122 protein-coding genes, 1 tRNA gene and 1 other RNA gene (2 of these 124 only partly in view) are annotated in these 111,564 nt (G+C 42.3%); 74 read left to right on the top strand and 50 right to left on the bottom strand.

All coding sequences use genetic code 11. From position 1 onward, the window contains the following. Nucleotides 1-225, bottom strand: the 5' end (the start) of a protein-coding gene (locus tag ICV01_RS08765) for a nitronate monooxygenase family protein (RefSeq protein ID WP_215289197.1). The gene continues 750 nt to the left of window position 1, outside the view; the window shows 225 of its 975 coding nt (coding positions 1-225); its start codon is at nt 223-225; its stop codon lies off the left edge, out of view. Between the two features lie 138 nt (nt 226-363). Between ICV01_RS08765 and ICV01_RS08760 the strand changes: the two genes are divergently transcribed. Continuing rightward, nucleotides 364-1,347 carry a tripartite tricarboxylate transporter substrate-binding protein gene (locus ICV01_RS08760; protein ID WP_215287544.1) on the top strand — a complete coding sequence of 328 codons (984 nt, stop codon included), beginning with the start codon at nt 364-366 and terminating at the stop codon, nt 1,345-1,347. A 124-nt stretch (nt 1,348-1,471) separates the two neighbouring features. Here ICV01_RS08760 and ICV01_RS08755 read toward each other — a convergent pair whose 3' ends face one another. Together ICV01_RS08755 and can are read right to left on the bottom strand one after the other, a co-directional pair. Continuing rightward, nucleotides 1,472-1,660: a DUF1289 domain-containing protein gene (locus tag ICV01_RS08755; protein WP_215287542.1), complete on the bottom strand. Its 189-nt coding sequence runs from the start codon at nt 1,658-1,660 to the stop codon at nt 1,472-1,474. After that, nucleotides 1,653-2,330, bottom strand: a complete 678-nt coding sequence (gene can, locus ICV01_RS08750; RefSeq protein ID WP_215287540.1) for a carbonate dehydratase — start codon at nt 2,328-2,330, stop codon at nt 1,653-1,655. The genes ICV01_RS08755 and can overlap by 8 nt, the downstream gene beginning before the upstream one ends. Before the next feature lie 152 nt (nt 2,331-2,482). Between can and ICV01_RS08745 the strand changes: the two genes are divergently transcribed. Next, nucleotides 2,483-3,538 (top strand): MBL fold metallo-hydrolase, encoded by a 1,056-nt coding sequence (locus ICV01_RS08745; protein WP_215287538.1) that lies wholly within the window; start codon nt 2,483-2,485, stop codon nt 3,536-3,538. On the opposite strand, the gene ICV01_RS08740 is transcribed toward ICV01_RS08745, so the two are convergent. Beyond that, on the bottom strand, nt 3,465-3,905 hold the full coding sequence (locus tag ICV01_RS08740) for a PhaM family polyhydroxyalkanoate granule multifunctional regulatory protein (protein ID WP_215287536.1): 441 nt from the start codon (nt 3,903-3,905) through the stop codon (nt 3,465-3,467). The genes ICV01_RS08745 and ICV01_RS08740 overlap by 74 nt on opposite strands. A 116-nt stretch (nt 3,906-4,021) precedes the next feature. Here ICV01_RS08740 and ICV01_RS08735 point away from each other — a divergent pair, with 116 nt between their 5' ends. Further along, entirely contained in the window at nt 4,022-5,059 is a 1,038-nt protein-coding gene (locus tag ICV01_RS08735; protein WP_215287534.1) for a homocysteine S-methyltransferase family protein, read from the top strand. Beyond that, nucleotides 5,059-7,755, top strand: coding sequence for a methionine synthase (metH, locus tag ICV01_RS08730; RefSeq protein WP_215289196.1), 2,697 nt, complete (start codon nt 5,059-5,061; stop codon nt 7,753-7,755). Before ICV01_RS08735 ends, metH begins: the two co-directional genes overlap by 1 nt. Here metH and ICV01_RS08725 read toward each other — a convergent pair. Further along, the gene (locus ICV01_RS08725) at nt 7,739-8,017 is read right to left on the bottom strand and encodes a DUF1840 family protein (RefSeq protein WP_251369348.1); all 279 of its coding nucleotides are present in this window, start codon (nt 8,015-8,017) and stop codon (nt 7,739-7,741) included. The two genes, metH and ICV01_RS08725, sit on opposite strands and share 17 nt — an antisense overlap. An 86-nt stretch (nt 8,018-8,103) precedes the next feature. Between ICV01_RS08725 and argS the strand changes: the two genes are divergently transcribed. From argS to ICV01_RS08710, 3 genes are read left to right on the top strand one after another with little or no spacing between them, the layout of a single operon-like run. Continuing rightward, nucleotides 8,104-9,867 (top strand): arginine--tRNA ligase, encoded by a 1,764-nt coding sequence (gene argS / locus ICV01_RS08720; protein ID WP_215287529.1) that lies wholly within the window; start codon nt 8,104-8,106, stop codon nt 9,865-9,867. 17 nt (nt 9,868-9,884) lie between these two features. Next, entirely contained in the window at nt 9,885-10,448 is a 564-nt protein-coding gene (locus ICV01_RS08715; RefSeq protein ID WP_215287527.1) for an SPOR domain-containing protein, read from the top strand. Nucleotides 10,449-10,468: 20 nt separating this feature from the next. Then, complete coding sequence (locus ICV01_RS08710) at nt 10,469-11,116, top strand: thiol:disulfide interchange protein DsbA/DsbL (RefSeq protein WP_215287525.1); 648 nt, start codon at nt 10,469-10,471, stop codon at nt 11,114-11,116. A 41-nt stretch (nt 11,117-11,157) separates the two neighbouring features. Here ICV01_RS08710 and ICV01_RS08705 read toward each other — a convergent pair whose 3' ends face one another. Beyond that, nucleotides 11,158-11,760, bottom strand: a complete 603-nt coding sequence (locus ICV01_RS08705; RefSeq protein WP_251369347.1) for a glutathione peroxidase — start codon at nt 11,758-11,760, stop codon at nt 11,158-11,160. Nucleotides 11,761-11,855: 95 nt separating this feature from the next. On the opposite strand from ICV01_RS08705, the gene rfaE2 reads away from it, so the two are divergent. Then, on the top strand, nt 11,856-12,359 hold the full coding sequence (rfaE2, locus tag ICV01_RS08700) for a D-glycero-beta-D-manno-heptose 1-phosphate adenylyltransferase (protein WP_215287523.1): 504 nt from the start codon (nt 11,856-11,858) through the stop codon (nt 12,357-12,359). 189 nt (nt 12,360-12,548) lie between these two features. Here rfaE2 and ICV01_RS08695 read toward each other — a convergent pair whose 3' ends face one another. Together ICV01_RS08695 and ICV01_RS08690 are read right to left on the bottom strand one after the other, a co-directional pair. Beyond that, the gene (locus ICV01_RS08695) at nt 12,549-13,337 is read right to left on the bottom strand and encodes a type III pantothenate kinase (protein ID WP_215287522.1); all 789 of its coding nucleotides are present in this window, start codon (nt 13,335-13,337) and stop codon (nt 12,549-12,551) included. Continuing rightward, nucleotides 13,334-14,116: a biotin--[acetyl-CoA-carboxylase] ligase gene (locus ICV01_RS08690; RefSeq protein WP_215287520.1), complete on the bottom strand. Its 783-nt coding sequence runs from the start codon at nt 14,114-14,116 to the stop codon at nt 13,334-13,336. Before ICV01_RS08690 ends, ICV01_RS08695 begins: the two co-directional genes overlap by 4 nt. Before the next feature lie 26 nt (nt 14,117-14,142). Between ICV01_RS08690 and ICV01_RS08685 the strand changes: the two genes are divergently transcribed. The 6 genes from ICV01_RS08685 to lipA are packed head-to-tail and all read left to right on the top strand — an operon-like array spanning nt 14,143 to nt 18,144. Further along, complete coding sequence (locus ICV01_RS08685) at nt 14,143-15,231, top strand: VanZ family protein (protein ID WP_215287517.1); 1,089 nt, start codon at nt 14,143-14,145, stop codon at nt 15,229-15,231. Between the two features lie 9 nt (nt 15,232-15,240). Continuing rightward, a complete protein-coding gene (locus tag ICV01_RS08680) occupies nt 15,241-15,552 on the top strand; it encodes a ferredoxin (RefSeq protein ID WP_215287510.1) in 312 nt (103 codons plus the stop codon). Then, nucleotides 15,553-16,281 (top strand): alpha/beta hydrolase, encoded by a 729-nt coding sequence (locus ICV01_RS08675; RefSeq protein WP_215287508.1) that lies wholly within the window; start codon nt 15,553-15,555, stop codon nt 16,279-16,281. After that, the gene (locus ICV01_RS08670) at nt 16,274-16,543 is read left to right on the top strand and encodes a DUF493 family protein (protein WP_215287506.1); all 270 of its coding nucleotides are present in this window, start codon (nt 16,274-16,276) and stop codon (nt 16,541-16,543) included. The genes ICV01_RS08675 and ICV01_RS08670 overlap by 8 nt, the downstream gene beginning before the upstream one ends. Nucleotides 16,544-16,546: 3 nt before the next feature. Continuing rightward, the gene (gene lipB / locus ICV01_RS08665; protein WP_215287505.1) at nt 16,547-17,194 is read left to right on the top strand and encodes a lipoyl(octanoyl) transferase LipB; all 648 of its coding nucleotides are present in this window, start codon (nt 16,547-16,549) and stop codon (nt 17,192-17,194) included. Continuing rightward, nucleotides 17,191-18,144, top strand: coding sequence for a lipoyl synthase (lipA, locus tag ICV01_RS08660; protein WP_215287502.1), 954 nt, complete (start codon nt 17,191-17,193; stop codon nt 18,142-18,144). The genes lipB and lipA overlap by 4 nt, the downstream gene beginning before the upstream one ends. Nucleotides 18,145-18,158: 14 nt before the next feature. On the opposite strand, the gene ICV01_RS08655 is transcribed toward lipA, so the two are convergent. Continuing rightward, nucleotides 18,159-18,683, bottom strand: coding sequence for a TlpA disulfide reductase family protein (locus ICV01_RS08655; RefSeq protein WP_215287500.1), 525 nt, complete (start codon nt 18,681-18,683; stop codon nt 18,159-18,161). A gap of 11 nt (nt 18,684-18,694) precedes the next feature. Here ICV01_RS08655 and ICV01_RS08650 point away from each other — a divergent pair, with 11 nt between their 5' ends. Together ICV01_RS08650 and ICV01_RS08645 are read left to right on the top strand one after the other, a co-directional pair. Next, entirely contained in the window at nt 18,695-19,294 is a 600-nt protein-coding gene (locus ICV01_RS08650; RefSeq protein WP_215287499.1) for a hypothetical protein, read from the top strand. Nucleotides 19,295-19,302: 8 nt separating this feature from the next. Then, nucleotides 19,303-20,574: a nitrate/nitrite transporter gene (locus ICV01_RS08645; protein WP_215287497.1), complete on the top strand. Its 1,272-nt coding sequence runs from the start codon at nt 19,303-19,305 to the stop codon at nt 20,572-20,574. Nucleotides 20,575-20,646: 72 nt separating this feature from the next. On the opposite strand, the gene ICV01_RS08640 is transcribed toward ICV01_RS08645, so the two are convergent. Continuing rightward, on the bottom strand, nt 20,647-20,883 hold the full coding sequence (locus ICV01_RS08640; RefSeq protein WP_371817480.1) for an accessory factor UbiK family protein: 237 nt from the start codon (nt 20,881-20,883) through the stop codon (nt 20,647-20,649). Nucleotides 20,884-21,146: 263 nt separating this feature from the next. Here ICV01_RS08640 and ICV01_RS08635 point away from each other — a divergent pair, with 263 nt between their 5' ends. The 8 genes from ICV01_RS08635 (at nt 21,147) to ptsP (ending at nt 28,677) form a co-directional block, all read left to right on the top strand. Next, on the top strand, nt 21,147-21,974 hold the full coding sequence (locus ICV01_RS08635; RefSeq protein WP_215287495.1) for a TorF family putative porin: 828 nt from the start codon (nt 21,147-21,149) through the stop codon (nt 21,972-21,974). Between the two features lie 24 nt (nt 21,975-21,998). Further along, nucleotides 21,999-22,337, top strand: a complete 339-nt coding sequence (locus ICV01_RS08630; RefSeq protein WP_215287493.1) for a P-II family nitrogen regulator — start codon at nt 21,999-22,001, stop codon at nt 22,335-22,337. A gap of 14 nt (nt 22,338-22,351) precedes the next feature. Then, nucleotides 22,352-23,836 (top strand): ammonium transporter, encoded by a 1,485-nt coding sequence (locus tag ICV01_RS08625; RefSeq protein WP_215287491.1) that lies wholly within the window; start codon nt 22,352-22,354, stop codon nt 23,834-23,836. Between the two features lie 117 nt (nt 23,837-23,953). Then, the gene (gene gshA / locus ICV01_RS08620; RefSeq protein ID WP_215287489.1) at nt 23,954-25,246 is read left to right on the top strand and encodes a glutamate--cysteine ligase; all 1,293 of its coding nucleotides are present in this window, start codon (nt 23,954-23,956) and stop codon (nt 25,244-25,246) included. Nucleotides 25,247-25,251: 5 nt separating this feature from the next. Further along, nucleotides 25,252-26,193 (top strand): glutathione synthase, encoded by a 942-nt coding sequence (gene gshB, locus ICV01_RS08615; RefSeq protein ID WP_215287487.1) that lies wholly within the window; start codon nt 25,252-25,254, stop codon nt 26,191-26,193. Further along, nucleotides 26,190-26,642 carry a PTS sugar transporter subunit IIA gene (locus ICV01_RS08610; protein WP_215287485.1) on the top strand — a complete coding sequence of 151 codons (453 nt, stop codon included), beginning with the start codon at nt 26,190-26,192 and terminating at the stop codon, nt 26,640-26,642. The genes gshB and ICV01_RS08610 overlap by 4 nt, the downstream gene beginning before the upstream one ends. Nucleotides 26,643-26,644: 2 nt before the next feature. After that, nucleotides 26,645-26,914 (top strand): HPr family phosphocarrier protein, encoded by a 270-nt coding sequence (locus ICV01_RS08605; RefSeq protein ID WP_215287483.1) that lies wholly within the window; start codon nt 26,645-26,647, stop codon nt 26,912-26,914. Between the two features lie 2 nt (nt 26,915-26,916). Continuing rightward, nucleotides 26,917-28,677, top strand: coding sequence for a phosphoenolpyruvate--protein phosphotransferase (ptsP, locus tag ICV01_RS08600; RefSeq protein ID WP_215287481.1), 1,761 nt, complete (start codon nt 26,917-26,919; stop codon nt 28,675-28,677). Here the strand turns inward: ptsP and ICV01_RS08595 are convergent. From ICV01_RS08595 to gpmA, 3 genes are read right to left on the bottom strand one after another with little or no spacing between them, the layout of a single operon-like run. Continuing rightward, nucleotides 28,664-29,416 (bottom strand): HesA/MoeB/ThiF family protein, encoded by a 753-nt coding sequence (locus ICV01_RS08595; protein ID WP_215287479.1) that lies wholly within the window; start codon nt 29,414-29,416, stop codon nt 28,664-28,666. The two genes, ptsP and ICV01_RS08595, sit on opposite strands and share 14 nt — an antisense overlap. A gap of 9 nt (nt 29,417-29,425) precedes the next feature. Further along, nucleotides 29,426-30,862 (bottom strand): S41 family peptidase, encoded by a 1,437-nt coding sequence (locus ICV01_RS08590; protein ID WP_215287477.1) that lies wholly within the window; start codon nt 30,860-30,862, stop codon nt 29,426-29,428. A gap of 3 nt (nt 30,863-30,865) precedes the next feature. Next, nucleotides 30,866-31,558, bottom strand: coding sequence for a 2,3-diphosphoglycerate-dependent phosphoglycerate mutase (gene gpmA / locus ICV01_RS08585; RefSeq protein ID WP_215287475.1), 693 nt, complete (start codon nt 31,556-31,558; stop codon nt 30,866-30,868). A gap of 22 nt (nt 31,559-31,580) precedes the next feature. Between gpmA and ICV01_RS08580 the strand changes: the two genes are divergently transcribed. Genes ICV01_RS08580 through ICV01_RS08565 form a run of 4 tightly spaced genes read left to right on the top strand, consistent with a single transcriptional unit; the run spans nt 31,581 to nt 33,814 of the window. Next, a complete protein-coding gene (locus ICV01_RS08580) occupies nt 31,581-31,991 on the top strand; it encodes a rhodanese-like domain-containing protein (protein ID WP_215287473.1) in 411 nt (136 codons plus the stop codon). A 19-nt stretch (nt 31,992-32,010) separates the two neighbouring features. Continuing rightward, entirely contained in the window at nt 32,011-32,268 is a 258-nt protein-coding gene (gene grxC / locus ICV01_RS08575; protein WP_215287470.1) for a glutaredoxin 3, read from the top strand. A 14-nt stretch (nt 32,269-32,282) separates the two neighbouring features. Further along, the gene (gene secB / locus ICV01_RS08570; protein WP_215287469.1) at nt 32,283-32,777 is read left to right on the top strand and encodes a protein-export chaperone SecB; all 495 of its coding nucleotides are present in this window, start codon (nt 32,283-32,285) and stop codon (nt 32,775-32,777) included. A 5-nt stretch (nt 32,778-32,782) separates the two neighbouring features. Further along, entirely contained in the window at nt 32,783-33,814 is a 1,032-nt protein-coding gene (locus tag ICV01_RS08565; RefSeq protein ID WP_215287467.1) for an NAD(P)H-dependent glycerol-3-phosphate dehydrogenase, read from the top strand. On the opposite strand, the gene trmL is transcribed toward ICV01_RS08565, so the two are convergent. Beyond that, nucleotides 33,815-34,285 carry a tRNA (uridine(34)/cytosine(34)/5-carboxymethylaminomethyluridine(34)-2'-O)-methyltransferase TrmL gene (gene trmL / locus ICV01_RS08560; protein WP_215287465.1) on the bottom strand — a complete coding sequence of 157 codons (471 nt, stop codon included), beginning with the start codon at nt 34,283-34,285 and terminating at the stop codon, nt 33,815-33,817. Between the two features lie 2 nt (nt 34,286-34,287). Then, on the bottom strand, nt 34,288-34,986 hold the full coding sequence (locus tag ICV01_RS08555; RefSeq protein WP_215287463.1) for a ComF family protein: 699 nt from the start codon (nt 34,984-34,986) through the stop codon (nt 34,288-34,290). Nucleotides 34,987-35,011: 25 nt separating this feature from the next. Between ICV01_RS08555 and ICV01_RS08550 the strand changes: the two genes are divergently transcribed. The 7 genes from ICV01_RS08550 to ICV01_RS08520 all read left to right on the top strand — a co-directional run bounded on the left by ICV01_RS08550 (nt 35,012) and on the right by ICV01_RS08520 (nt 40,547). Beyond that, nucleotides 35,012-35,785, top strand: coding sequence for a hypothetical protein (locus ICV01_RS08550; RefSeq protein ID WP_215287462.1), 774 nt, complete (start codon nt 35,012-35,014; stop codon nt 35,783-35,785). 196 nt (nt 35,786-35,981) lie between these two features. Next, nucleotides 35,982-37,106: a cytochrome c oxidase subunit II gene (gene coxB, locus ICV01_RS08545; RefSeq protein WP_251369429.1), complete on the top strand. Its 1,125-nt coding sequence runs from the start codon at nt 35,982-35,984 to the stop codon at nt 37,104-37,106. Nucleotides 37,107-37,135: 29 nt separating this feature from the next. After that, the gene (gene ctaD / locus ICV01_RS08540; protein ID WP_215287460.1) at nt 37,136-38,725 is read left to right on the top strand and encodes a cytochrome c oxidase subunit I; all 1,590 of its coding nucleotides are present in this window, start codon (nt 37,136-37,138) and stop codon (nt 38,723-38,725) included. Between the two features lie 10 nt (nt 38,726-38,735). Next, a complete protein-coding gene (locus tag ICV01_RS08535; protein ID WP_215287458.1) occupies nt 38,736-38,861 on the top strand; it encodes a cytochrome oxidase small assembly protein in 126 nt (41 codons plus the stop codon). A 2-nt stretch (nt 38,862-38,863) separates the two neighbouring features. Beyond that, nucleotides 38,864-39,457 (top strand): cytochrome c oxidase assembly protein, encoded by a 594-nt coding sequence (locus ICV01_RS08530; RefSeq protein ID WP_215287456.1) that lies wholly within the window; start codon nt 38,864-38,866, stop codon nt 39,455-39,457. Nucleotide 39,458: 1 nt separating this feature from the next. Beyond that, the gene (locus ICV01_RS08525; protein ID WP_215287454.1) at nt 39,459-39,668 is read left to right on the top strand and encodes a DUF2970 domain-containing protein; all 210 of its coding nucleotides are present in this window, start codon (nt 39,459-39,461) and stop codon (nt 39,666-39,668) included. 18 nt (nt 39,669-39,686) lie between these two features. After that, nucleotides 39,687-40,547, top strand: a complete 861-nt coding sequence (locus tag ICV01_RS08520; protein ID WP_215287452.1) for a cytochrome c oxidase subunit 3 — start codon at nt 39,687-39,689, stop codon at nt 40,545-40,547. A 69-nt stretch (nt 40,548-40,616) separates the two neighbouring features. Here the strand turns inward: ICV01_RS08520 and ICV01_RS08515 are convergent, their stop codons facing one another. Continuing rightward, the gene (locus ICV01_RS08515; protein ID WP_215287450.1) at nt 40,617-40,829 is read right to left on the bottom strand and encodes a twin transmembrane helix small protein; all 213 of its coding nucleotides are present in this window, start codon (nt 40,827-40,829) and stop codon (nt 40,617-40,619) included. Nucleotides 40,830-40,904: 75 nt separating this feature from the next. On the opposite strand from ICV01_RS08515, the gene ICV01_RS08510 reads away from it, so the two are divergent. Genes ICV01_RS08510 through ICV01_RS08490 form a run of 5 tightly spaced genes read left to right on the top strand, consistent with a single transcriptional unit; the run spans nt 40,905 to nt 44,850 of the window. Next, nucleotides 40,905-41,606, top strand: coding sequence for an SURF1 family protein (locus ICV01_RS08510; RefSeq protein ID WP_215287448.1), 702 nt, complete (start codon nt 40,905-40,907; stop codon nt 41,604-41,606). After that, a complete protein-coding gene (locus ICV01_RS08505) occupies nt 41,596-42,258 on the top strand; it encodes a hypothetical protein (protein WP_251369345.1) in 663 nt (220 codons plus the stop codon). Before ICV01_RS08510 ends, ICV01_RS08505 begins: the two co-directional genes overlap by 11 nt. Next, nucleotides 42,258-43,364, top strand: a complete 1,107-nt coding sequence (locus ICV01_RS08500) for a heme A synthase (protein WP_215287446.1) — start codon at nt 42,258-42,260, stop codon at nt 43,362-43,364. Before ICV01_RS08505 ends, ICV01_RS08500 begins: the two co-directional genes overlap by 1 nt. 23 nt (nt 43,365-43,387) lie before the next feature. Next, on the top strand, nt 43,388-44,245 hold the full coding sequence (gene cyoE / locus ICV01_RS08495) for a heme o synthase (protein WP_215289191.1): 858 nt from the start codon (nt 43,388-43,390) through the stop codon (nt 44,243-44,245). Nucleotides 44,246-44,247: 2 nt separating this feature from the next. After that, a complete protein-coding gene (locus ICV01_RS08490; RefSeq protein WP_215287444.1) occupies nt 44,248-44,850 on the top strand; it encodes an SCO family protein in 603 nt (200 codons plus the stop codon). A gap of 23 nt (nt 44,851-44,873) precedes the next feature. On the opposite strand, the gene rpoH is transcribed toward ICV01_RS08490, so the two are convergent. Both rpoH and ftsY read right to left on the bottom strand, forming a co-directional pair. Then, the gene (rpoH, locus tag ICV01_RS08485) at nt 44,874-45,740 is read right to left on the bottom strand and encodes an RNA polymerase sigma factor RpoH (protein WP_215287442.1); all 867 of its coding nucleotides are present in this window, start codon (nt 45,738-45,740) and stop codon (nt 44,874-44,876) included. Nucleotides 45,741-45,815: 75 nt separating this feature from the next. Further along, nucleotides 45,816-46,706, bottom strand: coding sequence for a signal recognition particle-docking protein FtsY (gene ftsY, locus ICV01_RS08480; protein WP_215287440.1), 891 nt, complete (start codon nt 46,704-46,706; stop codon nt 45,816-45,818). A 21-nt stretch (nt 46,707-46,727) separates the two neighbouring features. Between ftsY and ICV01_RS08475 the strand changes: the two genes are divergently transcribed. The 5 genes from ICV01_RS08475 to ICV01_RS08455 are packed head-to-tail and all read left to right on the top strand — an operon-like array spanning nt 46,728 to nt 50,834. Beyond that, complete coding sequence (locus ICV01_RS08475) at nt 46,728-48,128, top strand: pitrilysin family protein (protein ID WP_215287438.1); 1,401 nt, start codon at nt 46,728-46,730, stop codon at nt 48,126-48,128. Nucleotide 48,129: 1 nt separating this feature from the next. Beyond that, the gene (locus ICV01_RS08470) at nt 48,130-49,461 is read left to right on the top strand and encodes a pitrilysin family protein (RefSeq protein ID WP_215287436.1); all 1,332 of its coding nucleotides are present in this window, start codon (nt 48,130-48,132) and stop codon (nt 49,459-49,461) included. Further along, nucleotides 49,458-50,057, top strand: coding sequence for a 16S rRNA (guanine(966)-N(2))-methyltransferase RsmD (gene rsmD / locus ICV01_RS08465; protein WP_215287435.1), 600 nt, complete (start codon nt 49,458-49,460; stop codon nt 50,055-50,057). The genes ICV01_RS08470 and rsmD overlap by 4 nt, the downstream gene beginning before the upstream one ends. A 26-nt stretch (nt 50,058-50,083) precedes the next feature. After that, complete coding sequence (gene coaD / locus ICV01_RS08460; RefSeq protein WP_215287434.1) at nt 50,084-50,557, top strand: pantetheine-phosphate adenylyltransferase; 474 nt, start codon at nt 50,084-50,086, stop codon at nt 50,555-50,557. Between the two features lie 13 nt (nt 50,558-50,570). Continuing rightward, nucleotides 50,571-50,834, top strand: a complete 264-nt coding sequence (locus tag ICV01_RS08455) for a YfhL family 4Fe-4S dicluster ferredoxin (RefSeq protein ID WP_215287433.1) — start codon at nt 50,571-50,573, stop codon at nt 50,832-50,834. Here the strand turns inward: ICV01_RS08455 and pth are convergent. From pth to ICV01_RS08425, 6 genes are all read right to left on the bottom strand, one after another. After that, nucleotides 50,831-51,421, bottom strand: a complete 591-nt coding sequence (pth, locus tag ICV01_RS08450) for an aminoacyl-tRNA hydrolase (RefSeq protein ID WP_215287432.1) — start codon at nt 51,419-51,421, stop codon at nt 50,831-50,833. The two genes, ICV01_RS08455 and pth, sit on opposite strands and share 4 nt — an antisense overlap. A gap of 77 nt (nt 51,422-51,498) precedes the next feature. Then, the gene (locus ICV01_RS08445) at nt 51,499-52,125 is read right to left on the bottom strand and encodes a 50S ribosomal protein L25/general stress protein Ctc (RefSeq protein ID WP_215287431.1); all 627 of its coding nucleotides are present in this window, start codon (nt 52,123-52,125) and stop codon (nt 51,499-51,501) included. 99 nt (nt 52,126-52,224) lie between these two features. Then, nucleotides 52,225-53,181: a ribose-phosphate pyrophosphokinase gene (locus ICV01_RS08440; protein WP_215289190.1), complete on the bottom strand. Its 957-nt coding sequence runs from the start codon at nt 53,179-53,181 to the stop codon at nt 52,225-52,227. Between the two features lie 59 nt (nt 53,182-53,240). Next, nucleotides 53,241-53,317 (bottom strand) — tRNA-Gln (locus ICV01_RS08435). A 13-nt stretch (nt 53,318-53,330) separates the two neighbouring features. After that, nucleotides 53,331-54,191, bottom strand: a complete 861-nt coding sequence (ispE, locus tag ICV01_RS08430; protein ID WP_215287429.1) for a 4-(cytidine 5'-diphospho)-2-C-methyl-D-erythritol kinase — start codon at nt 54,189-54,191, stop codon at nt 53,331-53,333. Next, complete coding sequence (locus ICV01_RS08425) at nt 54,184-55,641, bottom strand: lipoprotein insertase outer membrane protein LolB (protein ID WP_215287427.1); 1,458 nt, start codon at nt 55,639-55,641, stop codon at nt 54,184-54,186. The genes ispE and ICV01_RS08425 overlap by 8 nt, the downstream gene beginning before the upstream one ends. A gap of 35 nt (nt 55,642-55,676) precedes the next feature. On the opposite strand from ICV01_RS08425, the gene mutM reads away from it, so the two are divergent. Together mutM and mutY are read left to right on the top strand one after the other, a co-directional pair. Next, nucleotides 55,677-56,513, top strand: coding sequence for a bifunctional DNA-formamidopyrimidine glycosylase/DNA-(apurinic or apyrimidinic site) lyase (gene mutM / locus ICV01_RS08420; protein WP_215287426.1), 837 nt, complete (start codon nt 55,677-55,679; stop codon nt 56,511-56,513). Beyond that, on the top strand, nt 56,498-57,562 hold the full coding sequence (gene mutY, locus ICV01_RS08415; RefSeq protein WP_215287424.1) for an A/G-specific adenine glycosylase: 1,065 nt from the start codon (nt 56,498-56,500) through the stop codon (nt 57,560-57,562). Before mutM ends, mutY begins: the two co-directional genes overlap by 16 nt. Here mutY and rapZ read toward each other — a convergent pair. The 11 genes from rapZ to uvrA form a co-directional block, all read right to left on the bottom strand. Next, complete coding sequence (gene rapZ / locus ICV01_RS08410; protein WP_215287423.1) at nt 57,522-58,412, bottom strand: RNase adapter RapZ; 891 nt, start codon at nt 58,410-58,412, stop codon at nt 57,522-57,524. The genes mutY and rapZ overlap by 41 nt on opposite strands. Before the next feature lie 2 nt (nt 58,413-58,414). Further along, on the bottom strand, nt 58,415-59,398 hold the full coding sequence (gene hprK, locus ICV01_RS08405; protein WP_215287421.1) for an HPr(Ser) kinase/phosphatase: 984 nt from the start codon (nt 59,396-59,398) through the stop codon (nt 58,415-58,417). A gap of 1 nt (nt 59,399) precedes the next feature. Continuing rightward, nucleotides 59,400-59,855, bottom strand: a complete 456-nt coding sequence (locus ICV01_RS08400) for a PTS sugar transporter subunit IIA (protein WP_215287420.1) — start codon at nt 59,853-59,855, stop codon at nt 59,400-59,402. A gap of 38 nt (nt 59,856-59,893) precedes the next feature. Then, nucleotides 59,894-60,220, bottom strand: coding sequence for a ribosome hibernation-promoting factor, HPF/YfiA family (gene hpf / locus ICV01_RS08395; protein WP_215287419.1), 327 nt, complete (start codon nt 60,218-60,220; stop codon nt 59,894-59,896). A gap of 14 nt (nt 60,221-60,234) precedes the next feature. Beyond that, entirely contained in the window at nt 60,235-61,608 is a 1,374-nt protein-coding gene (gene rpoN / locus ICV01_RS08390; protein WP_215287418.1) for an RNA polymerase factor sigma-54, read from the bottom strand. Nucleotides 61,609-61,673: 65 nt separating this feature from the next. Further along, complete coding sequence (gene lptB / locus ICV01_RS08385; protein WP_215287417.1) at nt 61,674-62,414, bottom strand: LPS export ABC transporter ATP-binding protein; 741 nt, start codon at nt 62,412-62,414, stop codon at nt 61,674-61,676. Further along, complete coding sequence (gene lptA, locus ICV01_RS08380; protein ID WP_215287416.1) at nt 62,411-62,950, bottom strand: lipopolysaccharide transport periplasmic protein LptA; 540 nt, start codon at nt 62,948-62,950, stop codon at nt 62,411-62,413. The genes lptB and lptA overlap by 4 nt, the downstream gene beginning before the upstream one ends. Beyond that, the gene (gene lptC / locus ICV01_RS08375) at nt 62,951-63,529 is read right to left on the bottom strand and encodes an LPS export ABC transporter periplasmic protein LptC (RefSeq protein ID WP_215287415.1); all 579 of its coding nucleotides are present in this window, start codon (nt 63,527-63,529) and stop codon (nt 62,951-62,953) included. 33 nt (nt 63,530-63,562) lie between these two features. Beyond that, nucleotides 63,563-64,132 carry an HAD family hydrolase gene (locus ICV01_RS08370; protein WP_215287413.1) on the bottom strand — a complete coding sequence of 190 codons (570 nt, stop codon included), beginning with the start codon at nt 64,130-64,132 and terminating at the stop codon, nt 63,563-63,565. Next, on the bottom strand, nt 64,132-65,133 hold the full coding sequence (locus tag ICV01_RS08365; RefSeq protein WP_215287411.1) for an SIS domain-containing protein: 1,002 nt from the start codon (nt 65,131-65,133) through the stop codon (nt 64,132-64,134). The genes ICV01_RS08370 and ICV01_RS08365 overlap by 1 nt, the downstream gene beginning before the upstream one ends. Nucleotides 65,134-65,157: 24 nt before the next feature. Further along, nucleotides 65,158-68,013, bottom strand: a complete 2,856-nt coding sequence (gene uvrA, locus ICV01_RS08360; protein ID WP_215287409.1) for an excinuclease ABC subunit UvrA — start codon at nt 68,011-68,013, stop codon at nt 65,158-65,160. A gap of 39 nt (nt 68,014-68,052) precedes the next feature. Between uvrA and ICV01_RS08355 the strand changes: the two genes are divergently transcribed. Both ICV01_RS08355 and ssb read left to right on the top strand, forming a co-directional pair. Then, the gene (locus ICV01_RS08355; protein ID WP_215287407.1) at nt 68,053-69,216 is read left to right on the top strand and encodes an MFS transporter; all 1,164 of its coding nucleotides are present in this window, start codon (nt 68,053-68,055) and stop codon (nt 69,214-69,216) included. A 60-nt stretch (nt 69,217-69,276) separates the two neighbouring features. Next, nucleotides 69,277-69,726 carry a single-stranded DNA-binding protein gene (gene ssb, locus ICV01_RS08350; RefSeq protein ID WP_215287405.1) on the top strand — a complete coding sequence of 150 codons (450 nt, stop codon included), beginning with the start codon at nt 69,277-69,279 and terminating at the stop codon, nt 69,724-69,726. 14 nt (nt 69,727-69,740) lie between these two features. Here the strand turns inward: ssb and queF are convergent, their stop codons facing one another. From queF to ilvA, 3 genes are read right to left on the bottom strand one after another with little or no spacing between them, the layout of a single operon-like run. Further along, on the bottom strand, nt 69,741-70,574 hold the full coding sequence (queF, locus tag ICV01_RS08345; protein ID WP_215287402.1) for an NADPH-dependent 7-cyano-7-deazaguanine reductase QueF: 834 nt from the start codon (nt 70,572-70,574) through the stop codon (nt 69,741-69,743). Nucleotide 70,575: 1 nt separating this feature from the next. Continuing rightward, nucleotides 70,576-71,481, bottom strand: coding sequence for a 5'-nucleotidase (locus tag ICV01_RS08340; RefSeq protein WP_215287401.1), 906 nt, complete (start codon nt 71,479-71,481; stop codon nt 70,576-70,578). 2 nt (nt 71,482-71,483) lie between these two features. Then, on the bottom strand, nt 71,484-73,004 hold the full coding sequence (gene ilvA / locus ICV01_RS08335) for a threonine ammonia-lyase, biosynthetic (RefSeq protein ID WP_215287400.1): 1,521 nt from the start codon (nt 73,002-73,004) through the stop codon (nt 71,484-71,486). Nucleotides 73,005-73,044: 40 nt separating this feature from the next. Here ilvA and ICV01_RS08330 point away from each other — a divergent pair, with 40 nt between their 5' ends. From ICV01_RS08330 to rnpB, 19 genes are all read left to right on the top strand, one after another. After that, nucleotides 73,045-73,575 carry a YqaA family protein gene (locus ICV01_RS08330; protein ID WP_215287399.1) on the top strand — a complete coding sequence of 177 codons (531 nt, stop codon included), beginning with the start codon at nt 73,045-73,047 and terminating at the stop codon, nt 73,573-73,575. 58 nt (nt 73,576-73,633) lie between these two features. Further along, entirely contained in the window at nt 73,634-77,470 is a 3,837-nt protein-coding gene (locus tag ICV01_RS08325; RefSeq protein WP_215287398.1) for an FAD/FMN-binding oxidoreductase, read from the top strand. Between the two features lie 2 nt (nt 77,471-77,472). Then, a complete protein-coding gene (locus tag ICV01_RS08320; protein WP_215287397.1) occupies nt 77,473-77,880 on the top strand; it encodes a gamma-butyrobetaine hydroxylase-like domain-containing protein in 408 nt (135 codons plus the stop codon). Between the two features lie 3 nt (nt 77,881-77,883). Beyond that, nucleotides 77,884-78,627, top strand: coding sequence for a bifunctional demethylmenaquinone methyltransferase/2-methoxy-6-polyprenyl-1,4-benzoquinol methylase UbiE (gene ubiE, locus ICV01_RS08315; RefSeq protein ID WP_215287396.1), 744 nt, complete (start codon nt 77,884-77,886; stop codon nt 78,625-78,627). A 34-nt stretch (nt 78,628-78,661) separates the two neighbouring features. After that, nucleotides 78,662-79,555: a Tim44 domain-containing protein gene (locus ICV01_RS08310; RefSeq protein WP_251369344.1), complete on the top strand. Its 894-nt coding sequence runs from the start codon at nt 78,662-78,664 to the stop codon at nt 79,553-79,555. Next, the gene (locus ICV01_RS08305) at nt 79,518-80,138 is read left to right on the top strand and encodes an SCP2 domain-containing protein (RefSeq protein WP_215287393.1); all 621 of its coding nucleotides are present in this window, start codon (nt 79,518-79,520) and stop codon (nt 80,136-80,138) included. Before ICV01_RS08310 ends, ICV01_RS08305 begins: the two co-directional genes overlap by 38 nt. After that, nucleotides 80,135-81,712, top strand: coding sequence for a ubiquinone biosynthesis regulatory protein kinase UbiB (ubiB, locus tag ICV01_RS08300; protein WP_215287391.1), 1,578 nt, complete (start codon nt 80,135-80,137; stop codon nt 81,710-81,712). Before ICV01_RS08305 ends, ubiB begins: the two co-directional genes overlap by 4 nt. A gap of 20 nt (nt 81,713-81,732) precedes the next feature. Then, nucleotides 81,733-82,368, top strand: a complete 636-nt coding sequence (locus ICV01_RS08295; protein ID WP_215287389.1) for a DUF502 domain-containing protein — start codon at nt 81,733-81,735, stop codon at nt 82,366-82,368. A gap of 8 nt (nt 82,369-82,376) precedes the next feature. After that, nucleotides 82,377-84,176, top strand: coding sequence for an aspartate--tRNA ligase (aspS, locus tag ICV01_RS08290; protein WP_215287387.1), 1,800 nt, complete (start codon nt 82,377-82,379; stop codon nt 84,174-84,176). After that, complete coding sequence (gene nudB, locus ICV01_RS08285) at nt 84,173-84,613, top strand: dihydroneopterin triphosphate diphosphatase (protein ID WP_215287385.1); 441 nt, start codon at nt 84,173-84,175, stop codon at nt 84,611-84,613. Before aspS ends, nudB begins: the two co-directional genes overlap by 4 nt. A 9-nt stretch (nt 84,614-84,622) precedes the next feature. Continuing rightward, nucleotides 84,623-85,840, top strand: coding sequence for a phosphatidylserine/phosphatidylglycerophosphate/cardiolipin synthase family protein (locus ICV01_RS08280; RefSeq protein ID WP_215287383.1), 1,218 nt, complete (start codon nt 84,623-84,625; stop codon nt 85,838-85,840). A gap of 84 nt (nt 85,841-85,924) precedes the next feature. Next, nucleotides 85,925-86,575, top strand: coding sequence for a TetR/AcrR family transcriptional regulator (locus tag ICV01_RS08275; RefSeq protein WP_215287381.1), 651 nt, complete (start codon nt 85,925-85,927; stop codon nt 86,573-86,575). Between the two features lie 45 nt (nt 86,576-86,620). After that, nucleotides 86,621-88,408, top strand: a complete 1,788-nt coding sequence (locus ICV01_RS08270; protein WP_215287379.1) for an acyl-CoA dehydrogenase C-terminal domain-containing protein — start codon at nt 86,621-86,623, stop codon at nt 88,406-88,408. A gap of 9 nt (nt 88,409-88,417) precedes the next feature. Beyond that, nucleotides 88,418-90,856 carry a 3-hydroxyacyl-CoA dehydrogenase/enoyl-CoA hydratase family protein gene (locus ICV01_RS08265; protein WP_215287377.1) on the top strand — a complete coding sequence of 813 codons (2,439 nt, stop codon included), beginning with the start codon at nt 88,418-88,420 and terminating at the stop codon, nt 90,854-90,856. A gap of 22 nt (nt 90,857-90,878) precedes the next feature. Continuing rightward, a complete protein-coding gene (locus tag ICV01_RS08260) occupies nt 90,879-92,075 on the top strand; it encodes an acetyl-CoA C-acyltransferase (protein ID WP_215287375.1) in 1,197 nt (398 codons plus the stop codon). A 2-nt stretch (nt 92,076-92,077) separates the two neighbouring features. After that, nucleotides 92,078-93,910 carry an ABC transporter ATP-binding protein/permease gene (locus ICV01_RS08255; protein ID WP_215287373.1) on the top strand — a complete coding sequence of 611 codons (1,833 nt, stop codon included), beginning with the start codon at nt 92,078-92,080 and terminating at the stop codon, nt 93,908-93,910. Beyond that, nucleotides 93,900-95,234 carry a glycerate kinase gene (locus ICV01_RS08250; RefSeq protein WP_215287371.1) on the top strand — a complete coding sequence of 445 codons (1,335 nt, stop codon included), beginning with the start codon at nt 93,900-93,902 and terminating at the stop codon, nt 95,232-95,234. Before ICV01_RS08255 ends, ICV01_RS08250 begins: the two co-directional genes overlap by 11 nt. Before the next feature lie 3 nt (nt 95,235-95,237). Further along, nucleotides 95,238-96,290 carry a dihydroorotase gene (gene pyrC / locus ICV01_RS08245; protein ID WP_215287369.1) on the top strand — a complete coding sequence of 351 codons (1,053 nt, stop codon included), beginning with the start codon at nt 95,238-95,240 and terminating at the stop codon, nt 96,288-96,290. 11 nt (nt 96,291-96,301) lie between these two features. Further along, an RNA gene (gene rnpB / locus ICV01_RS08240) (RNase P RNA component class A) lies at nt 96,302-96,608 on the top strand. 3 nt (nt 96,609-96,611) lie between these two features. Here rnpB and ICV01_RS08235 read toward each other — a convergent pair. Continuing rightward, entirely contained in the window at nt 96,612-97,034 is a 423-nt protein-coding gene (locus ICV01_RS08235; RefSeq protein WP_215287367.1) for an OsmC family protein, read from the bottom strand. A 361-nt stretch (nt 97,035-97,395) separates the two neighbouring features. On the opposite strand from ICV01_RS08235, the gene rplM reads away from it, so the two are divergent. The 4 genes from rplM (at nt 97,396) to erpA (ending at nt 99,802) form a co-directional block, all read left to right on the top strand. After that, a complete protein-coding gene (rplM, locus tag ICV01_RS08230; protein ID WP_215287366.1) occupies nt 97,396-97,824 on the top strand; it encodes a 50S ribosomal protein L13 in 429 nt (142 codons plus the stop codon). 9 nt (nt 97,825-97,833) lie between these two features. After that, complete coding sequence (gene rpsI, locus ICV01_RS08225; RefSeq protein WP_215287364.1) at nt 97,834-98,226, top strand: 30S ribosomal protein S9; 393 nt, start codon at nt 97,834-97,836, stop codon at nt 98,224-98,226. A gap of 78 nt (nt 98,227-98,304) precedes the next feature. Next, on the top strand, nt 98,305-99,363 hold the full coding sequence (gene argC / locus ICV01_RS08220) for an N-acetyl-gamma-glutamyl-phosphate reductase (protein WP_215287362.1): 1,059 nt from the start codon (nt 98,305-98,307) through the stop codon (nt 99,361-99,363). 64 nt (nt 99,364-99,427) lie between these two features. Beyond that, on the top strand, nt 99,428-99,802 hold the full coding sequence (gene erpA, locus ICV01_RS08215; protein WP_215287360.1) for an iron-sulfur cluster insertion protein ErpA: 375 nt from the start codon (nt 99,428-99,430) through the stop codon (nt 99,800-99,802). Here erpA and ICV01_RS08210 read toward each other — a convergent pair whose 3' ends face one another. Continuing rightward, nucleotides 99,803-100,933 (bottom strand): anhydro-N-acetylmuramic acid kinase, encoded by a 1,131-nt coding sequence (locus ICV01_RS08210; protein WP_215287358.1) that lies wholly within the window; start codon nt 100,931-100,933, stop codon nt 99,803-99,805. A gap of 62 nt (nt 100,934-100,995) precedes the next feature. Here ICV01_RS08210 and tyrS point away from each other — a divergent pair, with 62 nt between their 5' ends. Next, on the top strand, nt 100,996-102,243 hold the full coding sequence (gene tyrS / locus ICV01_RS08205) for a tyrosine--tRNA ligase (RefSeq protein ID WP_215287356.1): 1,248 nt from the start codon (nt 100,996-100,998) through the stop codon (nt 102,241-102,243). Nucleotides 102,244-102,262: 19 nt separating this feature from the next. Then, nucleotides 102,263-102,922 (top strand): histidine phosphatase family protein, encoded by a 660-nt coding sequence (locus ICV01_RS08200; protein WP_215287354.1) that lies wholly within the window; start codon nt 102,263-102,265, stop codon nt 102,920-102,922. Here the strand turns inward: ICV01_RS08200 and ruvB are convergent. The 10 genes from ruvB to ICV01_RS08150 form a co-directional block, all read right to left on the bottom strand. Continuing rightward, a complete protein-coding gene (gene ruvB, locus ICV01_RS08195) occupies nt 102,880-103,938 on the bottom strand; it encodes a Holliday junction branch migration DNA helicase RuvB (protein WP_215287352.1) in 1,059 nt (352 codons plus the stop codon). The genes ICV01_RS08200 and ruvB overlap by 43 nt on opposite strands. Nucleotides 103,939-103,977: 39 nt before the next feature. Beyond that, on the bottom strand, nt 103,978-104,556 hold the full coding sequence (gene ruvA, locus ICV01_RS08190; protein ID WP_215287350.1) for a Holliday junction branch migration protein RuvA: 579 nt from the start codon (nt 104,554-104,556) through the stop codon (nt 103,978-103,980). A gap of 18 nt (nt 104,557-104,574) precedes the next feature. Next, nucleotides 104,575-105,072, bottom strand: a complete 498-nt coding sequence (gene ruvC, locus ICV01_RS08185; protein WP_215287348.1) for a crossover junction endodeoxyribonuclease RuvC — start codon at nt 105,070-105,072, stop codon at nt 104,575-104,577. Between the two features lies 1 nt (nt 105,073). Then, nucleotides 105,074-106,657 (bottom strand): bifunctional phosphoribosylaminoimidazolecarboxamide formyltransferase/IMP cyclohydrolase, encoded by a 1,584-nt coding sequence (gene purH, locus ICV01_RS08180; protein WP_215287346.1) that lies wholly within the window; start codon nt 106,655-106,657, stop codon nt 105,074-105,076. 52 nt (nt 106,658-106,709) lie between these two features. Next, a complete protein-coding gene (locus ICV01_RS08175; RefSeq protein ID WP_215287344.1) occupies nt 106,710-106,952 on the bottom strand; it encodes a helix-turn-helix domain-containing protein in 243 nt (80 codons plus the stop codon). A 6-nt stretch (nt 106,953-106,958) separates the two neighbouring features. Next, on the bottom strand, nt 106,959-107,975 hold the full coding sequence (gene dusB, locus ICV01_RS08170) for a tRNA dihydrouridine synthase DusB (RefSeq protein ID WP_371817463.1): 1,017 nt from the start codon (nt 107,973-107,975) through the stop codon (nt 106,959-106,961). A 62-nt stretch (nt 107,976-108,037) separates the two neighbouring features. Beyond that, on the bottom strand, nt 108,038-109,156 hold the full coding sequence (locus ICV01_RS08165; RefSeq protein WP_215287342.1) for an FAD-dependent monooxygenase: 1,119 nt from the start codon (nt 109,154-109,156) through the stop codon (nt 108,038-108,040). After that, nucleotides 109,153-110,517 (bottom strand): aminopeptidase P N-terminal domain-containing protein, encoded by a 1,365-nt coding sequence (locus ICV01_RS08160; RefSeq protein WP_371817462.1) that lies wholly within the window; start codon nt 110,515-110,517, stop codon nt 109,153-109,155. Before ICV01_RS08160 ends, ICV01_RS08165 begins: the two co-directional genes overlap by 4 nt. Then, the gene (murU, locus tag ICV01_RS08155) at nt 110,514-111,224 is read right to left on the bottom strand and encodes an N-acetylmuramate alpha-1-phosphate uridylyltransferase MurU (protein WP_215287340.1); all 711 of its coding nucleotides are present in this window, start codon (nt 111,222-111,224) and stop codon (nt 110,514-110,516) included. Before murU ends, ICV01_RS08160 begins: the two co-directional genes overlap by 4 nt. Continuing rightward, on the bottom strand, nt 111,224-111,564 hold the end of the coding sequence (locus ICV01_RS08150) for an aminoglycoside phosphotransferase family protein (protein WP_215287338.1). 676 nt of this gene lie beyond the right edge of the window; only the last 341 of its 1,017 coding nucleotides appear in the window; its start codon lies off the right edge, out of view — the gene reads right to left on this strand; its stop codon occupies nt 111,224-111,226. The genes murU and ICV01_RS08150 overlap by 1 nt, the downstream gene beginning before the upstream one ends.

Below are 111,564 nucleotides of genomic sequence, written 5' to 3'. Positions count from 1 at the left end.
AGTGGCTGGATTATCTTTTTGAAAAACTGCCAAATTTTCATTGATATCTGCAAGCCATGTATCTAGTAATTCTGGAGGGCGGGCATTTAACGCTGGGAAAGATCCAACAATCCCTGATTTACATTGTGCGGTGACTAACTCCGGATAGCTAACTGTAAACATTGGAGCAGATATAACTGGGATGCGTAATCCTTGCAAAATTTTGGGGATGTATTGGTTGGGCATATTGTTAATGGCTGATGGTTTATTAGGGTAAGTGCTAAGAGTATTCAATTCGGAGAAGCTTTTATTTCCTTAATAATTACTTACAATATAACTGTTGATTTGCTTATTTTCTATGGCGACGACTTTGAGGAGAAATATATGAATAAAAATATTCGTCACATGATGTTGGCAGTGAGTGTTTTAACTGGGTTTGCAGCTCTTCCAACTCAAGCGGCTTTTCCTGATGATAAGCCTGTTACATTAGTTGTTCCATTTGCGGCTGGCGGCCCTACAGATAAAGTGGCTCGAGAATTGGCTCTTTCTATGGGTAAGACATTAAAGCAACAAGTGATTGTTGATAACTCACCTGGTGCTGGTGGAACAATTGCCGCTAAAAAAGTTTTAAATGCCCCTAAAGATGGTTATACGATTTTGATTCACCATATTGGGATGTCTACAGCCCCAGCTTTGTATAAGAATCTTGGTTTTGATCCAAATACCGATTATGAGCATTTGGGCCAAGTAGCTGATGTACCTATGATCATGGTGGGTAATAAAGATTTGCCCGCCAAGAACTTAACTGAGTTATTGGCTTATATCAAAGCAAATGGCAATAAGATTGCTTATGCTAATGCGGGAGTTGGTTCTGCTAGCCACTTATGTGGTTTGTTGTTTATGAGCACTATTCAGCAAGATATGACGACGGTGCCATATAAAGGAACCGCTCCGGCATTGACGGATTTAATGGGTGGTCAAGTGCAACTCATGTGCGACCAAACAACTAATTTATCTGGTCAGTTAAAGGCCAAGTCAGTAAAAGCGTATGGTGCAACAACTTTGCAGCGTATTCCGGCATTTAAAGATATCCCAACATTACATGAGCAAGGTTTGAAAAACTTCCAAGTTAATGTATGGCATGGGGTATATGCGCCTAAAGGTACACCTAAAGCTGCGACGGATAAATTATCTGCGGCAATTAAAGCGGGTATTGCTGATGCAGGTTATAAAGCAAAAATGACAGAGTTGGGCGCTAATGTGCCTAGCGAAAAAAATGCAAGTCCGGAAGGTCATAAAGCACATTTGAAAGCCCAGATTGATTTATGGACTCCAATCATTAAAAAGGCTGGTATTTACGCTGATTAATCTAAATTAATTAGTAATCGATCGATAAGCTTTGCACCACCTGCTTTGCATAAAGCAGGTGGTGGTCAAAGAGCTACTCATCAAGAGTTGAATACTTCAATACTGTTGCATGAAAGTTGAGCGTTTATGCGCGCTTGGCGCGACGCTCGTCTAGAGCTTGCCAGACCAATTCTTTTTCTTCAATGTCTAAATCTGACCAAGTAGCAATTTCATCTAATGTTCTAAAACAACCTAGACAGTAGCGATCATCGTCATCCATGCGGCACAAATTAATGCATGGGGATAATGGCCTTTCTTGACTAGATTTACCCATTTTTTTGAGGGTAGTTTTTTTCTAGAACAGCCTGGTAACGATTGTTTAATTCGGCAGCACTTTTCACGCTAATACCTAAGTCTCTAGCTAAGCCATCTTTTAGGCCATACACCCATCCATGTACGGTAACTTCTTGACCTCTTGCCCAAGCATCTTGAACGCTGCTGGTATGGCAAACATTCATGACTTGTTCAATGACATTTAACTCACATAGTCTATCAAATTGTTCATCTTGTTTTAGGATGTCACCCAAGTATTTGCCGTGCTTATCCTGTACATCTTGCACGTGTCTAATCCAGTTATCAGCTATGCCAATACGAGCTTTAATTTGAGCAGCTCGAACGCCTGAGCAACCGTAGTGACCAACCACAATGATATGTTTTACCTTGATTTGGTCAACCGCAAATTGAATAACGGATAAAGCATTTAAGTCGGTATGAACAACAACGTTTGCAATATTTCTATGAACAAATACTTCACCTGGTGCTAAGCCTGTAATTTGGTTTGCAGGTACTCTAGAGTCAGAGCAACCAATCCAAAGATATTCAGGTGCTTGTTGATGTGCCAAGCGGCTAAAGTACTCAGGATCCGTTTTTGTCACGGAGTCGACCCAGTCTTTATTGTTTTCAAGAAGCTTAGATAGTAGGTATGGGTTATTTGATTCTTGCATAGTTATTTATTTGAAATTTTTACAGTGATTTTGAGCAATGTTTCAAAATTGCTCTATCTATATTTGTAAAAGATACCATGTTATGAAATCTTGTCTGAATAAAACAATTGATATGAGGTATCGTATCTCAAGTTTCATTATTTTGTGTCGACATGCAAACAATTGATTATCCCTTCTTGGACGAGTTACCCGGATCAGGTGCGACAAAAGAATTAGCTCCTGGTATTAAGTGGGTACGTATGCCACTTCCTTTCGCCTTAGATCACATTAATTTGTGGTTAATAAGAGATTGTTTTGAGGGCAGAGAGGGTTGGACTTTGGTGGATTGTGGGGTGGCAAACACTGCCACAAAAGACCTTTGGGAAATCATTTTTAAAAACGAGCTGGATGGTCTACCGATTGTTCGTGTGATTGTGACGCATATGCATCCCGATCATTTAGGTTTGGCTTCATGGTTATGCCATCGTTGGCAGGCGCCTTTATGGATGACTATGACCGATTATGTTTTGGCGAAATGGTTAATCAGTCCCGCGGGCTCGAGTCAAGGATCTATGGCTGGAGGTGGAGGCGCTGCGGATCATTTCTTAAAGCACGGCTTGAGTGACCCAAGCGACATAGAGAAAATTCGCGCCAGAGCCGATTATTACAGCCGGATGGTGCCGGATGTTCCCATGGATTTCCGAAGAATTATGGATGGAGATCAGTTCATGATTGGCGGGAAAACTTGGGAAGTTTTTGCCGGTTATGGTCATGCTCCTGAACATGCCTGTCTATGGTCAGAAGCCCAGCAGGTATTTATTTCAGGTGACATGGTTTTACCTAGAATTTCTACTAATGTCAGTGTGTTCGCTACCGAGCCAGATGCAGATCCTTTGGGTTTGTATTTAAGCTCATTAGAAAGTTATAGGTGCCTACCTCATGATGCATTGGTATTGCCGTCCCATGGTAAGCCTTTTAAAGGTCTGCATTACCGCATTGGGCAACTAAAAGAGCATCATCAGGAGCGTTTGGCGGAAACGAAGTTGGCTTGCCAAAAAGAGCCAATAACAGCAAGGGATCTAATTCCCATCTTGTTTAAGCGGGAACTAGATTTACATCAATTAACTTTTGCGATGGGCGAAGCCATTGCGCACCTTAACCACCTGTGGCGCGAGGGGATTTTGAGGCGCGAGGTTTCTTCGGACGGGGTGACGCGGTTTTTTTGCTAGCAAAGCTAGTTGAGGTCATCTCTTTAGCCATATCCGCCGCAGCTTTTTGAGCTGCTTTACCTGCTTCAGCCATTGCCTCTGGGGTCATGGCCGCACTAAAGCTCTGTAGGGCCGCTAGAGTGGCTCGTTGAACCTCTAGGCCTTGAATAGTGCTTCTAAGCACGCTCATATTGAGGTTTAGCCAATTTTCTACGCTTTTTAAGTCTTGGATTCGCTTGTCTAATTCATCAATATCAAGGGTTGGTAAGGCAGCTCCTCCACCTAATCCAGCACCAAAACCGGTCATATCGCCTGGTGTAGGAGAGTTGCCCCACATTGTTTTGAACATTTCTAAGCTTTGATTGAAATCAGGCATTGCACCAAACATGAGAACTCCCTACACAAAAAAGGTTAATGGAATCAGATAAATATGCTTAATACCGATAAAATATAGGTTTAATTCATTTCTCGCAATCTTTTGCGGATAAACCAAGAGTTTCTACTATGTTTTACACCCGAGGCGCAGTTTTGCCCCAGTTATTAAAAAGCCGAATTTTGGTTTTGGATGGTGCTATGGGCACCATGATTCAGCAGCGAAAGTTAACTGAACAAGATTACCGTGGGTTACCAACAAATAAGCGTTTTGAAAATTATCCTGTCGATTTAAAGGGTAATAACGAACTCTTGAACTTAACGCACCCAGAAATTATTTTGGATATCCATAGACAGTATTTAGCCGCTGGGGCAGATTTAATCGAGACTAATACTTTTGGCGCTACTAGCGTTGCTCAGGATGATTACAGAATGCCTGAGCTTGCAAGAGAAATGAATATTGCTGCAGCCAAGTTAGCCAAGCAAGCTTGTGAAGAATTCTCTACGCCTGATAAGCCGCGTTTTGTCGCTGGCGCAGTTGGCCCAACACCTAAGACCGCCAGCATTTCGCCGGACGTGAATGATCCTGGCGCAAGAAATGTAACGTTTGACCAATTGCGCACGAGTTATCGTGAGCAAGTCGAAGGCTTATATGAAGGTGGCGCAGACGTTTTTCTAGTAGAAACAATTTTTGACACATTAAATGCAAAAGCAGCTTTATTTGCCATTGATGAATTTTTTGATGAAACCGGTGTTCGTTTGCCCATCATGATTTCTGGTACGGTCACGGATGCTTCTGGTCGGATACTTTCGGGGCAAACAGTTGAGGCTTTTTGGAATAGCTTGAGGCATGCTAAGCCTTTAACGTTTGGTTTGAATTGCGCTTTGGGCGCAACCTTAATGAGACCTTATATTGCTGAGCTAGCTAAGGTTTGTGATGTTGCCGTGTCCTGTTACCCTAATGCGGGTTTACCTAATCCAATGAGTGATACGGGCTTTGATGAAACTCCGGAAGTAACAGCTAGATTGCTAGATGAGTTTTCTAAGGATGGTTTAGTTAATTTGGTGGGTGGTTGTTGTGGCACAACACCAGCACACATCAAAGCCATAGCTGATGCTGTGGCGAAAAGATCGGCGCGTTCTTGGGATGCATACAAGGAGGTGGCATGATGAGTAACGTGAAATTGCCGCCAATGCGTTTATCTGGTTTGGAGCCATGCAACATTAGTCCGCATGTTGGTTTTGTAAACGTTGGAGAGCGAACAAATGTAACAGGCTCGAAAGCCTTTGCTCGAATGATTTTGAATGGCCAATACGATGAGGCATTGTCAGTGGCTCGCCAACAGGTTGAAAATGGCGCGCAGGTCATCGATATCAATATGGATGAGGCCATGTTGGATTCCAAAGCCGCCATGGTGCGCTTTTTAAATTTGATTGCTTCAGAGCCTGATATTTCGCGAGTGCCTGTGATGATTGACTCATCTAAATGGTCGGTTATCGAGGCTGGATTGCAATGCGTTCAAGGTAAAGCAATTGTTAACTCGATTTCAATGAAAGAGGGTGAAGATTCTTTTAGACATCAAGCCAAGTTAATTAAGCGTTATGGTGCAGCAGCTGTAGTTATGGCTTTTGATGAAAAAGGTCAAGCTGATACCTATGATCGAAAAATAGAAATTTGTCAGCGCAGTTACAACATTTTGGTTAATGAAATTGACTTCCCACCGGAAGACATTATTTTTGACCCGAATATTTTTGCGATCGCAACTGGTATTGAGGATCACGATAATTACGCTAATGATTTTATTGCTGCGACTGCATGGATTAAGAAGAATTTACCTGGCGCAAAAGTAAGTGGCGGCGTTTCTAACGTCAGCTTCTCTTTTAGAGGCAATGATGTTGTTCGCGAAGCCATTCATACGGTTTTCTTGTATCACGCGATACGAGCCGGTTTGGATATGGGTATTGTTAATGCCGGCCAGCTTGGTGTATATGAAAACCTAGACGCTAATTTGCGTGAAAAAGTCGAAGATGTTGTGCTTAATCGTTTTAAAGAAAAAGATGGCAAAACACCTACGGAACGACTTTTAGATATCGCTGATGATTACAAGGGTGGTGGTGTTAAAGCTGAGGAAACTTTAGCTTGGCGAGAAGAGCCGGTGCGTGCAAGATTGACGCATGCTTTAGTGCACGGTATTACGACTCATATCGTTGAAGATACCGAAGAAATGCGTCAAGAAATCTCTTCGGCTGGTGGTCGACCTATTGAGGTGATTGAGGGCCCCTTGATGGATGGCATGAATGTGGTCGGCGATTTATTTGGTGCCGGCAAAATGTTCTTACCTCAGGTGGTTAAAAGTGCTCGAGTGATGAAGCAGGCGGTTGCGCACCTAATACCTTATATCGAAGAAGAAAAAAGACAAATTTTGGCGCGTGGCGGAGATGTTAAGTCGCGTGGAAAAATTATTATGGCCACTGTAAAAGGCGATGTTCACGATATTGGGAAAAATATCGTAACCGTTGTCTTGCAATGTAACAATTTTGATGTGGTTAATATGGGCGTAATGGTCCCATGTAATGAAATTCTGAAGAAGGCCAAAGAAGAAGGGGCGGATATGATTGGGTTGTCCGGCCTCATCACGCCTTCACTAGAAGAGATGGCTTATGTTGCGGAAGAGATGCAGCGAGATCCTTATTTCCGTGACAAGAAAATGCCTCTGATGATTGGTGGTGCGACAACGTCTCGAGTTCATACGGCCGTGAAGATTGCGCCTCACTATGAGGGGCCTGTGGTTTATGTTCCAGATGCATCAAGAGCTGTATCTGTTGCGTCTAATTTGCTGTCAGATGAGCAGTCTGAAAAATTTATCAGCGATTTAAGTTCTGAATATGAACGCATTCGCGAGCAGCATGCTAATAAGAAGCAGACGCCATTAATTACGCTTGAGGAAGCAAGAGCAAATGCTCAAAAAATTGATTGGGCAAATGCGTCAATTGTTAAACCTAAATTCATTGGGCGCCGTGTTTTCAAAAACTACGATTTAGCTGAATTGGCGGATTACATTGATTGGACGCCATTTTTTCAAACCTGGGATTTGGCGGGCAAGTTTCCTCAAATACTTGATGATGCAGTGGTGGGGGATTCTGCCCGTAAGGTTTATCACGATGCCCAAGAGATGTTGAAGAAAGCTATTCAGGGTAGATGGCTGACTGCTCATGCTGTTGTTGGTATTTATCCAAGTAATAGCGTGGGAGATGATATTGAGCTTTACGCGGATGAATCTCGCCAAACGCCTATATTAGTCTGGAAAAACTACAGACAACAGTCTGATCGTCCTGTTGTTGATGGTGTTAAGAGACCTAATCGTTGCTTGGCAGATTTTGTGGCGCCTAAGAGTAGTGGTATTAGTGACTATGTTGGTATGTTTGCCGTTACGGCGGGCCATAGTATTGATAAAAAACTCAGAGAGTTTGAAGATAAACATGATGACTACAGCTCTATCATGCTCAAGGCTTTAGCGGATCGATTGGCTGAAGCTTTTGCGGAAAGGATGCATCAGCGTGTAAGAACTGAGTTGTGGGGCTATGCCCCTAATGAGGCATTAACTAATGAGGAGTTGGTTGGTGAGTCTTATGTGGGTATTCGTCCAGCGCCAGGCTATCCGGCATGCCCAGATCATCTTGTTAAGAGAGAGATGTTTAGTTGCTTAAAGGCAGATGAGATCGACATGACCTTGACTGAGTCGATGGCTATGATGCCTGCGTCAAGCGTGAGTGGTTTTTATATCGCTAATGAGCATGCGCAATATTTCGATGTTGGACGTATTGGCGACGATCAGAAAGATGATTTTGCTAAACGCCCCAAATAATCATTTCTTGATGAGCGAGAGCGTCTTTGAGTAATTGCATAAAAGGAAAAACTCTTTGTCCCAAGCGGTATGTTGGGGGTTTTTCTTCGTGGACATTTTTATTTTCAGATGCTTGTGCGGCTGCGCGAACTTTTTCATCCAAGGTAATAGCTTCTTCCAGTTTTTTGATGGCATCTTCCAGTTGCTCGACTAAAAAGACTCCCTTGGCTTCGAGCGGTCTGTCAATGATGTCAAAAATTTTTTGGGTTAAATCACCAAGCATCAAAACATCAGCCGATTTTTTACATTGAAATTTATAAAGCATTACTAAAGAGTAACACCAAAACCTAACTGATAAACTTATTTTCTATGCTTCCAGTCATTAAAAAACAAATTACACAGCTTATGCAGGATGCCTTAAAGGTGGTCGCGGCTACTCATGGCATTTCTTCTGATGATTTGCCGGTGCCTCATTTGGAGCGCCCGAAGGTTGCTGAACATGGCGATCTTGCAACTAATATTGCGATGCAGTTAGCTAAGGGCTGGAAAATGAATCCGCGCGAGTTGGCTCAAGAATTTTCTGCTGCTCTTCAACAGCAAGCAAGCTATGCGACGTTACTTTCAGCTGTTGAGATTGCTGGCCCTGGATTTATTAATGTACGTTTGACCCAAGTAGCAAAACTAGAAGTTCTAAAAGCTATTTTTGAACAGCAAGCAACATTTGGCATGCAACCTTCTAATGGCCAAAAAGTTTTGATTGAGTTCGTGTCTGCTAATCCAACTGGACCTTTGCATGTTGGGCATGGTCGTCAAGCTGCTTTAGGGGATGCCTTGTCTCATTTGATGGCTACTCAAGGATGGTCTGTGCATCGTGAGTTCTATTACAACGACGCTGGCGTGCAAATACAAAACTTGGCTATTTCTGTGCAGGCTAGAGCTAAAGGATTCAAGCCTGGTGATGCGAGCTGGCCAGAGTCTGCTTATAACGGTGAATACATTGCGGATATCGCGCGTGATTATTTAGCAAAGTCAACGGTAGCTGCTGCTGATGGGCAGCCTGTTTTGGCTGCTGGTGATGTTGAGAATATTGAATCAATTAGAAAATTTTCAGTTGCTTATTTGCGTAGAGAACAAGATATTGATTTGCAAGCTTTTGGCGTTAAGTTCGATTGTTACTATTTAGAATCATCTCTTTATACCGATGGTAGTGTTGAGGCTGTAGTTGCTGACTTGAAAAAAATTGGTAAGAGTTATGAGCTAGATGGTGCTTTATGGCTTAGAACCACTGAGGATGGCGATGATAAAGATCGCGTCATGCGAAAGTCTGACGGTAATTACACTTATTTTGTGCCTGATGTTGCCTACCATGCGAGCAAGTGGTCGCGCGGATTTACTCATGTCATTAATATTCAAGGTAGTGATCACCACGGCACCATTGCACGCGTAAGGTCAGGTATTCAAGGTGTGGCGGCGCAGCGCTCTTGGAGTATTCCAAAAGATTATCCGAGTTATGTTTTGCATAAGATGGTAACTGTTATGCGTGGCGGTGAGGAAGTTAAGATCTCTAAGCGCGCAGGCTCTTATGTAACGGTTAGAGATTTGATTGAGTGGTCCGGCGGCGTTACTCCGGACATGACCGGTGAAGATAAGGATATCGCTATTCGAAGAGGTCGAGATGCAGTTCGCTTTTTCTTGATTTCTCGTAAAGCTGATACAGAGTTTGTTTTTGATGTCGATCTTGCTTTGAAGCAAAACGATGAAAACCCTGTTTTCTATGTGCAATATGCGCACGCTCGTATTTGTTCAATTTTGCGCCAGTGGGCTGGTGACGAAGCTTCATTGAAAAATGTTTCTTTTGCCAGTTTGACCAGTAAAGCTTCGGATACTTTGTTAAGAAGATTAGCTGAGTATGGCGATGTATTAACAGATGCGGCAAAAGATATGGCACCTCATGCAATCGCTTTCTATTTAAGAGATTTAGCTGGTGACTTCCATACTTTTTATAACGCTGATCGAGTCTTAGTTGATGATGAGCCATTAAAGTTGGCTAGATTGGCCTTGTTATCGGCTACCAAGCAAGTGATTGCTAATGGTTTAGATGTTTTAGGGGTTTCTGCACCAGAGAAAATGTAAGGGTAATATAGCTAACTATGAGACAAATAACAGATAAAAATAACCTAAGCCACCCTTCTTCTGGTGGAACTTTGATGGGTTTTGTTTTGGGGCTTTTGTTAGGTATTGCCATTGCTGTTGGTGTGGCCTACAAGTTAACAAAAGGTGCGCCTGAGCCAAAATTAAATCTACGAGCACCGGATGCTACTTCTAAGTCGGCGCCGGCCGAGGCTGTTGATGAAGGTGAGGTTCAAGTAGAAGATCGTCCAAACCTCAATAAGCCATTACAAAGCAAGGTTCCTCTACCAAGTGAATCTGCTAAAAAAGATCCTATTGGTTCTATAGCAAGCGCCTCACAAGGACCTGAATATTGGTTGCAAACAGGGGCCTTTAGAAATCAAGATGAAGCTCAAAGACAAAAAGCAACTTTAGCGATGCAAGGTCTTGAGGCGCTTGTCTCAGAGCGGGAAGTCGATGGTGGTGTCATGTGGCGCGTCCGCGTAGGACCATTTAAGGCTCAAGATGAAGTGACTCAAACTAGAGGACGCTTGCAGTCAGCAGGCATTACCTCAACCGTTATTCGGATTAATAAAACAAATTAATTGTTAGAAAGAATATAAAAATGACAATTTTTACTAAATTTTTAAAAGTAGTTTTTGGTGTCACCTTCTTGTTATTCGCAACATTTTCGATTGCTCAAAATAGACCGATTGAAGATGGGTTTGATTTCAGAACATTGCCAGTTGCTCAACCAATTGAAGCAAAAGGCAAGATAGAGGTTATTGAGTTCTTTTGGTACGGTTGCCCACATTGCCATGACTTTGAACCAGAGTTCAGTGCTTGGGTTAAGCGCCAAGGAGCAGATGTTGTTGTGCGTAAGATTCCAGTTGCATTTAGAGATGATTTGTTGCCGCATAGCCAACTTTTTTATGCCTTAGAAGCGTTAGGGCGTTCAGATTTGCATCCAAAAGTGATGGATGCCATTCATGTTGGAAAAAAGAAAATGTTGTCTGACGTTGAAATAGCTGATTGGCTTGCTACTCAGGGGGTCGATCGCCAGAAATTCTTATCAGCATTTAAATCATTTACTGTTATTTCTAAAGCAAGAGGCACTAGTCAAATTGCTCAAAATTACAGAATAGATGGCGTGCCAACTGTGGCTATTCAAGGTAAATATATAACATCCCCTTCTATTGCTGGCGGTTCAAAAACTAGAGCGATTGATGTTATGGATTACTTAGTTAATAAGGCCAGAAAAGAAAAACGTTAATAAAAGAAGAGATATCTAAAAATAGCCACAATTAATTGTGGCTATTTTTTTATTAAGGCCTCAATTTTTGAAGTTACTTTTTTGCTGGTTGGTGACGTGATGCTGCTAAATGAGTCAACAACATTACCTTCACGATCGATTAAATATTTATAAAAATTCCAGCGCGGCTTAGTGCCTGATTTTTCTATTAATAATTTAAATAAAGGGTTGGCGTCTTTTCCACTGACCGAGCTTTTTGCAAACATAGGAAATTTAACGCCATAAGTGTTGTAGCAAAAATCAGCAATTTCTTTATTAGATCCCGGTTCTTGCTTTCCAAAGTCGTTAGATGGAAAGCCTAAGACAACAAATCCTTGATCTTTATATTGAGCATAAATTTTTTCTAAACCTTCATATTGACTGGTGAAGCCGCAATAACTGGCTGTATTAACAACAAGAATAACCTTTCCTTTGTATTGGCAAAGATCTTGAGGGGTTTCATCTTGAAGCCGTAAAAATTGAAATGACAAGGATTCTGGACAATTCATGGCTTGCGCCTCTTTAGGGTTAGATAGCAAGCTAGCAATAGCTAAAGTTAGAAAAATAGATTTATAAAAAATATTTCTGAGCTCAGCTTGCGAGTTTGAAAAAGAAAATGAAAGCATGCTTAATGTTAGGTAATAAGCGCCATAAATGCAAATTCTTGATGCGACCAGATATTAATTGAGCCAACTTTCCAACCCGCGGTAATATCTAGGGTATGACATCTCCTAACATCAATCATTTACCTGCCCCAAGCTTTGAGAAAAAGATTTGTTCTGCTGCCGATTTAGAGGCCAAGTTAAATCAATTACCAAAGCCGATTGTATTTACTAATGGGGTCTTTGATATCCTCCATAGAGGGCATGTGAGCTATTTAGACCAAGCAAAAAGCTTTGGCGCAAGCCTTGTGGTGGGAGTTAATTCAGATACTTCTGTGCGTATGTTGGGTAAAGGTGATGATCGCCCATTAAATCGAGAGGACGACAGAATGGCTTTATTGGCGTCTTTAGCTTGTGTTGATTTGGCCGTTATGTTTTCTGAGAAGACCCCGGTTCAGCTCATTGAGAAAATAAAGCCTGATATTTATATCAAAGGCGGTGATTATGAGATTGATACGCTAGCTGAAACTGCATTAGTTAAAAGCTGGGGTGGGAAGGCCTATGCCATCCCGTTTATTCATGATCGTTCAACGACGGCGCTCTTGACCAAGATTAGATCCTGAGGTTGCTGGGTCTAAAATTTTGATTTCCTGCAATGTGTTAGTTGGCGTGGATGAATTTATTTCTCCGCTATTTTCAAACCAGGTATTAATCATTCGTTGGGTTGCTTTGGGTGCCAACAAAATAACAAAGCTTAATACCGTGCTTAATAAAATAAGTATCGCGAGAAAAATCTTTAGTTTTTTATTCATTTAAATATAGTCTTGGTGATGCCAAGCAAGTAATCCTTTTAAAACTAAATTAGAACTGAACAAAATCTGTTCAGTTCCTTGGTAAGCATTGATAAGTAGCTCAGCATTGCCGCCATCCACTAAAACCATATCTAAAGGAAGGTTTTGTTGGTGGGCCATTAATTTACCTATTTCAATAGCACCTAGTTGGCTAGCCAAAATCCCGTTATAGATAGCGCTTTGTGTATCGCACCCTAGGCTTAGTGGGTGAAGTGGTGTTTGATCAGAAAACACATGGGGTAATTTAGCTGTGCCAGTATGTAATGACTGACTCATGAGTGTGATGCCAGGAAGAATTAATCCGCCTAGATGTTCTTTATTAGATGATAGTAAATCAATGGTTGTTGCGGTCCCTGCACAAACAACCAAGATGTTCCTGTGAGGGAAAAGGTTTGCTGCACCAATGAGCATTGCTCTGCGATCTGAGCCTAATTTTTCTGGAGTTATATATTTTGTTTTGAGCCAAGAGAGTGCGCTGCCACCTTGTAACTCGTGCCAACTTGCGGACGGGAAAGTTGCTTTTGATAGAAATTTTAAATGTTCTATTTTTTCTTTGCTAACGACACTGGAGTAAATAATTTTTTTGATAGAACTAAGATCTTTAGTAATGTGGCTTAATGCAGACTCATTTAGATCAGCGTAATTGATATGGCCGGACTTCACCCACTTGTCATTCAGGTTAAAAGAATCCGCTTGAGCTATAGCCCATTTAATCCGTGTATTACCAGCGTCAATTAATAAGAGACTCATGAAGTGCTCCGTAATGAAACATCCCCGCTAATAATTTTCTTTATACCGGTAGATGTTTTTAGTATCAAGCAACCTTCATTATCAACCCCTTGATTGATCCCTTCATATTGAAGATTGCCATTTTGATGAATTTGGCAAGTTTCATTTTTATAAGCATCCCATTGATTCCACTCATCATGAAAATCAGCAAAAGAGCCAGTTTCAAATTTCTCAATAATGGCGCCCAATTCTTTAATTAAGCTTAACCAAAGTAAGTCAGCATCTAACTGATCTTTGGAAAAAATATCTGTTAGCGCTCCAATTGGTCGACCAATTTGATGGTCAATGTGTTGGCTATTGGCAAGGTTAATGCCGATACCAATGATGAGCCAAGTTGGATCCTCTGGTCTTAGTTGCCCGCCTTCAATCAACATGCCGGCTAACTTTTTCTTTTTGAGGAGAATATCGTTCGGCCATTTAAGGGCTAGCTGATGATTTTGGAGTTCAGAGAGGCTTAAATTGGTGGCTTGGCTAATGCCGCGAATAATAGCTAACCCACAAGCTAGACTTAGCCCTGAGAGTGCACTGATGGGCTTTTTAAAAGGGTAGGCAACTGAAAATGTCAGGGTTTCGTTAGGTGTACTGATCCATTGACGGCCCATTCTGCCTTTGCCGGAAGTTTGCTTTAAAGCAAGTCTAGCAACGGGTTCCCATAGCAAGCCCTGCCGCCACCGCGCCATTAAATCTTCATTGGTGGATGGGCTTTCTTCTACTCTTTCAAGGATCCAATTAATAGCCATTTCCATATTGTAGGTACTATGTGAATATGTCTCACAATTTTCAACGCCCCCAACGACTAAATTGGCCTGATTTACCTATGCCTACCGCTCGGGTAGCTTGCCTAGGCTATATCTTATTAATTGCCTATGCCAGCACATTTCCATTTAATTTCAACATAGGGGTTGGAGCAGATGCTCTAGATTGGATTTCTGCCCCCATCCCAAGATACATCACATCTTTTGATGTTTTTACTAATATTTTGGGTTATTTGCCATTTGGATTTTTAGTGGTTTTTGCTGTTTACCCAAAGTTAAAGTCTTATCGAGCAGTTTTATTTGCCGTGCTTTTAGGTGGGTTGTTATCTGGTCTGATGGAGTCATTACAAACTTGGCTGAATACGAGAGTTCCTAGCAATGTTGATTGGTGGACAAATATTGGTGGTACCACTTTGGGGGCATTGTTGGCTGTGCCTATGGATCCTAAATGGTTATCTGGTAGTGCATTCCATCATCGCCGGATTCAATGGTTTGGACCTCGCTCGAGTGGGATATTGTTAGCCCTTTCTTTTCCTTTGGCCCAAATCTATCCTCAGCCTGCATGGCTAGCCATGGGAGATTGGGCCGATGTTTGGCAGACAGTTACTTTATGGAAAGAAACTTTTAACTTTGCGACGATAGAAATAGCAACAACAACGGTTGCCTGGTTTGCTTCTGCCATATGTATTGCGTTAGCCATGAGAGATAGGGCCCCCAAGACTATTATTCTATTCACGATTCTTTTGGTAACCGTGTTTCTGAAAGCATTATTCACGGGTATGCAATTTGGTATTGATAAGAGCTTTATTTGGTTAACTCCATCCGCTTTTTGGGGCATGGTTAGTTCTAGTATTTTGTTGGTTGGCGCGCTAAAGTTAAGTCGCCGTTGGCTTTATTTACTTGCTTTGCTATCTTTAGCAACAATGATTTTCTTGGTAAATTTTTTGCCGCAAAGCCCTTATTACACAGTTAGTATTCAAGAGTGGCGCCATGGACGTTTGATTCATTTCAATCATCTCATCTCATGGTTAGCCTGGTTGTGGCCAGTGGGCGCTGGGTTGTCATTGTTAAAAGGCTTAAAGCCATCATCCTCTATATAATTTTCATTTATGACTTACTTTAAATACCATTTGTTTTTTTGTTTAAATCAACGTGAGAACGGTGATGATTGTTGTGCGCAACATAATGCGCAAGGCCTATTTGAACATGCCAAAATTCGCTGCAAAGAAATGGGCTTGTCTGGCGCCGGCAAGGTGAGGGTAAATAAGGCGGGGTGTTTAGATCGCTGTGCTCATGGCCCTGTGATGGTGGTTTATCCAGAGGGTGTTTGGTATACCGCTGTTGATAAATCAGATATAGATGAAATCATTGACCAACATTTTGTTCAGGGGCAAGTGGTTGAGAGATTGAGGATTGAATAAGTGAGTCGAACAGTTAAATTACATTTGCCCGGTTTGGTGGGTTTAATTGAAGGCGCGTTGGATTTGCCGGATGGCGTTCGAGATGCTCCTGGTAGTTATCGTCCAAGAGGCATTGCTTTAGTGGCGCACCCTCACCCATTGTTGGGCGGCACCATGGATAACAAAGTAGCGCAAACCTTGGCCAGAACTTTTGCTCAGTTAGGGTATGTCACTTTAAGAACCAACTTTAGAGGTGTTGGTACAACCGAGGGCACTCATGATGATGGTAAGGGTGAGGCTGATGATTTAGTGGCCGTTGTTAAATGGATGAAAGATTCATTTAATTGGCAAGGGATCCCAGAATTAGAGGGCCATGCTTGGCCGTTGTTGGTTGGTGATTTACCGCTTGCTATGGCAGGATTTTCTTTCGGTAGTTATGTTAGTAGCTATGTTGCTGAAAAATTGCAAGAATTAGGGATGGCGCCAGAACGATTGATTATGGTTGGGTCAGCCACTTCTAAGTGGGAAGTGGCTCCTGTGCCTAAAGATACGATTGTGATTCATGGCGAAGTAGATGATGTTATTCCTTTGAGTAGCGTTTTGGATTGGGCTAGACCCCAAGAGCTTGTTGTTCAGGTGATTCCCGGCGCAGACCATTTCTTTCATCGCAAATTACATTGCATCAGAGATTTGATTTTGCGTGCGTGGCATGGGCAAGTGGATCCAACATCTGGGAATGTTCATGGCTGATCAAGAAGAGTCATTAATTAAATATCCTTGTGATTTTCCAATTAAAGTAATGGGAAAATCGGTCGATGGGTATGAGTCTGCGATTGCTAATATTGTTTTGCAGTTTGACCCAGGATTTAATGTAGGCACTATCGAACGTAGGCCGTCTAAGAATGGCAACTACTTGGGGTTAACGGTAACTGTGCGTGTGCATAGCCGTGAACAATTGGATGAGTTGTATCGCACTTTATCAACGCATCCTATGGTGAGTGTTGTTTTATAAATGATGGATGTGCAAGTTCGCCATTTAGGTTTGCAAGACTATTTGCCTACTTATGAGGCAATGAAAAAATTCACCGCTGAGCGGGATGCAACAACACCGGATGAAATATGGGTTTTAGAGCACCCTCCGGTTTATACCTTGGGTCAAGCGGGTGATCTTGGCCATTTATTGATTAAAGACTCAGATATTCCATTGGTGCCCATTGATAGAGGCGGACAGATTACCTATCATGGCCCTGGACAAATTGTGGTGTATTTATTGTTGGACCTAAGGCGCAGAAAGTTATTTGTGCGAGATTTGGTTAACAGAATTGAGCAGGCCATCATCGACACATTGGCTGACTTTAAAGTTTTGGGTGAGAGACATGCTGGTGCGCCAGGTATTTATTTGAGTCAAGCTAATCATGTTGCGTCTAACTTAGTAGGTGCCAAGATCGCTGCGTTAGGACTGAAGGTGACCAAACAATGTTGTTATCATGGGTTAGCGCTGAACGTTCATATGGATTTAAGTCCGTTTGAAGCAATCAACCCTTGTGGCTATCCGGGTTTAAAGACAATTGACCTCTCAGCACTTGGTGTGAGCGACAATATGGGTATTGTGGCTGAAAGCTTATTGAGCCATTTATCGAAACAATTAGAGGTGCGGCCATGACTAAAGCCTACGATCCGAATCAGAAACAAAAATCAGCTGATAAGACGGCTAGAATTCCTATCAAAATTGTTCCTATAGAACAAGTACTTAAGAAGCCTGACTGGATTCGAGTAAAGGCTGCATCCGGTAATTCCAGGTTTCATGAAATCAAAAAGATTTTGCGTGAGAACCAGTTAGTGACTGTTTGTGAGGAAGCTAGTTGCCCAAATATTGGTGAGTGTTTCGGTAAGGGAACCGCCACTTTCATGATCATGGGTGATAAATGCACCAGACGTTGCCCATTCTGTGATGTGGGGCATGGTCGTCCTGATCCGCTAGACCTTGAAGAGCCACTTAATTTGGCAAAAACTATTGCGGCTCTTAAATTGTCTTATGTGGTGATTACTAGCGTTGACCGCGATGACTTGCGTGATGGTGGCGCACAACACTTTGTGGAGTGTATTACTAAGACAAGAGATTTATCACCGAGTACAAGTATTGAAGTATTGGTGCCAGACTTTAGAGGCCGTTTAGAGAAGGCGCTCGATATTTTTGCAACAGGCCTTCCCGACATCATGAACCATAATTTAGAAACAGTACCTCGCTTATATAAAGAAGCTAGACCTGGTTCGGATTACATGCATTCATTAAAGCTGTTGAAAGACTTTAAAGCTCTATATCCAAAAGTTTCTACCAAGAGTGGCTTGATGGTTGGGTTGGGCGAGACCGATGAAGAAATTCTTGAGGTTATGAAAGATATGCGCGCTCATAACATTGATATGTTGACGATTGGTCAATATTTAGCACCGTCAGGACATCATTTGCCTGTTAGACGTTATGTGCATCCGGATACATTTGCGATGTTTGAGAAAGAGGCTTACGCCATGGGGTTTACTCATGCAGCAGTGGGCGCCATGGTTCGTTCAAGTTATCACGCTGACGAGCAGGCTCATAAAGCCGGTGTTGTGTAATAAGGCGGAGGAGGTTACACCTTCTCCGCTAATGATTTTTCTAATAGCTGATGGAATTCATTCCAATCAGGTTCCCCGACATAGCGTTTAATAATCTTGCCACTTTTATTGATGACTAAGGTGGTGGGTGTTAATTGTATTTTCCCAAAAGCCTTTGCAACGCTACCATCAGAATCCATGGCCACATGGAACGGAAGCTCTCTTGTTTTGGCGTAATTAACAACATACATTGGTGGGTCATATGACATCGCAACCGCGATAAATTCAAGTTGATCGGTTTTATATTTTTTATATGTTTCGATCATTGTGGGCATTTCTTTGACGCAAGTGACACAACTGGTTGCCCAAAAATTAATGATGCTGACCTTACCTTTTAAATCGTCTTGGCTTAATACTTTTCCTGAAATTTCCGAAACTTTAAATGAGGGCACCATTTGTTGTGTATCGGATTGGCAGCCCAACAATAGTGTGCAAACAGCCAAGCCAAGTGAAATGCGCTTGAATTGGCGAAAAAAGTTAGATATTGTTTCAGTCGGCATAATCCTATTTTATGCAAATAACAAAAATTATGTTGATTCGACCTATATTTAAAGCGCTTATTTTTGTCACAACTTTAGCGATCATGGCTTGTACGCCTAAATTCGACTGGCGAACCGTCAGGGCTGACGATTTAATGTACGAGGCTTTATATCCAGGTAAACCTAGTCGTGCTGAGAAGAGCATTCAATTTGAGGGTGAGCGCCTATCCATGACTATGGAGGCGGCCAAAGCCGGTAATGCTTTATATGCCATTGGCAGTATTCACATAACAACTAATCAAAAGGTGGATGTTGGGAATTTGCTTCAATATTTGCAGCATGGCATGTTGGCAAACCTAAAAGCGGATGTTGAGGCTAAATCAGAGGCTGTAACGGTTAAGACAGCTGGTCAGCCTAGTTATGAATTACCCGCTCAAAGTTGGAGTGTGGTCGGAATTGCTCCAGATGGCCAAAGAAGATTATTAAAGGTTTGGTTGGTGCAAAGAAAATTTCCAGATGGCCAGACTTGGGTATATCAACTTAGTGTGTTGCAGCAGTTATTAGATTCAGACAGCCAAGCAGTGAATGTTGAAGAGCAAGCAATGTTCTTTAGCGGATTTAAACCTTATTAAAAGTGATTATGAAATCAAATATTACTCAATCTGATCTACCTTTAAAGGGTTTTTGGGCTTTCCGCGTATTTGCCTGTTTTGCGTTTGCCTATTTCTTATCCTATGCATTTCGATCTGTTAATGCGGTTATTGCACCTGAGTTGATGGCTGACTTAAAGATCACAAATGCTCAGTTGGGGCTTTTATCTGCAGCCTATTTTGTGGGGTTTTCTACGATGCAAATCCCCTTGGGTTTTGCTATGGATAAATTTGGGACGCGAAGAGTAGAAAGCATTTTGTTATTGGTGGCTTTAATAGGCTCTGCCATATTCGCTTATGCAGATAATCTTTGGGGGATTACGCTTGGCCGTTTTCTAATAGGAATTGGTGTTTCAGCTTGTTTGATGGCGGCGTTTACAGCGTATCGCCGATGGTTTGCTATTGAGCAGCAAGGGCAATTAGCTTCTGGTATGTTGGTGTTTGGGACTATTGGAGCGCTGATTACAACCATACCTGTTCAATTAGCGTTGCCGTTTATGGGCTGGCGCGGCGTGTTTTGGGTAATGGCGGGATTGGTTGCGATTGGATTTTTAGGTATTCGTTTTGGTTTGCCAAATTTTGATGATCACCCAAAGAAAAATAATGCAGCATCCACCAGCCAAGAAAAATCTTTCGGTATTAGAGACATTATTGGTCACCCATTCTTCCTAAGAATGCTCCCATTGGGAATTGTTAATCATGGTGGATTCTTGGCATTACAAACTTTATGGATTGGCCCATGGATGACTCAAGTGTTGGGGTTCACATCGACGGTTAATGCGGAAATATTATTTATATTTAATGCGGCTTTGTTGCTGGGGTACGCATTTAATGCCTGGTTTATGCCAAAAGCTAATGCCAAAGGATTTAAAACACTGAATTACGTAAAGTGGATGTTGGCTCTTGGTTTGGTAGCGCAGTTTTTCGCAATAACTAGCAACACAAGTTATAGCTGGATGTTGTGGATTATTTTTGCTATTTCTGCAACGGGACATATTTTGGGGCAAAGTACAGTTATTACGGTGTTCCCCTCACGTAATGCTGGTATTGCAAGTACTAGCTATAACTTGTTAATTTTTGTGGGAGCATTTATTTTCCAATGGGGCATTGGTTGGGGTATCGATCTTTCTATAGCAATGGGCATAGAAAAAGTGGATGCTTTTAAGCAGGTATTTTTTATATTTTTTGTTTTACAGATATGTTCATACTTGTGGTTTTTGTTTTACCCTAAACCTTTAAAGCATCATTTGGCAGGTGTTTAATTGCACAAGAGGTAAGTAATAGAAAATAAAAAAGCAGAGTTGAACTCTGCTTTTTTATTGGAAAAGAACTAATTATTTTCTATTTTCTAGTGCGGTAATTTTTGCTTCAAGTTCTTCAAGCTTGGCGCGTGTGCGTGCCAAAACTTGAGTTTGTAAATCAAACTCTTCGCGAGTGACAAGATCTAATTTCTGAAATCCTTGAGTCATTAAGCCGCGAACATTTTTTTCTAAGTCTTTGGCTGGAGATTGGCGAATAGCATCCCCAACTTTATTTTGCATATCGTTAGCAATGGTTTGCATTTTTTGCATGATGTCTTGAGGGTTCATGGCTGCTCCAATAGAGGGATTTTTATCTTTTTACCAAAATTATAAAAAATTCATGCACCAAAAAGACGCTCAATAATGGTGCATAGTTGCTTGTCAAAAATAGTGCATTGCTTAATAACGGTGTTTAATTTTACAGAGTTTTATTTTAATTTATTGATTAATATAGATATTTTATATCTGGCACACCTTTTGCATATATGACATACAAGGAATTTCCCTTGGATTGTTTATTAGGAGTGCACTACATGAAAACTTATTTAACTCTTTCTGCGATCGCCTTAGCTGCAGCAGCTTCATTATCTTCAGGTGTTGCTTCTGCTGCTGATGCCGCACCAACAGAGGTGCCTGCAATCACAGTTACTCCAAACATTGGTGTTGTAAGTGATTACCTTTTCCGTGGTATTTCTCAAAATAACAAACAAGCTGCTATTCAAGGTGGCATCGATGTTGCATTTAAAGAGGGCTATTACTTGGGCACATGGGCTTCTAAAGTGTCTGATTGGACCTCTGGTCCTAAAGGCGACAATGCTGAGGTTGATTTATATGGCGGCTACAAAACTGAGGTTGCCAGTATTGGTGTAGATGTTGGAGTTATTACATATAACTACCCAGGATCATCAAGCGGTAGTTTGGATAAATCTAACTACCATGCAAATACACAGGAAGCATATCTAGGTCTTTCATATGGACCTGCAACCTTTAAAACATCTTATGTATTAGGAAAAAATTATTTTGCATCAACTGGTGGTAAAGATGCTTCTGGTACTTTGTACTATGACCTTACTTTGTCGCAGGAAGTTGCTCCAAAGTTGACTGCAGCAATTCACGCTGGCTATACAGACTATAGATTGGATTATCAATCAAATGTTGATGGAAAGAAATTTTCATATGCTGATTACAACGTAGGGCTTACATATGACTATGAAGGTTTTTTACTAGGAGCGAAATATTATTTCAATGATGTAAGTGCTGGCACTAAATATTATGCAAATGCTGCCGCTGCAGATTATGGAAATGGCAAATCTAACCTTTACAAAAATACATTTGTAATTTCAGTTCTTAAATCATTCTAATTTAGCGATTTCACGGAGAAACGTATGAAATTAATTACAGCAATTATCAAGCCCTTCAAGCTTGACGAGGTACGTGAGGCGCTATCGGAAGTGGGCGTGTCAGGTATTACCGTTACTGAAGTTAAAGGCTTTGGTCGACAAAAGGGGCACACAGAGTTGTACCGTGGTGCTGAGTATGTGGTGGATTTTTTGCCTAAGGTAAAGATCGAGGCTGCTGTTGATGACAGCATTGTTGATCGTGCTATTGAAGCAATTGAGAAATCTGCCAAGACTGGCAAGATTGGTGACGGAAAGATTTTTGTGTCATCTATTGAACAAGTAATTCGCATTCGTACCGGTGAGACCGGTCAGTCTGCCCTTTAAAGCGAGGTAACAAAATGACTTCTTGGATTAAACGTCTACTCGCAGTTGGTGCAGCGGTTCTTGCGCTAGGTTCAGTAACTATGGCTGTTTCATCATCTGCTTATGCTGATGATGCAAAACCAGCAGTTACCGCTCCTGCAGTTACTGCTGCTTCCGCTGCTCCTGCAGCACCAGCTGTCCCAGCTCCTGTTCCAAATAAGGGAGATACAGCATGGTTGTTGATTTCAACAGCGCTAGTGATCTTGATGACTTTGCCTGGTTTAGGTTTGTTCTACGGCGGTTTGGTGCGTAGCAAAAACATGTTGTCGGTGTTGATGCAATGTATGGTGATTTTCTCTCTGGTTGCGATTTTGTGGGCGGTGTATGGCTACAGTATTGCATTTACAGAGGGTGGGGCATTCTTTGGTGGATTTGATCGCCTATTCTTGTCTGGCATTACGGTTGACTCAGTCGCTGCAACTTTTAGTAAAGGTGTCGTGATTCCTGAGTTTGGCTATTTTGCTTTCCAAGGCGCTTTTGCAACCATCACTTGCTGTCTAATTATTGGTGCATTTGCTGAGCGTGTGAAGTTTTCTGCAGTATTGTTATTTACTGTTTTATGGTTCACATTTAGCTATTTGCCAGTAGCTCATATGGTTTGGTTTTGGCCTGGTCCTGATGCCTTTACAGATGCTGCGGCAGCTGAAAAAGCAACAGCTATTTCAGGTTGGTTATTCCAAATGGGTGCTTTAGATTTTGCTGGTGGCACAGTGGTTCACATCAATGCTGCTGTTGCTGGTTTGGTTGGTGCCTTTGTGGTGGGTAAGCGGATTGGCTTTGGTAAAGAAGCAATGAAGCCTCATAGCTTAACGCTCACAATGGTTGGCGCTTCATTGTTGTGGTTTGGCTGGTTTGGTTTTAATGCTGGTTCAGCATTAGAGGCAAACGGTGGCGCGGCATTGGCATTCGTTAATACTTTCTTGGCGACTGCAGCAGCTCTCTTGTCATGGACATTTGCTGAATGGATTAGCAAAGGCAAACCATCTATGTTGGGTGGCGCATCTGGTGCTGTAGCAGGTTTAGTTGCAATCACCCCAGCCGCTGGCTTTGTGGGCCCAATGGGTGCAATCGCTATCGGTCTTTTAGGTGGTGTATGTTGCTTGTGGGGTGTAACAGGCCTTAAGAAAATCTTAGGTGCAGATGACAGCTTGGATGTATTTGGCGTTCACGGTGTTGGCGGCATCTTGGGAGCTTTATTGACAGGCGTTTTTGCTGCTCCATCTTTAGGCGGTACTGGTATCTACGATTATGTGGCAAATGCAGTGTCAGCCGACTACTCAATTGTTGGCCAAGTGTGGATTCAGGCAAAAGCGGTATTAACAACGATTGTTTGGTCAGGCGTGGTTTCTTTCGTATCTTTCAAACTGGTGGATCTCGTGGTTGGTATGCGTGTTCCTGAAGATGAAGAACGCGAAGGTTTGGATATTACGTCTCACGGTGAAACTGCTTATGAGTCCTAATTAGTGAATTTTTGTAAATATCTGTGAATGTAGTGTGAAATAGCCTCTTGTATTGAGGGGTCAAAGGGTGGATTCTAAAAGAACCCACCCTTTTTTTATCCGTCTTACAATAAGGCTATGGTCCCACATCTTATTACCGCCCTAAATGGTCCTTTGCTTGAATTGGAAAGCAAAGTTTTAGAAGCTACCCCTGCTATTGAAAGATGGTTCAGGATGGAGTGGCAAGAGCACACGCCACCTTTCTATTGTTCAGTAGATCTTCGTAATTCAGGATTTAAGCTAGCACCAGTCGACACCAATTTATTTCCAGGAGGATTTAATAATTTATCTCCTGAAATGTTGCCGCTTGCTGTTCAAGCTGCGATGGCTTCAATTGAAAAAATTTGCCCTGATGCAAAAAATTTATTATTAATTCCTGAGCGCCATACGCGCAATATGTTTTATTTGCAAAACGTTGCAAGATTAGCTTCTGTTTTAAGGCAGACTGGATTAAATGTGCGCTTAGGTTCTTTATCCGATGAGATTAAGAAACCAACACCGATTGATTTGCCAGATGGACAGCGTTTGATTTTGGAGCCTTTGGCTAGGATTGGTATGAAGGGGCGCCGTTTAGGATTAAAAGATTTTGACCCTTGCACAATTCTGTTGAATAACGATTTATCTAGTGGCATTCCATCCATTTTAGAAAACATACATGAGCAATATTTACTTCCGCCATTGCATGCTGGTTGGGCAGTTAGACGTAAGTCCAATCACTTTGCTGCTTATGATGATGTAGCAAAAAAATTCGCCAAAGTCATAGATATTGATCCTTGGATGATTAATCCATACTTCTCTAAATGTTCTGGCATTAATTTTCATGAGCGCATTGGGGAAGAGGCTCTAGAAGAGAGTGTTGACGCTATTTTGAAAAAAGTTGCGCGTAAATATCGTGAATACGGTATTAAAGAAAAGCCATACGCCATTGTTAAGGCTGATGCAGGCACCTACGGTATGGGCATTATGACGGTTAAAGATGCCAGTGAAGTAAAAGGTTTGAACCGTAAAGAACGCAACAAGATGAGCGTCATTAAAGAAGGCGTGGAAGTTAGTGATGTATTGATCCAAGAAGGTGTTTATACATTCGAGAAGATTAATGAGGCCGTAGCTGAACCGGTGGTTTATATGATGGATCGTTATGTGGTCGGTGGTTTTTATCGCGTACATACTGATCGTGGCATTGATGAAAATCTAAATGCCCCTGGCGCGCACTTTGTGCCATTAGCATTTGCACATAATGCGATTCCAGACGTGGCGGCTAAGCCAGGCGTCGCAGTTCCTAATCGTTTTTATTTGTATGGCGTGGTGGCTAGACTTGCTTTGTTGGCGGCATCTTTAGAGCTTGAGCGCACAGATCCTGACGCTGAATAAATAATATGAATCTATTATTTGTTGCCGATCCTTTATCGAGTTTTTCTGTAAAGAAGGATAGTACTTTGGCCATGATGCTTGAAGCGCAGGCTAAGGGGTATGCGATTTGGCATTGTCATATCGAAGATATTAAGAGTGTTGCTGGTGCTATTTATGCCAAGTCTCAAAAAATAAAAATAGATATGGCCGGGTCGCCTTGGTATGTATCTACACAGACTAAGGAAATGAAAGTGGCTGCATTTGATGCGGTCATTATGAGAAAAGACCCGCCTTTTGATATGAGTTATGTGACAGCCACGTGGTTTTTATCTCAAGCCAAATTAGAAGGGGCAAAAATATTTAATGACCCGGTGGCTTTAAGAAATCATTCGGAGAAATTATCTTTGTTGGAGTTTTTGCAGTATGCGCCACCAACATTGATTAGTTATGACTTAAAAGATATTCAAGATTTTCACCGTGAACATCAAGACATCATCATTAAGCCGTTAGACGGTATGGGTGGGATGGGAATATTCCGAGTTAAATCGGATGCCCTAAATTTGGCTAGTATTGTTGAAACTTTAGGTGACTCTGGTAAGCGGGCATTAATGGCGCAAAAATTTTTACCAGAAATTTCTGAAGGTGATAAACGTGTGTTGGTGATTGGCGGGAAAGCTGTGCCACATGGATTAGCTAGAATTCCTCAAGGTGGTGAAGTTAGGGGTAATTTGGCTGCCGGGGGTAAGGGGGTTGCTTGTCCAATTTCCGAAAAAGAAGCTAAGGTCGCAGAGCATATTGGGCCACTGTTAGCATCTAGAGGCTTGCATTTAATTGGATTAGATTTCATTGGTGGTTATTTAACTGAGATTAATGTGACTAGCCCAACTTGTTTTGTAGAGATTACGCAGCAAACTGGCTACGATGTCGCTAAACAATGGTTAACTAGCCTGGAGCAATATTTAAAATGATTGGCATACTTATCATCGCCCATGCCCCCTTGGCTACAGCATTAAAAGAATTTGCTGCCCATGTATATGGAGAAGTACCTGAGGGGATTTCGGCATTAGATGTGATGGCTCATGAAGACACAAAGTTGACCTTGGAAAAGGCAACGATAACGGCTCATCAATTAAATTCTGAAAATGGGATTTTGGTTTTAACGGACATCATGGGTGCAACTCCTGCTAATGTGGCCAGTCGCTTGGCTCATCAGCCAGAATTTACTGGTCAAGTGCGTGTTATTGCCGGAGTTAATCTTCCAATGCTGATGAGGGCAATTGCTTATAGATCGGAAGATTTGGATTCTGTTACAAATAAAGCGATGCATGGTGGCCAGCAAGGGATTATTCCAATTGGCCACTTAGGTGTTCAGGTGGAAAATATAAGTTCAGTTGAAAAAGTAGTGAGTAAGGAATAAATATGCCAAGCGCAGAAATAACCATTATTAATAAACTTGGCCTTCATGCTCGTGCATCTGCTAAGTTGACCCAGCTTGCTGGTCAATTCCCCTGTGAAGTTTTTCTATCCAAGAATGGCCGAAAAGTTAATGCCAAAAGTATTATGGGGGTCATGATGTTGGCCGCTGGTGTGGGTAGTGTTGTGACACTTGAAACCGAGGGTGAAAAAGCACAAGAAGCTTTTGATGCATTAGAGACTTTAATTAACGATCGTTTTGGTGAAGGCGAGTAATCTTGGCATTTACGCTTCACGGCATACCAGTTACCAATGGCATAGCCATTGGTAAAGCTTTGCGTATCGCTCCATCTGCGATGGATGTGGTGCACTATCTGGTGGATGCAGGTAAAGAAGCGTCCGAAGAAAAGAGATTATTAGATGCTTTTAAGACCGTACGCCAAGAATTAAAGACATTAAGGAATGGATTGCCAGAAGCTGCGCCAGAAGAAATGGCTGCCTTCTTGGATGTTCATGCCATGATTTTGGCGGATCCCACTTTAACTGAGAAGCCTCTCGAGTTAATCAAATCAAAAAGGTACAACGCTGAATGGGCTTTAGCCACCCAGCTTGAGTTTTTGCTTAATCAGTTTGCTGAAATTGAAGATGAGTATTTGCGCGAACGTGCGACAGATATTAGGCAAGTCGTTGAGCGTGTTATGAAGGTTCTCCATCATGGAGAAGATCATCAAACCATTTCTTCTTTCTATAAAAGCGTAGGAGAGACACGTGAGTTGGGTGAGCTAATCGTGGTGGCGCATGATATAGCGCCGCCAGACATGATGCTTTTTAAAGATATGGCTTTTGGAGGCTTTGTTACAGATCTTGGCGGTCGAACATCTCATACGGCTATTGTTGCAAGAAGTTTGGATATTCCTGCTGCCGTGGGTGTTCGCCAAGCAAGCGATTTAATTAGGCAAGATGACTGGCTCATTATTGATGGGGATCGCGGTATTGTTATCGTGGACCCAAGCCCCCTCGTTCTAGAAGAGTATCGACATTTACAAACTCAAAGAAAGCTTGAGAAGAAAAAGCTTCAACGCTTAAAGTACACGCCAACATTTACATTGGATGGTGTGGCAATTGATTTAATGGCTAACGTTGAGATGCCAGAAGATGCTGTTTCAGCTCTTGACTCTGGTGCTGTTGGTATTGGACTGTTCCGTTCTGAGTTTTTATTCATGAACCGAAAAGGTGAAATGCCGGATGAGGAAGAGCAATATTTAGCCTATCGACGAACTGCTGAAGCGATGAAGGGCTTGCCTGTCACCATCAGAACTATCGACATTGGGGCTGATAAGCCTTTAGATGCCCAAGATGATGGCAGCGTGCATGTCATGTCTCCGTTAGGGTTGAGGGCTATTCGTTGGTCGTTATCAGAGCCTGATATGTTTTTGATTCAGTTGCGTGCCATCTTACGAGCATCTGCCTTTGGTCAAATGAAGATTTTGATTCCAATGTTGGCGCATGTTCAAGAAATTAATCAAACGCTTGATTTAATAGAGTTGGCAAAAAAACAGTTGGAAGAGCGTTGCGTGGCTTTTGATCCTAATATCAAGATTGGCGCAATGATTGAAATTCCGGCCGCTGCATTGGTATTACCTTTATTTATACGTCGATTAGATTTTTTATCTATCGGTACTAATGACTTAATTCAATATACCCTAGCCATTGATAGAGCAGACAATGCTGTTGCACATTTGTATGATCCATTGCATCCTGCGGTTCTTCGATTAATTGCAGGTGTAATTCGGGAAGCTAATGCCGCAAATATGCCTGTTTCAGTTTGTGGTGAGATGGCAGGCGAGCCATCCATGACAAGAGTACTTCTTGGTATGGGCTTGAGAGATTTTTCTTTGCACTTTAATCAACTGCTATCGGTCAAAAAAGAAATTTTGAGGGCGCATTCAGAAAATCTTGTGCCGGCTGTTGATGTGTTACTAGCCGCTATTGAGCCAGAGGAAATTGCCGCTGCTATTGAGAAAATTAATTCTTTGTAGAGCAGCTCTTACAAGCGGGTTGCTTGTCTAATCGAATAATATTCATTTGGCTAGTTCGCGCATCCCATAGCAATAATTTCCCAATTAATGGTTCGCCGATTTGTCCAATTACCTGTAATGCTTGTGCAGCTTGAATGCTGCCAATGATTCCTACGAGAGGGGAAAAAACTCCCATCGTTGAACATTTAACTTCATCAAATATTTGGTCTTCCGGGAAAATACACGCGTAGCAAGGTGCGTTAGCCACTCTTGGGTCGATAACTGTTACTTGCCCATCAAACCCAATGGCCGCTCCGCTAATTAAAGGCACTTGATGTTTAACGCAAGCAGTATTGATGAGATGTCTCGCCTTAAAGTTGTCTGTGCAATCAAGAACAATTGATGCGGTCGGTAATATCCCCTCGAGCAATTCAGCGCTTGCTTTTTGTGGAATATCAAAGATTTGAGTATGAGGATTTAATTGGGATAGCGTTTTCTTTCCAGAGACCACCTTCGGAAGTCCAATAGCGTCATTGGTATGCATAATTTGACGTTGGAGATTGGTTAGCTCTACCGTGTCATGGTCAATGAGGGTGATTTTCCCAATGCCCGCAGCTGCCAAATAAGGAGCCGCAGCAGAGCCAAGCCCGCCAGCACCCACAATCACAGCATGAGCGGATAAAAACTTTTCTTGACCTTCAATGCCAATATCATCAAGAAGGATATGGCGTGAATATCTAAGAAGGTCGTTATCGTTCATGCCACTGTTTTACTCTAAGCGAGACTTGGAGCGTTTAACCGTTTGGCCTTTTAGATACGCTGAAGCTTGTTGTAGCATGAAGTCTTCTGCAGTACCAAATTCAGCTGGACGTTTTTTGCGATCCTTTTCTTTTTCTTCAGGTGTTTTTTTCGCGTTTAAATCTTCAATACGTTGCAACTCTTCAATGCGTCTCTTTTCACGATCATTGATAAGTTTTTCTTCAGATGATTGTTTGTTGCGTAGATGTTTTTCACTATCGATTTCGCGAGTAATTAAAACATCATCAGGGTCACCATCAGGATTTTGATCTACAGGGATATCTGGCTTAATACCAAAGGCTTGGATCGATTTTCCGGTAGGTGTGTAGTAGTAGGCGGTTGTTAGTTTCAATGCTGAGTCTGGGCTTAAAGGTCTAACAGTTTGCACAGAGCCTTTACCAAAAGTTGTTTTTCCGATAATGGTGGCGCGTTTGTGATCCTGTAGTGCGCCAGCAACGATTTCAGAGGCTGAGGCGGAGAACGCATTAACTAATACAACCATGGGCACTTTTTTAAGTGAGTTTGGTAGTTGAGCTAGCGGATCATTGGGTTCGCCTAATTTGTAATTGGCCGGAGTAGCTTTAAATACCTGTTTCGCGTCTTCAGATTGGCCCTTTGTGGAAACCACTAAAGTGTCGTTAGCTAAAAAAGCCGCCGATACACCAACGGCACCCTGAAGGAGGCCGCCGCCATTGTTTCTAAGATCTAAAACAAGCCCTTTAATTTGCGGTTCTTTTTCAAATAGCTCGGTTAATTTTTTACCAAGGTCAGGTACGGTTCTTTCTTGGAAGCTTGTGATGCGAACATAAGCAATACCTGGTTCAATAATTTTTGCTTTAACTGATTGAACTTTAATTTCAGCTCGTGTGATGGTTACAGGAAAAGTTCTTTCTTCACTTTTTCTGAAGATGGTTAATGTAATTTTTGTACCTGGTTCACCGCGCATGCGACGCACGGATTGATCTAATGTCATGCCACGTACTGGTTTGTCGTCAAGACGCGTGATTAAGTCGCCTGGTTGAAGTCCCGCTCTTGCTGCTGGAGTATCTTCAATAGGGTTCATAATTTTTACGACACCGTCCTCAGAGGTAATCTCAATGCCCAAGCCAGCAAATTTCCCCTGGGTATGTTCTTGCATTTCCGCAAAATCTTTTTTATCTAAATAAGAAGAGTGAGGGTCTAAGCCGCTGACCATTCCCTTAATAGCATCAGTTAAAAGGCGTTTGTCCTCAACAGATTCCACATAATCTCTTTTGATTTGGCCAAATACGTTTGATAACGTTCTTAGCTCTTCTAAAGGAAGGTTAGATCCGCCTTGTTGCGCAGTTGCTGATAATTGAAGCGTTAAAGCAACGCCAGCAATTAAGCCAGTGCAAATGAGTGCGATGTTCTTGATTGAACGATACATGGTTTATTTATCTAAATAGAAATGCTTGATGGGTTTGAGGTTGTCGTCTAGTTCATACACAAGAGGCGTGCCATTAGGAATGTTGATTTCCATGATGTCAGTATCCGACACTTGATCAAGATATTTAACTAATGAACGGATGCTGTTGCCATGCGCCGCAATTAAAACTCGCTTGCCAGACTTTAGGGCTGGTGCAATAGATTCTTCCCAAAGCGGCAAAACTCTAGCTACGTTATCTTTTAAGCATTCACCAAGAGGGATTTCTTCGCGCTTCAACTTGGCATAGCGTGGGTCGCTAAAAGACGCTCTAGGATCGTTTTCATCAAGTAGCGGTGGGCGCACATCGTAAGACCGTCTCCAAATATGTACTTGTTCATCCCCGTACTTCGCAGCTGTTTCTGCTTTATTTAGGCCTGCTAGAGCGCCATAGTGGCGTTCATTTAAGCGCCAGCTATGAACCACAGGTATCCAAAGTCTATCCATGGCCTCTTGAGCATGCCATAGGGTTCTGATAGCCCTTTTCAGCACAGAAGTGTAAGCAATGTCAAAATCATAGCCTGCAGCCTTTAATTTCTCGCCAGCTTGAGTTGCTTGCTGGATACCGGTTGGGGTGAGGTCTACATCAACCCAGCCAGTAAAACGATTTTCAAGGTTCCATTGGGATTCGCCGTGGCGGATAAGTACAAGTTGTTTCATATTCACATTCTATAATTTACTAATGGACTTTTTAACAAATACAAATAATTTACTGCTAATAGCTACTCTAGTGACATCTGGCCTAGCTTTAGCGCTTCCTCAACTATTGGGCCGTTTGAACAAACAACTGCTTAATGTACATACGGCAATTCAATGGGTAAACCAGCGACAAGCTCAAATACTAGATGTCCGAACGGCTGATGAGTATCAGTCAGGGCATATTGCAAATTCAAAAAATTTGCCATTGGCCGATTTTGACAATATTCAAAAGCTTCAGTTAGACACTAATAATCCTGTTATTTTAGTTTGTTTAAGCGGTTCTAGAGCAAATACGGCTGTGGGAAAGCTTAAAAAAATGGGCTTTTTGGAGGTGGCATGCATGGAGGGTGGGATTTCTTCATGGAATCAAGCTAGCTTGCCATTGGTTAAATAAAGGTCTAAAAAGGTTCCAAATGCCAAAAATTACTATGTATAGCACCCAAGTTTGCCCATATTGCAATATGGCGGAGCGTTTACTGTTATCTAAAGGCGCAGTAATTACTGAAAAAATTCTAATCGATAAAGATCCTTCTAAAAAAGAGGAAATGATGACTAGAACGGGGCGCCGCACTGTTCCACAAATTTACATTGATGACACCCATGTAGGTGGTTTTGATGATCTTTCTGCGCTTGATCGCGCGGGTAAACTAGACCCTCTATTGGGCAAATAATTAAAGGATAGTAAATGACAGCAGCTCAGGCAAATGGCGCAGCAGATAATGCGCCAAGCTTCCAGATTCAACGTGTTTATCTAAAAGATTTATCTTTGGAGCAACCGAACGCACCACAAATTCTTTTAGAACAAGGTGAGCCAAAATTAGAAGTGCAAGTGGATATTCAGGCTAATCAATTAGATGCGAATAACTTCCATGTTACTTTGGTTGGCACTGTAACAACACGCATAGAAGACAAAGTTTTATTTTTAGTTGAAGCGCAGCAGTCAGGTATTTTTGAAATGCAAAATATGCCTGCAGAACAAATGGACCCAATGCTAGGTATTGCCTGCCCAACTATTTTGTTCCCTTATTTGCGATCAAATATTGCTGATGTTATTAGTCGCGCGGGTTTCCAGCCAGTGCATTTGGCTGAGATTAATTTCCACGCGCTTTACGAGCAACGTTTGCAGCAAGCGGCTGCACCGCAAGCATCTAGCGATAGCGGCATTGTGTTGCCAAACTAATTCATATGAAAGTTATTTTTCTTGGCGCAGGAGCATGGGGTACCGCAATGGCGATGCATGCAGCCAAGAATCCGCTGTGTTCAGAAGTAACTCTTTGGAGTCGCTCCCCTGAGCTTGCGGAGCAACTTCAAATATCAAGATCGAATGAGCGTTATTTAAAAGGTATTAAGTTACCTGACTCGTTAAAGGTGACGGCGAGTTGGAGCGATGCTTTTCAAGGTGCTCAGCAAGATACTTTGGTTGTTCTTGCAACCCCTGTGGCTGGGTTGAAAGAGATGGTTTCCAACCTTCTTCAAACAAATGACGTGCCACGTAATTGGGTCTGGTTATGTAAAGGCCTTGAGCCAGACACGGCTGCGATGCCTCATCAGGTTATTGAGCGTGAACTATCAAAAGGCCAGCAGGCTATTGCTAAGAGTGTGCGGTTAGGTGTTTTATCGGGGCCGAGTTTTGCTATGGAAGTAGCAAAAGAGATGCCTTGTGCATTAACGGTTGCTAGTGAAGCTGAAGAACTAGTTTTGTTAACTCAAAAAGTTTTTCATTTTGGGCGCATGCGCATTTACGGTAGTGATGATGTTATCGGTGTTGAACTTGGCGGGGCTATTAAAAACGTTTTAGCGATTGCAACCGGAATTGGTGATGGCTTGGGTCTTGGTTTGAATGCGCGTGCAGCCTTGTTAACTCGAGGTCTCGCAGAAATGATGCGCCTTATTATTGCTATGGGCGGCAAACCTGAAACCGCTATGGGTTTAACAGGTGTGGGTGATTTAATTTTGACTGCGACAGGTGATTTATCTCGCAATCGGCAAGTTGGGATGCAGTTAGCAAGTGGTAAAAGTTTGACGGAAGTATTGGCTAATCTTGGACACGTTGCTGAAGGTGTGAGATGTGCTCAAGCAGTTAGCGATTTGGCTAATAATAAAAAAATTGATATGCCTATTTGCCAGATGGTGTCAGAGGTTTTATTTAAGGGTGTTAATCCTGTTGATGCAGTGAAACTGTTGATGGGACGTGATCCCAAACTAGAAACGCACTAATCATTCGCCACCTATAAATCCTAGTTGCCTCCAGGCTTCATAAACCATGATGGCTGCTGCATTTGATAAATTTAAGCTGCGATTGTTGGGCCGCATAGGCAAACGCAATGCGCGTGTAGGTAAAAAATAATCGCGAACGTGTTGTGGCAACCCTTTTGTCTCGGAGCCAAATACAAGATAGTCATTGAGCTGAAAAACACATTCAGCAAGTTTTGCTTGCCCCTTGGTTGTGATTGCAAACATTCTATCTTGTGAAGGTTTTTCCGATGCTAAGAAAGCATCCCAGCTTTTGTGAACTTTCATTTCCGCATACTCGTGGTAATCCAACCCAGCTCGTTTTAATTTAGTGTCTTCTAGCGGGAAGCCAAGAGGTTCAATGAGATGTAGTTGCGCACCTGTATTGGCGCACAAGCGAATAATATTGCCTGTGTTAGGTGGAATATCAGGATGGACCAGTACGACATTAATCATAATTATTTCAGTGGTGTTCTTAGGATGACCCAGTTAATGATTTCTTTTGCGCCATGTTTCTTTAGAAGTTTACTCATGCTATTAAGTGTTGAGCCAGTTGTCATGACATCATCAACGATAACGATACATTTATTTTTTACGTAGACTTGATTTTCAGGGGCAATTGAAAAAATATTCTCTAATCGGCTTAATCGTTCTGCTTTACCTAGTTTTGCTTGATTTGTGTCTAGATGCCTTCTTGTTAGTATGTGCGCATTCACCATGGCGCCTGTTTTTTGCCCAAAGATTTTGGCTAATTCCCATGATTGGTTAAAACCTCGTTCGTGAAGTTTGATGGTGCTAAGTGGCACGGCAGACAATATAACCTCTTCTTTTTTACGGTGTTTAAAGAGGCCGTTGTCAAAAATCTTGAACCAGGTTTCAATGAGCCCATGTGCTATAGCTACTTCACCGCTATATTTGTACTGACGTACTGCGCCAGTCAATAAACCTTCATAACTATCTAGACAAACTGTCTCATCAAAATAGGGGCGCTCGTATTGGCATTGAACACAGTAAATGGCATTTAGGTGAGTGGGAAGTGCGCATTGGAAGCAGCGGTGTATTTGTGAGCGTATTAGTCGATTAAGACATTTATCGCAAATTCTAGATGGTTGATAACTCTTACATCCAATACACGCAGTTGGTAAGAGAAATTTCATCTTTAGTCTGAGTATACTGAGGGCTATGACCATGCTCAGCTCAGTGTTTATGCGCATTCCAGATTGGCTTTTCGATGAAATCTCCCTTCGGATGGATGAGAAGTTATCAATTATTAAAGTGACTCCTGAAAAAATTTGGCAACGTGGTTCAGATGCGGGTGTTTTATCTAAGCGTTATGCCAAGGCCAATATCTTTGTTTCTGAGAAGAAAGATCTTTATCCGCTTTTAAAGAAATACATGAATCGATTGTTGGGTCAATCTGTACCTTATTTTTTTGATGGAGTGACGGGGTCCCTTGATCACAGCAGTCTTAAATTTGATTTCATTTGGTCTAACTTGGAGCTTTCAAAAACATCTCCTGATGTGCTCATTCCGGAGTGGCGGAAGTATTTAAGGCAAAACGCTTTATTGATGTTCAGTTATTTGGGGCCGGATACTGGTAAAAATTTAAATCGTTTATTGGGGATTGAAAAAGTCACTAACTATCCATCATGGGATATGCATGATGTGGGTGATGCTTTGTTGCGAGAAGGTTTTGCTGAGCCAGTGATGGATATGGAGTACATCACCTTGGACTATGAAAACCTTGATTTATTACTTAAAGACGCTCTTTTGTTGGGTTTGATTAGCCAAGATGATTTCAATTCTGTGGGAAATCAAATTATTAACGAGCCATTGCAGATAACTTTGGAATTGGTTTATGGGCACGCTTGGACGCCAGAGCTAAATTTGTCAAAAACAAAAGATGGTTTAGCAATGATCAGTCCAGATCAGATTGTTAGGTCAAACAATAAGTAAGCAAGCGCTCACATCTTTCTTTAGTTAGTTTTATAGGTGGAAACCTTTAGAAAGCTGAGTAATTTATTGCTTTAGATCAATTTCACCAAATATAATTGATGTATATCAAATGCATAGCGCTTTCATGCGCTGCAACAGATTAAGAATTTATTAAATGGGAATAAAGATGAAACAACGCACAACATTAGCTGGTTTGATGCTGGGTTTAGCTGGCTTGTTCCAAAGCGGCTTAGCTTTGGCTATTAATGACATGCCTGGCGGTCCTGCACGCTTCCAAATGAATTTGCAACCAGCTGCCACAAAAATTGCTGAAGAGGTAGCAACTTTGCATTGGATGATGTTGATCATCTGTACTGTTATTTTCATTGCTGTATTTGGCGTGATGTTTTACTCAATTTATAAGCACCGTAAATCATTGGGTCATCAAGCGGCTAGCTTTCATGAAAGCACAACCGTTGAAATTATTTGGACTGTTGTTCCCTTATTGATCGTGATTGGTATGGCATTGCCTGCAACAAAAACTGTTGTGGCGATGAAAGATACAACTAACTCTGATATCACCATCAAGGTAACTGGTTATCAGTGGAAGTGGGGATACGACTACATCAAAGGTGAAGGTGAAGGCATTTCTTTCATGCAGACGTTGACTACACCGCGTGAGCAAATTAATAACCAAGCGGCTAAGGGCGACACATACTTGATGGAAGTCGACAATGAAGTGGTTGTTCCAGTCGGTAAAAAGATTCGCTTAGTAACAACTGCTAATGACGTGATTCACTCTTGGACAATCCCAGCGTTTGGTTTAAAGCAGGACGCAATTCCTGGTTTTGTTCGTGACACATGGTTCCGCGCTGAAAAGATTGGTACATATCGTGGCCAATGTTCAGAGTTGTGCGGTAAAGAGCACGCTTTTATGCCGATTGTTGTGAAAGTTGTATCTGATGCAGATTACTCAGCTTGGGTTGAGACAACTAAAAAGACATTAGCCGCAGCTGCTGATGATCCAACAAAGACTTATACGATGGATGAGCTAAAGCAACGTGGTGAGAAAGTTTATGCTGCAAACTGCGCAGCATGCCACCAGCCAAATGGTAAAGGCGCTGGCGCGTTTCCAGCTCTAGATGGTTCAAAAATTGTTAATGGTCCCAAAGAGGGTCAACAAAAAATTCTTCTTAACGGTAAAAACGCAATGCCTAAATGGGCTCAGTTGAATGACGTTGAGTTGGCTTCTGTAATGACGTTTACGCGTAATTCATGGGGCAATAAGACTGGCGAAGTAATTCAGCCAAAAGACTTCACAACTGCACGCGCAGCTAAGTAATCAAATATATATAGGTAATTGGAGCCAAGATGAGCACAGCAAACCACGCACACGATCACCACGATGATCATGCACACGATCATCCACACGGCTGGCGCCGTTGGTTGTACGCGACGAACCATAAAGATATTGGTACGCTTTATTTAATTTTTGCTTTTGTTAGTTTGATGGCCGGTGGTGTAATGGCCTTGTTAATCCGCTTGGAATTGTTCCAGCCTGGTTTGCAATATATCCGCCCAGAGTTATTTAATCAGTTAACAACATTGCATGGTTTGGTGATGGTGTTCGGCGCCATCATGCCGGCCTTCGTTGGATTTGCTAACTACATGATCCCGTTACAAGTAGGTGCCTCAGATATGGCATTTGCGCGTATGAATAACTTTAGTTTCTGGATCATGCCTGTGGCTGCAACATTATTGTTGTCATCCTTCTTTGTGCCAGGTGGAGCAACTGCCGCTGGTTGGACACTATATGCGCCATTATCTGTGCAGATGGGTCCTGGTATGGATATGGCGATTTTCGCAGTTCACTTGATGGGTGCGTCTTCCATCATGGGCTCAATTAACATCATTGTGACGATTCTTAATATGCGTGCCCCAGGCATGACATTGATGAAGATGCCCATGTTCTGCTGGACTTGGTTGATCACCGCTTATTTGTTGATTGCTGTTATGCCAGTTTTAGCTGGTGTTATCACAATGGTTCTTACCGATCGTCATTTTGGTACTAGCTTCTTCTCAGCAGCCGGTGGTGGTGACCCTGTGATGTATCAACATATTTTCTGGTTCTTCGGACACCCAGAGGTATACATCATGATTTTGCCGGCCTTCGGCATTATTAGTGAAGTTATCCCAACATTCTCACGCAAGACATTGTTTGGTTACAGCTCAATGGTTTATGCGACAGCATCTATTGCAATCTTGTCATTCATTGTTTGGGCTCACCATATGTTTGCTACAGGTATGCCTGTAACTGGTCAGTTGTTCTTCATGTATGCAACGATGTTGATTGCTGTTCCAACAGGCGTGAAGATTTTTAACTGGGTGGCGACTATGTGGAAGGGTTCAATGACATTTGAAACCCCTATGTTATGGTCAATCGGTTTTATCTTCGTGTTCACAATGGGTGGTTTTACTGGCCTTATGTGCGCGATGGCTCCTATTGATATCATGATTCAAGATACTTATTACGTAGTTGCTCACTTCCACTATGTTCTAGTGGCTGGTTCATTATTTGCATTGTTCGCAGGCTTCTACTATTGGGCACCAAAATGGACAGGTTTCATGGTGAATGAGTTCCGTGGAAAAGTGCATTTCTGGGCATCTATGATTTTCTTTAACGTGACATTCTTCCCAATGCACTTCTTGGGCTTGGCTGGTATGCCACGTCGTTACGCTGACTATCCAGTTCAATTTGCTGACTTTAATGCAGTGGCATCTATCGGTGCTCTTGGTTTTGGTTTGTCACAAGTGTATTTCTTGTTATTCGTGGTGCTACCAACTTATCGCGGCGGTCAAAAAGCTGCAGATAAGCCATGGGATGGCGCAAAAGGTTTGGAGTGGACAGTTCCATCGCCTGCACCTTTCCATACATTTGAGACTCCACCTAAAGTAGATTGATTCATTATTTATGACACAGTCTACGGGTAATAAAAATAATCCAAGCGCGAGCAATCGCCGCTTGGGTTTTATTTTGTTAACAGTTGTTGTGATATTTTTTGTTGGGATTTACGCCAAAAAAGTACTACTTGGATAAGCATGGCTTTTAATCTCACAAAATATAACCGTTCTATGTTGCAAAAGCTTATTGTCATAAGCTTGGCTATGTTTGGTTTTGGTTATGCCTTGGTTCCTATGTACAAGGTTTTATGTGAGGTGACTGGCATTAATGTGGTTACCAGCAAAAATGATTACGGAACAAGAGCTGTTAATGCAGTTAGTAAAAATACGCAGGTTGATGAGAGTCGGTCTGTGACGGTTGAGTTTGATTCGAATACGCGAGGACCATTTCGTTTTCGTTCTGTGAAAAATTCGATGCAAGTTCATCCGGGTGAAGTGGTTCAGGTTGTGTACGAGGTTGTAAATACGCAGGGTCGCGCTGTATCAGCCCAAGCGATTCCTAGTTATGCACCTAAACAAGCAACCCAACACTTTACTAAATTAGAGTGTTTTTGTTTTGAGCAACAAACGTTAAAACCGAATGAGGCTCGTGAAATGCCAGTGGTTTTTGTGATTGATCCTGCTTTACCTAAGGACGTTAAGACAATTACTTTGTCTTATACATTCTTTGAAGTGGGTGGGGCTCAAAAAGTAATTACTGGTGAACATAACAGTAAGCCGTCAAAGATTTGATATGGAAAAGAAGCAACATAATTCGATTGTGACCTTTTTTATTTCCATGAGAGCAGTTCTTTGGGGGTTTTTGGGTGTTCGAAAAAGATCTGGTCAAGATGCAGACATGGCATCTTTGAGTTTTGTGCATATTGTGCTTGCGGGTGTATTAGGCACAGTGATTTTTATGACAATATTGTTGTTGATTGTTAAAGCAGTCCTCAAGAGTTGATTTTTTAGGAGAGAGAGAATGTCTTCCAATGCTTCAAAAGCGCCTTACTATTACGTACCAGCGCCAACACGCCATCCAATCGTTACCAGTATTGGTTTAGCTGGTTTCGGCTTTGGTATTTCGCAATGGGTTAACGGCAGCACTGCCGGTATGATTCTTTGCTTAGCCGGTATTGTTTGGACGCTAGTTTCTTTGTACTCATGGTTTGGTGATGCCATTAGCGAGTCAGAGTCTGGCATGAATAGTGTGAACGTAGACGTTTCATATCGTTGGTCTATGGCATGGTTTATCTTCTCTGAAATCATGTTCTTTGGCGCGTTCTTCTCGGCCTTGTTCTACGCTCGCAGTATTGCTATGCCTTGGTTGGGTGATATTGACAATAAATTGTTGTGGCCTGATTTTGCTGCTACTTGGCCAAATGGTGGTCCAGGCGGTTTAGTTGAGGGCTTTAAAACAATGGGTCCATGGCCTATCCCAACACTGAACACTATATTGCTTTTAACTTCTGGGTTAACTTGTACTTGGGCTCATCATGCGATGCGTGAAGGTCACCGCAAGCAAGTAATCCAAGGTTTAACCGCAACAGTTCTTTTGGGCGCATTATTTATGTGCTTCCAGGTTTATGAATACATTCATGCTTATAGCGAGTTGAACTTAAAGTTAAGCTCAGGCATTTATGGTTCAACATTCTTTATGTTGACTGGTTTCCATGGCTTCCACGTCACAATGGGTGCGATTATGTTGGCGGTTGTTTTGTTTAGAACAATTAAAGGCCATTTCACGCCTGAGAATCATTTTGCGTTTGAAGGTGCAGCTTGGTACTGGCATTTTGTTGACGTAGTTTGGTTGGGTCTTTACGTGGTTGTTTACTGGATGTAATTCTCTTAGTAATACCCGCAGTAATAAAAACGCCGCTAATGCGGCGTTTTTATTTAGATTATTTATTGCTTATTGGGACATGACCTGTATCCCGGTACTTTGGATGTAGCCTAGCGTATGAGCAACCCAAATCCCGATAAATAAGGCAATAGATAGCCCGATGCGAAGCATTAAAGAGTAGACAGTATTGGAGCTTCTACCCTTGTCACGCATCATAAAAAATAGGGCTGAGCCAAGGCTCGCAAAAATAAATAAAAAAGCTATTGAGATAATCCATTTCATAGGTATGCATCGTATCATTGCTTTATGTTTAGAAGACTTGTTTTATCTCGCCCTATAGCAACTTTGGCAGCTTTTATGGTTTTTGGAATAGGTTGTCTTTTGGGTAATTGGCAGATTAATCGCATGCAAGAGAAAATAATGGCGGCGAATGATTTGATGGCTAAAGAGATGGCCAGCCCGATTACTATTAATCGACAGTCGTTAACGCTTAATCAGGTGCTACATCGCTCAGTTGTTGCCAGAGGAACTTATTTAGTTAATAAAACAATTTGGCTTGAAAATAGACCCCATCCACAAGGGCAGGATCCTAAAACAGGGATTGCTGCAGGTTTTTATGTTTTAACTCCCATGTTGTTGGAGGGGTCGGATGGTATTGTTTGGGTTAATAGGGGTTGGGCCCCTAGAAATATGCTGGATCGAACTAAGTTGCCTGAGATTCTTACTCCAACAGGGGTAATTGAAGTGCAGGGTATTGCTTTTGAAGGTGCTGCCAGAGTAATGAATATCGGAGGAGCTTATTCAGAGTCTGCTGCATCTAATATTTTGCAAAATTTCGATTTAAATAAAGAGGCACAGCAATTTGGGGGCAAGCAATTGCCATTTGTGATTAGGCAGAGCCCTAATCATAATTTAGATGGGCTGAGTCGTGATTGGACGGCTCCAACATCTGGTGCCGAAAAGCACCAAGGCTACGCCTTCCAATGGTTTGCATTAGCTGCCGTTGCTATATTGTTTTGGTTAATTACTGGTTTGAAGAGGAAAGATCTTGAGCGATAAAGAAATAGTAGAGCCGTTGATTCCTGCATCGGGGAGTCAAAAGATAGACTCTGCAACTAAAAGAGGTCGGATACAAATGATCTTGTTGTTACTGGTTTGCGCTGCGCCAGTGATAGCATCGTATTTCACTTTTTATGTGATTAAACCTGCTGGTGGTAAAGCTAACATCGGTGAATTAGTTAGCCCAGTACAACCATTTCCATCAAATGTTATTGAAGAAAACTTGGTGGGTAAGTGGACCTTGTTGGTTGCAAGGCCAGCTAGTGAATGTAAAGTTGGTGATGATGCTTGCGTTACATTGTTGCATGTTATGAGGCAGCTTCGTACAGCCATGGGTAAAGAGAGAACTCGTGTGCAGTTGGTTTGGTTGGTGACTGATGATTCTGTGATTGATCCAGAAATTGCAAAATCATATGACAAAGAGTTAGCAGGCTTTACGTTTATTCGTATGCCTCGTGATTTGGCAAAAAAACAACGGTTAATGACATGGCTTAATGCTGATAACGAGCAGAGCGCTATTCATTTATTGGATCCAAGGGGCGACAGAATGATGCGTTTTAAAACAGGCGAGGGACACTTAGATTTTAAGAAGATGGTTAAAGATTTAGAGAAGTTATTAAAGTGGAATCCAACTGGGAAAGTTGGCGACTAATGTCTTTAGTTATGTGGATTCAGTTAGCATTAATTGGCGCATCGGTTGCTGCCTTATTAGTGCTTTTCACCTGGTGGAGAAGGAAAAGTTTTACTTTTCATCGCTTGGTGTTGTTAACTATTTTTTTTACATTTGATTTAATTTTATTCGGCGCTTTTACAAGACTAACTGACTCTGGGTTGGGGTGCCCGGATTGGCCGGGATGCTATGGGGTTTCAAATCCTATCATGGCTATTGGACATATTTCAGCAGCCGAGGCTGCAATGCCTACAGGCCCTGTAACTCTCAGTAAAGCTTGGATAGAAATGCTGCATCGTTACTTTGCTATGGCCGTAGGTTTTCTTTGTATCACGATTGTTTTTTGGGCGTGGATAAAAAGAAATCAAATTAATTTAAAAATTAGAATTTGCGCCGCTTTTATTTTAGGATTAATTTGTTTGCAAGGAGCATTTGGCGCTTGGACTGTTACTTTAAAACTTCAGCCCATCATTGTGACTACGCATCTCATGCTGGGAATTGCTTTTTTAGCAAGCTTAACTTATTTGTCAGGCCTAACAGCTTGGCAAAGTAATAGTTTCCTTAAAGAACAAAGATCTGTGGTTCAAGGTCATGGCGCTTTAGTTTGGTTTGGGTTGGTGGCCTTATGCATACAAATATTTTTAGGCGCTTGGGTTAGCACTAATTATGCTGTTTTGGCTTGTGATGATTTTCCTTTGTGCCATGGTGAGTTAATTCCTTCAATGGATTTTCAATCTGGATTTACGTTATGGCGAGAATTGGGGAAAACTGCTGATGGCCAATTCTTGGCTATTGAAGCCCTTAGAGCTATTCATTGGGTGCATAGGCTTGGTGCTCTAGTTGTTTTAAGTATCTTATTTTTTGTTAGTTATAAAACCTTAAAAAATGCAATGACAATTGGTCATCCTAAATTAAGACATTGGGCATTTGCTTTGTTTGGTTTATGTTTGATGCAACTACTAACTGGTATGAGTAATATTATTTTGGATTGGCCAATTGTGGCAGCTCTTTTACATACAGGAGGTGCCGCTGCCATGGTAATTGTTTTAGTTAAATTGTTAATGCTGCATCGTGAGGAGTTTGCGTGAATTTAAAAGGCAACATTAATTCCATGCCGACGTGGCGAAAGTATTGGGCTTTAACTAAGCCCAGAGTCACGCAATTAGCTGTTTTTTGCGCCATCATTGGCATGTTCTTGGCTACCCCAGGTATGGTGCCCTGGCCGATTTTAATTGGCGGTTCACTTGGTATATGGTTGCTTGCCGGAGCAGCCTTCGCTGTTAATTGTTTGGTTGAGCAAAAAGTGGATGCCAAGATGCGAAGAACTGCTTGGCGACCATCCGCTACTGGTGAGTTAGGACCATTTCATATCATTATTTTTGCACTATTGATTGGTGCTATTGGCATGGCATTGTTATGGCATTTTGCAAACCCATTAACTATGTGGGCAACTTTAGCCACATTTGTTGGTTATGCCATCATTTACACATTACTTTTAAAGCCTGCCACCCCGCAAAATATTGTGATTGGTGGTTTATCTGGAGCTATGCCGCCAGCTTTGGGGTGGGCCGCAGTTTCAAATAGTTTTCCGGCAGAGGCTTGGCTTTTGGTTTTAATTATTTTTACTTGGACCCCCCCTCATTTTTGGGCGCTGGCACTTTATAGAAGAGAGGATTACAAGCAATCGGGCTTACCTATGTTGCCGGTAACTCACGGTGAAAAATTTACCTTGTTGCATATTCTGCTGTATACCTTGATCTTGATTGCCGCCACCATTCTGCCGTTTGTTTACCAAATGAGCGGTTATTTTTATTTGCTTAGCGCTTTATTGTTAGGGGCCGCATTTTTAGGATACGCCATTGCACTTTATCGCTCATATAGCGATGAGCTTGCAAAGAAAACATTTAGATTCTCCATCATCTACTTGTCACTTCTATTTGCTGCATTGTTAATCGATCACTACATCTAAATATGAACATCAATAAACTGCAATTCTTAAAAGCATTTTTGATTGGCTTGGTATCAGTTTTATTATTGGCTTGCTCTCAAGAGGCTCTTAAATTTAACAATGTCGACATTACTGGTAGTAAGTCATTTGGCAAAGATTTTTCTTTGATCGATCATCATGGAAAACAACGACAACTTGCGGATTTCAAAGGAAAGTTAGTGGTCATGTTTTTTGGGTATACCCAGTGCCCAGATGTTTGTCCTACAACTATGAATGAAATGCAGGGTGTCATGGAGTTAATGGGTAAAGATGCTGATCGAGTTCAGGTTATTTTTGTAACGGTTGATCCAGAGCGCGATACTTTAGATTTGCTAGCCCAATATGTACCAGCTTTTGATAAAAGATTTTTAGGTATGAGGCCGGATTCAGTTGAGTCTTTGCAAAAAGTAACAAAAGACTTTAAGGTCTTCTATAGCAAGGTTCCGGGTAAATCTGCAGGCAGCTACACGATTGACCATACAGCAGGAAGTTATGTTTTTGATACGAATGGCCAATTAAGATTGTTTTTAAGACACCAACAAGGGCCGCAATTGATTGCTGAAGATTTAAAGCAACTATTGAGATAACCGCCTAGTTATCTCAATAGAGTTTAAGAGTTACTTAGCGCTAGCTTCATCTTTTTTAGAGCAGCTGTTTCAATCTGACGAACTCTCTCAGCAGAGATATTAAATTCAGCGGCTAAGTCATGGAGCGTGCTTGCGCCAGTCCCATCATCAGAAACATCAAGCCAACGAGCTGTAACAATTTTCCTGCTTCTTTCATCTAACGTGGCAAGTGCTCTTTCAATGCCAGGGCCTTGCAGTTGGCGATGTTCTTCTTCCGCAATAACATGTGATGGCTCATATCGATTATCTGTTAGCCAGTTAATCGGCGCATAAGCCTCATCGTCAGAGGTGTCGTGAGCTTCAATCGCGATGTCTCCACCAGAAAGACGCTGCTCCATTTCTTTGACATCTTCGTTGCGTACATCAAGCGCTTTAGCTAGATGTTCAATTTCAGTTGGGGATAGTGCGTTTAAGCTAGGCTTATTACTGCGCAAATTAAAAAACAATTTTCTATGCGCTTTGGTTGTGGCAATCTTCACCATTCTCCAGTTGCGCAGAATGTATTCATGGATTTCAGCTTTAATCCAGTGAATAGAATAAGTAACTAGGCGAGCACCTTGGTTGGGATCGTAGCGCTTAACAGCCTTCATAAGACCAATATTGCCTTCTTGAATCAGGTCAGCATGTGGTAGGCCATAGCCAAGGTATTGGCGCGCAATCGAAACAACTAGTCTTAGGTGTGACATAACAAGCGTACGGGCAGCATCCAGGTTTTCTTGCTCCCTGAACTCTTTCGCAAGGCGAAGCTCTTCCGCTGCGCTAAGCATAGGCAGTCTATTGACGCTAGAAATGTAGGCATCCAAGCTGCCTACATTTAAGTTTGTCGGAATAAGAGCATTCATTTGTGTCATATATGGTTATATTAGCACTCTATTAAATAGAGTGCTAATTATACTGTAACCCTATGATTTAAATGGTTTTAAATATTATGGAACTAGGGATTTAGCGAATTCTGAGGCCGAAAATGGCTTAAGGTCATCAATCCCTTCCCCAAGGCCTAGTGCAATCACGCTAGGTGTGTTTTCTGGGAGCTCTTCAGCGATTGCGCAAAGAATCCCCCCTTTAGCCGTTCCATCGAGTTTTGTAACGATAATTGCAGTTAAGCCAAGAGCCTCGTGGAACGCCTTGACTTGCGATAAGCCGTTTTGACCAGTATTGCCATCAATTACTAAAATTGTCTCGTTAGGAGCATCGTCTTGGGCTTTAGCAGTGACGCGTTTCACTTTCTTGAGTTCATCCATTAGGTTGGCTTGCGTGCTTAGCCGGCCTGCTGTATCAATGACAACTAAATCCATATTTCTAGATTGACCTGCCTTGACTGAGTCATGCGCAACGGCTGCGGCATCGCCTCCTTGTTGAGTGATAACCGCAACTTGGTTACGTTCACCCCACGTCATTAATTGTTCTCTTGCAGCGGCTCTAAAAGTATCTCCAGCTCCTAACAAAACTTTATGACCGGAAGCCTGAAAGTAGTGACAAAGCTTACCGATACTGGTGGTTTTCCCCGCCCCATTAACACCCACTACTATCCAAACTTGTGGGTTTAACGAAGATTTTTGAAAACTGAGTAATGGGTTAAGAGGTCTTTCTAGGCGTTTTAGTAAGTTTTCAATGAGTTGCGCCAGCAGTTCTTTGAGTTCCTCAACAGTTTCAGCCTTTTGTTTTTTGGCTTCAGCTCTGAGAGAGGCGATGAGAGATTGGGTGGCTTTCATGCCAACATCACCTAAAAGAAGCGCTTCTTCTAGAGAGTCATACCATTCTTCATCAATTTTTTGCCTGCTAAATAGGCTAGATAGGGTTTTACGTAATCCGAACATGACCGATACAATTCATTAACTATGAGCATATTAACAACCCTAGCCAAAAATACCCCAATTTTTTTATGGGGCGTCTTATTTTCATTCATCGCGAATGCTGAAACATTAAAACCTTTAACGCATGAGTTTCAATTATCAAATGGCATGAAGGTGGTTGTTAGAGAAGATCATCGTGCGCCAACGGTTGCTCATATGGTTTGGTATCGGGCGGGCTCAGTCGATGAGGTGAGTGGTAAGACAGGCGTCGCTCATGTTTTAGAGCATATGATGTTTAAAGGAACGAAAAATCTTGCCCCTGGAGAATTTTCAAAAAAAGTTGCCGAGGTGGGTGGAAGAGATAATGCATTCACGAGCAAAGATTACACAGCTTATTTTCAGCAGATAGAAAAATCTCATTTAGAAAAAATGATGGCTTTAGAAGCAGATCGAATGGCGAATCTGCAAATAACTGAAGAAGAATTTCTAAAAGAACTCCAAGTGGTGATGGAGGAGCGCAGATTGAGGACTGATGACCAACCTCAGGCAATTGTTAATGAACGTTTATATGCGGCAGCTTTTGAAAATACGCCTTACAGAAATCCAATCATTGGTTGGATGACTGATTTAGAAAGTATGACTTATTTGGACGCAAAAGAATGGTACGAGAATTGGTATGCGCCTAATAATGCGGTACTTGTTGTTGCTGGAGATGTTAGCCCTGAAGATGTATTAAGGTTGGCAAAGAAATACTACGAACCTTTGCGAGCTAAGAATTTGCCTATCAGAAAACCGCAGATAGAAGTTAATGCGTTAGGTATAAAGAGAATAGAGGTGAAGGTGCCTGCTGAGAACCCTGATTTAACAATGGCTTGGCAGGTGCCTAAATTAAACCCTAATAAGTTAGATGTTGCTGAGCCATATGCTTTGCAAGTGTTGGCTGCCATATTAGATGGACATGCTAATTCACGCATGAATAGAATTTTAGTAAGAGATAAAAGAATAGCTGATTCCGTGGATGCATCTTATGGAGCGTTAGGTAGAGGCCCTCAGTTATTTACCTTAGGAGCTAGCATATCCAAAAAATCATCACCTTCCATGGTTGAGTCTGAAATTAGAAATATTCTTAAAGATATTGCAGTTAATGGCGTTACTGATGTGGAATTGAATCGTGTTAAGACCCAATTGATGGCTGCTCAAGTTTATAAAAAAGATTCAGTATTTGGCCAGGCTATGGAGATTGGTGTTTTTGAAATGAATCAGATTTCATGGAAATATGCTGATGATTATGTGGCGGCAATTGGAAAAGTTAACTCTAGTCAAATAAAAGAAGTAATTAATAAATACTTGAGAGATGACAATTTGACGATTGCTTTCCTTAACCCACAAGCAATGGATCTTAAAAAAACAACTAATCAATCTGCTCCATTGAGATTGAGGCATTGATATGAGCTTTAGAAATATGAAATACCTACTGTTTTTATGCGCTACTTTCATGAGCGTTCAGGTTTTTGCTGAAATAACCATAAAAAATTGGACGCATTCAAGTGGGGCCAAAGTTTTTCTTGTTGAGACAGCATCAATCCCTATGGTTGATTTACAAATTGATTGGGGCGCTGGTGCTGTAGATGTACCGGTAGATAAAACTGGATTAGCATCATTGACTGCTGCCATGTTGGATAAGGGCGCCATGGTTCATGGAAAAGTTTTGAGCGAGGCTGAAATATCAGATAGATTGGCGGATCAGGGTGCTGTTGTATCTGTTATGGCTGGCGCTGATAGAACAAGTTTTAAATTGCGGTCTTTAAGCGATCGAAAATATTTGTCGCCAGTAATTGATTTAGCTGCTTCAGTTTTAAGTGCACCTGTTTTTGATGCAAAAATCTTAAATCGAGAAAAAGATTTGATGATTAGTTCAATTAAGGAAGCCAACTTAAAACCAGAGGTTGTTTTGGGGAAAGAATTCGATCGTCAGCTTTACGGCTCTCACCCATTATCAAGATCTGCAACTGTTCAAACGGTTGAAAAAATAAATATTTCAGATGTCCGTGATTTTTATAAGAAGAGATTTTTTGCGGCCAATTCAAAGATTACTATTGTTGGAAATTTAAACCATGTTGATGCAGATGCCATTATCGATAAATTAATGAAAGGTTTGCCGGTTTCCTCCTCTCAGTTAAAGGTAGTTGAACCCGTTAAGCTTTTATCCGCAAAACCATTAGCGGACAGAGTTATTAAGATTAATCATCCTTCACAACAGGCCCACATCTCAATGGGGTTGCCGATGATTGCTAGAAAAGATCCAGATTATTTCCCGTTGTTATTAGGTAATTACATCTTAGGTGGCGGAGGGTTTGTTTCTAGGCTAATGAAAGAGGTTAGAGAAAAAAGAGGGCTAGCTTATAGCGTCTATAGCTATGTGGCCCCTGGAAAAGATATTGGGCCATTTGTGGCGGGGATGCAGACAAAAAAGGAGCAGTCAGATCTTGCGGTCAAAGTAATGACGGAGACCATTACTAATTTTGTTACTAATGGCCCTACTGATGAAGAGATTAAATCTGCAAAAGAAAATCTGACTAATGGTTTTCCATTAAGAATTGATAGCAACAAAAAAATATTAGATAACGTTGCTAGTATTGCTTGGAATGAGTTGCCGCTTGATACTTTGAATACTTGGACCATGCAATTGAATGCGGTTACTAAAGACCAAGTGATTGCTGCTTATAAAAAGCATCTTGATATGAATAAGATAGTAACGGTTGTTGTGGGTGGTCAATGAGCGCGGGCAAGGTAAGAATTATTGGCGGGCATTGGCGGGGGCGTTTAGTTAAGGTCACCGATTTGCAAGGACTTAGACCAACCTCTGATCGTGTTAGAGAAACTCTTTTTAATTGGTTGGGACAACGATTAGATGGTTTAATTTGTTTAGATATGTTTTCTGGAACAGGGGCTCTTGGCTTTGAGGCTCTTTCTAGAGGCGCTAAACAAGTAACGATGGTCGAATTAAATAAGATAGCCTTTAGTGAATTAAAAAATAATTTCACGCAATTTAAAGATGCTTCAGAGTTGGGGTGCGTGGAAATGATTCAAGCAGATGCCATTACTTATGGTGAAAAATTACCAACTGATAGCGTCGACATTACATTTATTGATCCGCCTTTTTCAAATGAGTCTCTTTTTTTGAGCGCTCTGACACAGGCTGTAAGGTTTACAAGGAAAGAGATTCAGTCAGCTATTTATGTAGAGCATCCTAAGACTGTGTTTCCGGAAAATTTATTAGCGGAAATACCTAAATATGGTGATTTGTGGATGGTTGGGCGTACTATACGTGCCGGAGTGGCAAATGGCACACTATTAGTGCCTAAGAAGATATAAACTGAGCGCAAGTTTTAGGAGGTTTTATGGCAATTGCAGTATATCCAGGAACATTTGATCCATTTACACGTGGCCATGAAGATTTGGTTCGTAGAGCATCCTCTATTTTTGATGAGGTGGTTGTGGGTATTGCTGATAGTAAAAATAAAAAACCAATCTTTAATTTAGAAGAGCGCTTAGAGATTGCTAAAGAAGTTTTGGGGCATTATCCAAATGTTCGTGTTGAAGGATTTAGCGGTTTATTGAAAGATTTCGTTCGAAAAAATAATGCGAGAGTCATCGTGCGTGGTTTGCGCGCAGTTTCCGATTTCGAGTATGAGTTTCAAATGGCTGGTATGAACCGTTATCTTTTACCGGATGTTGAAACTTTATTTTTAACCCCATCTGATCAATACCAATTTATTTCTGGCACATTTGTGCGTGAGATTGCATTATTGGGCGGGGATGTTAGCAAGTTTGTTTTCCCATCTGTGGAAAAGTGGTTGGCAAAAAAGATCTGAGTTGAGAAGATAAATGGCATTAATGATTACCGATGAATGCATCAATTGTGATGTGTGCGAGCCAGAGTGCCCTAATGACGCCATTTCAATGGGACTGGCAATTTATGAGATAGATGCTCATAAATGCACGGAGTGTGTTGGTCACTATGATGTGCCTCAGTGCAGAGAAGTTTGTCCGGTTGACTGTATCCCGCTTAATCCTGAGTATGTGGAAAGCCAAGATCAGCTAATGGCTAAGTACCATCAGCTAACTAATAAAAAAATAAAAATTTCTTAAGTGTTGCTGTGTAGGGCCATCGTTGCGCCGGGCATATCACCAGCAATAATTTTTGGCATATTGCTTAAGAAGCAAGAAATCGCGCGATCAATATCAATTTGTTCTTCTAGGCGCGGTTTTTTTAATACATAGTCCGCCACATCTAGATTCTTTTTTTCGCTTTCAGCATCACGTGGGTGGCCAATGCCAAGTCGAAGGCGCCAATAATCATTCGTACTCAAATGTGCGCTGATATCTTTCAAGCCATTGTGGCCACCTAGACCACCAGCCCATTTCAACCTTGCCACGCCAGGTTTTAAATCAAGCTCATCATGAACGACGAGCATTTCTTTAGCGGTAATCTTATGAAACCTACAAACAGCAGCAACGGCTTGTCCACTTCTATTCATAAAGGTATTAGGTTTGACTAACCAGGCGTCTATTCCGCCAAGTTTGATTTTGGCGACTTGAGCAAAGAATTTAGGTTCTTCTTGCCACTGACCGCCATATAGTCGAGCAAGCTCATCCACTAGCCAAAATCCCGCGTTGTGGCGATCCTTTTCATGTTTGGTGCCTGGGTTACCTAGGCCAACAATTAACTTAAACATACCGATACTTTAGACTAAGTTTGGGTTCGAAAAAAAACCCGCTAGAAAGCGGGTTTTTCATAAGCATTAAAAAAGACTTATTTCTTTTCTTCTTTAGGAGCTTCGGCCGCTGGTGCTGCTTCTGCAGTAGGTTCAGCTTTAACAGCTGGAACACGTGCATTAGCAACCACTGGGTTTTCATGTTCAAGATGCGGTACCAAAGAAAGACCTTTTGGTAATGAGATATCTTTAACGTGAACAGAGTGACCCACTTCAATCTTGCTCAAGTCAACTTGAATGAACTCTGGCAAGTCTGAAGGTAAGCAGCTCACTTCGATTTCTGTAGCAATGTGGCTAACAATCGCGCCACCTAATTTAACTGCAGGCGCTATTTCAGCATTTACAAAGTGCAAAGGCACTTTTACGTGAATCTTTTGGTTAGCGTCAACGCGTTGGAAGTCGATGTGCAATACCAACGGTTTAAAAGGGTGCATTTGATAGTCACGTAGCAAAGCTTTTTGGCTTTTACCAGCAACTTCAATATCTAGAATAGATGAGTGGAATGCCTCTTTGCGTAAAGCATGGAAAAGGGCATTGTGATCTAATTCAATAGCTTGAGGGGTTTCATTTCCACCATAGATAATGCCAGGCGTTTTACCGGCATTGCGCAGGCGGCGGCTCGCACCCGTTCCCTGTACGCTACGTTCGTAAGCGACAACTTTCATGTGAACTCCAAATAGTTAAATAAACAAAGGCTTTTCCACTCGCGACCAAGCGGAAAAGCCCTCTATTCTAGCTTAAAAAAGCGATTCTTTAGGATTTTCTTAAGAATCGGCAAATAGTGACATCACTGAGTCACCGGTACTGATTCGAGAAAGGGTCTCGGCAAGCAATGGAGCAGTTGATAACACTCTGATTTTATTAAGTTTTTTTGCTTCATCGTTTAATGGAATGGTGTCAGTAACCACCACTTCATCAAGTGCTGATTCAGCAATACGACCAACGGCACCACCTGATAGCACAGGGTGGGTACAGTAAGCTACAACGCTTTTTGCGCCCCTCTCTTTGAGTACTTGAGCTGCTTTACAGAGCGTGCCGCCCGTATCAATCATGTCGTCCATGATCACGCAGTGGCGACCATCAACCTCACCAATGACATGCATGACTTCTGATACGTTAGCTTTTGGTCTGCGTTTATCAATAATGGCCAAGTCACAGCCTAATTGCTTAGCTAGGGCTCGTGCGCGAACTACGCCACCAACGTCTGGGGATACTACCAAAAGGTCAGGACCTTTTTTAGACTGGAGATCGCTTAAAAGAATAGGGGACGCGTAAATGTTATCTACAGGGATATCAAAGAATCCTTGAATTTGATCCGCATGGAGATCCATGGTTAGCACGCGATCAACACCGGCTACTTGTTGGAGCATGTTTGCAACCAATCTAGCGGAGATCGCCACACGGGCAGATCTTGGTCTGCGGTCTTGTCTTGCGTAACCAAAGTAAGGGATCACTGCCGTGATTCGTCCTGCAGATGCTCGCTTTAGGGCATCTACCATGATCATAAGTTCCATGAGGTTGTCATTGGCAGGTGCACAGGTTGATTGAAGCACAACAACATGCTTACCCCTAACGTTTTCCTGAATTTCAACCTGAATTTCTCCGTCGGAGAATCGACCTACTTCTGCTTTACCAAGTGGCAGTTTGAGATGATCCGCCACCGCTTTTGCTAAAGCTGGGTTAGCGTTGCCAGTAAAAACCATCATGGTTTCATGTTGCATGGGGCCTCGTGTCATGTTGTGTATTTGATGAGTAGTTGGATTATGCGACATCTGAGTGTTGGCAGGGGAAGAAGGATTCGAACCTTCGCATGCCGGAATCAAAATCCGGTGCCTTAACCAGCTTGGCGACTCCCCTCTCGCATCTACTCCTATGAAATTGGATTGTAAGACGGATGGCTATTAAGCCCCCGAACAACAAAACCTTTCCATCTTTGAGGTAGTTGATTTAGTAATTCCTTAGCTAAATTAGCCTCTACTGTAGCAAATACGCTACTGCCAGAGCCTGACATGCGCGGATTCGATTGAGGAACCCGCTGTTTTAGCCAAGTAATTGCTTCCGCAACTTCCTGATATTTCTGAGTAACCACACTTTCACAATCGTTGGAACCGAATTGATCGATGTGTGCTGACCCAATGAAGTCTGACATTGTAACGGCTGGGTGGTTTCTAGTCAAATTAGGTGATTTAAAGACATCAATGGTTGGGATATTTACCCCAGGATAAATAAGGAGGAGCTGTGTTTGGGGCAAGTTAACGGGGTGGAGTATTTCTCCAATACCCTCGGCGAATGCACTTTGACCAAATAGGAAGAATGGGACGTCTGCACCCAACTCAAGTCCTAATGTCATTAAATCAGCTCGCGTTAGTTGGGTATCCCAAAGTTCATTAAGCCCCCATAAAACACTAGCCGCATCTGAGGAGCCTCCCCCTAAACCAGCGCCCATAGGAATATTTTTTTGTAATTTAATAGTGCAGCCTAGGTTTGTTTTTGTTGTTTTTTGAAGTAGGCGAGCTGCTTTTACGACTAAATCTTCCTCAGGGGGAATATTGGCGGGGCCATCAATTCGGTTAATTTCAGGGCTTGGGGAGCTTGTGAGCGTAATTTCATCAGTCAAGCTAATTAACTGAAAAACAGTTTGAAGCAAATGATAGCCATCATTCCTTTGGCCAACAATATGGAGGAATCGGTTAATTTTTGCTGGGGCAGAAACTGTAATTTTTTTAGTCATCGATAGTTTCAAAAATTAAACGTATTTCAATCGCACCCATGCTTGAGTCGCGTTTTAATTCCATTTTTTTCAATTGATTTTTATCGCTCCATCCAAATGTCATAACCCAACTGTCTTGGATCATTTTTTTTGTGCGATTTAATTCATCGCGCTCTATGCTCGCAGGTGCGCCTACTCTAGCCTCCCCGTTTAGCCATTTGGATAGACCACGCGCCGGTAATGGCAGGCCTAGATAATTTTGTAATAATGAATCTGCATCGACTGATTCAAAAACTTTATCACCAGATTCTAGTTTTGCATTAGATGCACTAATGGTTATTTTTGCCAAGGCGCCGCCTAGTGGATTTCTGATGTCGAGAATATCGATTTGGTTTTCATGGGTTAGCGTAAAGGCGCCGCTGCCCCCTTTTGAATCATTTGAGTTGCCAATCTTGATGGCAAATCGACCGTCCCATAATTGTGGGGCTTTAGTTGTACTAATTGCAGGAACCCTATCTGGCCATAGGCGCTTTAAAGTTTCTTTTAGGGTTTTATTGTTGGCATCAATTAATTCAGATTGACGCCATATGTTTTCAGCCTCAGTTTTTTTGTTAGAAGCCCATAATACTTCCCCTAGATGCGCCCCGATTTCAGCTTCGGGTTTACCTTGAAATGCTCGTTGTAATTGCTCGCTTGCTTGTTGTTTGTTACCTAATTTGTAGTTGGCCCAAGCTAAGCTATCAAGAATGTAGGCATCTTCAGGGTCAATTTTGTGGGCCTTATCTAGTAAAGCGATGGCTTCTTTAAGATGAATACCCCTATCCGCAAAGGAATAACCTAAGGCATTCAAAGCATTTTTATCATTAGGTTTTTTGATCAGTATTTTTCGCAGTGTTTTTTCCATATCTTCAAATTGGCCACCTTTTTCTGCTGCCAATGAAAATGTGTAGAGTAATTCCGCATCGCTAATTTGTGCGATGGAAGGTTTAAGAATCTGGAAAAAAGCTTTTAGGGCTGCATCTTCATCTAATGCTTTAGCTAGTAGAGGGCGCCATAAGTTAATTTGTTTTTCTTTTTTCGCCGGAGATATTTTTTGAAGTATCTCTGTTGCCGGTTTGACTGTTTCGGTCCAACGTTGATTAATCATCAGCAAAGTCACTAAAACTTCTTTTGCTTCTCCTTTTTGACTAAGCTCATCCCATAGTTTTGCCGCATCTAATGCTAGTTCTGGGGCATTACCTGCAATAGCAATTTCCATGGCTCTTTGCGCTAACTGAGGATCTTGCGAGTTTCTTGCTAAGCTAAAGTAGGTTTGATAAGCCAAGGCTGCTTCACCTCTTTGGAGGCCGATCTCTGAAGCTAGTATCTGGAACATTTGTTCGGCAGATAAGTCATTGCGAGTGTTGGCCCAGCCATTTACGCTAATTAGAAGCAATAGACCGCTTATCAAAACATTAATTTTTTTCTTCATGAGCACATTCTAATCTCACAGCCTACAATCTAGGTATGCCAGAATTGCCAGAAGTTGAAGTTACCAAGCAAGGTATCGAACCCCATATTCAGGGTAAAAAAGTGACCGCCGTACGAATTTATGATGGACGGTTACGTTGGCCTGTCCCCAAGAATTTAGAAAAAGTTCTATTAGGTCAAAAATTACATCAAATAAAGAGACGCGGAAAATATTTACTTTTAAGATTTGATGAGGGGCATCTGATTATTCACTTAGGTATGACGGGTGTTTTGAGAATCATGTCCGCTTCTGATGAATTGAAAAAACACGATAGAGTGGAAATTCAGTTTGGCAAAAAGTTTTTAAGATTGCATGACCCTAGGAAATTTGGAGCGGTTTTGTGGTCAAGTGATGAGGATGGTGAAATTGATCATCATCCTTTGTTGCTTAAATTAGGCGTTGAGCCATTTTCGGATGACTTTAATGAGTTGAATGCCGGAAAACATTTATATGACCATTCTCGTAAGCGATCTGTATCTATTAAGCAATGGCTTTTATCTGGCCAAGCGGTAGTTGGTGTGGGCAACATCTACTGTTCAGAAAGTCTTTTTGATTCAGGTATTCATCCAGAGATGGCAGCAGGCCGGTTGTCATCGTCACGCGCTGAAATGTTAGCTGCTTCTGTTCGGAAAATATTAAATAAAGCGATTAAGGCAGGCGGTAGCAGTTTGAAAGATTTTGTTAATAGCGATGGTGAGCCAGGCCACTTTATGTTGCAAACAAAAGTTTATGGTCGAGCTGGTTTGCCTTGCGTTGTTTGTAAAGCGCCGATTAAGCAAATTGTTCAAGGACAGAGATCTACTTATTTCTGCTCAATATGCCAAAAGAAATAAAAAAAAATGCATTGGATAAAAATTTTGCCAAATACTTAATTGCTTGGCAGAAGAAAGATGGACGGCATCATTTGCCTTGGCAAATCAATCGAACTGCTTATCGTGTTTGGTTGTCTGAGATTATGTTGCAGCAAACTCAAGTTAGTACAGTCCTCATTAGATACCAGGAATTTTTGAAACGCTTTCCTGATTTGCGCTCATTAGCTATGGCTACAGTTGATGATGTTCTCTCGGAGTGGAGTGGCATGGGTTACTACACGAGAGCTAGAAATCTTCATAAGTGCGCGAGAGTTGTCATGAGTGAGCATGATGGTATTTTTCCAAGTGATCCAGTGGCTTTGGAAAAGTTACCAGGAATTGGTCGATCTACAGCTGCTGCAATTGCTGTTTTTTCTTATGGGCAACGTGCTGCAATTCTTGATGGAAATGTTAAAAGAGTTTTGGCGAGAGTTTGGGGTATTGAGGCAGATTTAAGTAAGTCGGCAGAAACAAAAAAATTATGGACGCACGCTGAAACTTTATTACCTAAAAAGCCGGATGATTTAGTTGCTTATACGCAAGGCCTTATGGATTTTGGGGCGACATTTTGTACGCAGTATGGGCCTCTTTGTTTAAGTGAGAAAAGTCCAAAATGTCCTTTTAATAAAGACTGTGTAGCTAAGGCACTTGGCAAGATTGAGCAAATTCCATTAAAGGTAAAAAAAGTTAAGGTCATTCGTCTTGATATGAACTGGTGGATTGCCATTCAGAAAAATAAAGTTTTGCTAGAGAAGAGGCCGAATCAAGGAATTTGGGCAGGGATGTGGTCTTTCCCTGAAAAATTTAATGATGTCTTGACTAAGAAGGGCCAGCCGATGCAGAAGGTTAGCCATGTTCTAACGCATAGACGCTTAACCATTCAGCCCATGATGCTCGATTTAAATAAGCAGAAGGTTGTTATAGAACCTAATCAACAATGGTTTGTTTTTGAAGATGCTCTAGCTTTAGGTGTGCCTAAGCCAGTTAGAACTATTTTGTTGAATTTGATTCAAGTTCGCGATGGCGTTTAAGTAGATGTAATTCACCACCCCCACTTGTTTGTACGCGTTTTTCAAAATAATCAAAAAGACAATTGGATAAATAAACAGATCTGTGTTGACCGCCTGTGCAACCAATCGCAATTGTTAAGTAGCTTCTTCTATCCGCTTGATACTTGGGCAACCATGTTTCTATAAAGCGGCGAATATCATCACCCATGGCCTGAACATCCGAATGCTCTCTCAGAAAATTGGCGACTTCTGGATCATTTCCAGTGAGTGGGCGTAGTTGAGGATCATAGTGTGGATTAGGCAGGCATCGCACATCAAAGACTAAATCAGCATCGCGGGGAACGCCATGTTTAAAACCAAATGATTCAAATAGAATCGTGAGGCCAGGTCGCTCATCTTTTAATAGATCTTGTATCCAAGATCTGAGTGTGTGCGCTTTGATATGGCTTGTGTCGATGTTGTGAGCGGTCTCTGCCAATTCTGATAAAAGCTCGCGCTCTTTTTCGATGGCATCAATCAAGGCTACTTGCGGTGTACGCGTATCGTTAGATTGGGAAAGTGGATGCCGTCTTCTTGTTTCCGAATAGCGCTGCACTAAAGTTTCTGTGTTGGCATTTAAAAACAAAATGCGTACGTCATGATTTCTATTGAGCTTATCAATGACATCAGGTAGCTCTTTAATAGAGTGACCGCGTCTGGCATCAACCGCAATTGCTAATTTTTCGCGACCTTGTTTACTTAATGATTCGGCTAGATCATGAATGAAGCTGACGGGTAAATTATCAACACAATCATACCCAGCGTCTTCTAGTGCATTAAGCGCAACTGATTTTCCTGAGCCAGAAATGCCAGTAATGATAAAAATGCGCATGATTAGATTAGGCGACCTTGATTTTTATTAGGTTCGTCAGCGCTCATTAACTTTCTTTGGCGCTCCATGAACTCTTTAAGAGTATCAATGCCGCGCAACTGCAAAATAGTATTGCGTACCGCAGCTTCTACTAGAACCGCTAAGTTTCGGCCTGCCGCAACTTGAATCTTTACACTTCTAATCGGAATGCCTAAAACGTCGATAGATTGGCCTTCGATTGGTAGGCGCTCAAACTCACCATCAGTTCTACGAACCAGTTGAACGATGAGTCTTAATTTCATGCGTCTACGAACAGCAGTTTCGCCAAAAATAGTTCGAATATCTAATAGGCCTAGGCCACGTACTTCAAGCAAATCTCTTAGTATGGGCGGGCAGCGACCTTCAATGTAATCAGGCCCTAAGCGTGCAAAGTCGACGGCATCATCAGCCACTAAACCATGACCCCTAGAGATAAGTTCTAAGCCTAATTCACTTTTACCTAGCCCTGAGTCACCAGTAATCAAAACCCCCATACCTAAAATATCCATAAATACGCCATGCATGGTTAAGCGTGGCGCACCTATTTTTGTTAGATAAGAGCGCAGGTGGTCAATAACCGTTGCTGCTGAGATGGCTGATTTAAATAAAGGTGTGGAAGATCTTTGGCAGTAAAGAATAATGTCATCATGCGGGTCGCAACCATCGGCTACGATGAGACAGGGTGGTTTTAGGGAGATGAGCCCCGCTAGCTGACGTTTTCTATTCTCAGGATCTAATTTCTCGTAATAGTTCACTTCTGGAATGCCAAAAACTTGCATTCTGTCTGGGTGAATTAAATTTAAGTGGCCTACCAAGTCGGAAGATGATGAGGCAAGCTTAACTGCTTCAGGGTCAAAATTTTTGTCAGCGCCTTCCAGTCCCGCAATCCAACTTAACTTCAATTCAGATGAGTTATCGTCAAATAACGATTGGGCTGTTACACCCGCTAAATTTAGAGGCTGGGTCATATTATTTTTTCCAGGCTGTCAGCAATTGATGAATGTTCTCTAGTTTGGTTTCCGTAAATAGTAACTCTTTTGTACGTGTATCAGATAGAACCTGAGCTACTTGTGACAATATTTCAAGATGACTTTGTGTTGCTTGTTCTGGAACTAACATTAAAACTAATACTCTGACAGGAATGCCGTCAGGGGATTTGAAATCAATGCCATTTTTTAAACGAATAAATCCTAAATGAGCCTCAGATAAGTTTTTGACGCGGCCGTGTGGGATGGCAATCCCGCTACCAAGGCCTGTTGAACCTAAATTCTCTCTATCTTGCAGGCATGAGCGTACTAGTTCTGAAGAAAGCCCATAAAGGCCTTCGAATAACTTGCCTGCAAATTGAAAAAGTTCTTCTTGTGAAGATACGTCAATATCTAAAACGATATTGTTGGGGGTAATTAGTTGGGTCAAGGCATTCATGTGTGCAGTGCATTATAAGAGTGCCTTGACCAATTTAATCAAGTGTTTTTAATAGTTTGATGGTGATGGGCTTGAACTTTTTCCTTATGTTTCAGAACTTGCCTGTCTAATTTATCAACCACCATGTCCATCGCATGGTACATATCGCTATGATGAGCCTCGGCAAAAAGATCTTTCCCCTTTAGATGTAGGGTGATTTCAGCGTGATTGTGAAGATCCTTCTCTTTTTCATTATTAATTGACAGAATGACCGAAACTGAAATTACTTGGTCGAAATGGAGCGAAATGCGCGACAGCTTATTTTCCAAATGTGAGCGCATAGCGGGGGTTATTTCTACGTGATGACTGCTAATTTTTAGATTCATGCTTTGCTCCAATATTATTTTCTACGCAAATGAACTGCAGGGATGCGTAGAGATTCCCTGTATTTAGCAATTGTTCTTCTGGCAATTACAAACCCTTTGGTCGCAAGTAAATCTACGATTTGTGTGTCTGAGAGAGGTTTGTTGGCATCTTCTTCGTCAACTAATTGTTTTATGACCGCTCTGATGGCTGTTGATGAGACTGATCCGCCAGTATCTGTACTGACTTGGCTGCCAAAGAAGTACTTAAATTCATAAGTACCTAAGGGTGTGGCCATATATTTTTGAGTGGTGACTCTTGAAATAGTGGATTCATGCAGATTCAAGGTATCTGCAATTTCTCGTAAAACCAATGGCCTCATGGCGATTTCACCATGATTGAAGAAATTTTGTTGTCTATCCACGATAGCTTTAGCTACTTTTAATATGGTTTCGCTTCTTTGTAGCACATTTTTAACAAGCCATCTAGCCTCTTGTAGTTTTTGGGCTAGGTTATCTCCACCTTCTCTATTTTTATTATTTTTAATAACCTTTGCATACTCCTCATGGATGCTAATTTTGGGTTGTGCATCGGGGTTGGGTATGACTTGCCATCCGTGAGTAGTTTTTTTGACGATCACATCGGGGATGAGGGTGGTCTCTGTGCCTTGTTCAAACTCTGCAGCGGGGTTATGTTTTAAATTTTTAATGGCTACCACTGCTGCATTGAGCTCAGCATCTGAAGCTTTTAGTATTTTTTTAAGTCGAACCCAGTCCCTGCTAGCTAATAAATCAATATGGTCACTACATATCTTGTGGGCATACGCCCAAACTTTCTCTAATTTATCTTTTTCAGGTAGGGCCTCTAGTTGGAGCTTGAGGCATTCGCCTAGGTCTCTCGCTCCAACGCCAGGAGGCTCTAGGTGTTGCAGTCTAGCAAGCGCTCTAGTTAATTGTTCTTTTGGAGAGCCATCTTCTAGATCAATCTCATCAGAGATTTCTTCGGCCAATTCATCTAGCGTTATTGGTAGGAGGCCTTTCTCATCCAAGTTACCCGCTAAAAGGCCTACCAAGCTCTTTTCTACGTTGGATAAACGCATGACCCTAATTTGGTCGATGAGATGATCTAGGAGGCTTTGTGGCGCTGATAACCTCGTAAATCGGTCGTCATCTTCATCCCAATCCGAATTACTCTTGATTGAATTGGTGCTGCGGTGAGACAGCTGAATGATTGGTTCGGTAGCAGCTCGATCCATTGGGGGCTCATATTCAATGAGGGGGTTTGTTTCTGCGGCTTGAATGAGTTCTTGCTCTAGCTCAAGGGCTGATAGCTGCAGAAGCTTAATCGACTGCTGTAGTTGTGGTGTAAGAGCTAGGTTCTGTGAAAACCTTAGGTTGAGACTTGCTTTCATTATTAAGTCATTTTAGCCTCGACAATGAAAGGATTGGTATGAAAATTGCTTAAATATTTTTAAGGCTACATCTTGAAATTTTCACCAAGGTAAACTTTTCTAACTGCCTCGTTATCAATAATGCTTTCAGGTTCACCAGCAGCCAGCACAGTTCCATCGCTAATGATGTAGGCGTGATCACAAATTCCCAATGTTTCACGAACATTATGATCAGTAATTAAAACGCCGATTTGACGATCTTTCAAAAATCTAACAATTCTCTGAATTTCACCAACAGCAATTGGGTCTACCCCAGCAAATGGCTCATCTAGCAAAATAAATTTAGGTTGTGATGCTAGGGCTCTAGCAATTTCAACGCGTCGTCTTTCTCCACCAGATAATGACATGGCTGGATTTTTTCTCAAGTGCCCGATTTGTAATTCTTGTAGTAGCTGCTCTAAGCGGTTCTGAATTTCTTGTTTTGAAAGAGCTTGACCATCGACTTCTTGTAATTCCAAAACGGCTTGAATATTTTCTTCAACATTGAGTTTTCTAAAAACAGAAGCTTCTTGAGGTAAATAAGATAGACCGAGTTTGGCTCTTTCATGAATCGGGAGATGGCTAATTTCTTGGCCATTTAAATTAATTTCACCGCCATCAAGAGGGACTAAACCAACAATCATATAAAAAGAGGTGGTTTTGCCAGCGCCGTTAGGACCTAGCAAACCAACCACTTCGCCACTCTTAACCTCTAACCCTACATTTTTAACAACGGTACGTGTGCCGTACCGTTTTTGAAGGCCTGATGCTGATAATGTAGATGTCATCGTTGAGTATTTCCTTGATTGTCTTTTCTGCGTGGTGACAGCATGGACTTTACTGCTTCAGTGGAGATGGCGCGATATTTTTCACTAACGCCGTCATAGTGAATTTTATCGCCATGAATATCATCCGCTATTCTGGTACCAATTAATTGATTCATTTGGGCATTGCCTGTGAGTATGGCTGTTTCGGTTTTCGCATCATATTCAATTTGATCACCAAAACCTTGAATATATTCATCAACACCGGTATCTCGTTTTTGTTTTAGGTTGGCAGGTGCACCTGGTTTTGAAAGAACCGTGGCAAATTGGTAACCTTCTGGATCAACTTTAACGGTTGCTTTTTCGCCTTTAATAATAAGAGTGCCTTTAATTAGAAGCACATTATTCTCTAAAACATAAATTTGTCTGACGTCGTCGAAAGATGCTTTTTCTGAACTGAGAGAAATTGGTTTGTCTTTATCAGCGCGTTCAGCAAATGTTGGTATTGAGAGCGTGCTTAGAAAAATTAATGCAGAACTGATAAAAAAAGATCTCAACATTTAGTAACCTTTTTTTGTGTTTGATTCAATGCGACCGCGTACTTTGCCAACCATGGTTAGTTGTTGGTGAACATTATCAAAGACAGCGCCTTCTTCTGAAGACATGATTGATAAACCTTGTTCTAGAGTGACAGGTAAATTGGTTTTGACAATATCTTCATTAAGGAGGATGGTGAAGCTAGCAGAGCTCATGAATAAGCGTGCACTGCCTGAGTCTGATGCGCTAGCGGGTTGAGCGGGCCTTGTTAATGTCGCATTACCATTTAAATTTAGGATAGACATTTCACCATTCATTAGGCCTATGTCTGCTTTTACGGTTGTTGGCGGTTTTGTTGGGTGAAATCTTCTTGCAAGAGGATTAGTTAAAGTTGAGCTTGAGTCATCTTCGTAGTGAGTGAGTTTTGTGCCAACGATTCTATATTTTGTTTCCCCTGAGGGACCTAGGGTTGTGATTGTTACTTCATCCAATGTGTAATCCGGCACATGTTTTTTGGATTTATTTGGAAGATTATCAGGTGTGCCTAATTGGACCATCCAATAAGTACCAAGCGTCAATATGCCCATTAAAGCTATAGGCATAAATTTGAGAATGGTGCTTAAGTAATTCATTTTTTAAAGCGCTTCTTGCAATAGACGATCGTAATGACCTTGCGCTTTTAGAATTAAATCGCATAGCTCTCGCACAGCACCTGCCCCACCAGTTCGGTGAGTAATGTAGTGCACACGTTTTTTGACTTCTTCGTGACCTTGTGCAGGACAAGCGGAGAAGTGAACTTTGGGTAGTATCGCCAAGTCTGGCCAATCATCACCCATTGCAGCGCAGTCCGATAAAGATAACCCTGTTTCTTTGAGCAGAGAAGTGAGCGCATCTAATTTATTCGCAACACCCATTTGTACATGTTTGATGCCTAATTCTTTTGCTCGGCCTTCAACCATACCTGAGCTTCTGCCAGTAATGATGGCAACAATCACGCCAACTGATTGCAGTAACTTAATGCCATGACCATCTAAGCTATCAAAACATTTAAGCGCTTCTTTGCCGTCATGACCAACTAGTAGGCCGCCATTCGTTAGAACGCCATCCACATCTAAAACAAGTAGTTTGATATGTTCAGCTCTCTCTAGTGCTTGTGGGTGATTGGTTAATGAGTTTGTAACCATTTCTCCGAAAACTTTAGTCATTAAATTACCTGTGCAGCAAAAAGATCATGAAGATTGAGGGCGCCAATTAAACGGCCATTGGCGTCTGCTACCACTAATTGATTAATTCGATGGCGTTCCATCATTTCCACCGCTTCTGCAGCTAATACATCCGGGGATATGGTGCGAGGGTTGGGTGTCATAGCATCTTTGAGCGACGTGTTTTGGAATTGATTATTTTTTTCAATTAAGCGGCGCAAGTCACCGTCTGTAAATATGCCAACAACTTTTTCATTGTTATCAACGATGACTGTCATGCCCATGCGTTTAGCGGTAATTTCCAATAGAGCATCTGTGATGCTTGCATCCAAGTTTGTTCTAGGAGATTCTTCACCGCTACGCATCACGTCGCGAACATGCGTTAATAATTTTCTGCCAAGACTGCCGCCTGGATGAGACCTTGCAAAATCTTCAGGCCTAAATCCTTGGGCATCAAGTAACGCCACTGCCAGCGCATCGCCCATTGCTAGCGCGGCAGTAGTACTAGCTGTTGGGGCAAGGTTTAGCGGGCAGGCTTCTTTTTCAACACCTACATTGATGTGAGCATCTGCCAGCTCGGCTAATGATGATGAGGGGTTGCCTGTGAGAGCGATTAATTTAGCGCCAGTTCTTTTGATAATTGGAACAATCGCTGTTAATTCGCTGGTTTCACCAGAGTTTGAGAAGGCAACAAATACATCGTGCTGAGTCACCATTCCTAAATCACCATGACTTGCTTCCGCTGGGTGTACAAAGAAGGCTGGCGAGCCTGTTGAAGCAAAGGTAGCCGCCACCTTCTTGCCAATGTGGCCAGATTTACCAATGCCGGAGACAACAATTCGCCCTTTACAGCCAAGTAATAGCTCAATGGCGTGAGCAAATTGCTCAGCATTTTTATTAGCTAGATTCTTTTTTAGATTGAGAATGGCATCGCCTTCAATCTGAAGAGTTTCTTGAGCTAATTCGATGGCTCTTTGGTTTTGTTGGGTAGTTAAATTTGCCATAAGTAAGAGTATAGGTCTTTGGCCTTATTTCAATAAGGGAGCAAGATATTTGCCAGTGTAGCTTTTTGCAACTTTTGCAACAGCTTCTGGGGTTCCAGTGGCTATTATTTCGCCACCTCCGCCGCCTCCTTCTGGGCCTAAATCAATAATCCAGTCTGCAGTTTTAATAACATCTAAATTATGTTCAATGATGATGATTGTATTCCCGTGCTTTTTAAGCGTGTGAATAACTTTTAACAATAATTGGATGTCATGGAAATGAAGCCCGGTTGTTGGTTCATCAAGAATGTATAGTGTTCTACCGGTATCTCGTTTTGAAAGCTCTAAAGAAAGTTTGACTCGTTGTGCTTCGCCGCCTGAAAGGGTGGTTGCACTTTGACCAAGCTTGACATAGCCAAGACCAACATCTAGAAGTGTTTTTAGTTTTCTCTTAACTGTGGGAACCGCTTCAAAGAAATCATGAGCTTGTTCAATTGTCATTGATAGAACTTCATGGATATTCTTACCCTTGTATCGAATATCTAGGGTTTCACGGTTATATCGTTTTCCATGGCAAACATCGCACGGAACATAAACGTCAGGGAGAAAGTGCATTTCCACTTTTAGGACGCCATCACCTTCACAAGTTTCACAGCGGCCACCTCTAACGTTAAAGGAGAAGCGACCAGCTTCATAGCCTCTTTCTCTAGAAGCTGGGACTCCAGCAAATAATTCACGGATAGGGGTGAAGAGTCCTGTATACGTTGCTGGGTTTGAGCGTGGTGTTCTTCCGATGGGCGATTGATCAACGTTAATGACTTTATCGAAGTGCTCTAGCCCTTGAATTTCTTTATGTGCTGCAGGTTCTGCGTTTGAACCGTATAAGTGTTGGGCAACGGCGTGATGAAGCGTGTCGTTAATTAAGGTTGATTTACCTGAACCAGATACACCTGTGACACAAGTTAATAAGCCTAGTGGTATTTCAATATCCACATTTTTTAGGTTGTTGCCTGTGGCGCCAATAATTTTTAAATGCTTTTCGCCTGGTGTTAATCGGTTCTTGGGTACTTCAATGCCTTCTTTGCCGGATAGGTAGGCGCCAGTTAAAGATGTTGGGTGATTTTGAATTTGCTTTGGAGTTCCCTCTGCAATAATTTTGCCGCCATGTTCGCCAGCACCAGGTCCGATATCGATAACGTAATCTGATGCTCTGATCATATCTTCATCATGCTCCACTACGAGAACTGAATTACCTAAGTCGCGTAAATGTTTGAGTGTGCCGATAAGGCGATCATTGTCTCTTTGATGAAGCCCAATAGATGGTTCATCTAATACATACATCACACCGGTTAAGCCAGAGCCAATTTGTGAGGCTAGTCTAATACGTTGAGCCTCTCCACCGGAAAGCGTGTCAGCACTGCGGTCTAGTGATAAATAATCTAAGCCCACATCATTTAGAAAGCTGAGCCTTGAGCTAATTTCAGCAATAATTTTTCCGGCGATATCTTTTTTATTACCCTTTAGTTCAAGCGTTTTGAAGTAATTAAGGGCAGCGCCTAAGGGCAGATTGCTGACTTCGTAAATGGCTCTAGCTTGAGCGCCATCGCCTACTTTAACGTTGCGAGCTTCGGTTTTTAATCGAGTGCCTTCGCAAGATGGGCAAGGCTTGTTGTTTTGATATTTAGCAAGCTCTTCTCTGACTGTCATAGAGTCAGTTTCTTTATAGCGACGCTGGAAGTTGGCAACGATACCTTCGAAGCTGTGTTCTCGAATAATGGTTTTGCCTTTTTCATTGAGGTATTCAAATGGGATTTCTTGATCCCCTGATCCATACAAAATCAAATCTTGAACTTTTTTGGGTAAATTTTCGAAAGGGGTTTCTAAGTCGAACTTGGCATGTTTTGCCAAGTTTTGTAATAGCCTGAAGTAAAACTGATTTCTTCTATCCCATCCTTTGATAGCGCCGGATGCTAAAGATAGTTCTGGATGGGCCACTACTCTTTTAGGATCAAAAAAGCTAATTTGACCTAAGCCATCACAGCTTGGGCAAGCACCCATAGGGTTGTTGAATGAAAATAATCGCGGCTCTAATTCTTGAAGTGAGTATGAGCAGACAGGACAAGAGAATTTGCTAGAGAAAAGCTGTTCCTTCCCCGTGTCCATTTCAAGCGCAATGGCTCTGCCATCTGCTAGTCTAAGCGCTGTTTCAAACGATTCAGCAAGGCGTTGTTGAATATCTGCTTTAACTTTGATGCGGTCTACGACAACATCAATTGAATGTTTTTCATTTTTCTTTAATTTGGGCAGCGAGTCCACTTCGTAGATTTTCGCGTCAGCATGTTGAGCCGTACCGCCGCCAGATTTAATTCTGAAACGGACAAAGCCTTGGGCTTGTAAACCTTCAAATAAATCAATATGTTCGCCTTTTCGCTCGCTGACTACAGGCGCCAAAATCATTAATTTTGTCTCTTCTGGCTGCGCCATCACCGCATCAACCATTTGTGAGACGCTTTGGGCGGCTAAGGGCAAGTGGTGGTCTGGGCAATGCGGGGTACCGGCTCTGGCGAATAAGAGACGTAAGTAATCATGAATTTCCGTTACTGTGCCAACAGTCGATCTAGGGTTGTGGCTAGTGGCTTTTTGCTCAATGGAAATTGCAGGCGATAACCCTTCAATAGAGTCAACATCTGGTTTTTCCATGAGTTGTAGGAATTGGCGGGCGTAAGCGGAAAGTGATTCCACATAACGGCGCTGCCCTTCAGCATAAAGAGTATCAAAGGCTAAAGAGCTTTTCCCAGACCCTGATAGCCCAGTAATGACGACTAACTGGTCTCTAGGAATGTCTAGATTAATATTTTTCAAGTTGTGGGTGCGTGCACCCCTAATTTTTATCGTATCCATGATTTTTCTTTGTTTAACCAGTTAATATAGCTCTTCTTTATGGAAAGATCAGAACTTCGCGCAGCCTTAGCGTTATCAGGCATCTTTGCTCTACGTATGTTGGGGCTATTTTTAATCCTGCCAGTATTTAGCATGCACGCTAAATCCTTGCCTGGAGGGGATCAGGCGACCTTGGTTGGCTTGGCTCTAGGTATTTATGGCATGGTTCAGGCTTGTTTACACATCCCATTGGGGATGTTGTCGGATAAGTATGGGCGACGTCCAGTCGTAGCCGTTGGCTTGGTTCTTTTTGTATTGGGAGCTTTAATTGCCGCTAGTCACGATGAATTGGCTTGGATTACGGTTGGTCGGGCTATCCAAGGTGCAGGGGCTATTTCTGCCGCTATTACGGCTTGGTTAGCTGATTTAACCAGGGAGGAAACTCGAACAAGGTCTATGGCCATGGTTGGAGGAAGTATTGCCCTTACTTTCGCCTTGTCATTGGTGATTGCTGCACCTTTACATGAATTAATTGGCTTGAATGGGATGTTTTATTTAATGGCGCTGTTGGGCTTGGGCGCTATTTTGATAGCGCTTTTCGTTGTTCCTGGTCAAGAGGTGGCAGCTAAGTCTCCATTTACAGCTAAGTTCTCAGAGATTTTTTTCAATAAAGATTTATTAAGACTCAATGTGGGTGTTCTCATTTTGCATGCGGCGCAGGTGGCGTTATTTATGACTTTGCCTGGCTTGTTAGTTAGAGCTGATTTGCCGTTGAATGCTCATTGGCGTTTGTACTTGCCGGCAGTATTGATTTCTTTTGTTTTTATGGGACTCATCATTATGGTGAGTGAGCGTCGCAAAAAAATGAAACCTGCTTTTATCTTTGGGATTATGGCGATGTTAGTGGCCCAATTGATGATGGCAAATTCAGTAACGCTCTTGATGCTTGCCACGGCAGTTCTTATTTATTTCGTGGGCTTTAATATCTTAGAAGCCATGCAGCCTTCTTTGGTCTCACGTTGGGCTAGTCATGCAAAAGGAACCGCTTTAGGTATTTACAACACCACTCAATCAACAGGGCTTTTTTTGGGCGGTGTTTTAGGTGGTTGGATCCTTCAAACAAAGGGTGAGGCAGCAGTTTTTTACGCATGTTCTGGAGCAATTTTTATGTGGCTTATAATCAGTTTTGGAATGCGTGAGTTGCCGCCTAAAACAAATTCTTAGACGTTTAAAACTCATATTTCATTCTTAATCGGAACAACAAATTTTCTTCGGGAGACAAAAATGGCATCGGTAAATAAAGTAATTATTGTGGGTAATGTTGGCCGTGATCCAGAGACTCGTCGTTTACCAAGTGGCGACGCAGTAACTAACATTTCTATTGCAACTACAGATAGATACAGAGATAAGCAATCAGGCGAAATGCGTGAAAATACAGAGTGGCATCGCGTTGCTTTTTTTGGAAAAGTTGCTGAAATTGCAGAAAAATATTTGAAAAAAGGATCTCAGGTTTATGTAGAGGGTCGTTTGCGTACTCGCAAATGGACAGATCAAAGCGGTCAAGAAAAATACTCTACAGAAATCGTTGCTGAAACTATGCAAATGTTGGGTGGTAAAGCCCCTGGGTCTTCTGATATGGGTGGTGGCGGTGCTTCTTCTTCTGCTATGCCTCAGTCAAGGCCAAGTGCAGCACCAAGCAATATCAGCGATATCGACGACGATATTCCGTTCTAAATAAATTTAATTAATTATTGACGCGAGTGGCGAGTGTTATCTGGCCACGAAGCGTTGTAATCAGTTCTAAAAGGATTGATATCAATGCCGCCTCTGCGGGTGTATCGAGCATAAACCGATAACTTAGTAGGGCGGCATATTTTTTTGATATCTACAAAGATTTTTTCTACGCAGTGCTCGTGAAATTCCTGATGCTCTCTAAATGCAATTAAATAACGTAAAAGACCTTCTTCGTTAATTTCAGGGCCAACATAATTGATTTGTACGCTCGCCCAGTCTGGTTGACCAGTTACAGGACAGTTGGAGCGTAGCAGATGTGTCACCAAACATTCATTGACCGGCGGCTGAGAAAAGTCAGCACTTAATAAATCGGCGTTTGGTTTTTCGCTTGGATTAATTTCAACATCCAAACGATCCAGTAGCTTGCCTTCAAGCTCTTTCATGCCTGCGTTTGTTACATCTTCGGGTTTTGTAATTTTTACGCTAACAGTGGCGCCTGCTACTGCCGATAGGTCACTAGTGAGAGTCTTAATAAGATCCTCTTCAGAATTAAACGAATGGTTGTTAATACTATTGAGGTATAGCTTCCATGATTTAGATTCAATAATGTTGGGCGAGTTTGCTGGAACAATAAAAGTGGCAATCCCAATTTGAGGCTTACCTTTGCTATTAAGCCAACTAAGCTCATAGGCATTCCAAATATCAACACCGAAGAAAGGTTGAGCGTTAGGCTCGATACCCAAGCTTAATCGATTGGGTATTCTGCTAATTGGAAATAAAACTTCAGGACTATATTTGTTGGGATTGTCCGAATTTTTTCCTAGTGGCGCCTGTTCTAAGTGATTCATATTATTTGGGTTGGTTCGCTACACCTGATAAAACTTGTCCTGTGGGGGCTACATCGGCAGCCAGTTCGCAATGGCCGGTTTGATCATCAAAGAAAAAGTCAGGTTCAAATTCTTTCAGAAAATCTTTTTTAGGTAGGCCGCCTAGAAACATGGCTTCATCTACGGCAATACCCCAAGCCATCAGAGTTCTAATGGCTCTTTCATGTGCTGGAGCTGATCGGGCAGTCACTAAGGCAGTTCTTATTTTCATTTCATTGCTAGCTGAGACAGATTGCAGTCTATGTAAAGCCTCTAGCAATGGTTTGAAGGGGCCTGGCGGTAGAGGCGTCTCAACTTTATTGCTTTCATGTGCGACGAAAGCATCAAGGCCCTCACTTTGAAAAACTTGTTCTGCTTCATCGGAAAAAAGAACAGCATCACCGTCAAAAGCAATTCTGATTTCATTCGGGTGCGACTCTGCCAATTGTCTGCTTTGCGGAAATACCATTGCTGCAGGAAAGCCTGCTGCTAGAGTGGCGCGCACATCATCGTCATTCGCTGAAAGAAATAGGTTCGCTTGTAATGATTTGAGATAGTGATAGGGAGGTCGGCCTCTTGTAAAGACACCTCTTTCAATCGCTAAATGATTGCTTTTTGCTGAACGAAATACTCTGAGGCCGCTGACAGGGTCATTCCTAGAGAGAATTACGACTTCAACATTTTGTTCAGATTTGGTATTAAAGCGGAGTAATTTTTTCACTAGAGGATAAGCAACGCCAGGCTTGGCTGGTGAGTCAAGCCGATCTAGTTGGAGTTGCATATAGGCGCTGTCATCGCTAGCTTCAAAAAGCTGATTCTCTTCTTCAAAATCAAATAGTGCTCTTGAAGAGATAGCGACAACAAGTTTGCCTTCCAGTGAAAAAGCCATATTTAAGCCAAGAACAGTTTGTAAGCAGGGTTGTTGCTTTCTTCCCAATGAGGGTAGCCTAAGTTACCTAAGAATTTTTTAAGTTCTTTTTTATCGCTTGGAGGTACTTGTATGCCTACCAAAATTCTTCCATAGTCAGCACCATGGTTACGGTAGTGGAAGAGGCTGATGTTCCAGTTGGGCGCCATGCTCGTTAAAAATCGCATAAGAGCGCCTGGTTTTTCTGGAAACTCAAAGCGATATAGCAATTCATCTTTAGCTAATTGTGATCGTCCCCCAACCATATGCCTTAAATGAGACTTAGCTAGCTCATCATGAGTGAGGTCAATCGTGTCAAATCCAGATTTTTTAAAAGATTTGGCAATTTGAGTGCTATCACTAGCTTTTTGTGTAGAAATACCAACAAAAATATGGGCTTTTGAGGCGTCCGCAATACGGTAATTAAATTCAGTTACGTTACGCTCACCTAAAAGTTCGCAAAAGCGTCTGAATGAGCCGCGTTCTTCTGGAATGGTGACTGCAAAGACTGCCTCTCTAGCTTCTCCAACTTCAGCTCTTTCTGCTACGAATCTAAGTCGATTGAAATTAATATTGGCACCACAGGCTACCGCGATCAAGGTTTGATCTTTACATTTTTCACGTTCGACATATGCTTTTAGGCCAGCAAGCGCTAATGCTCCAGCCGGCTCCAAAATACTTCTGGTGTCGGTAAAAACATCGTTGATGGCTGCGCAAATTGCATCGGTATCGACGGTAATGATTTCATCGACAACTTCTTGGCATAGACGGAAAGTCTCTTTCCCCACCATTTTCACAGCAGTGCCATCTGAGAAAAGTCCGACTTCTTTTAGCTCCACTCGACGCCCTGCTTCTAGGGATTTTTTCATGGCGTCAGAGTCAATGGTTTGTACGCCAATAACTTTTATGTCTGGACGTACAGATTTGATGTAAGCGCCCACTCCTGATATTAGGCCTCCCCCTCCAATTGCGAGGAAAATGGCTTTAATTGGATCTTGATGTTGTTGCAAAATTTCCATGGCAATAGTGCCTTGGCCTGCAATCACATCCGGATCATCAAATGGATGAACAAACGTTAATTTATGCTTCTTTTCAAGAGATAAAGCATGTTGATAGGCATCGCTATAAGATTCCCCATGCAGAACAATCTCTACGGATTTGCCGCCGCGATCACGTACCGCGTCAATTTTGAGTTGCGGCGTTGTGGTCGGCATCACAATGATGGCTCTGCAACCTAATTTAGCTGCAGATAAGGCGACGCCTTGCGCATGGTTACCGGCTGACGCTGCAATAACGCCTCGTTTGAGCTCAATAGCGCTCAAATGAGCCATTTTGTTATAGGCGCCACGTAACTTAAATGAGAAAACTGGCTGGTTATCTTCTCTTTTAAGTAGAACTTTGTTGTTAAGGCGGGATGAGAGGTGCGGTGCTACATGTAGTTCGCTTTCGCGCGCCACATCATAGACCTTCGCAGTTAGAATTTTTCTTAAATAATCTTTTGGCATTCTGTGAGCGTATCACGGCAAGGACATAAAATGACCAAACATGGAAACTCAACTACATAATTTTTTAGTATGGCTCTCATTGCCAACGGTGGGCTTGCCATCCGTGTTCATGGTTTCCTTTGTTTCCGCAACCCTCCTACCCATGGGCTCGGAGCCTTTTTTATTTGGCTATATCAAGCTAATGCCAGATATGTTTTGGTGGGCTATTGTAGTGGCTACCGTTGGTAATACTTTGGGCGGTATGGTGGATTGGTTAATGGGGTATGGTGCTAGCAAGGCTCAAGAGAAGTACTTGGGTGCTAGGGAACATAAGTTATTGCGATGGTTTGAGAAGATGGGCCCTCCAGCATTACTTTTCTCTTGGCTACCCATTGTGGGGGATCCTCTATGTGCAGTCGCTGGCTGGTTGCGCTTGCCCTGGGGCGCCTGCTTAATTTATATGGCTATTGGGAAGTTATTGCGTTATTTGACAATGACTTATGTCCTCTTAATGGTGCCCAATGATTTTTGGACAGCTATCAGTGCCGGGTTTATAACCACAATTAAGGCATGGTTTCAGATCATTAATTAAGAAAGAGGCATTTGCGCTCATAGTCCTTTAAAATGGCGTTTTAGTTAAAGCTAGCGATATGAACGCCCCTTTGCCATTAAATAGCCTTGCCGAGCATTTGCAAAATGCTCCTCGTTTGCGAGAAATTCCCTATAACTACACTTCTTTCTCAGATAGAGAGATTGTTATTCGCTTATTGGGCGAGGATGCATGGCAAATTTTGGATGAGTTGAGGTCTGGTAGAAAAACCGGTCGTTCAGCTCGGATGCTTTATGAGGTCCTTGGAGATATTTGGGTTGTACAAAGAAATCCTTTTTTACAAGATGATTTACTAGATAACCCTGCGCGTCGCAAATTATTGATCGATGCTTTACAGCATCGTTTGGGGGAAGTGCAAAAGCGCATGACAACAGATTTGGCCGATAAAGTTGGCAAGTTAGTTGTTGGTGCCAAAGAAGCGGTTGCACACTTTAATTCTGAGTTTGATCGTATCAGCACATTGCGTAAGCGAGTGCGTAAAGTTTTAGGCAAGGTAACTGCGGCTGACAATATCGCTTATGACGGTTTGGCTCGCGTATCTCATGTGACTGATGCAACTGATTGGCGAGTTGAGTATCCATTTGTGGTGCTAACTCCCGACTCTGAGGCTGAGATCCCTGGTTTGGTTAAAGGCTGTATTGAGTTGGGGTTGACGATTATTCCTCGCGGAGGTGGTACTGGTTATACGGGTGGTGCAGTACCGCTGTCACCCATGTCAGCAGTTATCAATACTGAGAAATTAGAAACGCTTGGCCAGGTTGAAATGATTCAATTGCCTGGGTTGGATAAACAAGTTGCCACGATTTACTCTGGCGCAGGTGTTGTTACTAAAAGAGTTTCAGATGCAGCCGATAAATCAGGTCATGTTTTTGCGGTAGACCCAACATCAGCAGAAGCTAGTTGTATTGGCGGAAATATCGCCATGAATGCCGGCGGCAAGAAAGCCGTGTTGTGGGGAACTGCGCTAGACAATTTAGCTTCATGGAGAATGGTTGACCCGCAAGGCAACTGGTTGGATGTGGAACGTATCGGCCACAACATGAGCAAGATTCATGATGTTGATTTCGCGACATTTAAACTTGTTTGGTCTGATGGTAATCAAGCGCCTGGTAAGCAAGTTCTAAAAACAGAAGAATTAAAAATTGAAGGCAAACGCTTCCGTAAAGAAGGTTTAGGTAAAGACGTTACCGATAAATTTTTAGCGGGTTTGCCTGGAGTTCAAAAAGAAGGTTGTGATGGCTTAATTACCAGCGCTCGCTGGGTTCTACATCGCATGCCTAAACAAATACGCACTGTTTGCTTGGAGTTTTTTGGGCAAGCGCGTGAAGCTATTCCTAGCATTGTTGAGATCAAGGCTTATTTGGATCAGCAAACAAAACAGGGTGGAGCCATTTTGGCGGGCCTTGAGCATTTAGATGAGCGCTATTTAAAAGCAGTTGGTTATGCAACTAAATCTAAACGCAATGTATTGCCTAAGATGGTTTTGATTGGCGATATTGTTGGTGATGATGAGAATTCAGTTGCGGTTGCGGCAAGCGAAGTGATTCGTATGGCCAACACCCGAGTGGGTGAGGGTTTTGTGGCGGTAAGTCCTGAGGCTCGTAAAAAGTTTTGGTTAGATCGTTCAAGAACTGCCGCAATTGCTAAACATACCAATGCGTTTAAGATCAATGAAGATGTGGTTATTCCACTTGATCGCATGGGTGAATATACCGATGGTATTGAGCGTATCAATATTGAGCTATCACTTAAAAATAAGATTCAGTTATTAGGTGCTTTAGAAAATTTCTTTAAGCAAGGTAATTTGCCGTTAGGTAAAGCGGATGATGCAAGCGAGATTCCGAGTGCTGAGCTTTTGGAAGATCGCGTTACTCAAGCTTTACAGTTAATTGCTGATGTGCGTGCTCGTTGGTCTGAGTGGGCCGGCAATATGGATCAGTATTTCTCTGGGTTACAAGACAGAAGTTTGAGAGCGTCTTGGAAACTTGAGGTGCGTGCTGAGTTGCGTAAGATTTTTAGTGGCGTAGCTTTTGAGCCGATTCTTAAAGAATGTGAGGCGATTCATAAGCGCGAGTTGCGCAGCAGAGTGTTTGTGGCGTTACATATGCATGCTGGTGACGGTAACGTGCATACCAATTTGCCTGTGAACTCTGATAACTATGCGATGTTGCAAGATGCGCATCAAGCTGTTGACAGAATCATGAAGCTAGCAAGATCTCTGAACGGTGTTATTTCAGGTGAGCATGGTATTGGTATTACTAAGCTTGAATACTTGTCAGACGCGGAAATTCAAGAATTTAGAACATATAAGAACAAAATCGATCCTGAGGGGCGCTTCAATAAAGGTAAGCTCATGGCGGGCGCTGATTTGCGTAACGCCTATACGCCAAGCTTTGGATTGATGGGGCATGAATCATTAATCATGCAGCAAAGTGATATTGGTGCAATTGCATCTAGTGTCAAAGATTGTTTGCGTTGTGGCAAATGTAAACCTGTTTGTTCTACTCATGTGCCGCGTGCAAATCTTTTATATAGCCCGCGCAATAAAATTTTGGCAACCTCTTTGTTGGTTGAGGCATTTTTATATGAAGAGCAAACGCGCCGAGGTGTTTCCATTAAACATTGGGAAGCGTTTGATGATGTCGCTGCCCATTGCACTGTGTGTCACAAATGTGTAACGCCTTGCCCGGTAAAAATTGATTTTGGTGATGTCACGATGAATATGCGCAATTTATTGCGCAAGATGGGGCAGAAGAAATTTAATCCTGGCGCTGCTGCATCCATGTTCTTCTTGAATGCAACCAATCCTGAAACCATTCAATTAACTCGCAAGTTAATGATTGATTGGGGTTATAAGGTTCAGCGTTTGGCACATGATTTGTTGAAGAAGTTTGCAAAAGCGCAAACAGCTAAACCGCCAGCGACTGTTGGTCGTGCACCAATTCAAGAGCAAGTTATCCATTTCATTAATAAAAAAATGCCTGGCAACTTGCCTAAGAAAACGGCACGTGCTTTATTGGATATTGAAGATGCGGATATTGTTCCAATTATTCGTGATCCTAAAACAACATCAGTTGATACTGAAGCTGTTTTCTATTTCCCTGGTTGTGGGTCTGAGCGATTATTTTCACAAGTTGGCTTAGCAACTCAGGCGATGTTGTGGCATACAGGCGTTCAGACTATTTTGCCTCCAGGTTATTTATGTTGCGGTTATCCGCAGCGTGGATCTGGTGATTTTGATAAGGCTGAAAAAATCATTACCGATAACAGAGTGCTATTCCATCGAGTTGCGAATACGCTTAATTATTTAGATGTGAAGACGGTCGTGGTTTCATGTGGTACTTGTTATGACCAATTGGCAGGGTATGAGTTTGACAAGATCTTCCCAGGTTGCAGAATTGTTGATATTCATGAATTCTTGCTGGAGAAGGGTATTAAGTTAGATAGCGTTCAAGGTGTTAAGTATATGTACCATGACCCTTGTCATAGCCCTATGAAATTGCAAGACCCATTAAAGACTGTTAACGGTTTGCTCACTATGGCGGATGGAGCAGCTATTGCCAAAAATGATCGCTGCTGTGGAGAGTCTGGGACTTTGGCGGTTACTCGTCCTGATGTTTCTTCACAAGTACGTTTCCGTAAAGAAGAAGAGATTCGTAAGGATGTATCCAATTTGCGTGGCAACTTTGATGGTGAGGTAAAGATTTTGACTAGTTGCCCATCTTGCTTGCAAGGCTTATCTCGTTACGATGAAGATGCTGGCACGAAAGCTGACTACATTGTTGTTGAAATGGCCAAACACATACTAGGTGAGAGCTGGATGGAAGATTATGTTGAAAAAGCTAATCACGGCGGTATTGAGCGAGTATTGGTTTAAGTATGAATCAATTAACCAAAGCACCTCTACCTCAAGATATTGTTGTCCATCAACAGTCTAAGGTATTGGAGTTGGTTTATGAAGGTAACCAATCTTATAAATTGCCTTTTGAATTATTGCGTGTATGGTCTCCTTCAGCTGAGGTGCGTGGTCATGGCCCAGGCCAAGAAACATTACAAACTGGGAAGCGTGATGTAGAAATTGTTGGCATTGATCAGGTGGGGCACTACGCTGTAAAACCTACTTTTTCTGATGGCCATGATTCAGGTATTTTTACTTGGGACTATCTTTATGAGATATGTCAAAACCAGGACGCTATGTGGCAATCCTATTTAGATAAACTTAAAACGGCTGGAATTGATCGCGACACCGTTATGATCAAAGACGCTGGACATTCTTGTGGACATTAACTGATGGCTCAAACACATTTCGGATATAAAACCGTTGATGAAAAAGAGAAGGCGGGTAAGGTTGCTGAAGTTTTTCATTCTGTGGCCAATAAATATGATGTGATGAATGACTTAATGTCGGGTGGCTTGCATCGTATTTGGAAGCATTTCACGATTAATAAGGCTGCGGTTAAACCCGGTCATAAGGTTTTGGATATTGCTGGTGGTACAGGTGACTTATCGCTTAGTTTTGCTAAGTCGGTGGGCCTTGAGAGGGAAACCGGCGGTCAAGTTTGGTTAACTGACATTAATGCATCAATGCTTAGCTATGGACGCAATCGTTTATTAGATAAGGGTTATTTTTTACCTTGCGTCCAAGTTGACGCTGAGCAAATTCCTTTCCCGGCTAATTATTTTGATTTAGCGACGGTAGCTTTTGGCCTGCGCAATATGACTCATAAAGAAGTGGCATTGGCCGAAATGTTGCGAGTTATTAAGCCGGGTGGGAAAGTCATGGTTTTGGAGTTTTCAAAACCAGTTGAAATGATTAAGCCAATTTATGATGCTTACTCTTTTAAGATATTGCCATGGTTGGGTGAGAAGGTTGCGGGTGATGCTGATAGTTATAGATATTTAGCTGAATCTATTCGTATGCATCCAGATCAGGAAACTCTAAAAGCTATGATGGAAAGCGTTGGTTTTGATAAGGTTGAATATCATTCACTTACCGGCGGTATTGTTGCATTACATATTGGCTACAAATATTAATTATTTTTAATAAGAAAGAGACATGAGAATGCATATGAAGAAAACAATAATTTGGTTAGTTCTTTCTTCTTTTGTTTTACTGGGTACATCTTTAAATGCTGATGCAAAGCGTTTGGGTGGCTCAAAAAGTATGGGCAGACAATCTTCTACTGTGACACAGAAGCAACAAGCTGCTCCTGCAGTGCCAGCTCAAGCACCTGCTGCAGCTCCAGCTGCAACGCCTGCTACGCCGGCTCCTGCGCCTGCACCACAACAACCAAGAAAATTTGGCTGGGGCGGTATGTTGGGTGGCTTGGCTGCTGGTTTAGGTATGGGTTGGCTTTTATCCCATTTTGGTCTTGGTGAGGCTGCGAGCTCATTTTTTATGGGTTTGTTAATTGTGATGGCTGTTGCCATGATTGGTTTGTGGTTGTTTAGAAAATTTGCAGGCGCTAGCTATAAGGCGAGTCCTGCAGGTAATCAGCAATTCGATAGTTACCAATATGGGAAGCAAGAGCCGACTGTATCAACTGGATCATCTGTTCCAGTGCAAGAAGCCCCTGCAAGTGTGTCTGGTATAGCTGATTTTGATCAAGAAGCTTTCTTGGTTAATGCTAAAAAACATTTTGTACGCCTTCAAGAAGCTTGGGATCAAGGTGATTTAGCGCAATTAAAGGAGTTTGCAACGGTTGAGATGTTTGACGAGTTGCGCCAAGATTTGCAGGCTCGGGTTGCACAAAATAATAAGACTGAAGTTTTAACTTTGGATGCGGAATTGTTAGGTGTGGAAACTACATCTGATGTGTATCTTGCGAGTGTGCGCTTCTCTGGGATGATTCGTGAGCATGCAGATGCACCTGCTGAATCATTTGTTGAAGTGTGGAATTTGGTGAAGCCAGTGCAAGGACAGGGTGGTTGGGTCTTGGCTGGTATACAACAGTTGGTTTAATCTGAAGACAATTCTTAAAGCTCTTAATCATGTACTAGCCCAAGAATCTTGGGCTAGTCAGCTTTTGCGCAAGCACATCGGCAAAACCATTCAAGTGGTACTGCCTTTCAAAAAGGCTACTTTGGTGATTAATGAGCAGGCGCATTTTTCTTTAGCTAGTGAACCATATTCAGATGAGGCTAATGTAACTTTAACGATTGGCTCAGAGTTTTTTAAAGCTTATATTTCCGGTGGAAAAGATCTTGCAGCTCAGTATGTAAAAGTATCTGGTGATGTTGATTTGGCTCATATGATGGGCAAGCTAGCTAGCCAGCTTCGTTGGGATGTCGAAGAGGATTTGTCAAAATTTGTGGGTGATGCTATGGCTCATCGTTTGATAGAGTCTAGTCGGAAACTAAAAAATATTAGTAAAAATGCTGCTAAAGATTTGAGTGAAAGTGTCCTTGAGTATTTAGTGCATGAGCGCCCAACTTTAGTGATGAGCAAAGAGTTACATCAATATAAAGAAGATGTGCGTCGTTTACGTGACGATGTGGATCGTGTGGAAAAAAGAGTTGAGCGTTTGTTGGAGAAATCAGCGTGAGGCAGTTCTTAAGGCTATTTAAAATTTTATTTACTTTCTGGCGATTTGGTTTGGTGAAAATCGTTAGAGATAGTCTTAAGCCAGGCCTCGTTAAAACTCTGTTAACCATCGTGTCATGGTTGACGCCTAGTTCATATTCTCGTGGCCAGAGCCTGCGTTTGGCTTTAGAAGCGTTGGGTCCAATATTTGTTAAATTCGGACAGGTTCTTTCAACGCGTAGAGATTTATTGCCAGAAGATGTTGCTGATGAATTAGCTAAGTTGCAAGATCAAGTGCCACCTTTCTCTGAAGCTAAGTCGATTGCATTAATTGAGGCTTCGTTAGGTAAAAAAATATCAGATGTCTTTAGTTCTTTTAACCAAAAGCCAGTAGCGAGTGCTTCAGTAGCTCAGGTGCATTTTGCGGTTTTAAAAGGGACATCAAAGTATCCTGAATGGGAAGGCAAGGAAGTTGCCATTAAAGTTTTACGCCCTGGAATTTTGCCAATCATAGAGAGCGACTTGGCTTTATTGAGAATCTTGGCTGGTTTGGTTGAGAAATTATGGCAGGACGGTAAAAGATTAAAGCCTAAGGAAAATGTGGATGAGTTTGACACTTATTTACATGATGAGTTAGATCTCATGAGAGAGGCTGCGAATGCGAGTCAGTTGCGCAGAAATTTTGAAGGCTCAGATAAATTAATGATTCCGGAGATGTATTGGGATTTGTGTGGCCTCAATGTCATGGTGATGGAGCGTATGCATGGCATTCCAATTTCTAAATTGGATCAATTAAAAGCAGCTGGCGTTGATCTTAAAAAATTGGCCTCGGATGGCGTGGAGATATTTTTCACGCAGGTATTTCATGATGGGTTTTTCCATGCTGATATGCATCCAGGAAACATTTTTGTTAGCGTTGCTCCCAAAACATTTGGTCGTTACATAGCACTAGATTTTGGAATTGTTGGCGCATTGTCTGACTCAGATAAAAATTATTTAGCGCAAAATTTCTTGGCATTTTTTAACCGGAACTATAGAAGAGTCGCTGAGTTACATATTGAATCTGGTTGGGTGCCCAAAGAGACAAGAGTGGAAGAGTTGGAGGGCGCAGTCAGAGCTGTTTGCGAACCATATTTCGACCGCCCACTAAAAGAAATATCCTTGGGTATTGTTTTGATGCGTTTATTCCAAGCATCGAGACGATTTAATGTGGAAATCCAGCCGCAACTTACTTTATTGCAAAAAACTTTGTTAAACGTGGAAGGTTTGGGGCGCCAATTAGATCCAGATATGGATTTATGGAAAACAGCAAAACCGGTATTAGAGCGTTGGGTTGATAAACAAATTGGTATTCGTGGCTTTATTGATCGTATTAAAGATGAGGCGCCACACTGGGCAAAGTTAGTGCCTACTATCCCTAGATTGCTTGTAAATTGGTTGGAAAACCACCAAGAGTCTCAAAAATCTCAGACGGAAGAGCTAATGTTACGCTTGTTGTTGGAGCAGAAAAAGACCAGAACACTTATCTGGAGCAGCATGCTTTTTGCCGCGGGTTTATTGGGCGGGACTTTATTTACGCTCATCTGGCTTGGCTAAGCCCTATAATTTCAAGCTTCATGAAAAAATATTTTATTGCCGGCATGCTTGTATGGGCTCCTTTGGCCATCACTATTTGGGTGATGACATGGGGGCTGTCAGTATTGGATGGAGTTTTTGGCTCCGTTATGGCTGCTTTGATTGCGGTTTTACCAAGTGCTCTTAAGCCTGCATTGCAAGCTTTTAGAGAGCTTCCTGGCGTTGGCATTCTGATTGTTGTTGCAATTATTTTTACGACAGGTATTTTTGCCGCAAATTTTGCCGGTCAATGGTGGATTGCTTTATGGGATCGTCTAATCGCACGAATTCCAATTGTTAAATCAATTTATTCAAGTGTTAAGCAAGTATCAGATACTTTATTTTCCAGTAAAGGAAATGCGTTTAGGAAAGCTGTATTGATTCCTTATCCAAGGAATGGGTCCTGGACGATTGCTTTTATAACGGGGAACCCAGCGCAAGAAATTAAAGGTAAGTTGGATAAAGAACATGTGAATGTATTTTTACCAACAACCCCTAATCCGACATCAGGCTTCTTTATGATTGTTCCTGTTGCGGACATTATTGAATTAGATATGAGTGTTGAAGAAGCATTGACACATATCGTCTCCATGGGATCAGTTCCCCCTCATCACCACGTACCATCATCAGTAAAGTAGGAAGTTTTATGCCAATGCGTAGCCATCAGTGCGGGCAAGTTACAGAAGCCCTTATCGGTCAACAAATCACATTAGCCGGTTGGGTTAATCGTCGTCGCGACCACGGCGGAGTTATTTTTATCGACTTAAGAGATCGTGATGGATTTGTTCAAGTGGTATGCGACCCTGATCGTGCTGATATGTTTAAGATTGCCGAAGAGGTTCGTAGTGAATATTGCGTTCAGATTATTGGTTTAGTTAGAGCTCGTCCTGCTGGCACAGAAAATAATGACTTGGTAAGTGGCAAAGTTGAGATTTTGTGTCATGAACTAAATATTTTGAATGCTTCAGTTACACCGCCATTTCATTTGGAAGACGACAATCTTTCTGAGACAACCCGTTTAACGCACCGTGTTTTAGATTTGCGTCGCCCGCAGATGCAAAAAAATCTGCGCTTACGTTATAGCGTGGCAATGGAATCTCGTAGATATTTGGATGCTGCGGGATTTATTGATATTGAAACACCTATGTTGACTAAGAGCACACCAGAAGGTGCCCGCGATTATTTGGTGCCTTCTCGTGTTCATGATGGTCAATTCTTTGCTTTACCTCAGTCGCCTCAGCTATTTAAACAGTTATTGATGGTTGCTGGATTTGATCGTTATTATCAAATTACAAAATGTTTCCGTGATGAAGATTTGCGCGCTGATCGTCAACCTGAATTTACGCAAATCGACTGCGAGACAGCGTTCTTAGATGAGCAAGATATCCGTGATTTATTCGAGAACATGGTTCGTCACATTTTTAAAACAGTGATGAATGTTGAATTGGCTAATCCGTTCCCGGTAATGCCTTATTCGGAAGCTATGGCTCGTTTTGGTTCAGATAAACCTGATTTGCGTGTGAAGTTAGAGTTCACAGAGTTAACCGATGTCATGAAGGATGTTGACTTCAAGGTTTTCTCGGGTGCAGCTAATCAAGCAAATGGTCGTGTTGTAGGTTTGCGCGTGCCGGGCGGTTCTGAGATTAGCCGAAGTGAGATTGATGATTACACGCAGTTTGTATCGATCTATGGTGCGAAAGGCTTGGCGTGGATTAAGGTTAACGAAGTTGCTAAAGGTCGTGATGGCTTGCAGTCACCAATTGTTAAAAACTTACATGATGCAGCTGTTGCTGAAATCTTGTCACGTACTGGCGCACAAGATGGCGATATTATTTTCTTCGGCGCAGATAAAGCAAAAGTTGTTAATGATGCGATTGGCGCTTTGCGTTTGAAGATTGGTCATTCAGATTGGGCTAAGCAAAAAGGTTTGATGGAGCAGGTTTGGAAGCCAATGTGGGTTGTTGATTTCCCAATGTTTGAATACGATGAAGACAATGCGCGTTGGGTTGCTTGCCACCATCCATTTACAAGCCCTAAAGATGAACACTTAAATTATCTTGAGACAGATCCTGGTAAGTGTTTAGCTAAAGCCTATGACATGGTTCTTAATGGTTGGGAAATCGGTGGCGGTTCTGTGCGTATTCACAAAGAAACCGTTCAAAGCCAAGTTTTCAGAGCTCTTAAGATTGGTCCTGAAGAAGCTCAAGCTAAGTTTGGTTTCTTGTTAGACGCATTACAGTATGGCGCTCCTCCACATGGCGGTATCGCTTTTGGTTTGGATCGTATTGTGACGATGATGACCGGTGCCGAATCTATTCGTGATGTGATTGCATTCCCTAAAACACAAAGAGCACAGTGTTTGCTAACGCAAGCTCCAAGTGCTGTGGATGAAAAACAATTGCGTGAATTACATATTCGTTTACGCAATACGCAGGTTCCTGCATGAAAATCCCAATCTCGGTTCTAGTCGTTATTTATACGGCTGGAAACGAGGTGCTGTTGCTTGAGAGAGCTGATCATCCAGGTTATTGGCAATCAGTAACTGGCAGTTTAGATGTTGGTAGTGAGCCTCTTATTGAGGCTGCTGCTAGAGAGTTGTTAGAAGAAACGGGCATTGATGTTAGTCAGCTGCCTGATTCTGCGCTAATCTCGATGAATCACTCCGTGGTTTATGAAATATATCCTGAGTGGCGACATCGTTACCCTCCCGGAGTGGTTGAAAATACTGAGCATTGGTTTAAGCTTGAATTACCTGATCGTGTTCCAGTAACTTTAGCTCCTAAAGAGCATACGTCTTTTCGGTGGGAGCCAATTTCAGTTGCCTCATCTTTATGTTTTTCACCAAGTAATAAAGAAGCGATTCTGCGACTGAAAATAACATAGAATCTCAATATGTCTCTGCTGCGTCAAGATCGTTGGCAAAATATTGATGACCTGATTCTTCTTGAGGGTGGAGCCACCTATTTCCCCGCTATTGAAAAACAACTCGAACTCGCCACCAAGAGTATCTATCTAGAAACTTATATTTTTTCTGCTGATGCAACTGCAAAAAAAATTAGTGATTTGTTATGCCTTGCAGCAAAACGGGGCGTAGAAGTTAAATTAATTGTTGATTGGTTGGGGTCTGCGCCATTGCTATTTGAGTCTGACTTAATTCAGAGTGGTGTTGAGCTGTGCTATTACAACAAAGCATGGTTTGGTAGATTTGGGTTTTCTCGCACTCACAGAAAATTATTAGTTATTGATGGTGTTACAGCCTTTGTTGGCGGAATTAATATTTGTGACGATCGTTTAGATGCTGCCGGTAAGCCAGTTGGTGGTGTGCGTTGGGATTTGGCCATTCAGGTTTATGGAAAAGTTGTGGAGCATGTGCATATTGCTTTTCTAAGGCAATGGCAAAGGCTTCAGGTTGGGGCATTGCACCCCGCAAACATTATTAAAAGAATTTTTCAGCAGGAGTTACCCTGGAGTTCAAGTCACTTCATGGGAATTCGACATAGTGCTAAAGCTAGCATTGCATTTATTGCTCGGGATAATTTGCATCATCGGCGTGATATTGAGAGAGCTTACTTAAAAGCGATTGGCCAGTCTCGTGAGGAAATTTGGTTAGTGACACCTTACTTTATGCCGGCGCGTTTATTGAGGAAGGCATTAATACGTGCGGCGCAAAGAGGAGTTTCTGTTAATTTGTTATTAGGTCGAGATGAGTTCGCGATTCTGAATTGGGCTGTACCTAGTTTGTATGGACAGTTTTTAAAAGCGGGCATCAAGATTTATGAATACAGTGGTCATGGGCAATTACATGCGAAGGTCATGGTTGTTGATAGGCGTTGGGCAACCATTGGATCTTCCAATTGTGATCACTTATCTTTTTTTGTGAATCATGAGGCAAATTTAGTTATTCGCAATCATGAGGTTGTCAGAGAAATGCGTTGGCGGGTTTTTGATAAGGCGCATGAGTTCGCGCATGCTGTTGATCCTGATACATATATGAATCGATCTGTTTTTATTAAATTAGCCAATTGGATTAGTTATCGTGTAGTTCGTTTAATCGTGGGGGTTTTGGTTATTGGGGTTAAAGATAAGGCCCTTATCAACCAAGGGGATTAATCATTATTTGCTAGGGCTATTGCACAAAATTTAAAAAAGGTGCATTATCCGAAAAAAGAACGGTCGTTCTATTTCGGAGACATTATGAGTAATGTTGTTAGATTATCTGATAAAACAAATTCTGAGCTTGGTGTTAGCGTTAAAAAGGGCGAGCTGACTCGCGCTGCCATATTAGATGCTGCATTAGAGCTTGCTGCTAGAGATGGCTTGGAAGGTCTGACGATTGGCTTAATTGCTGAGCGTATGCAAATGAGTAAAAGTGGCGTGTTTGCTCATTTCGGGTCTCGTGAAGACTTGCAATTAGAGGTTGTGCGAGAGTATCACCGAAGATTTCAACAAAACGTATTTCAGCCTGCGCTTCTTCAACCTAAAGGGCTTCCTCGGTTAGAGAGGATGTTGGATTTATGGATGGAATTGCGAATTCATGAATTAACTAGTGGATGTATTTATATATCTGGAGCGGTTGAGTTTGATGATCGCCCAGGCGCCGTTAGAGAGCAACTAGTAGAGAGCGTTGAGATGTGGCGCCATGCTTTATTAAAAGCCATAAAAATTTCTATTGAAGAAGGCCATCTTAAAAAAGACGCTAATCCAGAAGCTATGTTGTTTGGAATATATAGCGCTGTATTAGGTTTGCATCATGATGCAAGGTTTTTAAGGTTAACTAAAAGTATTCAGCTAGCTAAAGATCTTGTTAAAAAAATCATCGATGAAAACAAAGTAAAAAATAAATAAACCAATAAAAAAGACAAGATACAAGACATATAAGGAGACATTGCAATGCCAACATATGCTGCCCCTCTTAGAGACATGCAATTTGTTATGCATGAGTTATTGGAGGTTGAAAATACCTTTAAAGAAATTCCTCAATATGCTGAGATAGATAAAGAAACTATTAACCAGGTATTAGAAGAGGCAGGCAAGTTTTGTTCGGAAATTTTATTGCCTTTAAATCAAGTAGGAGATAAAGAAGGTTGTCAGAGGCTGGATGATGGAGCCATTAAAACGCCCACTGGATTCAAGGATGCCTATCAACAATTTGTAGAAGGTGGGTGGCCCGCGCTCGCATGTGATGCGAAGTATGGTGGCCAAGCATTACCTCAATTAATTAATAGCGCTGTTTACGAAATGATGAACTCCGCGAATCAAGCGTGGACCATGTATCCAGGTTTGTCTCATGGGGCTTATGAGTGTCTACATGCGCATGGCACTGAGTATCAAAAAAATACATATTTAGAGAAATTGGTCAGTGGTCAGTGGACTGGGACTATGTGCTTAACTGAACCTCACTGTGGTACTGATTTAGGTATTTTGAAAACCAAGGCTGAGCCATTGGATGATGGTGCTTATCGAATAACAGGTACCAAGATATTTATTTCAAGCGGCGATCATGATCTAAGTGAAAATATTGTGCATCTCGTGTTGGCTAGATTACCTAATGCTCCGGAGGGATCAAAGGGGATTTCTTTATTTGTCGTGCCTAAGTTTTTGCCGGATGAGGCTGGTGGGCCTGGGGTTAAAAATCAAGTAACTTGCGGGGCTCTTGAGCACAAGATGGGTATTCATGGAAATGCAACTTGTGTGATGAATTTTGATGGTTCTATTGGCACATTAGTTGGGGAGCCACATAAAGGCTTGAATGCCATGTTTGTCATGATGAATGCGGCCAGGTTGGGTGTGGGTATGCAAAGTCTTGGTTTAACTGAGGTGGCTTATCAGAATTCCAGGGTTTATGCGAAAGAGCGCTTACAAATGCGTAGCCTAAAAGGTGCGCAGTATCCTAATCAGGTAGCAGACCCCATTATTGTTCATCCTGATGTCAGAAGAATGCTTCTTACTCAGCGTGCTTATGCTGAAGGGGCCAGGGCATTCGCATATTGGGTTGCATTCATGATCGATCTTGAGCAATCGGAAACCAATCAAAAGAAAAAAGAAGAAATTGGTGACATGGTGGCGTTATTAACACCAATTATTAAAGCCTTTATTACAGATAATGCTTTTCTTGCAACCAATGAAGGCATGCAGGTATTCGGAGGGCATGGGTATATTGCTGAGTGGGGCATGGAGCAGTTTGTGCGTGATGCCAGAATTAATATGATTTACGAAGGAACCAATACCATTCAGTCTTTGGATTTATTAGGTAGAAAAGTATTGGGTGATATGGGGTCTAAGCTCAAAAGGTTCGGCAAATTAGTGGAGCAATTTGTTGAGGCTGAAGGTGGGCGTAAAGATATGGCCGAATTTATTGATCCATTAGTCGACATTGGTGAAAAAGTTAAAAAGCTCACCATGGAATTAGGAATGAAGGCTATGACTAATAAAAATGAGGTGGGTGCTGCGGCCGTACCTTATCTAAGAGTTGTGGGGCACTTTGTCTATGCCTTCTTGTTTGCAAAAATGGCAAAAATCTCATTGGATAAAAAAGATTCGGGAGATGATTTTTATAAAGCCAAATTGGCAACTGCTAGATTTTATTTTGCAAAACTATTGCCAGAAACTGCTTATCAAATTAGGGTCGCCAGATCCGGTTCCGAAAGTTTGATGGCTTTAGATGCTGAATTATTTTAAGGAAGTCTTATGACGACATTTCAGATAAAAAAAGTTGCTGTATTGGGCGCAGGTGTGATGGGGGCTCAAATTGCCGCACATTGCGTGAATGCCAATGTGCCGGTGGTTTTATTTGATTTACCCACACCAGCTAAAGATGGCTTGGCAGCTGACAAAAATTTAATTGTTAAAAAAGCTTTAGATAATTTAAAGAAGTTAAAGCCAGCTCCTTTGGCTAACAAAGCAGATGTGGATTTAATTCAAATAGCGAATTATGAAGACGATCTTCATTTGTTGGCGTCATGCGATTTAGTGATTGAGGCGATTGCTGAAAGATTAGATTGGAAACATGATTTATATAAAAAAGTATCACCGTTCTTAGCTTCTCATGCCATCTTCGCTACTAATACATCTGGTCTTTCTATTACAAAATTATCCGAAGGTTTCTCTCCGGAGTTAAAGAAACGGTTTTGCGGCATTCATTTTTTTAATCCACCTAGATATATGCACTTGTTGGAATTAATTCCAACGGAATATACCGATGCGGATTTGTTAGATGTTTTAGAGCCTTTTATGACATCGGTGCTAGGCAAAGGTGTTGTTAGGGCAAAAGATACGCCGAACTTTATTGCTAATAGGGTAGGGGTATTTTCTATATTGGCTGTGTTAGCCGAGGCTCAAAAATTTAAGCTTGGTTTTGATGAGGTAGATGCATTAACCGGTAGTAAATTAGGTCGCGCGAAATCTGCCACATTTAGAACGTGTGATGTGGTGGGTATCGATACCATGGCGCATGTGATTAAGACCATGGAAGATGGCTTACCTAGTGATCCATTCGCCTCTGTTTATAAAGTACCAGATGTTGTTAAGGGCTTAGTAGAAAAAGGTTTGTTGGGTCAGAAAACTGGCGCAGGTTTCTATAAAAAAAGTGGTAAAGAAATCTTGGTATTAAATCCAGCAACTGGCGAATACATTCCTTCAGTGGGTGAAATCTTGCCGGTAGTTGAGCGAATTCTTAAGAAGCCTTTAGCGGAAAGGTTTTCGTTGTTAAGAGATTTAGATGAACCGCAAGCCCAATTTTTGTGGGCAATATTCAGAGATATTTTTCATTACATTGCAGTACATCTTGAGTCTATTGCTGATACAGCTGCTGAAGTTGATTTTGCGATGCGTTGGGGTTTTGGTTGGAGTACCGGACCTTTTGAGGACTGGCAAGAAGCTGGTTGGTTGCAAATAGCGCAATGGGTGCAGCAAGACATTGATGATGGTAAGGCTTTGTCAAAAGAGCCTTTGCCTAAATGGGTTTTCGAAAGTGATGTGGCCAAATTAGGTCAGGTTCACTCTAAGCAAGGATCTTGGTCGCCTGCTCATAAAACTTTTGTTTTGCGGTCAAGTTTGCCTGTTTATAAAAAACAAATATTTAGAGCAAGTCTAAAAGGTGATCGCTCAGTTAATCCTAAAGTGGCAGGAGAAACTATATTTGAAAACGAGGGCGTAAGGGCTTGGGTGGAAGACTCTCAAAAAGATGTTTTGATTCTGTCATTTAAGTCAAAAATGAATACGATTGGTCCAGATGTATTGGATGGTATTGCAAATGCGATTGATTTGGCTGAGAAGTCATATAACGGGTTAGTCATCTGGCAGCCTACATCCTTAAAGTTGGGGGCCCCGGGTGGAGCGTTTTCAGCAGGAGCTAATTTAGAGGCAGCCATGCCTTTGTTTATGAAGGGTGGTCCGGCTGGCATAGAGCCTTTTGTTCAAAAATTCCAAGATACGATGTTGCGCGTTAAATATGCGAATGTACCTGTGGTGGTGGCTGTTTCGGGAATCGCGCTGGGTGGTGGTTGTGAATTATTACTTCATGCAGCTAAAAGAGTGGTTGCCATTGAGAGCTATGTCGGTTTAGTTGAAATCGGCGTGGGTTTATTGCCTGCTGGTGGCGGATTAAAAGAGGCTGCTATTCGTGGTGCCAAATTACAAGAAAAACTGGGCAACAATAATTATTTGGATTGCATTAAGGCTTCTTTTGAAAATGCAGCTATGGCTAAAGTGTCTTCATCGGCTCATGAGGCAAGGAGCATGGGTTATCTAAATGAATCAGATGTGATCGTTGCTAATGTGCACGAACTGCTATACCAAGCTCAAATGCAAGTGAAATATTTAGCAGCATCAGGTTACAGACCTCCTTTAGAACGTTTAATTTCTGTTGGTGGCAGATCGGTTATTTCTACTGTTAGCGGTCAACTTATTAATATGCTTGAAGGTGGTTTTATTTCGCAGCATGATTTCTTGATAGCTAAAAAAATAATTGAAGTAATTGCTGGTGGTGATGTTGATGCCGGTACGCAAGTTCCGGAGAGTTGGTTATTGAAGTTGGAAAGGCAAGCCTTTGTTGAGTTGTTAGGAACATCTAAGACTCAAGAGCGAATCATGGGTTTACTTCAAACAGGTAAGCCAGTTCGTAACTAACTGCCAAAATTAAGGATTAAAAATGAAAATGATTCAAGAAGCCTACATTGTTGCGGCAACACGTAGTCCTATTGGTAAAGCTCCCAAAGGATCTTTGCGTTTTAAAAGGCCTGATGATTTATTGGCCGAGACGCTTAAAAATTGCCTAGCGCAAGCTCCTAATCTGGATCCCAAAGCGATTGAAGACATGATCGTTGGTTGTGCAATTCCGGAAGGCCCTCAGGGCTTGAATGTGGCAAGAATGAGTTTACTTTTAGCCGGTATGCCAAATACGGTTGGGGGCATCACAGTTAATCGTTTCTGCGCATCTGGTTTAAGTGCTATTGCTATGGCAGCTGACAGGATTAGAGTGGGTGAGGCCGATGTCATGATTGCCGCCGGTGTTGAATCAATGAGCATGGTGCCCATGATGGGCGGCACGCCATCTTTGTCTCCTGAGATTTTCTCTCGGGATGAAAACCTTGGCATTGCTTATGGCATGGGTTTGACTGCTGAGAAAGTAGCGCAACAATGGAAAATTTCTAGAGAAGCTCAAGATGCATTTTCATTAGCATCTCATCAAAAAGCGATTGCTGCGCAAAAGGCCGGTGAGTTTCAGCAAGAAATTTCACAGGTCTCTTATGAAAAAAGACAAATAAACCAAGCAACAGGTCAGGTTGATATTCAAACTGCATATCTTTCTGCGGACGAGGGGCCTAGGTTTGATGCCTCCATCGAAGGATTGTCTAAATTAAAACCTGTATTTGCTAATAAGGGTAGTGTGACGGCAGGCAACAGTTCTCAAATGTCAGATGGGTGTGGCGCATTAATATTAGCTAGTGAGAAAGCAATTAAAAGCTTTGGCTTGACGCCGCTCGCTAAATTTGTGAGTTTTGCTGTGCGTGGAGTTCCTCCCGAAATTATGGGTATTGGTCCTAAAGAAGCTATTCCTGTAGCGCTCCAATATGCTGGTTTAAAACAAGACGATATTGACTGGTTTGAATTGAATGAAGCGTTTGCTGCTCAGTCATTGGCGGTTATTCAGGATTTAAATTTAAATCCTGATAAAGTGAATCCGCTAGGTGGTGCGATTGCGTTGGGGCATCCATTGGGCGCAACTGGTGCGATACGTGGTGCTACGGTGATACACGCTTTACAGCGTAGGCAGTTAAAATATGGCATGGTCACGATGTGTGTGGGAACTGGCATGGGTGCCGCGGGTATTTTTGAAAGAGTTTAATTATGAGGCGAGCTCCTGCCGATGGAGACGTAGCAAGACATACATATCGCAGTAGTGACTGGAAGGTCATTAAAAATTTATTGCCTTATTTATGGGCATTTAAATTTAGAGTTTCTGTTGCGTTAACTTGTTTGATCTTGGCAAAGGTAGCCAATCTAGGCGTTCCGATTTTGTTAAAGGGACTTATTGATGCCTTGAGTTTGCCTTCTGCAACATATGCCTTAATCGTTGTGCCAACCGCATTAATTTTTGGTTACGGTTTATTAAGATTATCAGCCTCTTTGTTTACCGAGCTTAGAGAGTTATTATTTTCCAGAGTTACTGAGAGTGCGGTTCGCACAGTTGCTTTACAAGTTTTTGAGCATTTGCACGCTTTATCCTTGAGATTCCATTTGTCTCGTCAGACGGGTGGCATGACTCGTGATATTGAGCGTGGCACTAGAGGTATTCAATCTCTTATCTCTTATTCTCTTTACAGCATCTTGCCGACGATTGTTGAGCTAACCTTGGTGCTAGGGTACTTCATTTGGGCTTATAACTATTTGTTTGCAATTGTTACGTTTGGGGCTTTGGTCTTTTACGTGATTTTTACTATTTTTGTTACTGAATGGCGAACGCAGTACCGTCGCAAAATGAATGAGCTTGATTCTAGGGCCAATCAAAGAGCGATTGATTCACTCATTAATTTTGAGACAGTTAAATATTTTGGTAATGAGCAGTATGAGGCCGCTCGGTATGACGAGAATTTGCGCCGTTATCGTGAGGCTGCCATTAAATCGCAACGTTCTCTGGCATTTTTAAATGCTGGTCAACAGACCATTATCGCGTTAGGCCTCATTATTATTTTATGGTTAGCTACCAATCAGGTTGTTCAAGGTCTGATGACTATTGGTGATTTGGTATTGGTCAATGTCTTAATGATTCAGTTATATATACCGCTAAATTTCTTGGGTGTTATTTATCGAGAAATTAAACAGGCACTTACTGACATGGATCGGATGTTTCATTTATTGGAGACTGATAAAGAGATTGCCGATGTGCCAGGTGCAAAAAATATTGAAATTCTGAATACGCAATTAGGTCCTAAGGTTGAATTTAAAAATGTTTATTTTCACTATGAGCCTAATAGAGAAATTCTTAAAGATGTAAGTTTTGAAATATTACCTGGGCAAACAACCGCTGTTGTGGGTCATAGTGGAGCTGGAAAAAGTACTTTAGCTCGTTTGTTATTTCGTTTTTATGATGTGCAACAAGGCGGTATTTATTTAGATGCACAAGATATTAAAAGCGTGACTCAGGTTGGTTTAAGGCATGTTATTGGCATCGTTCCTCAAGATACTGTGTTGTTTAACGACACCGTTGCCTACAATATTGCTTATGGTAGGCCAGGCGCCAGCCAAGATGAGATTGAGGCTGCTGCTAAGTCTGCGCAAATTCATGATTTCATCACTTCTTTGCCTTTGGGATACAAAACAATGGTGGGTGAGCGAGGTTTGAAGTTGTCAGGTGGAGAGAAGCAGCGCGTAGCTATTGCTAGAACTTTGTTAAAAAATCCAGCGTTGTTGATTTTTGATGAGGCAACTTCTGCTTTAGACTCCGAAACGGAACGAGCTATTCAAAAAGAGCTTCTTGCTTTAGCTCAAAATCGTTCAACGCTCATTATTGCGCACCGCCTTTCAACGGTTATTCATGCGCATCAAATATTGGTGATGGATGCCGGACAGGTTATTGAACGTGGTACACACGAAGAGCTTTTGCAGGCCAATGGGCGTTATTCTGAAATGTGGCGAGTCCAGCAAGCTCAATCCGAGATAACATTCGGATATGCCAGTTAAAAATACACAAGATTTTTTAGAGCAAGCTTTTTTGAAGGCCTTGGGTGCTGCCAAGCCTAGCGAAATCCTGCCGGTGAGTTTGGCGACTGTTTTTAAAAATCCATTGGCTGGCCGTTGTTTAGTCTTGGGGGCGGGTAAGGCAGCAGCTTCTATGGCAGCTACGCTTGAGGCGTATGCTCATGAGCATTGGCCTGATACTCAATTGGAAGGCATGGTTGTGACGCGTTATGGTCATGCAATGCCGACGAAAACTATTCAAGTTGTCGAGGCTAGTCACCCTGTCCCTGATGCGGCTGGTTTAGATGCGGCTCAAAAAACACTGGATTTAATAGCCACCTTGCAAGCTAATGATCAATTGATCGTATTAATCTCTGGAGGTGGGTCTAGTCTATTAACCTTGCCGGCATCAGGTTTGTCGATTGACGATGTGCAAGCAACAACTCGCGCTTTATTACGCTCTGGTGCTCCTATTGCTCAAATGAATATTGTCCGCAAACATCTTTCCGCCATTTTGGGTGGACATATGGCTCGCGAGGCTGTGGCTAGAGGTGCTAAGGTGGATGCATTTTTAATTTCAGATGTAACTGGTGACGATATTTCCAGCATTGCTAGTGGCCCATGTGCGCCGGATGATTCATCATTTACTGATGCCTTACGGGTATTGGGTGAATATGATTTATTAAATAGCCAAGTGCCACAGGTAGTGATTGATTATTTGAGGGCTGGGGAGCGTGGTAATCATCCTGAAACGCCTAAATCAGGCGACCCTATTTTTAAAAATGTGCGTAACCATTTATTAGGTTCTGCTCACGCAAGCCTTGAAGCCGCAGCTAATTATTGCCGTTCTGTCGGTGTAACACCTGTCATTTTGGGTGACACGGTAACGGGTGAGGCAAAAGATGTCGCTTTAATGCAGGCCTCCATTGCTAGAGAAATTTATTTTTACAATGCGCCGTTCGCTAGGCCTGTAGCCTTACTTTCTGGAGGTGAGTGCACAGTGACTATTCCTCCTGGCGTTAAAGGGCGAGGTGGACGTTGCACAGAATTTTTATTAGCCTTGTTAGCTGCTACTGAGGATTTGCCATCATTGGCTGCCTTAGCAGCAGATACAGATGGTATCGATGGTAGCGAGGATAATGCGGGTGGATGGTTTGATTCTTCAGTGCGAAAATTTGCAGAATCAAAAAAAATATTAGCAAAAAAATATTTAGCAGATCATGATGCTTACGGTTTTTTTAAGGAAGCTCGTGCATTGGTTGAAACAGGCCCTACTTTGACCAATGTGAATGATTTCAGAATACTGTTGATTGATAGCGAGTCTTAATTCATGAGTGAAATAAAAACAATCGAGATAACAAAGCCAGATGATTGGCATCTTCATATTCGTGATGGAGAATTTTTGCCAGATCTTTTAGGGCACACTGCTAGTCAATTCTCTAGAGCCATCATCATGCCTAATTTAAGGCCGCCGGTAACAACGGTTGATTTAGCTAATGCTTATAAAGCCAGAATTAAAGCGGCATTACCGAAGGGTAGTCAGTTCGAGCCCTTGATGGTTTTGTATTTAACGGATAACACTTCGGCCTCAGAAGTTAAAAAGGCGAAGGAGCATGGTGTTGTTGCATTTAAGTTGTATCCAGCTGGAGCCACTACGAATAGTGATGCAGGTGTAACAGATTTAAAAAAATGCTCAGCTGCCTTAGAAGCAATGGAGGCTTGCGGCATACCATTGTTAGTTCATGGTGAAGTAACCGGCATAGAAATTGACATTTTTGATCGTGAAGCAGTTTTTATTGATCAAGTTTTAGAGCCACTCCGTATTCGACATCCTGGCCTAAAAATTGTTTTCGAACACATTACAACTAAACAGGCGGCTCAGTATGTCAAAGAGGCTGATACTGCTCGTTATGGCGTAATGGGTGCAACGATTACACCCCAACATCTTTTGTTTAATCGTAATGCGATTTTTACGGGAGGCATTCGCCCTCATTACTATTGTTTGCCAGTTTTGAAAAGAGAAGAACATCGCCAGGCTTTAGTTGAGGCTGCCACATCTGGTAATTCAAGATTTTTCCTTGGAACAGATAGCGCGCCGCATATTAAAGGTACTAAAGAAAATGCTTGTGGATGTGCCGGTTGTTATACCGCATGGCATGCAATGCCTTTATATGCCGAGGCATTTGAAAATGCCAACGCATTAGAGCGCCTGCAGGGTTTTGCTAGTGAGTTTGGCGCTGATTTTTATGGCTTGCCTCGAAATACAAGCAAATTAATTCTGAAAAAAGAATCTCATCTAGTCCCTGATGAATTCCCTATGGGATCGGGTACGGTAGTGCCTTTGCGTGCTGGAGAAATGTTAACTTGGTCGATAGTCGGTTAGACTATCGGGGCAGAGTCGGTAAGGCAATCGCTGCCTTGGCAACAAGGGAGAGGAAAGTCCGGACTCCATAGGGCAGGGTGTTGGCTAACAGCCATCCACGGTGACGTGAGGAATAGGGCCACAGAGACGAGCGTATTTAGTTACGGTGAAACGCGGTAACCTCCACTCGGAGCAATCCCAAATAGGCAAGCGTTGAGGCGGTCCGCTGAGCTTGCGGGTAGGGAGCTTGAGCTCACTGGTAACGGTGAGCCTAGATGAATGGTTGCCCCCATGCGCAAGTGTGGGCGACAGAATCCGGCTTAATAGCCGACTCTGCACTTCTTAAGCTTCAATAATTTCAATAGAGTGAGTAATTTCAGCTGTCTTGCCCAACATGATCGTGGCCGAGCAATACTTGTCGTGTGACAGTTCTACAGCTTTTTCTACTCTTGATCGATCTAAGCCTTTACCTGTTACAGTAAATTTCATATTAATTTTAGTGAACACTTTTGGGTCTTCATTAGCACGCTCGGCTTCTAAAGTAACTTCACAGTTGCGAATGTCTTGTCTTGCTTTTTTGAGGATCATGACAACATCGAAACAAGTGCATCCACCAGCGCCAACCAACATCATTTCCATTGGACGGGGTGCCAAGTTTTTGCCGCCTGCTTCAGGGGCGCCATCCATATTGACGAGATGTCCGCTGCCAGTTTCAGCGCTAAAGGCCATTCCGTCTTTGCCGAGCCATTTAATCGTTGCTTGCATGATTTCCTTTAAATAAACTGAGCTTTTCTGCGTTTCGCTAGTTATTATTCTCTATTTATTAAAAATATCCAATAAAAACAATACGTTAACATTATTTTATTCGTATAAGTTACTGCTAGATCTATTCGAATAAAGACATTTGGCTAATTTTTATTGGTTTAAAACCGCTATTTTGGCAGATTTTACTGTTTAAAAATGGCTGTTTAGCCCATTCTTTGCTACAATTTAAGGCTTTCCCACGTTGCCCATGGGAAAGAAGTTGTACCAGTTTTTGGTTTGAACTGCGAGCCTGCAAATATAAGCGGAGCCAAAGGGAAAACAAAAAGACTGTTTTTATAGGGCTTAACAATTTAAGGTAATCATGAAAACTTTCTCAGCAAAACCGCATGAGGTGAAGCGTGAGTGGTTCGTGATTGACGCTACGGACAAAGTCCTCGGTCGTGTCGCCAGTGAAGTGGCACACCGTCTACGCGGCAAGCACAAGCCAGAATTCACCCCACACGTTGACACAGGCGATTTCATCGTCATCATCAATGCATCTAAGTTGCGCGTGACTGGCACTAAGGGCTTGAATAAAAAATACTATACGCACAGCGGATATCCTGGCGGCATCTACGAAACAAACTTCGACAAGATGCAAGCTAAGTTCCCTGGACGTGCTCTCGAGAAGGCCGTTAAAGGTATGTTGCCTAAAGGTCCCCTTGGCTATGCAATGATCAAGAAATTGAAAGTTTATGCAGAAGCTAACCACCCACACGCGGCTCAACAGCCAAGCGTTCTTGAGATCTAAGGAGCCGATATGATTGGAAACTGGAACTATGGTACTGGCCGTCGTAAAAGCTCAGTAGCTCGTGTATTCATCAAGGCTGGTAAAGGTGAAATTCTTGTAAACGGCAAGCCGATTGCTGAATACTTTGCTCGCGAAACATCACGCATGATTGTTCGTCAACCATTAGAGTTGACTAACCATGGCGCAACGTTTGACATTAAAGTGAACGTTTCTGGTGGCGGTGAGACTGGTCAAGCTGGTGCGGTTCGTCACGGTGTGACACGTGCTTTGATTGATTACGATGCAGCGTTGAAGCCAGCTTTATCTAAAGCAGGTTTTGTTACACGTGATGCTCGTGAAGTTGAGCGTAAAAAAGTTGGTTTGCATGGCGCGCGTCGTCGCAAACAGTTCAGCAAACGTTAATTTTTTTGCTGTTCTACAGAAAAGCCGCGCCCTGCGCGGCTTTTTCTTTTTTACAATAGCGGTATTGGAGGACATCAAATGATTAAAGTAGGTATTGTTGGCGGGACAGGCTATACAGGTGTAGAGCTTTTACGTTTGTTATCTCAGCATCCTGAGGTGCAACTTACTGCGATTACTTCTCGCAAAGAAGCTGGCATGCCAGTTGCCGAGATGTTCCCATCCTTGCGTGGGCGTGTAGACCTTTGTTTTACAACGCCTGAAGAAGCTAAGTTAACTGAATGTGACGCAGTCTTTTTTGCGACTCCTCATGGCGTTGCTATGGCTCAAGCTAAAGAACTGTTAGCGGCAGGCGTGAAAATTTTGGATTTGGCTGCAGATTTTCGCTTGAAGGATCTCGCCGAATTCGAGAAATGGTACGGTATGCCCCATGCTTGCCCAGACGTTTTGTCAGAGGCGGTTTATGGGCTTGCGGAAATTAATCGCGAGGCTATTAAAAAGGCACGTGTTGTTGGTTTGGCTGGTTGCTATCCAACTTCTGTGCAATTGGGTTTTGCTCCTTTGTTATCCCCTAAATCAACGGGCGGCAAGAAATTAGTTGATTTGAGCTATTTGATTTCTGATTCAAAATCAGGCGTGTCTGGTGCTGGGCGTAAGGCTGAGGTTGGCACATTGATGGCTGAAGCAAGTGATAACTTTAAGGCTTATGGCGTTAAGGGGCATAGACATCACCCTGAGATTCGCCAAGGTTTGTCAGCGATTGCTGGCGGCGCCGATATTGGTTTGACCTTTGTACCTCATTTAACGCCGATGATTCGCGGTATTCATTCAACCTTGTATGCACGCATACTTCCAGAAGGCCAAGATATTGATTACCAAGCGCTTTATGAGAAGTTTTATGAGGGTGAGCCGTTTGTTGATGTGATGCCTGCGGGAAGCACACCAGAGACTCGCTCTGTAAGGGGTAGTAATGCGCTGAGAATTGCAGTTTATAGGCCTCAGGGCGGTGATACCCTGGTTATCTTGGTGGTTGAAGATAACTTGGTTAAAGGTGCCTCTGGGCAAGGTGTTCAGTGTTTGAATTTAATGTTTGGTTTGCCAGAAAATACTGGTCTGACACACATCGCTTTGTTGCCATAAAACCCTACAGCAAATGTTGGAATAGAAGCCTACAATAGTAGTTATGTATGAAAAGGAGTCCCAAATGAGTGCGACACAAACAACACAAAATATCGAAAATTTAGAGCCACCAATGCCACTAATCTTTACTGATAGCGCTGTTGCTAAAGTAGCTGATTTGATTGCTGAAGAAGGTAATCCTGATCTTAAATTGCGCGTATTTGTGCAGGGTGGCGGATGCTCTGGTTTTCAATATGGCTTTACTTTTGATGAAGCCGTTAATGAAGATGACACATTGATTACTAAAGATAACGTTACTTTATTAATTGATTCAATGAGCTTCCAATATTTGGTAGGCGCAGAGATTGATTACAAAGAAGATATCAATGGTTCTCAGTTTGTAATTAAAAATCCTAATGCCACAACTACTTGTGGTTGCGGTTCATCTTTCTCTGCTTAATTACGCAGGGTAGATAGCTCCTAAAATTCTGAGGCCTTTGGCCCCAGTGACAGCCGGTAAATTTGCCGGCTGTTTTGTTTTATGCGCCCACGCTAACCAAGCAAAGGCAGCTGCCTCCACCGTTTGGGGATCAATGCCGCAACTTTCCGTGCTCGTTATGTTTTGTGTGGGTATAAAAGAGCAATATTCTTTTAGCAGGTTGAGTAGGGCGATATTTTTGACGCCACCCCCACAGATTAAAACTCTTTGAGTGGTAGGGGCATATTCTTGGATATGGCTTGCTATGGATTTAGCAGTTAGGGCTAATAGCGTTGCTTGGATATCTTCAGGGCGAGCGTTCTCCATAGCATTTTTTTGCAAATGATGTCCTAACCAACTTGGGTTAAATAAGTCGCGGCCTGTGCTTTTAGGAGCTTTTTTAGAGAAGTAATCATCTGATAAAAAGCTCTCTAAAAGTGCAGGAATAATGGTCCCACTGTTAGCCCAAATACCATTCTTATCAAATGATTGGTTTAGATGGGTGAGCGTCCAGTGATCCATTAATGCATTCCCCGGCCCTGTATCAAACCCAATGATTGATTGTTTGGAATCATTCGGGAGAATGCTGATATTGGCAATTCCGCCGATATTTAAGATGACGGTTGGAGCATCGTTACCAAATTGTGCAGCGTGAAAAGCTGGCACTAAAGGGGCGCCTTGACCACCTGCGGCAATGTCTCTGCTACGAAAATCAGCAATAACATCAATGCCACAAACTTCGGCAAGCAATGCGGCATTGAGGGATTGTTTGGTGTAGCCAATACCGTCATGAAGACCAGGTTGATGGCGGATTGTTTGGCCATGGGCGCCAATCGCTACAATATCGGAATGTTGTAATTTCGCCTGTTTAAGAATGTTTTGCGTGGCTAGGTTGTAGTGATGCGCTAAAGCGTTGGCGGCAAGAGCCTCATGATGAATTTCATTGTCTGAAGGTGTTTGTAGCTGAAAGTACGATTTCCGTAATTTTTCATCCATAGGCACTTCCTCATGCAGCAAAACCTGTGTTTTACCTTCTGGGGAAATCTGGCATAAGACGGCGTCTACGCCATCTAAACTGGTTCCAGACATAATGCCAATGTAGTAATTCTTCATAGGGGTCGTTTCGTAAGTAGTGCGACAATAACATTCTAAGAAATAACTGTAACCGATAGATCATGTCAGCCATTAATCAGATTAAAACAGAACAACCTAAATATCCAATTACAGACCAAGTTAAAGAAGCTTTGGCGGTGACTAAGCGTGGTTGTGAAGAGCTATTGGTTGAAGCCGAGTGGGTGGAGAAGTTAGCCCGTAGTGAGGCCACAAAAACGCCTTTACGTATCAAATTAGGCCTTGATCCAACTGCGCCAGATATCCATTTGGGTCACACAGTGGTTTTAAATAAGATGCGTCAATTGCAAGATCTTGGCCATACGGTCATTTTCTTGATCGGTGACTTTACTAGCATGATTGGTGACCCATCTGGTCGCAATGCAACAAGACCTCCTCTAACTAAAGAGGAAATTGCGGTAAATGCTCAAACTTATTATCAGCAAGCAAGTTTAGTTTTAGATCCTGCTAAAACAGAGGTTCGTTACAACAGTGAGTGGTGTGATCCGCTAGGCGCTAGGGGCATGATTCAATTGGCTGCCAAATATACTGTGGCGCAAATGTTGGAGCGTGATGACTTTACAAAACGCTATAAAGGCGGCATTCCTATTTCTGTGCATGAGTTCTTGTATCCGCTGATGCAAGGTTATGACTCGGTGGCTCTTAAGAGTGATCTTGAGTTGGGTGGTACAGATCAAAAATTTAATTTGCTGGTTGGGCGTGAGTTACAAAAAGAGTATGGTCAAGAAGCTCAGTGTATTTTGACAATGCCTTTGTTGGTTGGCACGGATGGTGTCGACAAGATGAGTAAGTCTAAAAATAACTACATCGGTATTAGCGAAGCTCCGAGCGATATGTTTGGCAAGTTAATGAGTATTTCTGATGAATTGATGTGGAGTTATTTCACGCTTTTATCATTTAAACCGCTTGCTGAAATTGCCAAGATGAAAGATGAAGTTGCTGCTGGCCGTAATCCACGTGATTTTAAGGTGGCTCTTGGGCAAGAGATTGTGGCTCGTTTCCATCATCAGGCTGCCGCTGAAAAGGCTTTGGAAGACTTTAATCACCGCGCTAAAGGCGGGGTGCCTGACGATATTCCTGAGGTTTCAATGGATGGGGCGCCAATAGGTATTGGCCAGTTTTTAAAACAGGCTAATTTAGTGCCAAGTACTTCTGAAGCTATGCGCAATATTGAACAAGGTGGCGTCAAAATTGATGGGGCTACTGTTAGCGATAAAGCATTGAAGCTGAATGCAGGTACTTATGTGGTGCAAGTAGGTAAACGCCGCTTTGCCAAAGTAACGCTTGCCTAATACTGACAGCTGATTTTTTATGGCAAAAATTTACTTAATCCGTCATGGAGAGACCACTTGGAATCGTGAGAAGCGGTTGCAAGGACATTTGGATATCGGATTAAATGAGCGCGGTTATTGGCAGGCGGATCGTCTTGGTGAATATCTTGCGGATAAATCCATTGCAGCTGTTATTTCTAGTGATTTAAGTCGGGCTGTTGATACAGCGAAAGCTGTGGCAAAGCATCATGGATTAAATTTGCAGTATGACGCTGGCTTGCGCGAGCGTCACTATGGTTTGATGCAAGGTTTGAGTCATGAGGAGATTGCTCAAAAGCATCCTCGTAACCATTTGGCTTGGAAAAATCGTGAAGTAGATTTTGAACCGGAATCAGGTGAGAGCTTACGACAGTTTTACGATAGGGTTATTCATTCTGCTACGCATTGGGCTTCCCAATACGATGGTCAAGATATCGTGATTGTGGCTCATGGTGGCGTGCTTGATTGTTTAAACCGTGCTGCTACCGGAAAGACTCTAGAGTTACAGCGTGATTTTGAAATCTTGAATGCAAGCTTAAATACGCTTCATTTTTCCGAGAATCGCTTCGGGTTAATTGAGTGGGGTAATGTGTCGTTTTTGAGCGACCCCAACAGTCCTCAGTCTTTAGATGAGTTGGATGGCAGCCCTAAGTGGGTGTAAGCCATTTCAGTGGCAACTCTACCGCGAGGAGTTCTTTGCAAGAATCCTTGTTGAATTAAATAAGGCTCAATCACATCTTCAATCGTTTCACGTTCTTCGCTAATAGCAGAGGCAAGGTTATCAACACCTACTGGTCCGCCATTGAATTTGTGAATGATGGCTTCTAGTAATTTTCGATCCATGACATCAAATCCCATGGCATCAACATCTAACATTGATAGCGCAGCATCGGCGATGCTTTGGTTAATCTGACCATTGCCTTTAACTTCCGCATAGTCTCTGACACGCCTTAATAGGCGATTAGCAATACGCGGTGTACCGCGAGATCGTTTGGCGATTTCTTGGGCGCCATCATCGTCTAATGAGGCGCCTAGTAAATTAGCGGATCGTTTGACGATTAGACAAAGCTCTTCAATAGAGTAAAACTCTAATCTAGCAACAATGCCAAAACGGTCTCTTAAGGGGTTGGTGAGCATGCCTGCTCGTGTGGTCGCGCCTACTAGAGTAAATGGTTTTAAGTCCAATTTAACGCTTCTGGCGGCAGGGCCGTCGCCAATCATGATGTCAATGGCGTAGTCTTCTAGCGCTGGATATAGGATTTCTTCAACGACTGGAGAGAGCCTATGTATTTCATCAATGAAAAGAACATCATTAGCTTCCAAATTGGTTAGAAGCGCAGCCAAATCACCAGGTCGATCTAAAACGGGGCCGCTGGTTTGGCGCAAGTTAACACCCATTTCTTTGGCAATAATATGCGCAAGGGTTGTTTTACCCAGTCCTGGAGGGCCAAAAAGTAAAACATGGTCCAGCGCTTCTTGTCGTTGTTTGGCTGCGGATATAAAGATTTCTAGTTGGCCGCGCGCTTTTTTCTGCCCAACATATTCATCTAACTGCTTGGGGCGTAGCGCACGCTCTAGCGCATTGTCATTAGTGTTGGCATCTCCGCCTACCAATCGCTCTTCAGGGAGATCATTTGTTGGGTCTAAGGGAGAGATGTTGTCAGTTTTAATGGCCATGAACAGAGTTTATTATGAATATCAACGAATATCAGGTAACTAAGCTTTTGATAGCGCTTTTAAAGCGATGCGGATGCCATCGGAAACAGAAGTGTCATTTGGCACTTGTTTAAGGGCTAGCTGAGCTTCTTTGTCTGAGTAGCCCAAGGCCAATAGTGCTTGTAATACTTCTAGTTGCTTATCTGGTGTTGCATTGTTTGGCGTTAATGCAAGGTCTGCCCCAATTTTCCCTTTTAGTTCTAGTAAAAGGCGCTCAGCTGTTTTTTTGCCGATTCCTGGAACTTTTGTCAGACGACCTGATTCTTGTAAGGTGACTGCTTGAGCTAAGTCTTGAACGCTCATGCCGGACAGTAAAGATAGTGCGGTTCTGGCACCAATGCCACTAATTTTGATCAGTGCCCTGAAAGCTTCCCGCTCTTGATCCGTTGCAAACCCAAATAATTGTTGAGCATCTTCACGCACAACAAAATGTGTGAGTAGTGTGACCGATTGGCCAAGTGCTGGCATTTGATATAGCGTGCTCATGGGTACATCCACTTCATAGCCAACGCCATGGCAGTCAATGACTAATCGAGGTGGGGTGTTGGCAACTAAGGTGCCGGAAATTCTTCCAATCATGTGTCTATATTAAGCCCATTAGCGAAACTGTTGTAAGCGTTCAGAGAGTTCCCTATGATGTGCAGCGCAAATGGCGACAGCAAGTGCATCAGATGCATCTGTTCCAGTAATTTTATTGAGTTTTAGAAGACGCTTTACCATTTCTTGAACTTGTTGTTTGCTAGCTCTTCCTGAGCCAACGATGGCTTTCTTAACTTCTAAAGCGCTAAATTCAACCATCGGTAATCCATCGCTGACTAAAGATGCGATTGCTGCACCTCTAGCTTGGCCAAGCAATAAAGTAGATTTGGGATTCACATTCAAAAACACTTGTTCCATTGCTGCGGCATTAGGTTGATAAGTTTCAACAACCTCTCGAATGCCGGCATATAGCGTTGCTAGGCGCAAAGGGACTGAAATTTCCGAGCCGCCTGTCTCAATCGTGCCAGAAGCGATGTACTGTAGGCGTTGACCTTGAACTTCAATAACTCCAAAACCGCTAACGCGAAGAGCAGGGTCAATGCCTAGTATGCGCATATTAATGACGGAAGTGACGTGTGCCTGTGTAAACCATAGCTACACCACGCTCATCGGCTGCTGCAACCACTTCGTCGTCTCTCATGCTCCCGCCTGGTTGAATAACGCAGGTAGCGCCCGCATCTACCACCACATCTAGACCATCTCTAAATGGGAAAAAGGCGTCACTGGCAACCGCTGAGTTTTGAAGTGTTAAGCCGGCATTTTGAGCCTTGATGCTGGCGATTCTTGCGGAGTCGATACGGCTCATTTGACCAGCGCCTACGCCTAAAGTCATACCGCCGCCACAGAAGACAATTGCATTAGATTTAACAAACTTAGCAACGCGCCAAGCAAACATTAAATCTTCCATTTCTTTTGCTGTTGGTTGACGTTTTGTTACGACGCGTAATTCATTCATCGAAACATTTTTCACGTCAGGTGTTTGAACAAGCAATCCACCGCCTACGCGCTTGATATCTTGCGGGTTAATGGTTTCAGCTAATTCAATTTCGAGTAAACGCACATTTTGCTTGCTTGCGAATATTGCCAAAGCTTCTGGTGTGAATGCCGGCGCAATTAATACTTCCACGAATTGTTTAGAAACCGCTTCAGCAGTTTGTCCATCGCAAGGTCTATTGAATGCAATGATGCCGCCAAAAGCTGATGTTGAATCTGTTTTAAATGCTTTTTGATAAGCTTCTAATGGAGTTTCAGCAATAGCAACGCCACACGGGTTGGCATGTTTGATGATGACGCAAGCTGGCTGACCGCTAGTAACCGTATTGCCAAAGCTCTTAACGCATTCCCACGCCGCATCAGCATCTGCGATATTGTTATAAGACAACTCTTTGCCTTGCAATTGACGGTAATTAGCCAATGCACCAGCAACTGGGTGAATGTCTTTGTAGAACGCAGCACCTTGATGTGGGTTTTCTCCATAGCGCATTTCTTGTACTTTATTAAACGCTAAGTGAAGGGTTTGAGGGTACTCGCTACGAGTTGTATGTTCTAGATCATCACCTAAGCTTGATAAGTAATTAGCGATTGCACCATCGTACTGGGCAGTATGCGCATACACTTTTTTCGCTAATTTGAAATTAGTTTCAAAAGACACAACATTTTTATTTGCCAACATCTCTTTTAATACACTTTCGTAATCTGAAGGCGAAATTAAAACAGTCACATCTTTATGGTTTTTTGCGGCAGCTCTTAACATGGCTGGCCCACCGATATCGATGTTTTCAATAGCATCTTCGAAAGAACATTCTTTTTTAGCTACTGTTGACTCAAATGGGTATAAGTTAATAACCAACATATCAATCGCGCCAATGCCATGTTTCTCTAGGGCAGCCATATGTTCTGGGTAATCGCGACGTGCTAACAAACCACCGTGAACCATAGGATGTAAGGTCTTGACGCGGCCGTCTAGCATTTCAGGGAAGCCGGTAATTTCAGATACTTCAACAACTGGTAAGCCGTTGTCAGCTAGTAATTTGGCTGTGCCACCTGTGGAAAGAAGTTTCACGCCACAGTCATGGAGTGATTTTGCAAAAGGCACAATACCTGCTTTGTCTGATACTGATAAAAGAGCTGTACGGATCATAGTGTTTTAGTTGTTAAAGATTGAAAAATAAGAAAATAAAAATAGAAAATTTTTATAAAAGACCGTGTTCAAGAAGTTTTTTACGTAAAGTATTTCTATTAATGCCTAGATATGTGGCTGCTAAAGATTGGTTCTGATTAGCGTGTTTCATGATGATTTCTAAAACAGGCTTTTCAATGACGGTTAAAACCATCTGATAAACATTGCTTGGCGCATTTTCACCAAGATCGTCAAGATAACGTTTGAGATGTTTTTCAATGGTTTGGCTAACAGGGTGTTGTTCTGGGGATTGCATAAAAAATTAAGCGGCTTCTAAATAAATAAGGTCTTCTGAGTCTTCTTTTAAAGAATCAAAAAAATGATTAATGGCTGCAAGCTGAAGCGTGCAATCATCAATGGTGTTCATGTGATGCCTAAAGGTATGGGAATTTTTTAGGCCTTTGCAGTACCAAGCTATATGCTTGCGTGCTGTTCTAACGCCTACATATTCACCATAAAAATTATAGTGGTCTAGTAGGTGATCATTCATAATTTTTTGTATTTCAGATACTTTGGGCGTGGGAAGCTTCTCTCCGGTCTTTAGATAATGAGAAATTTCTCTAAAGATCCATGGCTTGCCTTGCGCAGCGCGACCAATCATCAGAGCATCGGCACCAGTTTCCTTTAAAACCAGAGCAGCCTTTTCCGGTGAGTTAATGTCGCCATTGGCAACAACCGGGATATGAATTACGTTTTTAACGGCCGCAATAGTTTCATACTCGGCTTCTCCGCGATATAAATCCGCCTTCGTGCGACCGTGAATCGTGAGCATTTCAATGCCGCTATTTTCGGCAATTTGAGCAATCGTTAAAGCGTTTTTATTTTCTCGATCCCAGCCCGTTCTTATTTTGAGTGTCACGGGCACCAAGGGGTGATCTTTTTTAACTGCCGTGACAATCGCTTCTAGAATTTGCCCAACCAGTACTTCATTCTTTAATAGGGCTGATCCTGAAGCAACATTGCAGACTTTTTTGGCGGGGCAGCCCATATTGATATCAATAATTTGAGCGCCACGATCGATATTCAAAAGCGCAGCCTCTGCCATCATCTGGGGGTCTGCTCCAGCAATTTGTACAGAAATAGGCTCTACTTCACCTTCGTGGTTAGCGCGACGTAGTGTTTTGGAGCTATTCCAAAGCATCGCATTGGAGGCAATCATTTCTGAGACTGCGTAGCCTGCCCCTAATTTCTTACAAAGCTGGCGAAAAGGACGGTCAGTAACCCCTGCCATTGGAGCAACGAATAAGTTGTTGGGAAGGATGTGTTGACCTAATTTCATCAGGCCGCCACTCTATCACGAGAAGCTTACTTTTGCTTAAAATTTAAGCAAAAAATAAGGACTTAACGTTGACCAAACATCATTTGGCGAGTCAGTGCTTGTTTGATAGGACTTGCCAGTTGTAAGCTAGATAAGGCAATGCCCCTAGCCCAGATAACAGGCTTGAGTTTTGATGTAAAGATACGAGCCAAAAAGTCAGTAGTACCAATTGTTGCTTTGCGGTCTGCCTGACGACGTTGTTGGTAGTTAATAAGAGCATTTTGAATATCTGTTGTATTCGAAAGTTCTTCAGCAAGCGTGTGCGCATCTCTAAGACCTAAATTTAAGCCTTGGCCCGCAACTGGGTGCATGGTTTGAGCCGCATTACCAATCCAAACTTCTTTGGTACCAATAATATTTTTTCTAGCATTAAGACCAAGGTCATAACTTCTTAATTCGCCCACTTCTAAAAAGTGCCCTGCTCTTGTACCAAAAGCATCTTGAAGCTCTTTAATAAATTCTTTAGGCGATAGACTTAGGCGGCGGTTACTGGAGTCAGGATGACCGCACCAGATTAAATTGGAGTACTCGGGCCCTTTGTGGCTTGGAAGGAGGGCAAGTGGACCTTCTTCAGTAAATCTTTCCCAAGCAAGGTGGGCATTGTTTTGATCTAACTTAGCCCAACCAACAATCGCACTTTGTTGGTAGTCTCGATAAATTTCTTGCCAGTCTTGCTGTTTAAATAAGCCACCTTCAGCATGAATGGTGACGTCGGCTAAATTTTCTTTAGAGAGCTCATCCATTTTGACGTTGAAATGCCATTCAAAATGAGGGTTATGAGCGGCAATTTTTTTGAGCGCTTGGCGAAGCGCTAAATGAATATCTGCGTAGCGAACGATGTGGCCAAGAGCTTCTTGCTGTAATTCTTCACGGCGCACAACCGCACGGCCAAAATGGCCGCGATGAGAAACATGAATTTTATGGATGGCGGGTGAGTTGTTGGGCCAGGCGCCAATACTCTTAAGTAGTAGATGACTTCCTTGAGAAATCGCTAAACCCCGACTATCACCATTGCCAATACTTTCATCATTTTCAGAAAATTTATCATATAGCTTGATGGAAGCCTCAGGGGTTTTTTGTAGAAGCCAACATGCACAGGCAAGACCTACTGGACCAGCTCCGATAATGGCAATGGTTTTCATGAAGATTGTTTCATTAAGTATTCAATCTCTTCGATGGAGACTGGCACTTCTCTGCTCAACAAATCACAGGCATCATTTGTTACCAAAGCATCATCTTCAATACGAATGCCAATATCCCAATAATCAGCATGAATATCATCAGCTTTCCGAATATATAAGCCCGGCTCAATCGTTAACACCATGCCTGGCTCAAGTAATCTCCAAGATCTTGGGTTGGTAGAGCTTTGCGGGTCTCTGTATTCGCCAACATCATGAACATCCATGCCTAACCAATGACTGGTTCGGTGCATATAAAAACGTTGATAGGCTTTTAGTTCAAGCGCATTGTCTAAATCGGCGGTCTCTTTTTTGTTGATCAGCCCTAAATCCATGAGGCCTTGTGTTAGTACGCGTAACGCGGCTTCATGTGGCGCTTGAAAATCTAACCCTGCTTTAGTTTTCTCTATGGCAGCGTATTGTGACGCTAAGACAAGTTCGTAAATGGCTTTTTGTGGGCCGGTAAATTTGCCATTGACCGGAAAGGTACGCGTGATATCTGAAGCATAGCCATCTAATTCACACCCAGCATCAATGAGGCATAGATCACCATCTTTGAGTTGCGCATGACCTGCGCGATGATGAAGTACACAAGCATTTGCGCCACCAGCAACAATCGTGTTGTAGGCAACTGATTGGGCGCCGTTATATCTAAATGTGTGTAATAGCTCGGCTTCCAAGTGGTATTCATGTAAACCCGGTTTAGCATGTTGCATGGCGCGTATATGTCCTGCCGCTGCAATTTTTCCAGCGCGTCTCATGATGTCAATTTCATGAGCATCTTTAAATAAACGCATTTCATGAATCAGCGCTTCAGCGTCGAATAGAACCTCTGGCGTGGCCGAACCGTTTCTTGCGCCTGCTTTAACTTTTTTAAGCCATTGATTTAGTTGAGCGCTATCGAAGCTCCCCTGAATCATGCGCGTGTAAATGGCGCGTTGATTTTCTATATAGGCAGGAATAAGCGCATCTATTTTTTCAATCGATTCCGCTGAGTCGAGGCCTAGATATTGAGGTGCTGCTTCTGGACCCAGTCTCCAGCCATCCCAAATTTCTCGTTCTAAATCTTTAGGTCTACAAAAAAGATGGGTGTGAACCTCTTTGGGGGAAACCGTCATGACCAAGGTTGCGCCCGGTTCGTTGAATCCTGTTAGGTAATAAAAATCTGAATCATGGCGATACGGAAAATCGCTGTCACGATTTCTATAAACCTCTGCTGCCGTTTCTAAAATAAGGATGCCGCCACCACTTTTTTCTCGCATACTTATCGCAAGACGCTGGCGTCTTTTGGCATAAATATCTTGTGGAAATGGTTGATTCATCATGATGACATTTTATTTAGTTCGGCCAATCTTTCTGGAGTGCCAACGTCTACCCAATCAGCTTTTAGTAATTCTCCCATGACTTCATTGTTTGACATAGCGTTTCTAAGCAATGGGGCTAATTTGGCAACATCTCCCTGTGCAATGCCTTTAAAAAGGTCTTTGTGATAAATGCCGGCACCCGAGAATGTGTAGTTTTCACATAACTCTTTTTTGTCCTGAACAAATTCACCCTCTAAGGTGAAGTCACCTTTGGTGTTGTGCCCTGGGTTTTTGACTAAAAAAAGATAAGCAAGCACTGTTTTTTTTGTGGATCTTAGAGCTTCAACAATCTCTGATATTTTTCCAAACGGAAATTCTGGGCAAAAAATATCGCCATTAATTACAAAAAAATAATCTTGTGGATTTAATAAGTCGAGAGCCTGGCGAATGCCGCCAGCAGTTTCTAGTGCCGCGGCTTCTTTTGAGAATGAAATATGCAGTTTGGGGAAATTTGCATTTGCAATATGGGCAACTATTTTTTCACCAAGCCAAGCATGGTTGATCACGATGTTTGAGCCCCCATACTCTTGCAGATTGCCAAGATGCCAATCTAATAGGGCCTTACCTTGCACTTCCAATAGTGGTTTGGGGGTGTGATCTGTGAGAGGGCGCATCCGCTCCCCTCTACCTGCCGCTAAAACCATGCATGGAATGGTGATGGGAGACATCAGAAGGTTAATCCATCGGGGCGGTTAATGCCTTCGGCAGCATCTAATAAGCGCACAAGTGGCTTAAGCCCTATATAGCGTTCAGCTACTTTTCTGGTGTATTTCAAGACTAAAGGTAGATCTTTAAGGTAAGCATCTTTGCCATCGCGATGATAGAGTCTTGCAAAAATTCCCAATACTTTGAGATGTCTTTGAAGGCCCATCCACTCGAAGTCTTTATAAAACTCACCAAATTCATTTGAAACTGGTAATTGAGCTTTTCTAGCCATTTCCCAATAACGGATTGCCCAATCAAGCTGTTCCGTTTCTTCCCATTCAATATAGGCATCACGAAGAAGTG

It is taken from the genome of Polynucleobacter sp. MWH-Spelu-300-X4 (assembly GCF_018687515.1).
Classification (GTDB): Bacteria; Pseudomonadota; Gammaproteobacteria; order Burkholderiales; family Burkholderiaceae; genus Polynucleobacter.
This window is presented reverse-complemented; position numbering and strand designations above follow the sequence as displayed.

What these genes read in the sequence shown, in the direction of transcription:
- ICV01_RS08760 (WP_215287544.1), top strand. Translation starts at nt 364, where the DNA reads ATGAATAAAAATATTCGTCACATGATGTTGGCAGTGAGTGTTTTAACT.
- ICV01_RS08755 (WP_215287542.1), bottom strand. Translation starts at nt 1,660, where the DNA reads ATGGGTAAATCTAGTCAAGAAAGGCCATTATCCCCATGCATTAATTTG.
- can (WP_215287540.1), bottom strand. Translation starts at nt 2,330, where the DNA reads ATGCAAGAATCAAATAACCCATACCTACTATCTAAGCTTCTTGAAAAC.
- ICV01_RS08745 (WP_215287538.1), top strand. Translation starts at nt 2,483, where the DNA reads ATGCAAACAATTGATTATCCCTTCTTGGACGAGTTACCCGGATCAGGT.
- ICV01_RS08740 (WP_215287536.1), bottom strand. Translation starts at nt 3,905, where the DNA reads ATGTTTGGTGCAATGCCTGATTTCAATCAAAGCTTAGAAATGTTCAAA.
- ICV01_RS08735 (WP_215287534.1), top strand. Translation starts at nt 4,022, where the DNA reads ATGTTTTACACCCGAGGCGCAGTTTTGCCCCAGTTATTAAAAAGCCGA.
- metH (WP_215289196.1), top strand. Translation starts at nt 5,059, where the DNA reads ATGAGTAACGTGAAATTGCCGCCAATGCGTTTATCTGGTTTGGAGCCA.
- ICV01_RS08725 (WP_251369348.1), bottom strand. Translation starts at nt 8,017, where the DNA reads ATGCTTGGTGATTTAACCCAAAAAATTTTTGACATCATTGACAGACCG.
- argS (WP_215287529.1), top strand. Translation starts at nt 8,104, where the DNA reads ATGCTTCCAGTCATTAAAAAACAAATTACACAGCTTATGCAGGATGCC.
- ICV01_RS08715 (WP_215287527.1), top strand. Translation starts at nt 9,885, where the DNA reads ATGAGACAAATAACAGATAAAAATAACCTAAGCCACCCTTCTTCTGGT.
- ICV01_RS08710 (WP_215287525.1), top strand. Translation starts at nt 10,469, where the DNA reads ATGACAATTTTTACTAAATTTTTAAAAGTAGTTTTTGGTGTCACCTTC.
- ICV01_RS08705 (WP_251369347.1), bottom strand. Translation starts at nt 11,760, where the DNA reads ATGCTTTCATTTTCTTTTTCAAACTCGCAAGCTGAGCTCAGAAATATT.
- rfaE2 (WP_215287523.1), top strand. Translation starts at nt 11,856, where the DNA reads ATGACATCTCCTAACATCAATCATTTACCTGCCCCAAGCTTTGAGAAA.
- ICV01_RS08695 (WP_215287522.1), bottom strand. Translation starts at nt 13,337, where the DNA reads ATGAGTCTCTTATTAATTGACGCTGGTAATACACGGATTAAATGGGCT.
- ICV01_RS08690 (WP_215287520.1), bottom strand. Translation starts at nt 14,116, where the DNA reads ATGGCTATTAATTGGATCCTTGAAAGAGTAGAAGAAAGCCCATCCACC.
- ICV01_RS08685 (WP_215287517.1), top strand. Translation starts at nt 14,143, where the DNA reads ATGTCTCACAATTTTCAACGCCCCCAACGACTAAATTGGCCTGATTTA.
- ICV01_RS08680 (WP_215287510.1), top strand. Translation starts at nt 15,241, where the DNA reads ATGACTTACTTTAAATACCATTTGTTTTTTTGTTTAAATCAACGTGAG.
- ICV01_RS08670 (WP_215287506.1), top strand. Translation starts at nt 16,274, where the DNA reads ATGGCTGATCAAGAAGAGTCATTAATTAAATATCCTTGTGATTTTCCA.
- lipB (WP_215287505.1), top strand. Translation starts at nt 16,547, where the DNA reads ATGGATGTGCAAGTTCGCCATTTAGGTTTGCAAGACTATTTGCCTACT.
- lipA (WP_215287502.1), top strand. Translation starts at nt 17,191, where the DNA reads ATGACTAAAGCCTACGATCCGAATCAGAAACAAAAATCAGCTGATAAG.
- ICV01_RS08655 (WP_215287500.1), bottom strand. Translation starts at nt 18,683, where the DNA reads ATGCCGACTGAAACAATATCTAACTTTTTTCGCCAATTCAAGCGCATT.
- ICV01_RS08650 (WP_215287499.1), top strand. Translation starts at nt 18,695, where the DNA reads ATGCAAATAACAAAAATTATGTTGATTCGACCTATATTTAAAGCGCTT.
- ICV01_RS08645 (WP_215287497.1), top strand. Translation starts at nt 19,303, where the DNA reads ATGAAATCAAATATTACTCAATCTGATCTACCTTTAAAGGGTTTTTGG.
- ICV01_RS08640 (WP_371817480.1), bottom strand. Translation starts at nt 20,883, where the DNA reads ATGCAAAAAATGCAAACCATTGCTAACGATATGCAAAATAAAGTTGGG.
- ICV01_RS08635 (WP_215287495.1), top strand. Translation starts at nt 21,147, where the DNA reads ATGAAAACTTATTTAACTCTTTCTGCGATCGCCTTAGCTGCAGCAGCT.
- ICV01_RS08630 (WP_215287493.1), top strand. Translation starts at nt 21,999, where the DNA reads ATGAAATTAATTACAGCAATTATCAAGCCCTTCAAGCTTGACGAGGTA.
- ICV01_RS08625 (WP_215287491.1), top strand. Translation starts at nt 22,352, where the DNA reads ATGACTTCTTGGATTAAACGTCTACTCGCAGTTGGTGCAGCGGTTCTT.
- gshA (WP_215287489.1), top strand. Translation starts at nt 23,954, where the DNA reads ATGGTCCCACATCTTATTACCGCCCTAAATGGTCCTTTGCTTGAATTG.
- gshB (WP_215287487.1), top strand. Translation starts at nt 25,252, where the DNA reads ATGAATCTATTATTTGTTGCCGATCCTTTATCGAGTTTTTCTGTAAAG.
- ICV01_RS08610 (WP_215287485.1), top strand. Translation starts at nt 26,190, where the DNA reads ATGATTGGCATACTTATCATCGCCCATGCCCCCTTGGCTACAGCATTA.
- ICV01_RS08605 (WP_215287483.1), top strand. Translation starts at nt 26,645, where the DNA reads ATGCCAAGCGCAGAAATAACCATTATTAATAAACTTGGCCTTCATGCT.
- ICV01_RS08595 (WP_215287479.1), bottom strand. Translation starts at nt 29,416, where the DNA reads ATGAACGATAACGACCTTCTTAGATATTCACGCCATATCCTTCTTGAT.
- ICV01_RS08590 (WP_215287477.1), bottom strand. Translation starts at nt 30,862, where the DNA reads ATGTATCGTTCAATCAAGAACATCGCACTCATTTGCACTGGCTTAATT.
- gpmA (WP_215287475.1), bottom strand. Translation starts at nt 31,558, where the DNA reads ATGAAACAACTTGTACTTATCCGCCACGGCGAATCCCAATGGAACCTT.
- ICV01_RS08580 (WP_215287473.1), top strand. Translation starts at nt 31,581, where the DNA reads ATGGACTTTTTAACAAATACAAATAATTTACTGCTAATAGCTACTCTA.
- grxC (WP_215287470.1), top strand. Translation starts at nt 32,011, where the DNA reads ATGCCAAAAATTACTATGTATAGCACCCAAGTTTGCCCATATTGCAAT.
- secB (WP_215287469.1), top strand. Translation starts at nt 32,283, where the DNA reads ATGACAGCAGCTCAGGCAAATGGCGCAGCAGATAATGCGCCAAGCTTC.
- ICV01_RS08565 (WP_215287467.1), top strand. Translation starts at nt 32,783, where the DNA reads ATGAAAGTTATTTTTCTTGGCGCAGGAGCATGGGGTACCGCAATGGCG.
- trmL (WP_215287465.1), bottom strand. Translation starts at nt 34,285, where the DNA reads ATGATTAATGTCGTACTGGTCCATCCTGATATTCCACCTAACACAGGC.
- ICV01_RS08555 (WP_215287463.1), bottom strand. Translation starts at nt 34,986, where the DNA reads ATGAAATTTCTCTTACCAACTGCGTGTATTGGATGTAAGAGTTATCAA.
- ICV01_RS08550 (WP_215287462.1), top strand. Translation starts at nt 35,012, where the DNA reads ATGACCATGCTCAGCTCAGTGTTTATGCGCATTCCAGATTGGCTTTTC.
- coxB (WP_251369429.1), top strand. Translation starts at nt 35,982, where the DNA reads ATGCTGGGTTTAGCTGGCTTGTTCCAAAGCGGCTTAGCTTTGGCTATT.
- ctaD (WP_215287460.1), top strand. Translation starts at nt 37,136, where the DNA reads ATGAGCACAGCAAACCACGCACACGATCACCACGATGATCATGCACAC.
- ICV01_RS08535 (WP_215287458.1), top strand. Translation starts at nt 38,736, where the DNA reads ATGACACAGTCTACGGGTAATAAAAATAATCCAAGCGCGAGCAATCGC.
- ICV01_RS08530 (WP_215287456.1), top strand. Translation starts at nt 38,864, where the DNA reads ATGGCTTTTAATCTCACAAAATATAACCGTTCTATGTTGCAAAAGCTT.
- ICV01_RS08525 (WP_215287454.1), top strand. Translation starts at nt 39,459, where the DNA reads ATGGAAAAGAAGCAACATAATTCGATTGTGACCTTTTTTATTTCCATG.
- ICV01_RS08520 (WP_215287452.1), top strand. Translation starts at nt 39,687, where the DNA reads ATGTCTTCCAATGCTTCAAAAGCGCCTTACTATTACGTACCAGCGCCA.
- ICV01_RS08515 (WP_215287450.1), bottom strand. Translation starts at nt 40,829, where the DNA reads ATGAAATGGATTATCTCAATAGCTTTTTTATTTATTTTTGCGAGCCTT.
- ICV01_RS08510 (WP_215287448.1), top strand. Translation starts at nt 40,905, where the DNA reads ATGGTTTTTGGAATAGGTTGTCTTTTGGGTAATTGGCAGATTAATCGC.
- ICV01_RS08500 (WP_215287446.1), top strand. Translation starts at nt 42,258, where the DNA reads ATGTCTTTAGTTATGTGGATTCAGTTAGCATTAATTGGCGCATCGGTT.
- cyoE (WP_215289191.1), top strand. Translation starts at nt 43,388, where the DNA reads ATGCCGACGTGGCGAAAGTATTGGGCTTTAACTAAGCCCAGAGTCACG.
- ICV01_RS08490 (WP_215287444.1), top strand. Translation starts at nt 44,248, where the DNA reads ATGAACATCAATAAACTGCAATTCTTAAAAGCATTTTTGATTGGCTTG.
- rpoH (WP_215287442.1), bottom strand. Translation starts at nt 45,740, where the DNA reads ATGACACAAATGAATGCTCTTATTCCGACAAACTTAAATGTAGGCAGC.
- ftsY (WP_215287440.1), bottom strand. Translation starts at nt 46,706, where the DNA reads ATGTTCGGATTACGTAAAACCCTATCTAGCCTATTTAGCAGGCAAAAA.
- ICV01_RS08475 (WP_215287438.1), top strand. Translation starts at nt 46,728, where the DNA reads ATGAGCATATTAACAACCCTAGCCAAAAATACCCCAATTTTTTTATGG.
- ICV01_RS08470 (WP_215287436.1), top strand. Translation starts at nt 48,130, where the DNA reads ATGAGCTTTAGAAATATGAAATACCTACTGTTTTTATGCGCTACTTTC.
- rsmD (WP_215287435.1), top strand. Translation starts at nt 49,458, where the DNA reads ATGAGCGCGGGCAAGGTAAGAATTATTGGCGGGCATTGGCGGGGGCGT.
- coaD (WP_215287434.1), top strand. Translation starts at nt 50,084, where the DNA reads ATGGCAATTGCAGTATATCCAGGAACATTTGATCCATTTACACGTGGC.
- ICV01_RS08455 (WP_215287433.1), top strand. Translation starts at nt 50,571, where the DNA reads ATGGCATTAATGATTACCGATGAATGCATCAATTGTGATGTGTGCGAG.
- pth (WP_215287432.1), bottom strand. Translation starts at nt 51,421, where the DNA reads ATGTTTAAGTTAATTGTTGGCCTAGGTAACCCAGGCACCAAACATGAA.
- ICV01_RS08445 (WP_215287431.1), bottom strand. Translation starts at nt 52,125, where the DNA reads ATGAAAGTTGTCGCTTACGAACGTAGCGTACAGGGAACGGGTGCGAGC.
- ICV01_RS08440 (WP_215289190.1), bottom strand. Translation starts at nt 53,181, where the DNA reads ATGCAACATGAAACCATGATGGTTTTTACTGGCAACGCTAACCCAGCT.
- ispE (WP_215287429.1), bottom strand. Translation starts at nt 54,191, where the DNA reads ATGACTAAAAAAATTACAGTTTCTGCCCCAGCAAAAATTAACCGATTC.
- ICV01_RS08425 (WP_215287427.1), bottom strand. Translation starts at nt 55,641, where the DNA reads ATGAAGAAAAAAATTAATGTTTTGATAAGCGGTCTATTGCTTCTAATT.
- mutM (WP_215287426.1), top strand. Translation starts at nt 55,677, where the DNA reads ATGCCAGAATTGCCAGAAGTTGAAGTTACCAAGCAAGGTATCGAACCC.
- mutY (WP_215287424.1), top strand. Translation starts at nt 56,498, where the DNA reads ATGCCAAAAGAAATAAAAAAAAATGCATTGGATAAAAATTTTGCCAAA.
- rapZ (WP_215287423.1), bottom strand. Translation starts at nt 58,412, where the DNA reads ATGCGCATTTTTATCATTACTGGCATTTCTGGCTCAGGAAAATCAGTT.
- hprK (WP_215287421.1), bottom strand. Translation starts at nt 59,398, where the DNA reads ATGACCCAGCCTCTAAATTTAGCGGGTGTAACAGCCCAATCGTTATTT.
- ICV01_RS08400 (WP_215287420.1), bottom strand. Translation starts at nt 59,855, where the DNA reads ATGAATGCCTTGACCCAACTAATTACCCCCAACAATATCGTTTTAGAT.
- hpf (WP_215287419.1), bottom strand. Translation starts at nt 60,220, where the DNA reads ATGAATCTAAAAATTAGCAGTCATCACGTAGAAATAACCCCCGCTATG.
- rpoN (WP_215287418.1), bottom strand. Translation starts at nt 61,608, where the DNA reads ATGAAAGCAAGTCTCAACCTAAGGTTTTCACAGAACCTAGCTCTTACA.
- lptB (WP_215287417.1), bottom strand. Translation starts at nt 62,414, where the DNA reads ATGACATCTACATTATCAGCATCAGGCCTTCAAAAACGGTACGGCACA.
- lptA (WP_215287416.1), bottom strand. Translation starts at nt 62,950, where the DNA reads ATGTTGAGATCTTTTTTTATCAGTTCTGCATTAATTTTTCTAAGCACG.
- lptC (WP_215287415.1), bottom strand. Translation starts at nt 63,529, where the DNA reads ATGCCTATAGCTTTAATGGGCATATTGACGCTTGGTACTTATTGGATG.
- ICV01_RS08370 (WP_215287413.1), bottom strand. Translation starts at nt 64,132, where the DNA reads ATGACTAAAGTTTTCGGAGAAATGGTTACAAACTCATTAACCAATCAC.
- ICV01_RS08365 (WP_215287411.1), bottom strand. Translation starts at nt 65,133, where the DNA reads ATGGCAAATTTAACTACCCAACAAAACCAAAGAGCCATCGAATTAGCT.
- uvrA (WP_215287409.1), bottom strand. Translation starts at nt 68,013, where the DNA reads ATGGATACGATAAAAATTAGGGGTGCACGCACCCACAACTTGAAAAAT.
- ICV01_RS08355 (WP_215287407.1), top strand. Translation starts at nt 68,053, where the DNA reads ATGGAAAGATCAGAACTTCGCGCAGCCTTAGCGTTATCAGGCATCTTT.
- ssb (WP_215287405.1), top strand. Translation starts at nt 69,277, where the DNA reads ATGGCATCGGTAAATAAAGTAATTATTGTGGGTAATGTTGGCCGTGAT.
- queF (WP_215287402.1), bottom strand. Translation starts at nt 70,574, where the DNA reads ATGAATCACTTAGAACAGGCGCCACTAGGAAAAAATTCGGACAATCCC.
- ICV01_RS08340 (WP_215287401.1), bottom strand. Translation starts at nt 71,481, where the DNA reads ATGGCTTTTTCACTGGAAGGCAAACTTGTTGTCGCTATCTCTTCAAGA.
- ilvA (WP_215287400.1), bottom strand. Translation starts at nt 73,004, where the DNA reads ATGCCAAAAGATTATTTAAGAAAAATTCTAACTGCGAAGGTCTATGAT.
- ICV01_RS08330 (WP_215287399.1), top strand. Translation starts at nt 73,045, where the DNA reads ATGGAAACTCAACTACATAATTTTTTAGTATGGCTCTCATTGCCAACG.
- ICV01_RS08325 (WP_215287398.1), top strand. Translation starts at nt 73,634, where the DNA reads ATGAACGCCCCTTTGCCATTAAATAGCCTTGCCGAGCATTTGCAAAAT.
- ICV01_RS08320 (WP_215287397.1), top strand. Translation starts at nt 77,473, where the DNA reads ATGAATCAATTAACCAAAGCACCTCTACCTCAAGATATTGTTGTCCAT.
- ubiE (WP_215287396.1), top strand. Translation starts at nt 77,884, where the DNA reads ATGGCTCAAACACATTTCGGATATAAAACCGTTGATGAAAAAGAGAAG.
- ICV01_RS08310 (WP_251369344.1), top strand. Translation starts at nt 78,662, where the DNA reads ATGAAGAAAACAATAATTTGGTTAGTTCTTTCTTCTTTTGTTTTACTG.
- ICV01_RS08295 (WP_215287389.1), top strand. Translation starts at nt 81,733, where the DNA reads ATGAAAAAATATTTTATTGCCGGCATGCTTGTATGGGCTCCTTTGGCC.
- aspS (WP_215287387.1), top strand. Translation starts at nt 82,377, where the DNA reads ATGCCAATGCGTAGCCATCAGTGCGGGCAAGTTACAGAAGCCCTTATC.
- nudB (WP_215287385.1), top strand. Translation starts at nt 84,173, where the DNA reads ATGAAAATCCCAATCTCGGTTCTAGTCGTTATTTATACGGCTGGAAAC.
- ICV01_RS08280 (WP_215287383.1), top strand. Translation starts at nt 84,623, where the DNA reads ATGTCTCTGCTGCGTCAAGATCGTTGGCAAAATATTGATGACCTGATT.
- ICV01_RS08275 (WP_215287381.1), top strand. Translation starts at nt 85,925, where the DNA reads ATGAGTAATGTTGTTAGATTATCTGATAAAACAAATTCTGAGCTTGGT.
- ICV01_RS08270 (WP_215287379.1), top strand. Translation starts at nt 86,621, where the DNA reads ATGCCAACATATGCTGCCCCTCTTAGAGACATGCAATTTGTTATGCAT.
- ICV01_RS08265 (WP_215287377.1), top strand. Translation starts at nt 88,418, where the DNA reads ATGACGACATTTCAGATAAAAAAAGTTGCTGTATTGGGCGCAGGTGTG.
- ICV01_RS08260 (WP_215287375.1), top strand. Translation starts at nt 90,879, where the DNA reads ATGAAAATGATTCAAGAAGCCTACATTGTTGCGGCAACACGTAGTCCT.
- ICV01_RS08255 (WP_215287373.1), top strand. Translation starts at nt 92,078, where the DNA reads ATGAGGCGAGCTCCTGCCGATGGAGACGTAGCAAGACATACATATCGC.
- ICV01_RS08250 (WP_215287371.1), top strand. Translation starts at nt 93,900, where the DNA reads ATGCCAGTTAAAAATACACAAGATTTTTTAGAGCAAGCTTTTTTGAAG.
- pyrC (WP_215287369.1), top strand. Translation starts at nt 95,238, where the DNA reads ATGAGTGAAATAAAAACAATCGAGATAACAAAGCCAGATGATTGGCAT.
- ICV01_RS08235 (WP_215287367.1), bottom strand. Translation starts at nt 97,034, where the DNA reads ATGCAAGCAACGATTAAATGGCTCGGCAAAGACGGAATGGCCTTTAGC.
- rplM (WP_215287366.1), top strand. Translation starts at nt 97,396, where the DNA reads ATGAAAACTTTCTCAGCAAAACCGCATGAGGTGAAGCGTGAGTGGTTC.
- rpsI (WP_215287364.1), top strand. Translation starts at nt 97,834, where the DNA reads ATGATTGGAAACTGGAACTATGGTACTGGCCGTCGTAAAAGCTCAGTA.
- argC (WP_215287362.1), top strand. Translation starts at nt 98,305, where the DNA reads ATGATTAAAGTAGGTATTGTTGGCGGGACAGGCTATACAGGTGTAGAG.
- erpA (WP_215287360.1), top strand. Translation starts at nt 99,428, where the DNA reads ATGAGTGCGACACAAACAACACAAAATATCGAAAATTTAGAGCCACCA.
- ICV01_RS08210 (WP_215287358.1), bottom strand. Translation starts at nt 100,933, where the DNA reads ATGAAGAATTACTACATTGGCATTATGTCTGGAACCAGTTTAGATGGC.
- tyrS (WP_215287356.1), top strand. Translation starts at nt 100,996, where the DNA reads ATGTCAGCCATTAATCAGATTAAAACAGAACAACCTAAATATCCAATT.
- ICV01_RS08200 (WP_215287354.1), top strand. Translation starts at nt 102,263, where the DNA reads ATGGCAAAAATTTACTTAATCCGTCATGGAGAGACCACTTGGAATCGT.
- ruvB (WP_215287352.1), bottom strand. Translation starts at nt 103,938, where the DNA reads ATGGCCATTAAAACTGACAACATCTCTCCCTTAGACCCAACAAATGAT.
- ruvA (WP_215287350.1), bottom strand. Translation starts at nt 104,556, where the DNA reads ATGATTGGAAGAATTTCCGGCACCTTAGTTGCCAACACCCCACCTCGA.
- ruvC (WP_215287348.1), bottom strand. Translation starts at nt 105,072, where the DNA reads ATGCGCATACTAGGCATTGACCCTGCTCTTCGCGTTAGCGGTTTTGGA.
- purH (WP_215287346.1), bottom strand. Translation starts at nt 106,657, where the DNA reads ATGATCCGTACAGCTCTTTTATCAGTATCAGACAAAGCAGGTATTGTG.
- ICV01_RS08175 (WP_215287344.1), bottom strand. Translation starts at nt 106,952, where the DNA reads ATGCAATCCCCAGAACAACACCCTGTTAGCCAAACCATTGAAAAACAT.
- dusB (WP_371817463.1), bottom strand. Translation starts at nt 107,975, where the DNA reads ATGAAATTAGGTCAACACATCCTTCCCAACAACTTATTCGTTGCTCCA.
- ICV01_RS08165 (WP_215287342.1), bottom strand. Translation starts at nt 109,156, where the DNA reads ATGAAAACCATTGCCATTATCGGAGCTGGTCCAGTAGGTCTTGCCTGT.
- ICV01_RS08160 (WP_371817462.1), bottom strand. Translation starts at nt 110,517, where the DNA reads ATGATGAATCAACCATTTCCACAAGATATTTATGCCAAAAGACGCCAG.
- murU (WP_215287340.1), bottom strand. Translation starts at nt 111,224, where the DNA reads ATGTCTCCCATCACCATTCCATGCATGGTTTTAGCGGCAGGTAGAGGG.